This is a genomic window from Psychrobacillus sp. FSL W7-1493, assembly GCF_038004905.1.
Taxonomy (GTDB): Bacteria; Bacillota; Bacilli; order Bacillales_A; family Planococcaceae; genus Psychrobacillus.
The window spans coordinates 346,029-429,685 of sequence record NZ_JBBOSB010000002.1 but is presented as its reverse complement, the minus strand read 5'-3'; the positions used below and the strand labels follow the sequence as shown (position 1 = coordinate 429,685).

The following is an 83,657-nucleotide window of genomic DNA, read 5'->3' as shown; positions in this document are numbered from 1 at the left end:
GCCTACAACGAAATTGTACAAAGCATTGGCGCAGTAATTCCTTCATTTGTGGCTGAATACGAAAACGGTTAATGGTACGGTAACTAGGTTCATATCCTTGAGCTAGCCACATCATGCGGACACTGTCTTTTGTTAAATCTTCGATTCTTCGACCTGAAAAGACTGATTGAGTATAACCACACAAAATAATTTTCAACATCATCCGTGGGTGATAGGCTGGACAACCTGTTTCTTTTTGAAAAGGAGCGAAAGCTTCTGCAGGAATACTTTCGACTAGATAATGGATATGGAAGGCAATATCATTTTCTTGTAATTTCATTTCTAAATCTAGAGGTAATATTAATTGATTCATGTTATAATTTTTAAACATAAAGGACACTTCTTTCGTTTGAAATTTAGTAGTAGGATACTTAAATTTTAACAGAAGTTGTCCTTTTTTCATGCAAAAAAATAGCTGCTGATATTTTACTTTCGTAAAATGCCAGCAGCTATCCTATTTTTGAGGTTAGTTTTGTCCCAGCCTCTTTTTGGCGTTCCAATATTGTATTAACATTACAAAAACTACATAAATCACGGGAACTATAGCTGTAATTGTAACAAGTCCACTCCATCCAAGTCGCTCCCATAGCGGTCCTAATAAGGTACTTCCCACCCCTACCCCTATATAGTAGGAAACGAGGTATAGACTGGAGGCACTCCCTTTATGATGACTCGCCTCTCTACTAACGGAGGACGCTGCCAAGGAATGGGCTGTAAAAAATCCTAAGCACACTACACATAAGCCAACTACAATCATCCAAACTGAACTACTGTTTGTAAGTAAAATACCCATACTCAGCATAAAAACTCCAGATATGAGTACCTTTCTTTGTCCTATTTTTCCTGCCATCCAGCTAGCTAACGGGGAGCCAATTACCCCAAGCCCATATGCGAAAAATATATTTGAAACAGCATCAATTGAAAGTGAAAAAGGTGAATTAGTCAGATGGAATGGTATATATGTCCAAATCCCAGTAAAAGAAAGCTGAAGCACAATTCCTAATCCGAACATTAACAGCAGGGAAGGATTTTTAAAATGATAAGCAAAGCCATCTAAATCATCTCTAAAGCTCGCTTCCTGAGGCTGGAAATTTCTAGATTTAGGTAAAGTAACCAGCACTAATATAAAAACAAATATGCCACTAACCGCTAAAATATAAAAAGCTATTTCCCAAGAGAAATGCTCTGTTGCATAACCTGTCACGACGCGCCCTATCATTCCTCCTAAAGCATTACAGGATATATATAGGGCGGTTGCTACACTCAAAAATCTCTTATCTATTTCCTCACTTATATAGGCTAATACGGCAGCTGGCACTCCAGCAAGTAGGAAGCCCTGGATAAATCGTAAAATAATAATCCACACAAAATTATCCGAAAGAGTCATAAGAAAAAAAGGAAGCACCGAGCCAATTATAGAAAATCTAACGAAATTAGTTCTGCCAATCCGATCAGAGAAAAAACCTAAAACGATTAAACCAATTATAAGACCAACTGTTGTTAAGGACATCATCATACTAGAGTAAGAAACCTTAACGTCAAACTCCTTCGTAAACATCGGAAGTATGGGTTGAACTGAATACATAGAACCGAATATAAACATGGACGCTAAGCCCAGGCTCCCTACTATTCTCCAAAATTGAAAATCTCTAATAGAATATCCTTTAAAATTATTTGAATCACTCAATATTATCCCATTCTTTCAGGAAGCCACAAAGATAGCTGAAGCTATAAGAGCCACAACTCTTCTTAATCAATACCCCTCACTACAATTCCCTCAAGTGAGTAGTCAATCCTAGCTCCATATTAATTGTCATAATTATAACAAAATTCATTAGGTTAATGTTAAAGAATATCAACAACGCCAATTAATCTTTCTTCAAACTGAAAATAGCCAGACTTATAGCTGAAAATTTAAGCTACGTTAGTCCTTTGTATTTTGCTCCAATTTAATGCACAATAAATATATGAATCTTGAAGAGGTGAAATTGTGAAACCAGTCATACTCGCTGAGAAGCCAAGTCAAGCGAAGGCATATGCAGACGCTTTTTCAGTAAAACGCCATGAAGGCTATATAGAAATTCTCCCCTCACCTATCTTTCCCGAAGGAGCTTTTATTACTTGGGGAATTGGACATCTAGTAGAATTGAAGGAACCTAAAGCATACGATCCTAAGTGGAATAGATGGTCACTCGCTAGCCTTCCGATATTACCTGACCGCTATGAATTTCAAGTAGCTAAAGGTAAAGCAAAGCAATTTACGATAGTGAAAAAACTCATCAAATCTACCGACACAGTCATTAATGCATGCGATGTTGACCGCGAAGGCTCTAACATCTTTTATAGTATTTATAACCAAACAGGTGCCAAAGGAAAAACGATTAAACGTTTATGGATTAACTCACTAGAAGTAGATGAAGTTCGTAAAGGCTTTACTAACCTGCAGAACAATCAAAAGGACTTACTCATGTATGAAGAGGCAAAAGCTAGACAAATCAGTGATTGGCTTGTTGGTATGAATGCTTCTCGCCTATACTCCCTTTTATTAAAAGAACAAGGCATACAAGACGTATTTCCCATAGGACGCGTCCAATCCCCGACGCTATATTTGATTTATCAGCGTCATATGGAGATCGAGAACTTTGTTTCAGAGCCCTTTTATGAAATAGAAGCTTTATTTACTGCAGAGCATGGAAGCTATAAGGGAAAAGCAAAAGCAAAAGAGCCTAAAAGGGAAATTATTCGAGCGCTTTTAGCTAAGCATGATATTCAGCCTAATTCGCCAGGTGTGATTACCTCTGTAGTAAAACAGGACAAGAGAATTCCACCGCCACAGCTACATTCATTATCGACATTACAGGCTACAGCTAATAGATTGTGGAAAATCAGTCCAGCAGATGTGTTAAAAACGATGCAGGGACTATATGAAAAAAAGTTAGTCACTTATCCTAGAACTGATTCTCGTCACATTACTCCAAATGAGTTTGCTTATATCGTCGGACAAGTGGAGGAGTACCAAAAACTAATCAATAAACCGTTCCCAATAGCCTCTCGCTCTCCGAAAAAACGTTATGTGGATAGCTCAAAGGTACAGGAGCATTATGCTATTATCCCAACTAAAAAGATTCCATCTCAATCTGTACTTGCCAGACTGTCACCGATAGAGAGAAATCTTTACGAGGAAATTATTCGTACGACGCTCGGGATGTTTCATACGGACTATCTTTATACAGAAACAAAGGTTACCACTGAGGTAAACGGATTGCTATTCTTTACAACCGGCAAAACTGAGGTCGACAAAGGCTGGAAAGCTCTTTTTATTCAATCATCTAATGAAAAGGAAAAAGAAGAACTAACGCTTCCTCCTTTAACGGAGCAGGAATCAGTAGCAAGTAAGATTGAAATTAAAGAAGGCAAGACAACTCCTCCAAAACCATATACAGAGGGTCAATTAATCGCAATGATGAAAACCTGCGGTAAGCTAATAGAAGATAAAGATGAAACGGAGATTTTAAAGGAAGTAGAAGGTTTAGGAACCGAAGCTACTCGAAGTGGGATTATTGAAACCTTAAAAAGACATAACTATATAAAGGTAACGAAAAATATAGTTTCTATTACTGATAAAGGGCGTGTTCTTTGTCAGGCTATTGAAGGAAACCTTCTCTCCAGCCCTTCTATGACTGCTAAATGGGAAAACTATCTACGGAAAATAGGAAATGGGGAAGGCTCTCAAGATCGTTTTCTTGGTAGCATAGCCAAGTTTATCTATAGCCTGATTAATGAAACACCTACCCAACTTAAAACCAAAAACATTACGATCAAGCTTCCTCCTAGAGAACCAAGTTCGAAATATGCAAAGTTTAAGCAGGAACCGATTGCTCCATGCCCTAAATGTGGACAAGGATCCATTGTAGCACGTAAAAATTTTTACGGCTGTACAAATTATAAAAATGGGTGCACTCAAACATTTAATGGATTTTTCTTAAAGAAAAAAATTACGCCTAGTCAAATCAAGCTGCTTTGTACAAAAGGAATAACAAACACTATCAAGGGGTTTGAAGCTGAAAATGGTCAAAAGTTTGATGCAAAGCTTGCTCTAGAAGAAGGCAAAGTAAAACTAGAGTTTAAATAACCCAGACTGTTTACATGTTAAAGAGCAAAAGGAACCGAGCCATTTACCTCGATTCCTTTTGCTTTTTCTTTTATTCAAAGGGATAGGCGTACACTGTCTCACCAAGACGTCCTGTTGTAGTAACAGCTTGAGATAAGGAGTTTACAATCGCCTCCTCAGTCACTTCTGCTGCAGCTTGGAACAGATCATTCATGACAGCATGATCATCCCTTAGGACACTCCTTGGCTCCACGCTGTTCTCAGAGACATGTGGAATTTTATGAGCAGTTGAAAATGCAATAACAATATCGCCACTTCCATTGCTAAAGTGACTCCCTGTCCTTCCTAAGCCAATACCACAACGCTTGGCAACTCGCTTGAGCTGACTATTTCCAAGAGGTACATCCGTTGCTAAAACTATTATTATGGAGCCATCTGCAGGTGTAGGATACGACGGTACGGAACTATCATCCTTTGCTTTATACCGTTCTGCCTGGAATTCTTCTTTCTTTCCAAAGTTACTTAGCACCATGCACCCAATGGTATAGGCGATATCGCTGGAGGTATCATACACTATTCTGGAGGATGATCCTATCCCACCTTTGTGACCGAAACAAATCATTCCTTTGCCAGCTCCAACTGCTCCTTCTATAGAAGCCTCTGAAGTAGCATTTTGGATTGCGTCTATTGCATGCTTAGGTTCCACGGGAAGTTCACGTATAGAATTTAGCCTACCATCGTTACACTCTCCGACCACAATATTAATTGTCCCAGTAGACACTCCGATATCAGGATTTTCTTTTAGCATATACGCCAAAGTACCTTGAGTGACCGCTGGGACGCCAAATGTATTGGTTAGCATAATAGGAGCCTCAATTACCCCTAACTCATCCACCTGCACTAGACCAGTTGTTTTGCCAAAGCCATTTAATATATAGCTAGCTCCGACAACTTTTTGATGAAATAGGTTATCTCCATGTGGAAGTATCGCAGTGACTCCTGTACAAGCATGCTCACCTTCTTGAAGTTGGTAATCTAGCGTTACATGGCCCACTTGGACACCCTCTACATCTGTAATACAATTTTTTGGGCCCACTGGTAGCTTTCCGATTGTCACACCACGTTGTCGTATTTTCATTTGCTTCATATTTTATCCCCTTATTTTAGCTACTTCCATCCACCTATTTTGATAAGCAGATTTTATGAACTCAGGTTTTTCTCCATATATTTGTATGATATCCTTAATCTCTTCTGCCCAATAGGTTTCGTTTCGATTAATGGCCAGACTAGGATAACCTGATCCCCTTTGCAAATAGTCGGAGCTTGCAACTAAATACCATTTTTCATCTTCAATTGGAATCTCATTTAAATAGATAGTTTTAATATGCTTGCCATCGTGCTCAATTTTTAGTCCAGACACGTGTAATCTGCCCACAAATCTCCCCCTAAAACCTGGACCTCGACCTTCGGCCAAGCAAACCTGGGCATCTAAGGATGATTGCAGTGCTTCCTGAATATGCTTTCCTTGAATCTCAAAAAGCGTAGGATTCAAGGGAGAAGGACAAATTTCTATTAGTTTTTTTCTAGACATCTCATGGAAGATACCTGCATTACAAATACCACTGTTAATAAGTCCAATGTCTGCCTTTAGCATATCCTTCAATCCATCAGCAATCAGATTACTAATAGGATTCTCCTCCACTACATCGTGCCAAAGAGGATTCCCTAAGGTATATAGCGGTTGACTTAATACGTTAACCGCCTTTTTTTTATTTACTTTTAAAACTGAAATAACCTGAGGATCCTCTTGTATTTCTTTAGTTGATATAGTCTGGGAGTGGATTAGGTTAACCTTTCCGCTTGTCACTTCTATTTCAACTATTCCTAGGTACTCCCCATAGTTCCCAGCACTATTCATAATCGTATTATTAATTAACTTCGCTTCTGTGAATAGTTTATGGTCATGAGCTGATATAATAATATCAATTTCCTTTATTTCATTGGCTAACGGTTCATCTGCAAATGTGCCCACGTGGCTTAGCAGAATACACACGTCATATTTCCCTTTGTTTCTTTGAATCTCTTCCCGGATAGCATTCGTATAATCGTGCATATGAATGCCAAGACCATCATTAAAAACACTCATGTCTGGTGAAGAACCAGTAATAAGAAGACGAAGACCATTCTTTTCTAAAATAATGCTTTTATGTACTCCGTTAATAGTTGTGCCATCTTTTTTCACTAGATTGTTACTTATAAAAGGCACTGAGCTATTGCTTGCCATATGCTCTAGTGTATCGACTCCGTTAAACATTTCATTGTTACCGATTGTAATTGCATCATAACCACCAGCCTCTAGCAGCTCAAGGGCCGCTATCCCCCTAGTCCCCTGTAGCTCGATGCTTTTAAAATCAGCAAAATCTCCTCCATCTAATACAATTGTATTTTCATCTCGATGCTCTCGAATTAAAGAAACTATCTTTTTATAGTTATCAAATTGACTATGTATATCATTCGTATGTAAGATTTTTAATCTTGTCATGAGCTATGTCTCCCCCTAATTATTCTCCTATCATATCATATTCTAATAATTCCATTAACTCTAATATTTTCAAAATGTAAGCGTATTCCAATGTAATTAGGGAATAATTTTTACATAAGACTATTTAGGAGGTAATCAAATGGAAGTATTAAAAGTAAATGGTGAGTTAGATAAGAAAAAATTAGCTATTAGCATTCTAGTACCTGTTATAGGAGGTTCTATTACGGGCTGGTTAGCCAATCGTAATGCACAAAAAAAATACAAAAAGCTTAAGCAGCCTTCCTTCGCTCCCCCCGCTCCTGTCTTCCCTATTGTTTGGACATCCCTTTATGCAATGATGGGACTAGCCAAATATCGTGCTGATCAAAAAGTTCAACAAGGGGATAAGGAATCACCTGCAATTCCTCTCTATGACTTACAGTTAGGTTTAAATTTCTTATGGTCTTTCTTGTTTTTCCGTTGGGGTCTTAGAGGAACAGCGCTTATTGAAATGACCATTTTGTTAGGTGCCATAGCCATGACAGCATATGAATTTCAAAAGAAAGATACTACTGCCGGCGCATTAATGGTACCGTACATCGGCTGGGTAACCTTTGCCTTAGGATTAAACTTTGCAGTATGGAAGTTAAATAAATAACTAATAAACCCCAAATTGTATAAATCAATCTGGGGTTTGTTTGTTCATTTGTTTTGATATACTTAATGGAATAGATAAACACATTAGGGAGTGACAATATGAAAAATATAAAACTATCAATGATGGAAGCAGTTTTACTAGAATCTTTACGAAGTAATGGCGTGTCCAATCAGGAGTTACTTAGCAGTTTGGATGGTCGTTCCTGGGAGGAGACTTTTTCTACCGAATATGAAGCATTACTTAATATTTACAGCCAAGATAAACAACAATTTATTGAGCTCTTGGAAAATGGCTACTCCGTTAAATTTATCACTTTTAATGGATTAAAGAACTTACTTAAAATGAAATTCAACAAACTAGAGGAACAGGATTATAAAATTGTCGATAATACGTTTGAATTATTAGAGCTTAACCCACAACAATTAAGTACTTTAAGACAGCTTCTTTCTATCAACTGGGTAGTAGATGAGCACGAACGAGAAGGTTTAGACACTGACTTGATTCTAGTTAAATTAAAGCCTGTTGTGGTGTCTGAATAATTAGAAATAAGTGACTCCAAGTAAGGAACTGTAATTTTCAGTTCTTTTTTTAGCTATGGTGGATGAGTGAAATAAATATAAATTCATAAATTAAAAAGTAGATTTGATTTCCGCGCCAGCCGGACGCTTTCATTCGTCGATAAAGCTCTATTTATATAAAAAAAATCACATAAACAAAGTCGGAAAAAGGACTTCAACCAAATTACTTAATCTATTTATGTTTTTAATAGTCGTTTTTTACTTACTATAGTTGGTTGCTTGATGTAGTTTCAACTCCAAATCAGCCCACATATACTCTTTTGTTTTTTCATCCCAATTGAATATTAAAGCCATATATTCAATAATCTCTAGCTTCCATTTTTGTACAGAAGAAATGTTAAATAAGATGCTTCCTGTCCTTCTTAATAAATAATCTACTGGAGTCATAGCCATCTCATGCTCAATAGCATATTGAAGAGTTAGTTTAATAACCAATGGTAAATTTGTTTCTTTCAAAACCTTGTCTGCTAGTCGTAAAATTTCATCCGTGTTAGTACCATACATTGCAGCCAGCTTAGTTGCCTCTTTATTGGTTAAGCCAAGATCTACTAAGTCTTTTGCTTTCTTTGCTGTATAACTAGCATAGTCCGTTAGATTATCAAATTCTCCGCCAGATAGTTTTAAATTTTTGGTTATAGAATGGCCAACAATAATACCTTCATTCTTTAAATCCTTACATAATATATCAGTAATAGTCTCGGCCATTTTTCGGTATCCAGTCAACTTTCCACCTGCAATCGTTATAAGACCAGTTTCGGATGTCCAAATTTCATCCTTCCTTGAAATTTCAGAAGGTCCCTTTCCTTCCTCTCGAATCAACGGTCTAACTCCTGCCCAGCTAGACTCAATGTCATCTATCGTTACTTTTATATCAGGGAACATAAAATGAATACTTTGAATTAAATAATCTTGATCACTATTTTCTATGCGAGGATTAACTAGATCTCCTTCAAATATAGTGTCTGTTGTCCCTACATACGTTTTACCATCTCTAGGAATAGCGAATACCATTCTTCCATCTGGAGTATCGAAGTAAACAGCCTGTCTCAATGGAAATCTTTGCTGATCTATTACAATATGAATTCCCTTTGTATGCAACAAACTTTTACCTGCTATTTTTTTATCTAAACTAATTACTTTTTCAACCCAAGGTCCTGATGCATTAACTATTTTTCTCCCGAAAATATTTATTTTAGTTTCTGAAAATTGATCTATCACAGTTATTCCACGAATCTTTCCATCATCCGTATAAATCAGCTTCTCTGCTTTTACATAATTAAGTAGATCTGCTCCTTTTTCAAATGCCTTTTTTGCAACTTCTATCGTAAGCCTCGCATCATCAGTTCTATATTCGACATAATACCCTCCACCTAATAAACTTTCTTGCTTAAGTAAGGGTTCTTTTTGAATAGTCTCATTCCTAGTTAACATTTTTCTTCTTTCATGTCTTTTAACTCCTGCTAAAAAGTCATATACTAATAATCCGACAGAAGTCGAATACTTTCCAAATGTCCCTTTTTTATAGATAGGTAATAGCATCCACTCTGGATGAGTAACATGAGGGGCATTTAAATAAACAATTTCTCTTTCCTTACCAACATCAGCAACCATTTTTACTTCTAATTGTTTTAGGTATCGAAGACCGCCATGGACTAACTTGGTTGACCTACTGGAAGTTCCTGCAGCAAAATCCTGCATCTCTACTACTAATACCTTTAAACCCCTCGTAACACAATCTAAAGCTACTCCAGTTCCTGTAATGCCCCCGCCAATAACTAGGACATCATATGTAGTTCCCTCAAGGGTTGATAATAGTACGTTTCTTTCTTCATATGAAAATTTTTTCATTTTTATCTCCTTCACGTTAAAAAGACCATTACAATAAACTTGCCCTAGGCAAGTATTGTAATGGTCTTCTCTGAATTCTCTGACCAAATTTATATTATTTAGAAAAATTTAAATATGATATAATCAAAATAACCAAAAGATGAAAAGGTGAGCATTTATGAGTTTAGTAGACATGGTAGAGTCCCAAATAATCGCTGCTGTTACTAATGAGCAGGATTTAAAGCAAGCAATTACCAGTAAGGCGAATATTATCTTTCTTCTTACTGGAAATCTGATGACAACAGGCGAACACATAAGTAAAATTAAACAGGCAAACAAATACGTTTTCATCCACTTAGATTTCATAGACGGCATTTCTAGTTCAAAAACAGCCTTAACCTTCGTAGCAGATCAATGGAAACCGACTGGCATTATTACTACAAAGAGTCATGTAGTAAAGTTAGCTAAAGAAGTAGGACTAATGACAATCCAACGTATATTTTTGCTTGATCGTAATGCTGTTACTAAAGGGATTGAAATGGTTAATTCCTGTCGTCCAGATGCTGTGGAAGTAATGCCTGGAATTATGCCAAAGGTAATTGACCAGCTTTCATCAAGTCTTACTTTCCCTATAATAGCTGGTGGCCTTATAGACAACATTTCAGAGGTACATCAAGCCTTAGAAAATGGAGCTTTAGCAATTTCTGCCGGAGTACCGGAGATGTGGAATTTTAATTTATAAAGAGAGTATATCTCTTACACTCTCTAGAATATATTTAGGTTTATGGACAGGATTTTCTAACATGGTTGGTGTTGTAATTCCTGTCATAACTAAAACAGATTTCATCTCGGCATCATTACCCATTTTTATATCAGTTTCTAATCGATCACCAATCATAAAACAATTGCAAGCTTCCATCTGCAAAACGTTATTTAGTACATAATCTGCCATAAGAGCAGACGGTTTTCCTGTGACGATTTTGACCGGCTCTCCTGTTGCTCCTTCTAGAGCGCCGATCATTGCCCCGCAGTCTGGTATTTCCCCTCCCATAACAGGACAAGTTCGATCAGGATTCGTAGCTATAATTTCTGCTCCATTTCTCCACGCTTGATATGCCTGGTTTAACTTGTCATAATTAAACTCCCGATCCCATCCTAACACGACATGGGAAGCTTTAGCGGAGAAATCCGCTAACTTGATGTTCCCTTCCCTAAGTTCTTCAAATAGAGGTGCTTCTCCTATTACATATACCGAGTCTTCTGGTTTCATAACCTTTTTTAAATACAGAGCAGTAATATAATTCGAGTTAATAACTTCCTCTAATCTCACTTCAATATCTAAAGCTTTTAACTTTACTACATAATCTTTTCTACTTGCGATAGATTTGTTTGTAAGAAATACTACTTTGTCCCCTCTTGCCTTCAAGCTTTTAATAGCTTCCGGAACTCCAGGGATTATCTCATTATCAATGTAGATAGTTCCGTCTAAATCAAAAATATATCCATTCACATTTTTCACTCCAATAAACTATAACTGTTGTTTTCTTGATAAGAAATTAGCTACTCCTTGTAATAGAAGTACAAGTACAATAAGAACAATCGACATCGCAGCAGCTGAGTAATATTCAGCACGGAGAATATTTTGGAATATAGCTAAGCTCATTGGTGCCCATTCAGGAGGGGCCAGTAGTATAGATACGCTCGCCTCTTTAATTACGGTTATAAATACTAAAACGGATCCAGCTGCTATTCCAGGGAGCATAAGCGGTCCGACTATAGTTATTGCAGCAGTTAAAGGAGTTGCTCCAAGATTGATAGCTGCCTCCTCAATGTCCTGCTTGATTGCTCTCATCGCTCCCATAGTAGACCTAACCATATACGGCAGTCTTCGGATTGTATACGCAATAATTAGTAGCACAGCAGTACCAGTTAACTGTAATGGAGCGGTGTTAAATGTTTGAATCAAAGCTATACCAAATGCAATTCCAGGGACCACTAGAGGTATCGAAGCCATGAAATCTAACTTAGATGAATTTTGTCTTACTACAAAATAAGAAACAAAAGTTGCTATGATTACACTTAACACTAGCGCTCCGGTCGCTAGCATTATACTGTTTTGTATATTCCCCATAGAGGTTGAAAAAATAGTTTTATAGTGATTAAGGGTATAACCGTTAGGAAGTAAATCTTTCCCCCACGTAGTAGCAACAGATTGTAAGGCTACTGATAGCATAGCTAAAAGAGGGATTAAAACTACTAAAAAAGAGTATCCTGATAATATTCTTGTTAATAATTTGTTTTCTATTAATTTTTGTTTTTTTGGCTTACCAGAAACAGAACCATAATTTCTACTTTTCGTAAATAAGTGTTGAAGCCAGAAAAAGAATGCTGCAACAATGACCATGACTACTGTTAAAATGGCCGCACCACCCCAGTTAAAGAAGCCGGCTATTTCACGATAAGCCTCCACTACCAACAGGTTTAATTCTTTCGGAGCTAGTACAATCGGGGTTCCAAAATCCGAAAAACTCACCGTAAAAATTAATAATGCACTCGATATAATACCTGGAAGCGCTAATGGGAAAGTGACAAAGACAAATGTGAACCAATTCTTCGCCCCTAAGTTTTGCGAGGCCTCTTCTAAACTAATGTCGCTTATTTTAAATGCAGCCACTAATGGCCATAATGCGTAAGGGAAAAAGAAAAACACTTGTACCATGACTACGCCTGTCATGGAATAGGGATCAATTAGCATCCCTTCCCCACCTAATAGGTTATATATTTCAGTTATCCAGCCTGCTCGGCCAAACATTATAATAAAAGCATAAGCAGAGATAAAAGTAGGTACTATAAGCGGTATTGTACATAATGCCGAAATTGTCTTTTTAAAGGGCATTTTAGTTCGTGCGATCCCATAAGCCATAGGAATGCAAAGTGTAATGACAATAACAGTTACTAAAAAACCTAAATATAAACTATTTTTCAAGGCATCTAAATACCCAGAGTTTGTAAAAATCTTTTTATAGTTCTCTAACGAAGATCCTTTTAACTTTTCGATAGTTGAACTAAAAATTGTAGGATCTGTTATAGAACCCAAAATATTAATTGGCTGTCCAGTGAAGCTTACAAGAAACACTGAAAATAACGGTAGTAGCATGAAAAGGCCAAAAAATACGTATATAAATATTTTTACTACTGACAAGCCACTGAAGTTTTTTAATGATTTCTTCATATCAATAGCACCCTTTCAAACTCTACTGTTAGCTTCACTTCTCTTCCTTCTTCGAATATATTAGCTCCTGTAGAGTAAGTTGTATCCACGATTAATTGATATTCTCCAACCTTAACATCATAGCGAACTATCGATCCTAAATAAGTTGACATAAGCACCTTTCCAACTACAACATTCGTTGTTGAAGAATCTACCACACTATCAACAGGCTCTACCATTACGTGTTCCGGACGTATAATAATATCTACTTCATCCTTAGTAGACTTATTAGAGGATTTCAATTGAAAACCATCTCCACTAACAATAAGCAAGCCATTTTCTTCTCCTATAACTTTCCCCTTTAATATATTGGAAGTACCAACAAAGTCAGCTATAAAAGGTGTAGACGGATTACTATATAAATCTGTTGGTGTTCCAATTTGCACGATTTCCCCTTTGTCCATCACTGCAATTCGATCGGCCATACTCATCGCCTCTTCTTGGTCGTGTGTAACAAAAATAGTTGTGATTCCTAAATCCTGTTGAATGGATCTAATCGTATTCCTCATCGAGTGGCGTAGCTTTTGATCAAGATTTGAAAGTGGCTCATCCATCAACAACACGGCTGGCTCCATCACCAACGCCCTAGCCAGGGCAACCCTTTGCTGTTGCCCTCCGGAAAGCTCGCTAGTTAGACGATTCGCATATTTATCTAATTCAACGTATTGTAGAATTTTCATCACTTTCTCATGTATTGCTTTTGGTGTCTTTCCTAATCTTTTATTCAATAACCGTGCGTAAATCCCGAACTGTTTAACAGGATTACTAGAGTTTAGCTCTTTAATATTTAAACTGTAGGCAACATTGTCAAATACATTCATATGAGGAAATAATGCATAGCTTTGAAAAACCATGCCACAATTACGCTTATTTGCAGGAATGTTCTCTACTTCATTGTCCCCTATGTAAATTTTTCCTGAAGTAGGGCTTTCAAAACCGGCAATACATCTCATAGTGGTCGTTTTACCACATCCCGAAGGACCAAGAAGAGCGAAAAACTCGCCCTCCTTGATTTCAAGGTTAATATCATGAAGTGCAGTAACGTCCCCAAATTTTTTCGTGATGTTACTAATTTTTACTGATCCCATTTATATTCACCCTTATTTATTGAAATTTATCTTTCCATTCGTTTCTCACTCTGTCGTAGTTTTCGTTAACCCAATCTATATCTAAATCTACCGCTACCTCTTTAACTTTTTCTAAGTTCAATGGTGTTTTAGATTCTACGTTTGGATTAATTGGTATATGATACCAGTCTGCCATAATTTGCTGAGCATCCTCTGATAATAAGAAGTCAATAAATTTCTTACCACCTTCAGCATTTGGACCTCCTTCTATTAAGGAAGCTGGGTTTACAAGAACTGGTGTCTGATCAGGAACAATGAAGTCTACACTTTCTCCCTTACTTTTTTGTTCATATGCCATAAAGTCAAAGCCAATACCAATATGAGCTTCTCCCATCGCTACTCCCTTAGTTGGAGCGGAACCAGAGTCTGGCATGGAGTTAGATTGCTTAACTAATTGCTCAAAGTACTTCCACGCCTCATCCTCACCCTTTCTCATCATTTGATCCATAACCATTAATGTTGCAGTCCCAGAAGCTGCTGGATTAGGAAATTGAATTTTTCCTTCCCACTTAGGATCTAACAGATCTTCCCACGTTTTTGGCGCTTCTTCCTCAGTTACTAACTCCGTATTATATGAAAATCCTAGAACGAAAATTTCGATTCCAACATACTTTCCATCTTCATGCTTCATCTTAATACCATCTTCAACTATGTCCCAATCTGCTGCAAAATCTGGAATATACTCTGCCAAAATACCACGCTCTACAGCTGCTTCAAAAGGTAGTATTCCTCCTCCGCCATACCATACATCAGCTTTTGGATTATCTTTTTCTGCTAGCATTTGATTCACAAGAACGTTTGTGCCAGCGTATTGAACATCAACTTTATCACCGTGCACTTCTTCATATTTAGCTGCTAATTCTTTAGTAAAATCAGGTGTTTCAGGAGAATAAAGAGTTATTCGTCCCCCTCCACTTCCTCCTTCACTTGATTCGTCCCCTGCACAACCGGTTAAAATACTCCCTGCAAGCAACATACTTGCAACTAGCCCTGTCATTTTCTTCACCTTGAATCCCCCTTTATTTGTGTTAATGGCAAAAAATAAAGATGAACGCCAAATGTAAGCCTTTTCAAAAAGGCTTACATTTAGGCTTTCATCTCATCGTCTCTGCCTAGTTATTTAACTAATTTAAATTATACAATAAATTCTGACGATTACAACTATTAAAATTCAATATAGATTAATATAGTACAATACTATTTATTTATTCCATGTGAGTTCTATAGATTCTTTATTACCACTTAATAATAATTCTTTTCTCCCTCTTGTTTTTCCTCACTCACTACTTCTATCCTGTTTTTAATAAAAAAACAAAAAATTTATAGAAATTAAATTATTTTGCAATAATCCTCTGCTATACTCCTTTTGAACTTAAAATATTTCCTAGGAGTGAATGTATGATTAAAAGAGTTAGCGATAAAAGTGCAGTTAGCAAGATATTCCTTTCGCTACTGTTAATTGTTTCCATGGTTATTCCTTTTCTCTCTGTATCCAAATTCGAAGCAGCTGAACCTATTTCAGTGGCAGACGCAATTAGCAACAATACCGGAACAGCAACCGTACAAGGATATATAGTAGGTACCGCATCGTCTGGCACATCTTACGACCAAGAAGCACCTTTTACTGTAGCAACCAATGTCGGCTTAGCCGATTCTCCAGATGAGACTAATCCAGCTAATATTCTCCCAGTACAGCTTCCGACCGGTACTGTACGTTCTGGACTAAATTTAGTAGACAATCCAAACTTGTTCCAAAGTGAAGTTACGGTAACAGGAACTTTGGCTGCCTATTTCTCAGTTCCTGGCATGAGAAGCGCAAGTGCCTATACTATAATCTCTGAGGGAGAGACACCACCGACTGACGTTGAAATAGTAGACAATATTGCAAAAGCGCGAGCTATTACAGACCAAAACAAAGTCATACGTGTGACTGGAACCGTGACAACTGGTCTTGGCTATTGGGGAGGTAAAGCTTTCTATATTCAAGATGAAACAGGTGGTCTCTATGCATATACTAGCTCTGCTGATGTAGATCCAGGGGATATCGTTGAATTAGAAGGAAAGGTTAGCCCCTATAGTGGAGAGCTGCAAATTCAGCCTACTACTATAAAAAAGCTCTCTTCTGGTAACCCTTTACCGTCTGTTCAAGAAATAACACCTGCTGGAGTCAATGAACAGACACAAGGTGAAAGAGTACTACTAAACAATGTAACTATTTCTAATCTAACAGCGGTTAATGATTTTGGAACTTTTGAATTTACTGCCACACACGAAAACGGTGAATCCATCATTATTCGAAATGATAATCGCAACGGTCTTGATTATGAAACCTTTACTAAGCAATATAAAAACGGTGATTTAATTCATGTATCTGGTATTGGATCCATTTTTAACACTACTTTCCAAGTTAAAACACTTGGTTTAGAAAGCTTTGAGCAAGTAAACAAGCCTGCCGTGTATCCAAATATCTACCCTGGAACCGTCTCAGAAGGAACAGAAGTTACTTTAACGACTCCTTGGGAGACAGCCAGCATTTATTACACACTAGATGGCTCTGCTCCAACCATTTCAAGTACCAAATATACTAAACCTATTACTTTAACAAAAGATACAACCATTAAGGCAATTGCAATTGGTGACGATACCTCAGAAATATTCACGTTTACGTATACTGTTTTAAAAACAGATAATCTCTCTATCCGTGATATCCAAGGACAAGGTCACTTTTCTGATTATGAAGGTGCAACTGTACAAAATATTACTGGTGTAGTAACACACTTGTATAATTCAGCTAATTTTGTTATTCAGGATATCAACCCAGATGATAACCACCATACATCTGAAGCAATTATTGTTAATAAAAGCTCTAATGGTTTAAAGGTTGGCGACTTAGTAACAGTTGCCGGGACAGTAGAGGAATGGTATTACGATGGCTATTCTGACATGAAAGCAAACGACCTACCAATCACTAGAATCAGAGCTACTGAAACACTTAAAACAGGAACTGCAGAGCTACCAGAACCATTAGTAATCGGAGAGGATATTCATCCTCCGACAGAGCTTATTGATAACGATGGTCTGACTTCCTTCGATCCTCTTGAGGACGGAATAGATTTTTGGGAATCAGTGGAGTTAATGCGCCTAGCTGTACCAAATGCAAAAGTCGTTGGTCCTCAAGACTATGGTGAAATTGTGGTCGTAGCTGGCAACTCGGTTAATACTACATTTAATGCTCTAGGTGGTATTAATATTTCTGCTGATGACTATAACCCTGAAAGAATTACAGTATTAATCGATAATGAGAACTATGATGCAAAATCTGGTGATTATTTTACAGAGGAGATTGTCGGAGTCATGGGCTTTGGTTTTGGAAACTTTAAGCTATGGACTGATGAGGAATCACTCCCTTCTATCAATCGTGTTGAAAAGCCTATTACGATAACGGAGATCGTTCCAAGCGAAGAGAAGCTGACGGTCGCTGCTTATAATATAGAGAATTTCTCCGCTAACATCGAAAGCACACCAAACGAGAAGGTTGTAAAAATTGCACGATCATTTGTTGAAAATATGAAATCTCCAGATATTATTACATTAGTAGAAGTTCAAGATAACGACGGTCCTACTGAATCTGGGAATTCCGATGCTTCTGCAAGCTATGAGCGGTTAATTGCTACCATTGTGGAGGAAGGCGGACCTGCATACGAATGGACGGATATTGCACCTGAATATAATCGTGATGGTGGACAACCTGGAGGAAATATTCGAGTTGGCTATCTATACAACCCGGAAAGGGTAACACTTTCTGAGGGTACAAAAGGAAGTTCAACTGATTCCGTTGCTTGGGATGAGGGAGGAAATCTCACTTTAAATCCTGGACGTATTTTAGACTTACCTTTGGAAAATACCCGTAAGCCACTTGCTGCACAATTTGAATTCCAAGGTGAAAAAGTAGTTGTAATTGGTGCTCACTTAAATTCTAAGGGTGGAGATCAACCTTTATTCGGGAAAAACCAGCCACCTTTGTTAGGATCAGAGGCTGAGCGAATCGAGATTGCAACTATGATTAATAATTTCGTAAAAGCAGGACAAGCAAAAGACCCTAACTTGAAGGTTATAGTGGCCGGAGATATGAACGACTTTGAGTTCACTCCTGCATTAGCAGCTTTAAAGGGCGGAATATTAACTAATATGGTAGAAAAAGTTCCTGCAGGTGAACGATTCTCGTATTACTATCAAGGGAACAACCAAGTCTTAGACCATATTTTGATAACAAATAATTTAGCAGAGAAAACTGCAGTGGATATGATTCATATCAACGCTAACTATATGGATATTCATGGACGTGCCTCTGACCACGACCCAATTATTATTCAAGTTGACTTGAAGGAACAAGAGTCACCATCTCTGCCTAATATCCTTAACCTAAAAGTGGATAAAAAGCATGTTAAAATAGATGTTAATAAATCATCAACATTTAAGCTTACTGCTATGATAAATAATAAAGGAAAGAAAAATTCTACTATTGATGTAACTGCAGATGCAGAATATAGTGGCTATGATACAAATATCATTTCTGTAAATGAGGGAGTAATTACGGCTAAATCTGCTGGAAGCACTACCATTAAAGCTACTTATAGTAACAAATCCGTAACTATTAAAGTAACTGTACAAACAGAAAAAATGGGAAGAAAATAGTTACAGCAAAAAGTATAAATGATATCCATTCACAAAAGAATCCTATCCCTGTAAAAGGTGATAGGATTCTTTTATGTTTATTCATTGTCTACAAATTTCCCATGGCTTGGTTTGGCAATTCGTTTAAATTCACTAACTAATAAATGCAGATTGCTTTTAAGTATTTCTCCATGCATTGGAAGTCCGTGACCAGTTACTGCTATATCAGGCTTCAAGGAATCTAGAAGTTTTACGGAGTATTCTGCATCCTCCCAATTTGTTGTCAGGTAACGAGGTGGTCCACTTATTTCTTGTTCTTGTGTAAAGACCTTGTATAAATACTCTTGTTTGACCGTAACAAATGCATCACCGGCAATCAATATTCCGTCTTCTTTTCTAAACAGCGAAATATGCCCTGGGGAATGGCCTGGAGTATGAAACCACTTAAAACCTGGCATAAAAGGAACAGAGCCATCCTCTGGCAAGATGTGTACATGATCTCCCAGGTCTATTGCTTTAACAGGAAACATTCCAGACATTTTGGAAACCATTCCTCCTTCTACGGAAGTATCCGGATCTGGATAATCCTGCGCTCCCGTTAAAAAAGGAAGTTCCAGTGGATGAGCATACACAGGGACATTCCACTTTTCAACTAGCTCTTTAATGGCTCCTACATGATCAAAATGTCCATGTGTTAAGATGATCGCCCTTGGTTTTTTATTCTCACCAAAACGTTCTTCAACTATCTCTATAATCTTATCAGCAGATTGAGGCATTCCAGCGTCTACTAAAACGAAATCATCTGTACCTGGCTTCCCTACTAAACAAATGTTTACAATTTGAATGGTGTAACAAAAGACATCTGGTAGAATCTCTAAACCTATACCACTACCAACAGATGTCGTTGGAATATACTTATAATCGTCTCCGTAAGATATCGAATTGTCCATAATATTTAATCCCCTTCCATATTATCTTAGTTTCTCTTCCCTCCTCAAATTTATACTTTATTATCGTTTACACTTTTACCGATCATTTTAAACCTTCTATCTCTTGATTTTGTATAAATAACATAAAGTCCCTGCAATAGTTTCGATATATATAGCTTCTCTTCTTACATTAATATTTTCCTATGGGGAAACAATAATCCAACCTCTCTCCAAATGATTAAAGAATAATTAGTGTATGTATAAAAAAACAAAGGATGGCTTTTATAATCATCCTTTGTTTTCATCATAATATTTAATGTTTAACTAACCTTAAAAAATCCTGTTCTCCAACTATTTCTAAAGGAATCCCCTTTTGGATTAAGTCCTCGGCTTTTTGCATTTTGGAGCTTTTTACACCCTCTACATATTTCATGAGCGCTTGATCTCCAACTACTAAAAAATTTGTATCTATGTCTACAGTCCCTTTACAGGTAGCTCCACGGTCAGCAGCATATTTAGCTGCATTCGATCTTGTCATAGAATCCATTTTTCCTGTAAAGACAATATTTGCACCATAAAATGGATGACGAGTATTTTTCTCTATATTGTCTGGAACTATAAAAGGAAGGGCCATGTCTTCCTTGCTCTTTTTTACTCTTGAAGGAGCTTTCTTAGTATCAAGGGAACTATTAACTTTGATCTTGTGTAACAGAGACATTTCTTTTAATGAGCTGGTTCTTGTTTTTTTCATTGCCTCGATTGTTATTAATGCTGCAGCTCTTGCATCCTCCAATGCATCATGATGTTTGAATTGGATACTTAAATAGTTGGCTACTGTGGATAGTTTATGGTTGTACAAATCCGGCCATATTTTTTTAGCAATTCTATAAGAACAAGCATATTGGAATCGAGGTTGTTCTTCGTAGCATCTATTAACCGATTCTTTTAGTACACCAATATCGAAACTTGCATTATGGGCTATAATCGTTTGTTGATCTATATAAGGTTTTAGCTGTGGCCAAAATTCTTGAAATGTTGGTGCATCCTGAACCATGTAATCTGTAATTCCATGAATTTTTGTATTGTAATAATTAAACTCACTAAGTGGATTAATAAGTGTTTGAACTTCTTCTATTATTTCACCATTTCTTACTACTACAATTCCAACTGAACAAGCACTAGTTCGTAAACTATTGGCAGTTTCAAAATCTATTGCAACAAAATCCATGTTTACCACCTCTAATTTTTCGTATGCTACCATTATCTCATACTAGTAACTTTAGACATAGAAAAACCCTCTAAATAGAGGGGGTTTCTATGTCTAATATAATCTATTGACTGGTGAATGCTCGTCTAGCTTTTTTTGACGTTCTAGTTTTTCTTCCTGTTGCTGTTGATTAACTCTTCGTTCTTCCTCGTCCAATTCCGTCTGATCGTCTCCAAAAGCTGCTGGACCTAAATTTGGATCTGAACCTGGAGACTGTGACCCATAAGATTTTTCTTCTACAGTTATACTCTCCTCAATGGTAGGGCGCTTGTTCTGTACTAACTTGTCCTCTTGCATGGTATGTCCTACATGATCCTCATCTCTTACAAGCAAAGGGTCTGTAGCAAAGGTTTCACCTCTAACGAATTTATCCTGTGGCTCATCTAGTCGACCATCTGTTTCGTTCACCATATTATTTGTAGAAGGAGTAAAGCCATTGTCCTTAGCATAATCCGAGATTGGCTCTTCTCCTTCAGTAAAACGACTTTGCACTACATCCGTTCCGACTGTATCTGTATAGCCTGTGGTTGCAGCAGCTTCAGCATTCGCGCTAGCTCCTAGGGAATCCCCTTCAGGCACAGTGTCTGTATATAATACAATACTTCCTGAAGCTACTTCCTTTGCATATTGTTCTGCTTCTTCTTCAGTTAAGTCTAGCTTTTTTAGTCCCTCTACAATTGCAGATTCTCCAGTAAACCACGATTTAAATTTGTCTATGAATGTACCAGCTTCGTGAGTGGTTACATCCGAATAGCGATTTAACGCATTCAAGTGAGTACTTTCTGATGAAATTACATGAATATCACTCTCTTCATATCCTTGTTTTTGCAGATGTTCTAATTTTTCATACATATCTTCCTCAGTCCGAGCAATTTCAATTTTTCTGTTTGAATTTAAGTTCATGGGTATTCCTCCTATTTTTTTAGTTTTTATTTAATGTGTTATTGATTGAATACCCACGTTACAAACTTTCTAACCTTCCCCTCTATTTTTTAACATTAATTTAATATTTTACATATTATATTAATCACGTTATTTCTAATTCTCTACACACGTTCAATCAAGAAAGAACAAGATAATATTGATTTCCGCTTTTACAGATACCTTCTGAAGATTAGCCTCATTCCACTGGTAAAATTAATTCATTGTTTTAAAATAAAAAAGCTTTGTTAAAGTTATTGGTTGATTTTGACTAACAATTCTTTTTTATAGTGACTATAAACATAAACAAAGGAACGTTCAAAATGGCTATTAAGAACATAAATAGATTGTGAAATTGGGGTTGGTGACAGTTTTTAGCTTTGTTTATGCGAGTAAATTTTTTTAATGCTTTATAGATGCTAAAGCTGTTCCATTTATTGATTGGAGCGGCCAGACGGCGACTCCTACGGGATGAGTGAGACAGATAAGACATCACAACCACGCACGTTAGCGATGGGTGATGGCTTATCGCTCACCCCGAGGAAAGCGTCCGGTTGGGGCGAAAAATCAATTCTACTCTCTGTTCTAAGATTTCTTTGCATTATAATCAACCCTACCTTTAACATAGCCAATAAAAAAGGTATCGGAGTTAATCTCCCGATACCTTTTCTCACATTCATAAATAAAATTTATTTATTATCTTTGTACTCAATTTCTTGACCATCCTCGTAAAGAATCTCAAGGTCAAATTCAGTATAGTCACTTATCCCAAATGCTGTATTAACTTTTTCTATTACTTCTTCCTTAGTCATATCGTTTGTTAAAGCTAAATCAGTAAAGATTGGCTTTAAGAATTCGTAAGCTTCATCTCCGTGAAGTTTTTGAGAATCTAAGGAATTTACATACTCTGCTTCCACTCCGTTTGTTTCCACTTCAAAGGAAGCTTCTACTGCATCTCGCTGTTCAGCAGTATCAATATCTAAATCAAAAGAAGTAAAACCAAATTCGCTTTCTACTGCTTCAGTGGTAGGCGGATCGCTAACCTCCTCCTTGTCTCCACATGCCCCTAAAAGAAGAGCCGCTGATAAAAAAGTGCTGCTTAATACTTTACCTTTACTACTAATCATAATAAGTCCCTCCTTACTAATTTATCGCTATTACTATTAATAGCATTGTCTAGAAAATGATTTCTTAAACATTAGTAAGAATTATCCTGGATATCGTTTATCTGTTGCGGAAGTATTTTTAGTCTTGCTATGGTTACTTTCATCTTTTACTTTTTGATTTAATTCCTCCATAGGAATGGGATCTACATTTTTCATCGCTTCATCTCTATCAAAGATACTTTCCTTTTCAGTGTCTAGAAGATCAGGATTGTCTAATATACGTCCAGGAATATCTTGTTTTTCTGAATCCTTATCGTTTACGTTATGGTCATTTACATTCTTTTTGTCCATTATTTATCCACTCCTTCTTCGTTTATTTATGTATATCCTTTTAGACAATCACTAAACATTTTCGACAAGTTTCACAAGTACAACCGAACCAAAAGACCTAATCATATATATTTAGCACTATTTTTACAAAATAGGGGGTTTTTTTATTTTTTTCAACAATACGTGAAATAAACTCTTAAGAATCCTACTTCTTTAGACTTATCACGATTCTTTTTACAAAAACAATTATAAATACCTAAACCTTTATAAACCAAATCCAAGACTATGAAATTACTAAAAAAACAAATTAGTGCGACATATTGATTATTTTCCTTCCATACACTCAATTTACTCGTCTTGTCTATACTCTCTCACTCTATTTTAAATGTTCTGAATATATGGTAAGTTCTAGTAGATATATTAAACATATTCAGAGGAGGAAAAGGGATTGGGAATTAAGAAAAAAACTACTATTCTAGCAGTGGTAACATCGCTAATGTTTAGCTCTGCATCATTAGGATTAGCAAGTCCTGTAGCTGCAAAACAGATAGAAAAATCTATCACCAATACTCAAGCGCAGAAAACACCAAGAGTACCAGAAAGGCTACAAGTTCCAGAGAATCCTAGCGAAAAGGTGCGAATCATTGTGGAACTGGAAAAGGCTCCAGCCATTGAGACAGCAACCAAAAAAGGGGTTTTATACAAGAACCTATCGAAATCTGAAAGAAAATCAGTTGAATCTGCTATTGAAACCGATCAACGTAATGTAAAAGACAAAGTTAAAAGAGTTTCAAAAAATATACAATATAAAGAAGAGTTTACTGCAATATTTAATGGATTCTCTGCTGAAGTAGATGCTAGAGACGTTGCAGGGATTGGCCTAATTGATGGCGTCAAAAGAGTCTATGAATCTACAGAATATGACCGTCCAAAAATAACACCTCAAATGGTACATTCTAAGGAACTTGTACAAGCCCAATTGGCTTGGGAGAAATATTCCTTTAAGGGTGAAGGAATGGTTGTTGGTGTCATCGATACAGGAATAGATCCTAACCACCGTGATATGGTCCTATCGGATGAAAATACGGGAGAGATTACTTCTGCAGAAGTAAATGCGTTATTAAATGATGGATCTATTGAACCTGGTTTATTTTTCACTCCAAAGGTTCCATTCGGTTATAACTATATGGATGAAAATACAGAGATTCGAGACATTGGTCCTGATGCTTCCATGCACGGAATGCACGTATCCGGTACAGTAGGTGCTAACGGAGATGAAGAAAATGGTGGTATTAAGGGGGTTGCCCCAGAAGTGCAGCTTCTTGCACTGAAGGTATTTGGTAACGACCCATTATTCCCTTCTACGTATGGAGACGTTTATGTAAAGGCAATGGATGATGCAATTAAACTTGGTGCGGACGCGTTAAACATGTCCCTTGGTTCAACTGCAGGATTTGTAAATAGTGAAAGCCCAGAACAGCAAGCAGTAACTCGCGCGCAAAATAATGGATTACTTGTAGCTATCTCTGCCGGTAATTCTGACATGTTTGGCTCAGGCACTTGGTATCCATATGCTTCTAACCAAGATTATGGTTTAACAGGTTCCCCTTCTGTTTCAGAAGATTCATTTGGAGTAGCTTCCTATGAAAATGATTCAATAACTGCTTCTAGCTTCCAATATGCTTTTGATGGAACTGATGCTGGACGAGCAATGTTCTTACTGGCAAATGATAAGGAGCCTGCTGATTTACCTGGCGATTCCTACGAGGTTGTTGAAGCTGGATTTGGTACACCAGAGGATTTCGCTAGTAAAGATGTAGCGGGTAAATTTGCTTTAGTTTCTCGTGGCAGTATTTCATTTGTCGAAAAGGGCTTAAATGCGCAAGAAGCTGGCGCGATTGGAGTTATTGTATATAACAATGCAGCAGGAACTATTAATATGGCTTCTGACCCTGCGATTCGTATTCCATTTATGTCTGCCTTACAAGCTGACGGACTAGCTATCAAAGCTGGAATTGATGCTGGCCAAAGAGTAACTGTTTCATTTGATGGTAAATATATTGATACACCAAACCCTACTAAAGGTAAGATGAGTTCATTTACTTCTTGGGGTCCAACTCCTAACTTAGATTTTAAACCTGAGATTACTGCTCCTGGTGGAAATATCTTCTCTACGTTGAACGATAATAATTACGGATTAATGAGTGGTACATCCATGGCAGCTCCACACGTAGCTGGTGGTACAGCATTAGTATTAGAGCGTGTAAATGAAGAATTTGGTTTGACTGGCGCAGATCGTGTTCAGTTTGCTAAAAACCTTATGATGAATACTGCAAAGCCAATTGAATTAAAAGCTGGCGAATATGTATCACCTCGTCGCCAAGGAGCAGGGATTATGCAACTTGCTAATGCTTTAGAAACGGATGTCTTAGTTACTAATAGTGCAACAGGTGAAGCTAAAGTAGCATTAAAAGAAATTAGTGGAAATCAATTTAACTTCTCTTTAAAAGCTAAGAACTATAGCAATGAAGCAAAAACTTATAATGTGGATGTACAATTACAAGTAGACCGTCCAGTGAACGCTGGAGCTAACTACGTAACGATTCCAAATAACGAAACTTATGGTTCTTATGTTTTAGAAGAATCAGATGCTGACGTGTCAGCACCAACGACTGTCACAGTTCCTGCAAATGGAGAAACTACTATTCAGGTATCAGTAGACGCTTCTAACTCTGAGTGGTTAAAGCAATACTTCTCTAATGGTTACTTCATCGATGGATTCGTGCGTTTAGTCGATCCTTCTGAAGAAACTTCTGGAAATGTGCCATTAACTGTTCCATTCTTTGGTTTTAATGGATCTTGGGATGATGCTTCTATTTTTGATGAATTCCTATGGGAAGATTTAACGTACTGGGGATTCCAAGGGTTAGCTGACGATAAAGGGAACTTTATCAATGGGTCCACTTTAAATGAAGAATTTGATCCTACTAAATTTGCTTTCTCCCCTAACGGAGATGGAACTTTAGACAAAGTCATTCCTGTATATTCACTAATGCGTAACGTCAAGGATCTTCAAATTAATGTGTTAGATGCAAATGGGAAAAAATTACGTACCATTCGCACGGAAAAGTATTTAAGAAAACACTATATTTCTACTAACGCATATACATTCTCAAATGCTAATGCTTGGGACGGTATGATTAACGGTAAACCTGCTGCAGATGGACAATATAAGATTCAGCTACGAGGAGTTATCGATTATGCAGGTGCTGAGTGGCAAACTATTGAGTATCCTATTATCTTAGATACAAAAGCTCCTACAGCTGAAATTGCATTTGACTTAGAAACAAAAACACTTACTGTAGCTAATGCAAGCGATCAAGGTGTTGGAATTGATCGTATTGAAGTGTACTTGAATGATGAAGAAATTACAGAAGCAGCAACACTTGAAAGCTATGTAATAGAACAGGCTAAAGCTGGAGATAAGGTAACCGTTAAAGTATGGGATATCGCTGGTAACTCAACAGTAGAAGAAATTACTGTAGAGGAAGCACCTGAAACGGAACCGGCTCCAGAAAAAGAAACAAAAGAACCTGTAATCTACATCCAATCACCTGAGTTTTTCGGTTACTATCAAACAGGTGAAGTGTTAGTTCAAGGTACAGTGGAAGACGATTCTAAGATTAAATCATTAAAGATCAATGGAGTACCAGCTAGTTCATTTGACGGTAAAGCATTCTCTCATACATTATCCTTTAAAGACGGGGTACAAAGTGTGAACGTAGAAGCTATAGACGAATTTGATAATAAAATGGCTATTACTCGCAAAATTATTGTAGATAGTAAAAAACCGACTGTAGAAGCAGTTAAAAAATCTCTTCCAAAAGGTAAATTAGATGCGGATGCAGAAAATCCTGTCATCCAAGTTAAGGTTGGAGATAACTTTGATGAAGTTCGCCTATATCTAAATGATAGCGAAGTCTTCTATCGACCAGTTTCGTCACCATATGCAATGAATGGCTATAGCGAAACGATTGACGTAGAACTACCTTTAGAGCCAGGTAATAATGAATTTGTTTTAAAAGTAGTAGATTTAGTAGGCCATGAAACTACGCAAACTATTACAGTAGAAAAGAAAGAGAATGGTAAGGGTAATGACAAAGACAAAGGTAAAGATAAAGATAAAGGAAAAGGTAATGGGAAGAATTAGTTCTACCTAATCCTCAAGGGTTTCATGAACTCTTCCCACATAAAAGTAAGCTCCGGAAATTTACGAACTGTAAATTTTCGGAGCTTTATTTTTTTCACCTTAAATAGACATCCATACAGGTGATGCTGATTTTCGCTACCTTAAATCATAAGAAGCTAGCCAGTTGAAAATTGAAAAATCAAAAAAGGGTTGGAAATCGAAATGGTTTCCAACCCTTTTGCTTACAGTCTGAGGCTATGTAGATTCTAGATAGCCTTTACCTATTTATATTTATACTACTTTTTCTTCGTAATACGCTAATAACTCATTATAGTATTTGTTTAAAGAAGATGTTGAAACTTCAAATGTCTCGGCAATTTCTTTAACCGTTAAGTCTAATGGCTCAAAGAAACCTTTATCTTGTCCAAATCTAATAGCCCCTGCAGCAATTGCCACTTCTTTTCTAGCATTGGGTTGCTGCTCAAACAAATAATCTTCTACCACTTCGATCAATTTTGTATAGTCACGCTTATTTTTTTCTAAAAAATCCATTGCCTGTTGAAGTACTCCAGCTTCGAAGAAGGTATACTCTCCTCCCTGGTAGCCGTTTTTACCAAGAGCAATCCAGAGCTTCAAGCCATTTTCCTTAAGAAACTCTTTGGCTATCGTATCATTGAGGGATTTAAATTCTTTCGTAAAATCCTCAAATACTAGCTTATGATCGGTAGGGAAGAACACAAGACTTGAAACAGCTAAGTAATGGTTGTTTTCTTGGCCATCGGGCAGGATGAAACAATATATATGCATTCCAGTCGGAACTGGCTTGTCGTTTTCTCTTCTAAGCAAAATTATTTCGTCCGTCAATATATGTTTGACTGTTAAATACTCTGCCTCAACAGCAGTTACCTCTCCAACAAAAGCACGTGGCTCACTCCAGCTATCCAACACATTTAACGTGGACGGTCTTGCTATTTTCTTTCGTTGCTTTTCTACATAACCGGTCCAAATATCTAAACGTTGGTGAAAGAAGAATTCATCCATTGCTATTGCTTCTATCATTTCCTGCTCCATAAAACTCTTTAAGGGTTTAATCCAATCAGCAGCAAACTCTCCAAATGCAGCATAATCCTTTCTTTCTGGATACTCGTCATAGAAGGTCTGAAGGACACGCTCCAATTCTTCCGTTTTAACTTCCTCTATAGAAATAGTCTGTTTAGACTCACAGCATTTTTTATATTTTTTCCCACTACCACATGGACAAGGATCATTTCGTCCTATCATTTAAAACACTTCCTTCTTATATGCTAAGTGCTTATTTTAACACGAATTTCATCTTAAATTAAGTTCTCCCCACGATAAGCAATGAAATAGTTAAATGGAACGTCTAAATCCGGTTTAATAAGCTATTTGTTTAGGTAACAAAATAACAAATAAGGTCCCCTCGTTTATATTGCTTGTCACTTCTATTTTGCCTTTATGCAATTCAACAATTTCTTTTACAATTGCAAGACCTAGACCTGAGCCTTCCTTTGTTCTAGATGAATCTATACGGTAGAATCTCTCAAAGATTTGATCTATTTCTTCTTCCTTCATACCAATTCCGCTGTCTTGGAAGGAAATCCTTACATAGTCACTACCGTCTATCACTTTAATGGAAATTTCACCTTCTGCTACATTATATTTAATAGCATTCGTTAGCACGTTATCCCATACGTTTTCCAATAAATCTATATCTCCATAATACATAACGGGTTCCATCTCATAAGAAAGATCCATATTCTGCTCTTCTATTCGCCATCTATACTTGTAAATGACCTTTTTAAGCTGTTCATCTAATCTAAAATCAGATTTCCTTACTGGTCTTGCAGATTGGTCAAGAGAAGTTAACAACAAAAGTTGCTTGGTGAGATTGGACAATCTTTTTGCCTCCTGATCAATCACCTGAATATAATCTTCTCTTTCTTCCTTACTAAGGTCGGTTGATTTTAAAAGGTCGGCGTACCCTTGTATATTCAAAAGAGGCGATTGGAAGTCATGGGACACATTACTTATAAATGCCTTTCTTGCCTCATCGTTAAGCTCAAGCTGTTTAACCATGTTAGAGAAATTTCTAGCTAGCTGTCCAAGCTCGTCGTTACGGGTAATATCTAATTCCACTCGATAATTCTCCACCATTACATGTTTGGTTGCATCATTCAATTGTTTAATTGGTTTAACAAGTTGCTTAGCCAGTAATAGCATAGAAGTAAGAATTATTACTGCAAGTGCGAGTAGGAAGCCTAACAGCAATAGATGCATATCAGAGAACAGTAGCTGGTTATTTGGACGAATAAATAAACCGTAAACTATACCTTCATGCTCGAAGGGAATACCAACAGTATTTCTAACACTATTTGCATAATGATTAAAGATAAAAAACTTACCTTGATAATCACGCATCCCATGATAAATATTTCCATTTAATACTTCCAAACGAATTTCTTCTGGTAGCTCAGTATCTTGAAATGGTTCACCATAAGAATATTCTTCTTCATTTTCATTAATGACATATGCCTGATAACCCAACTTAGTTATGGATTCTAGGTAGTTATTGAAGCCCCCTCCATGCATTTTTTCTAAGACGGAAGTAATTTCTATAGCCACTCCAACGTTTTTCTCATCATTCTTTTCTTTAATTTGTATATTATAAACGATACTTACAATTAGAAAACCAGCTAGAATACTAATACCAATAATAAACAAAGTGGCTAAAGTATATTGTCTATACAAGGATCTCATGGTTCTATCACATCCAGCTTATAACCAAGACCGCGTACTGTCTGAATCTCTATCCGAGCCTTCGCTTTCTCTAATCGTTGTCTTAAACGCTTAATATGTGTATTTAATGTTTGGTCGTCTCCTTCATAATCGTAGCCCCACACTTTTTCCATTAAACTAGTTCTTGTGAAAACTTGTTCTGGCTTAGAGGATAATACACTTAAAAGCTCGAACTCCTTTAAAGGCAGTAAGAGGGTCTGTTTACCTACGGTGACCTCATGGGTAGAGCGATTAATAGTTACGTTACCAATTACCATAATTGGCTTAAAGGTCTTGTCCAGTCTACGTAATATCACTGCAATTCTATAAAGTAATTCCTTTGGCTCAAAAGGCTTTACTAAATAGTCATCTGAGCCTGCTAAAAAGCCTTGTTCCTTATCTTCTAATGCTCCTTTAGCAGTCAATAAAATTACCGGGATATCATATTCTTCACTTAAAATTCTCGTCAAAGCAAAGCCATCCATCCCCGGCATCATTACATCTACTACAGCTAAATCTGCCCAATCATCCTTTAATAAAGAGAGGGCCTCTTCCCCATTTTTAGCTGTCATTACTTCATAACCTGCCCTCTTTAAATGAATCATAACTAATGTCTGTATATTTACATCATCATCTACTACAAGGATATTCATGGATCTATGCCACCTTCTTTAATGCCTGTTTTAAAAGAGGGTGTTTTGTAAGTTACCTTACGAAACACCCTCTAATTGTTTTAAGTTATTATAACAGCTTACAGCTTGCCTGTCGGGGCAGGGATAGGCGCCTACGCTTTTCTCGTCTACTTCTTATCTTTTTCGAATAGGAGTATTAGAGCTGGTAGAAGCATTCCGCGAACTAGGAATGTGTCTATAATAATCCCTATTGATACGATGAAGCCAAAGACGAATAAATCTGCTATTGGCATAGTTGTTAGTGCCGCAAATGTTGCCGCAAGGATGATACCAGCGGAAGAAATTACTCCACCTGTATTACGTATCGCAATTTCCAAAGCGTCTTTCACCTTGTAAGTTTTACGTTCTTCTATGAACCTGGAGACTAAAATTATATTGTAGTCGATCCCAAGTGCAACTAAGAAGATGAAGGCATAAACTGGAACTCGTGTGCTTACTGCCTCATAACCAAATAACACATCTACAAGGAAAATCCCTAATCCTAATGCTGACAGATAGGAAAGAAGAATAGTTGCCATCATGTATAGAGGCATTTTCCATGATCGAGTCATTACGAATAATAGGATTACTATTAATAATGTTTCCAATAATACTATCTTATAGATATCACTGGTGTTAGTTTCCCGCTCGTCTACAAGCTTAGCAGTAGTACCAGCAAAATGAATATCTCCATCAATTTGTGCAGCCTTGAGTATATCCTCACCACTAGTACGCATATCACCCAATTGATCCATTGCTTCAGTAGAATAAGGGTTAATATCAAAGGCTAGACTATATTTTACTAAGGATTGTTCTTCATTAGCATTAGTTAACCGCACAGAAGCTACATGCTCTTGCTCCTCAAGTAAGACTCTTAAGTCTTCTACTTGATCATCTGAAAGGTTTGAATTACTTTCTACTAAAATAGACGTGGGAGCTAGCTCACCTTTGTCAAAGTTAGATTCAACTATTTCATAACCCTCACGAGAAGGTAGGTCTTCTGGGAATGACTTAACAGTATCAAATTCAAATTTTAGATTAAACATATTTAAAGCCGTGACAACCATCAAGACAAAGACAAGACCACCTGTTAAAAATGGTTTGTTAACAACAAATTTAGCAACTGGCCCCCATATGCCATGCTTTACTTCTTTTTGGGCTCCATACTTTGGTACTTTTGGCCAAAATGCTTTGCGACCAAACAAAGTAAATAAGGCAGGCACTAATGTAATGGAAGCAATCATAATAATAAATACAGCTGTCCCAAAAATTGGTGCAAAGTTTTGATAATCACGGAAATCAGCAAAGAATAGAACAAGCATAGCAGCTAGGACTGTTCCTCCAGCAAAGAATACTGGTTCACCAGTAGCACGCATTGCATATTTCATTGCTTCATATTTACTTTCATAATGATTCAATTCTTCGCGATAACGTGAGAATACGAATAACGAATAATCAATTACAGCTGCAAACAATAAAATACTCATAATCGAAGTAGTAGAGTTATTAATTTCTAACCCACCTGCTCCCAAAAGGGCAATCGTTTGGTTTGCTACCTGATAAACGATAACAGTTGCTAACAATGGGATAAATGCCAGCAATGGTGATCTATAAATAACTATTAATAATATTAAAATTATAACTATAGTAGCAAGTAACAATTGGATATCTGCCTGTTCAAATAGCTTTACAGTATCTCCTGCAATACCTGCAGGTCCCGTAATATAAAACTGTGTATCCCCTGTACTTTCAGCTATATCGTTCCCTATCTTGGAAGCTTCATCATTAATCTCGGCATATTGATCATTTCCTAAGCCAGCCTCAAGATTCATAGGTACAATCATAGTTGAACCGTTCTCAGAGATAAAAGATGCTAGTGCTTGTTCTGGTAATGAAGCAATATCAACGATGGTGTCAATCCCATCAATATTTGCTTGTTGAATACCTTCAAGAATACTTTTTACACTTTCAACATTTACTTCTCCATCCTCGTTATGAAAAACTAGGATTCCAGGGGTCCCTTGATCATTAGGGAAGTATTCATCTAACTTTTCACTGGCAATTATAGAAGCTGCATCGTCAGGTAGAGATTGAAAATTAGTTACCTTATACTCTCCAAGTTGTGGCCCAGCACTTAATCCAATCATGAGGACTAACCAAGCAATAATGGTAATCCACATGCCTCGTTTAGTTGAGACCCAGTCAGTAATTGGGTGTAATAGTTTTTTCATATGAGCGCTTTTCCTCCTTCAAAATTTCTATCAAATAGTTAGTTTACAGAAGGTATATGAACTCTCTATGAACTTTCCTTTTACTTTTATATTCTTTCTAATCAAATTTGAAATATTCAAGTCAAAGTAAATTTACCACTTGTGGAAAAGATATTTAATCATTAAACTGAGGCTTTGAGAGGAGAGATAATAATGGAAAAAACTTGGAGTATAAGATTAATTCGTTTTGCAGCATTATTTGGACTGATTGGAACTTATATTGGTTCGCATATGGCAGGTCAGATGGACTACTCACTAAGACCAATACACGCTCACGTACTTTTAGTAGGATGGCTATCTGTCTTTGCATGGGGAATTTTCTATCAAGTATTTACAGTCAAACATAAGTGGATGGTAACTGTACAAAGTATTAGTGCCATGATAGGTGCATTAGGATTAACAGTTGGCATGTGGATGTATAATCTAAATCCCTTTGACCTAAATGAAACACTGGTTATGGTCTTCTTTATCGTAGGGGGAACTGTTTTACTTTTTGCATTCTTTATGTTCTTAGTTATTACCTTCTTCGTTGAAAAATCAAGTAAAGCATAAACAATTTAGGTTATTATATAGAAAAAGGCCCCTAAAATTAAGGGCCTTTTATTATTGGGCTGTATAGCCACCATCTAAAACAATTGCCTGGCCTGTCATCCCTTTGGCAGATTCACTTGCCACATACAAAGCTAAGTCAGTAATTTCTTGAACGTCTAATAATCTTCTTTGGGGAACTAGGGGATACAATACTTCTTCCAGTACCTGCTCCACATTAATATTTCTCGTTCTAGCTAAATCTTCAAATTGGTTGCGTACAAGCAATGTATCCACATAGCCTGGGCATATTGCATTAACTGTAATTCCATCAGCTGCAGCCTCTAATGCCGCTACCTTAGTTAAACCGATCACTCCATGCTTAGCTGAATTATAGGCGGCCTTTCCTGCAAATCCTATCAAGCCGTTTATAGAAGCCATATTAATAATCCGGCCAAATCGCTGCTTTTTCATGTGTGGTAATGCATATTTCATAGCTATAAAAGGAGCTGTTAGCATTATTTTTATTAATAGCTCGAACTTTTCTGTCGGGAATTCTTCTATTAATGAAACATGCTGCATACCTGCATTATTTATCAATATATCTATTCTTCCAAAGGAATCTACTGTAGATTCAATGGCGTTCTTAATGTCCTCTTCTTTCGTTACATCACAGACAAGACCCTTTACTTGCCCATTTAGAGTGGAGACAGCCTCGTCTAATGCTACTTTATTCAAATCTGAAATAACTACGCTTGCTCCTGCCTCTAAAAATGCCTTAGCGACATCATAGCCAATACCTCTGGCAGCCCCAGTTATAAATACTACTTTACCCTTCAATTGAATTCCTCCAATCTTAAATTGCAGTCCATCCACCATCAACCTTTAAAGTTTCTCCTGTCACGAAATTCGCCAAATCAGAGGCTAAATACAGCACTGCTCCAGAAATATCCTTTGGCTGCGAAAGTCCCTTTAAGAGAATTCTATTTTCGACATCCCTTTTAAAATCTTCATCTTCAAACATTTTAGCAGTTAACTCTGTTTCTATAAAGGTAGGTGCCACAGCGTTAACGTTAATACCAAGCTTAGCCCATTCAACTGCCAACGCCTTTGTTAGTTGAACTAGACCTCCTTTACTAGAACAATATGCTGCTCTATTGTAATAGCCTACAAAGGCCATTTGAGAGGCTATATTTATAATTTTACCATTTCTTTGTTTACTCATAAATTTAGCCGCTGCCTGACTTGTAAAGAACGCAGACTTTAAATTTAAGTCTAAGACAGTATCCCAGTCATTCTCCGTTACTTCTAATGCAGGCTTTGCAATATTAACTCCTGCATTATTGATAAGTACATCAATTGTTCCAAACTCTTTTACTGTCGTCTCTATTAAATTATTTATGTTCTCCATTTTACTTAAATCACCTTGAACAGAGATGCAACGATCGTTATAGCCTTGTAGGTCCTTCAGCGTTTCCTCTAATGCCATACCTTCTCGTCCGGAGATCACCACATTAGCTTTTAGCTTAGCAAATGTAAGGGCTATATCTTTCCCTATTCCTTTGCTACCCCCTGTTACAATTACAGTTTTATGCTCTAATTCAGAAAAGAAGTTATTCATCGCTACCTCCTAAATTCATGTCTCCCTTAAGAAAATGAATTAACATCTGTTCACGTTCTACATTTTTAAGCTGTGAAAATTGCTCGTCCCATGTATAGAAGCCTTCTCCACTTTTGTCTCCAAGCTTATTCTCTTCCACTAACTGTGTAAGCACTCTACCGGATTTTTGATCGGTGCTCAAGTCCTCAAAAAGATAATTTGAGATAGCAGAAAAAACATCAAGACCTCCCATATCCGCAGTCATTAAAGGGCCTGTTACCGGAAGACGACGCCCAATACTATATGTTACCGCTGCATCGATGTCCTCTTTAGTTGCTACCCCTGCATCAAGTAGGGATTGTGCTTCCCGAAATAACGCGTACTGTAAGCGATTCCCTATAAATCCTGGAATCTCTCTGTTTAATAAAACCGGTTTCTTCTTCATATGCTGAAGTACTTGCATAGCTCGCTGAACCGTACCGTTATCTGTCTTTTCACCCTTTACTACTTCAACCAAAGGAATTAGATGACCGGGATTCCAAAAGTGTGTAACAACAAAACGATTAGGATGATCCATTCCCTCTGCCAATAAACTTGGCATAAAGCCAGATGTATTGCTTGCTATAATAACATCCTTACCCACTAGGGCCTCTAATTTTTTATACATATTTTTTTTAAGATCTAGTACTTCAGGTATTACTTCAATAATAAAGGTTGTCTCTTTTACAACCTCTTTTAGAGATAGAGATAACTTAATGAGGTCCATAATGCGTGCTGCTTCCTTTTCATCAAACAAACCATTATCCTTCATTACTTTTATTTTATTTTGAAGGCCTTTTTTAGCAATCTCCAGATCTTGCTCATTAACTCCATATACTTTTACATGCAACCCTGCCCATGCTGCGGATAAAGCAATGGAGTGTCCCATTGTTCCACACCCTAGAATTGATACATTTTCCATTTTTTCACGCCCCTAATATGTATTTAAAACCAATACCCAACAAGCAAATGCAACACTGCTAGTTGGGTATTGTAATTATATCCCTATGCCAAAAGAGAAAAGAATGACAGCTAATATTACACCTAGAATCGGCACAACAACTGTTAAAGCTCCAAAGGCCGGATAAGCATCCTTATGTGTTTCCCCACAGATTGAACGAATAGTCGTAACTACATAGCCCCCTTGAGGTAAAGAGTCTAGAGAGCCAGAAGAAATCGCAACCGTTCTGTGAAGTGCTTCTGCATTTACACCTAAATCTAAATAATGTGGTGCTAATAGTGGCAAGGCGATAGCCTGTCCACCTGAAGACGAACCCGTTAAACCAGCTATAACAGCCACGGCTAATGCTCCACCAATTAGTGGACTACCTGGTATACCAGTCATTACATCAACTGCTGATTCGAACGCGGGAGTAACCTTTACTACACCACCAAAGCCTACAACTGCGGCAGTATTAGCAATGGCAATAACAGCACCCATTGCTCCTTCAGCAACTGCACCACCGAAATTTTGAAAATACTTTCTGTTAATCAGATAGGTTGCTAGAATCCCCCCCGTCAATGCAAGGATTAATGCCGAGGTTTCCAATTCCTTATGTAAGAAAAATGAAATAATTAATACTACACCTAACGGAATCATGCTTAGTAATGGATTGGGCAATTCTTTACGAGCAACCGTGGTTACATCAGTTTCCCTGCTTACAAACGTTTCGCCATTATCCATTGCTTTCTTAATCATTTTCTTCAGCCACCAATAACCAAAAGCCATCATGAAGACTGCTACTATAAAGCTGACTTCCCATCCTGCATAAGGGGAAGTCTTTAAATATTGGACAGGAATCCAGTTTTGAATTTCTGGTGATCCTGCCGATGTCATCGTGAAGGTTGTAGAACCAAAGCCAAGAGCAGCCGGTATAAAGCGTCTTGGTAAATCTGCTTGCTTAAATAAACTCAAAGCCATTGGATATACCGAGAAGGCTACTACAAATAAACTTACTCCCCCATAAGTTAGAACAGCACATGCGATTACTACAGCAAGCGCTGCACGCTTGATACCAATTTTACTAACAATCCATTGGGAAACGCTATCTGCTGCACCACTATCCTCCATGACTTTACCAAAAATGGCACCTGCTAAGAACATTAACCACCAGGAAGCTATGAAGCTAGTAAAGCCTCCCATATAATTAGTTAAGAAATTGTCAGCACCTTTCTCTACAAGCTGTGGAAACAATGGAAGTCCATTCAATACCCCAACTAACAGAGCAGTGAGTGGTGCCGCAATTAGAAGGTTCATCCCCTTCATAGTTAAATAAATCAATAACGCTAGACCACCAAATAATCCTATGAAACCTAACATCCTTTTTCCCCCTTCACCCCTACGAACTATTTATTTCCGTAACGTCTTACTCTTAATAGCGCCTGCTCGGCGTGGCCAGCAAAGTTCTCTAACTGACATAAACGTGCAGCATATTCCCCAATATAAGCACTTGCCTCAGGTGTTACCTTTTGATAAGTTACTGTTTTAATAAATTTACCTACCCATAAGCCGCCCGTATACCTTGCAGCACCCTTTGTTGGCAACGTATGATTCGTGCCAATTACTTTATCCCCGTAGGCTACATTTGTTTCTGGTCCTAAGAAAAGACAGCCATAGTTCGTCATATTTTCTAAAAAATAATCTGGGTCTTCTGTTAAAATTTCGACATGCTCGAACGCTAAACGATCAGCTTCTATTCTAGCTTCTTCAATAGAATCTACTAATAGAATTTGTCCATAATCTTCCCAAGAGACTCTAGCCACATCGGCTGTAGGTAAAATTTTTAGCTGACGCTCAATCTCAACTAACGTTTCTTCAGCCAATTTCTCTGAAGTAGTTATTAAAGCACCTGGAGAAGTTGGTCCATGTTCACCTTGTCCAAGAATATCTGTAGCAACCATTTCAGCATCTGCTGTATGGTCCGCTACAACTAAGGTTTCAGTCGGACCAGCAAATAAGTCAATTCCAACTCGACCATAAAGCTGACGTTTTGCTTCAGCTACAAATGCATTACCAGGTCCAACTATCATATCTACCGGTTGAATAGTCTCAGTCCCAATTGCCATTGCACCCATTGCCTGAATACCTCCTAGCAAATAGATCTCATCTGCCCCTGCCAACGACATAGCAGCGATAGTAGCATAAGGAATTTCTCCATTAATAGGAGGAGTACATGCAATTACTCTTTTCACCCCAGCAACTTTTGCAGTTAATACGCTCATATGAGCTGAGGCAACCATTGGATACCGCCCACCAGGTATATAACAGCCTACGCTATTTACTGGGATATTTTTATGTCCTAAAATTACTCCTGGAATATTTTCTACTTCTACATCCTGAAGAGATGCGAGCTGTGCTTCTGCAAATTCCCGAATATTTTTTTGAGCAAATTTTATATCCTCAATTACCTCTGACGGTACTTGAGCTACCATTTCTTCAATTTGCTTGCTTGATAAACGGAATGATTCAGGTGACCACTTATCAAACTTTTCCGATAACTCACGAACAGCTTGATCACCCCTAGCTTCTACGTCATGCAAGGCCTCTGAAACTATTTGAGATACTTTTAAATCATTAGCGCTCACTTCTTCTTGTGACTTTCCAGACTTAATTACTTTCACCATTTGTAATTCCTCCCCTTTGTTTGAAAACGCATTCATAAAAACGCAATTCACTTTGCATACGTATGCAAAAATATATACAAGTAAGATTATTCTAAAAACATAAATTAGTCAACTATTTATATGTTGAATTACGAACAATTAATCTTCCATCAATCTCTATATTTTGGGTCTGACCAGAGTATTCGCTGATTTCGGCGGTTAAATAGTCAACTGTTACGTTTACCATTTCATTTATCGGCTGCTCCCAAGTAGTTAAACTATAAGAAGGCCAAGCGGACATCTCAATATTGTCGAACCCCACAACCTTCACGTCATCTGGAACTGATATATGATGTTTTTTTAAAGAATCCATCACTCCTAGAGCCATAATATCATTCGCCACGAATATCGCTTCGGGTACTTTTCCCTGAGAAACTACTTTCTCGATTGTTTTATACCCACCCTCATAAGTAAAATCAGAAATATATTTTTTATACTCCACTTTATTTTCTTTTAATACCGTTACAAAGCCTTTTTCTCTCTCTATACTAGTCGATGTGTTTTCATTGCCAGAAATATAAATCATATTAGAGCAACCTGCCTCCAATAAGTAATGTGCAATTTGTTTACTCGCTTCTAAATTGTTACAGCATACAGAATAAAACTTATTACCATCAATCTTTCTATTAAACAAAGCCAAAGGAATTCTGTTATTAAATAGATCCTCGTTTGCTTGCAAAGACAACGTGGCATCCGTAATAATGACACCTGCAACATTATAGTTAAGTAATATATCAATATCCTCCTGTTGAATCTCATCGTTATTTGTATACACAAATAAAATGCTGTAGCCCAACTTTTTAAATGCAGTTGTAAATTGCTTTAATACCTGTGGATAAAAAGGATTCTGGACCCCCTTCATAACTAAGCCAATTATTTTCGTTCTATTTGTAATTAGACTACGGGCAAATTCATTCGGTCTATAACCTAATTCCTTAGCAGCAGCCATTACCTTCTCACGAGTTTTTTGAGACACAGTCGCCCCTTTAAAATAAACACGCGAGACAGAAGATTGAGAAACGCCGGCAAGCTTCGCAACATCCTTTGCAGTAACTCCCTGATTCATCTTACTCACTACTTTCATAAAAGTTTAATTATTTCAAACTATACAATAATATTGTTTTTTTGGAAATAATAAACACTAACCTCTACTAAAGATTAGTGTTTACCAACAGCTTTAATCTTCACCTTTCTTCCCCTTAAACAACAACGATCCTCCCACTAGAAAAACACCACTAAAAAGAAACACGCCTGCCATTCCAACAGAGCCTCCAATTACACCAAAAAAAGCTGGAGCAATTAGCTGAAATAAGCGATTTATAGTTATTCGTAGTCCTAAAACTTCCCCTGTCCTTTCTGGTGGAGATGCATTATAAGTCGTTGTCATGGAGATTGGCTGTCCGCACCCTAAGCCTAACCCCATCATAATAGCAAGAAAAGCAATTACAAGAACGGAGCTTGTCAAAGGTAACAATAAAAAGGCAATCCCTGCGACAAATATGGATACGAATAAGATAAATTCCCTCTTATATATTTCTAAAAGCTTTGGTAAAACAAAACGTACAAACATGGTTGCTAATCCCTGGAGCGCTATGATCCAACCTATTGTAGACGTAGACAAGTTCATTTGCTTTCCTAATAACGGAAAGTAGGCAACAAAGATGTCTTTTGAATAAAGAACTAAGGCACTGGAGAACAATGCCCTTCTTATTAACGGGCTTTCTAATAGCTTTATAGAGTCAATCATTTTAGTTGGTTTCCTATGTATTTGTTGCTCTGCCTTAGGGATTTTTAAAGAAAAGATAATACCAGCTAATCCTATCCCCACGCATACTATATAAACAATTTGAAAGGATATATGTTCAGATAAGTATCCACCCATGAGAGGACCTACTACAGCTCCAAAAGCAACACACAAACTGAACATACTGAAATAATAATCTCTGTTTTTCTTAGTCGTTTGGTGACCTAACTGATTTTGTAAGGCAATAGGTATACTTATATTCCCTATCCCTAACAGTAACTGACTTGCAAACAAAGACCATATAGTAGAAAAAGCAGCAGGAACAATCATACCGGCTATAAGGCTAACAAACCCGATAATAATAGGGAGCCTATCTCCTATTTTATCTATTATTTTGCCGGCATGAATTGAAAATATTAATGGTAAAAAGGCAAATGTAGAGGTTAGAATACCAATGATCCAAATAGATGCCCCATACTCGTCGGCTGAGAGTGTAATGACTGGCCTAGTTGCGTTTACTACAGTATGAAATAAGAATATTAATAGCAAAACTCCTTTTAGATTCATATATCTCCCCTCAATCGCATTATGTATAGTTCAATATTATATCAATATATAAGCCGCTATGTTTAAAAGATTATAGACCATTTGTTTATCAGCTTGGCTATAATAATGGTAGACATACAATACATTTAAACCATTTTATGGTTACAAAAGGGGCAGAAGAATATGAAGGAATTAACAGAAGAAATTTTGGAGTTTAACCAAAAAAGAGGTTGGGTTCGCAATACTGATGCTCGTAGTCTCGCGATCTCTATATCTTTAGAAGCTAGTGAACTATTAGAGCACTTTCAATGGCGTACCCCAGAAGAAGCTATAGCAAACGACAAACAAGGCATTGAAGAAGAAGCGGCAGATGTTCTAATCTACCTCCTACAACTCGCAAACCTATTAGACATAGATTTAAAGGAAGCAGCTAAAAAGAAAATACAAAAGAATGCTATAAAATATCCTTTACCTAACTAGAGACAATGAGGCTGAGACAACCAGATAGAAGAAATAAAGCTCCTTTCCTTTTACTTTAAAAAATGGAAGGAGCTATTGTTTTTCGTTACGCAGCACGCTTTAGGGTGAGATACGAGCTAGCTATCTCCATGTAATCTTTTATATTATGACGTCTTTTCTAGTGCCAAAATCCCAGCATGTTATGAACTCACTTATTAAACGTCCGGATTACATCTTGAACTAACGACCAAATCTCATAGTTGTAATCTGGATCGACTATATACCAGTACTGTATGTCCCTAATAAAAGCCTGCTTTTCTTCCAAAGTTGCCTCTTGAAGAAATTGATGCATTCTTAATAACTCTTTTGAATCACTTATTCTACTCTCCAAAAATTCATATCTTTTCCCACCAGTTTCACCTACAACTCCTAAACCATCAAAGGTTTCGATAACTATTTTTTCCATCCTTTTTTCTTTTGCTGCGGAAATAGTAGCTATAATATCTACCTTTTTTCCTTCTGGATAGATGCCTTTTAATGCTGAGAAGACTTTTTCTTGTTTTATTTTCCATGAACTTGGTAGTTCGGCCATATATTCTTCTAATATAGCCTTTTCTTGTTCTTTATTTGAAATAGTAGCTAATTGCTCAAGCAACTCCACATGGGGTACGGAACATACTAGACTTATAAACTCGTAGAAGTTATTCGCCAAGTAACGAACTGGTGGGTCGTTAGTAGGTGATATGCATACAATAGCAGCTTCCATTACATCTCCAACTTTATGAAAGTCAGTCAAAAAACCAAAGTGAATGCCATCCCCTCCAGTTTCTGCAAAGGGTATTAAATCAGGCGGTGTAATTGAGTAAGGCGACAGCTCGGTGGCTGGTATGCATCCGATCATACTTAACGATAAATCTTCCTTGTTAAGGTTCTCCTCTAGCTGAATGAGCTGTAAGATTTCTTTCGGGATTAAGTAATTTCCATAAGCTTCTTTTAAGTCAGCAGACATAATCTTTGCTCCCTCTACATAATATTTATTAGTCTCCTATTCTATAATCTCAACAAAATACCCTTTCAACTATTTATATTTATAGCTCTAACAAACTCAAATTGGAGGAATTAGGATGAAAACTAAAACTACAAAGTTTTTAATTGCATTTACGGCCCTGAGTCTATTAAATACTTCCTTTGTAAATGCTACAGAGGCACAAACCAAAAACCCAACTGTTCAGTCAGCTACACAAAATAACCATTACCTAACTGACAAAGTAGCAATTGACTTAGCGGCTAAATATCATGAAGCATATCTATTTATAAGTAGTGGAGGGGGGTATCAGAATCGGGAATATAATACATTCCTTTTTAATGACTTAGCTTACCGTTACTTATCCAGTAAGATTGATACTAAAGGTGAACTTATGGCCTATCTAACTCAAACAATGACTTCTCAAATAGCTGAACAGCTAATAGAAGATTTAGAAATCATAGAATATAAAGGGAAGCTTGCACAACAAGAAACTGACATTGGCTCCCTCGAGGACTGGGGAAAAGCGAATGCAGAAATTGTTAAAAAAGAAAAAAACAAAGTTAAATATCGGATAACGGTTCCTCTAGGAGAATCTATCGATAAGATCATGTACATTGTAGAATACCAATTCGTTGAAAACATAGGTTGGAGAGTGAATAAAAAACCAGTGGTTGACCTTAATATCCCAGATAAAATCAACCCAATTCACACTCTATTTGCCAATCTAACGACAAATTCTTCAATTGCTCAAAATCAGTTGCTGCCAACATCCTATTTTGATGTTAGCAAATTTAAGAAGGGTATTAAAAAAATGGAGTTATCTAAACTAAAAGAGGTAGACAGGGGCTCATACCACGTAGAGTTTGTCGCAACGGTTTTTGTTGAGCTTGAAAAGGACTACAAAGGACCTCTAGTTTCTGGGGAAAATAGAATGTATTTTATCGTGCAGCCTAATGGATATATGGATTTTAAAATTCATCAGGTAGGTCAAATAGAAATGTATTGATATAAAATCAAAACTATATTAAAACTAAGGTCATTTATATTTCCTACTTTTAAAAAGACAGCAAATCAAAGTTGATTTACTGTCTTTTTACTTTACTCTTGTTTAGCTTTTATCAACCCCTGAGACCCGCTATCAGTCATTGGCAACTTACACTTTCCTTATTTATCTTGCAAATCTATTTCAACCTTTACGTTTTCATCCTCAATCCAAGAAGGATAAAAATCTAAGTCCAATCTAACCTGTTTGCTATTTGGTGGAATTTGAAATTCAAATTTTATTTTCCCATCTGGGAGATCTGTAAAAGAGCTAGTCACATATTGAGAGCTTGGATAATAGGGACTGTCGTCATACTTAAATGTATACTCCTCTCCCCTTTCATTTGTTATTTTTGGAAAATAGACGAACTCTTTGTTTCTATCTGCATCGATAACAAAGCTAACTTGATTTTTTTCAATTTTTAAATCTGAGAAGATAGAATCCTTTGGCTGCTTTATAAACTTAGATAAATTTGTATCAATGAGTAAATAAGCCTCGTCTTTATCGATTGCAGCCACTTTCCCAAAATTTATCGTAAGTTTTTTAGGACTATAAAAATAAAAGCTATCAGGCACGGAAACCGTAAATTTGTTTTGCTCCCAATAATAGCTATCAGCGTGCGTGGACCATTCTCTGCCTTCTTCATCTACTAATCGGATATTATTGAATGCACCATATAAAAGCTTTTTTGTATTACTTGGTTTTGTCTCTAAAAATACTTTCATTCCAGTCGGATCTACTACGATAAATTTCAGTTCTACTATTTGCCCTTCTATCTCTACTTCCTTATTAACGGTAAAAGTTTTGCTCTCAAAATTATTTATTTTCTCGTAGGAAAAGGGTAATTTAAAGTTTTCAATTTTATCACCATTGATAATTCCTAGTTCTAATCTATGGCCTTCAGGAGGCAGACTTGACTTATACCTAGATTCTATACGATGACTAGAGCTGAAACCCTTCAATCCCTTTTCTGTAGCTAAAGGATAAAAGCTATTACCGATTTCCATACTATATTCATATGGTGATCTTTTATTTGACTTCACTCGCCAATATTTATATCCTAATTCACTCAAATCCTTTTCCTTCGATTCCACGGTATAAAAAATAACCATACCATTTTCATCAACAATCACTCCATCCAACGTAACCGTAATTCCATCTTGAGTTTGAGAAGCATTAATCGGTTGATAAAAGTCATGTTCTACCGCTGCTACAAGACCTCTGTCATTTTGGATAAGGGCTACTACTCTATCCATTCCTGGAATCGCTGACACTTTGTTGGCAAAGGCTGGAGAAACGTTTACCGAGGTTACAAATGCTATGAATAAAATGGCTACCATAGCAATGGACAATATACTGCGCTTCACAATCATTCTCTTTCTTTTTTTCTCTTGTTTTGCTTTTTCAAAACCCTTCCTAACGGACATGTGTACCCTATCCACTGGAACATCTACCTGGTTGATTACATATTTTCTTTTCTCCAATTTTTGTTTTTCCTCTTCAAACACGTTTCATCTCCCCTTTCCCTTCAAATTGGTGTCGTAATGAGCGAAGTGCCTTATGTAGTCTAGTTTTAATCGTCCCTTCTGGTGTCTTCCACATGATTGCAATATCTTTAATTTTGATGTCTTCAAAGTATTTGAGATGGAGTAGCTCTCTTTCGTAGTCAGTCAGATGTGTAAGTGCCTCTTCTATTTCTAGAAAGGTAAAATTCTCCTCTACTCCAATTAGGTGTAGTAAGTCATCCTCAACTAACTCACGCTTACTTTTTCGAATTTCATCCTGGCAATAGTTCATCATAATCCGTATGATCCATGTTTTGAAATACGCTGGCTCTTTCAGTTTTCTTATATGTTTAAAGGCTCTATAGGTAACTTCTTGCACAGCCTCCAATGCATCCTCTTCATTTTTTAAAAAGGATATAGCAGTCCTATATAATGCTTCCTGATGCACATGCATCAAGTCCAAAAAAGCTTCCTCATTCCCCTTTATCGCTCTTTTTACTAATAACAGTTGTTCGCTCAAACCATCACCCCATTTCTACGTCCCTATTAATTAGACAGACTAATTGAAAAAAAGTTTTACATTTTTATTGTAAACGTACTTTAATATGTTTTCGTGTAAAATTCATTTCATTTAATTTGTTCTACTATAAAAATTTTTACAATATAGGAATTAAGTGTTTCTGCTCAAAATATACTTAGTAGGAAGGCTATTTTTATATTTTTTTTGGTTTTTTTTACGAAAAATCAGTAAATTATTAATTTTATTATGCTTAACTTAAGATATTAATGAGAAAATGGGGTATACTTAATAGTAATGAGTTTGTGGATTTGTAAAGGAGGCACTACTTTATGTCAGTCGCTAGTGAAGCATCACAAGTAAATCTCGATTTTTTAATCAACGAGTTAGGTCTACAACAAGTTTCTAATACTTCCGTGTTTCGTAAAGGAAATATATTCGTCATTTCACCATCAGTTCAAAATAAATCAAATACGTTTGAACTAGGTGAATCACTTATGAAAAAGTTTAACCCTGAAACAGACGAAGGATATTTACTCATACGTCTAAAAGAAAAATTCCTTATGTGTAAATTACATCCCTTCCAACGTAAAATGATGACTTCGGATACCGAAAAAAGTACGAAAAGTAAGCCATCTTTTTGGAAGTTCCATGTAATAGAATCCATCATCCCACGTATCGAAAATAGCGGTGATAGAGAGCTAACGTTTAAAATCCAAGCTCCTACCAATAAGCAGCTAATTTCTTTTTTTAATAAAGAAAGTCTATAGTAAAAACCAGATCTAGCTTATAGATCTGGTTTTTATTTACTTTCATTTTATTAAATTTTCCAAATAATTAAATAAAAACTTGAATACCCTTCGATTTAAAGATAATATAAATTTATAATCTTAAGGTGAGATGAGGTATTAAATTGGAGCTTATTACCGTTAATTTTCTATTCAATTTATCCTTAATTATCATCTTATTTTTCCTTTGTTTCACTAACTTAAGAAAACCTGGGAGCCTGCTTAAAAGAAAAAAAACCTCTTTAATATTTTTTGTTATTACATTACTTCTGTGCTATTTGTTTTCCTATCATTTAACGGATGAACTAATGTTAGATTTACGAATAGTCCCTTTACTTATAGGAAGCCTCTATTTTAGGTTGAGTCCAATTTTGGGCGCAATCGTCATTTTACTAAGAGGTCTACATGGAATAGATTTAGGTTTCTATATGACCCTTACGATCAATGGCACACTAAGTATTGCTTTATGGATATTATCTCCTTATTTTATGCGATTAAAATCTAAATATCGTATAATTTGTTCCTCCTTTTTAGCTCTTATTATGAGCCTTTTTATATTATTTATTGTACTAAACACTAGTGGGAGCGCACATACTTTAGATTTATATATAGCATATATAGTTATTCCACCACTTGGCATTGCCATCATTACATATATTATTGAAGCCTTTGAAAAAATTAATACCCAAAGGAAGCTTTTAATAAAAGTAGAAAAAAAAGAAGCGGTAGAACAAATGGGTGCGGCTATATCACATGAAATTAGAAATCCTTTAACTTCTGCAATTGGATTTGTCGAATTATTAACTAGAGAACCCCTAGATTCTGAAAAAAGCAAGCAATACCTTGCTATTTTAAAAGACGAACTTGATTTGGCTGAGAAAATTATTCAAGATTATTTAACCTATTCTAAGCCTATAACGGAACATACGAAAGAAATAAATATCCAAGAGGAACTCCCTATTGTTCTAAAGCTTTTACAACCATTAGCCAACTATTATTCAGTTAAGATAGTCTCTGATTTATCGTCTACTAGTTTAATAGACGGAGACCGTGCAAAGTTCCAGCACACCTTCATAAATATCATTAAAAATAATATAGTTTCCTTAACAGATGGAGGCGTTATATCTATCACAACTAAGGAGACTAAAACCAATATTCTTATTACAATAACTAGCCCTACCACAGAAAATCAAATGGAATCTAAAGTACTAGACACATCCATTGATTTCGGAATTATAAGAAACATAAAAGGAACTGTTCGAACAAAGAGAACCGAACAGGAAACTACTTATTACTTTACCTTCCGCAAACAAAAAGCTTCATATATATTCTGGTAAAGTTTTAATCTATTCACATCAATTTTTCTGAGAAGAGGTAATACTATGGAGCTGACGCTACATTTTTTTTTCAACCTATCTCTTTTAATAGTATTACTTTTTTTCAGCTTGATTTGGCTTGAAAATACGAAAAAAGTACAATTCATTGCTACGCTCTATTGCTTCACCAGCCTCATCATTTGCTATGGATTTAGCTACTCCTTAACTGATAGCATCTTATTAGATCTTAGGAATATTCCTTTTGTAATTGGCGCACTCTATATTGGTCTTGGCCCTTATTTTGGTCTAACAGCAATTATTATCCGTTCTTTTTTTGGAATAGATTTAGGATTTTGGGTAACAGTATCATATTATGCTATTTTCTCTCTAATCTTATGGAAAATACACCCTTGGTTTTTAGGAAAAAATAGGGAACAGCGAGTTATGATAGCTATAGGATTTATTTTTATCATTGGAATCTACCAAACTACCCCTTTGCTTTTTATGTTAGATGGGTATGCCTTACTTGATGTAAGTTTTGCATTTTTATTTTTACAACCTTTAGGGGTAGGGATGATCACCTACTTTTTAGAGGAGGTTGATAAATTTACAATCTACAGACAGCAACTTGTAACTTTAGAAAGGCAAGGAGTTGTAAAAAAGATGGGCGCAGCTATCTCTCATGAAATACGCAACCCATTGACTGCTGCTATAGGTTTTGTTCAACTATTGCATAACGATTCAATTCCAGCAGACACAAAAAGGGAGTATTTAACTATCGTTAAAAGTGAGCTTCAGTCAGCTGAAAGAGTTATTCAAGATTATCTTACAATTTCTAAAGTTGATCCAGAAACTGAAAACACTATTCTTGTTAATAAGGCGTTAAATCAAGTCATACAAATGCTAATACCACTGGCACAAAATAGATCCGTTGAAATAATTACAGATTTCACAGAGGAATCGATAGTTATGGGTGATAGCCAAAAATTTCATCAAAGCTTAGTTAATATTATGAAGAACGGAATAGAGTCTATGTCTTCAGGAGGGACTTTAACCGTGGGGACAGAAGCTACACCTTCCAACGTTGTTATTACTATTAAGGATACCGGTTCGGGAATGACAGATGAGCAACTCAACCGTTTAGGAGAGCCGTATTACTCTACAAAAGGGAACCAAGGAACTGGTCTAGGTATATTGGTTGTTTTTAGTGTTATTCGTGCAATGAATGGAAATATTCATGTAGAGTCCGAGGTAGGTGTCGGAACTACCTTTGAATTAAATTTTAGATCGTCATTAGCTTACATTCCACCTGTAATGGAACAAGAGAAAGGAAAAATGATTACTAAATAATTTTTATTCCCAGGAGTAAAATTACCTTTTCTTCTCATCTTAATAAAGAGAAAAATTTTAGAAAGGGAGTATCACATCATGGGTAGAGACGACAAAAAGGGAAGTAGTAATAACACTGGTTCCTTACCTCAGACACCAAAGAATATGAAGATTAAACCTAAGGATGTCCGAGAAGAATTTGCTCGAGAATTTGCAGAGCTGAGACATTCATCTAGAAAAAATAAATAGTATTTAATCAGGAGGACTTGATATTCATGTCCTCCTAATTATTTTCTAGTGAAGTACACCTGTACTTAAAATAGACATATCGACCTCAATATCCCATTTCATTTTATGAATGGTTTTACGTGTAAGCTCTACATCCCACTTGCCCCGATAATGTCTACGAACATTTTCCGTCAACCCAATCGGATCTACCTCCAATTCTTGCATTTCCAATAAGAAATCATTTATTTTCTTCTCTAGAACCTTTTCTGCTTCTTTTTCTAATCTTTCCATGCTATCTGGGTCTTGAAAAGTCGTTCTTTTCCCCTTATACTCAGACATCGTCCCCTCTATTTTAAGTTTAATTTTTAATTTTGGAGAATTTAAGCTTTTATTACTTGTAATTTTTACACTGTTATCAATGAAATCAAGCAATAGCGTATCTCTTTCAAATACCTTTAAAGTAAATGGAGATAGTTTTTTCTTTCCTTGTATTGCTTGAATATATAGAGCATCCTCTGGTTTCAGTATTTTGTCCATACGTTTATCTTTAAACAACGCGACACCGGTTAACTCTAACTTCTCTCCTTTTTGTTCGATTACAGGTATAATTGGATCAAAATTAGGATTAGTTTGTGTATACATAAAATCGTGAATATTTGTATTTGGGTTAAAGGCTAAGTTCACACTTGGCTGGAGTAGGTCACTAACATAATTTATGACGCTTGCTTTATCAGAATAATTACCTCTCATTAACTCCTCTGCACTACCTTTTACGATGCCTAGTAAAACCTCGTTTCCTACTTGTGTATTCCGATACAAATGCTTCACAACTTCCACAACCATACCGCTACTAGCAAACTCCTCACTAATCAAAATAACACGCAATTGATTTAAAACTACTTTTTTTTCTGTTTTTTTCTCAATATCAACCATTCCACTTGTGACTAGATCTGTTGTAGTTGTATATATTTGTGTTCTTTCATTAGCATATTTTGATTTTTGAGGAATGGCTGCAGTAAGCTTATAGTTACCATCATCTTCGTAGTCAAATGCCATTACCCCTACCATATCAATCCCTTCAATTGGCACCTTTTTTTCATTCAAATTACAGCCCGCCAACAGAGTCATTCCTATTAAGAATATTAAAAGGTTTTTTATACTCATGATCCCACCTGCTTTTTCTTAAATGAATGAATCAAAATTAAAATAATCGGCCAAAACAATAAACCATAACCAATTCTATAACTTACAATAAAAGCCCTTTCTAAATTGTCATGGGATAGCGGTAGCGTGAGGATTACGAAAATGGTGGTAGCTATTATATAAACGTGGGAACTTTTTCTTTTGGATATAATAGAATTTACACCTTTCATGGAAGCCCAGATATATCCTGACACAGATGAAAGCACTAAAAATACCCACAAGGTAATACCAAAAATATCTATTCTCTCCACAAAAGAAAATCCCCCTGCTTTAAATAGATGTAAAACAGAGTACTGAACATTACTTAGCTGCCATTCAGAAAAATACATAACACTTACCAGCGTGGTCAAAAAGAACAAAGATACACTAATCCAAATACCTATTAATGCATGCTTAAAAGCTTTTTGTTTATTAATAATATAAGGAAAGAATATTAATATTACCTCATATCCGAGTACAGTATTAAAGCCTTGGTCAAATGCCACAAAAAAATCATTCCAACTATGATTGAACACAGGAAAAACATGGCTTATGTCGCCTTTATTTATAGACCATTTCAGAAAATACACCATTGGTATTGTTATAAAAAATGCCATTATACAAAATCTAGCAACATTTTTTATACCACCATTCACGATATATAATACCAATAGCAAAACTAAAATAAGAGGTATGCTTGTAGTTTGCTCTTGGAGAGCTGTACTTTGAATCAGTTGTACGTAATTACTGACCTTCGCAGTTGCTAACAAGATTAGCTGAATGACTATAAAGGCATTAATACATTTCCCCAAATGTTTACCTAATATTTCTTCATTGATTTCGAATAAGTTCTTTGAGTGATATTTTGAACATATCCAGATCATTGGCCATATAGAAATACTCGCGATTATTCCAAAGAGGATTGGCATCAAAGCCTGGCTGTATCCAAGACTACTCAATCTTTCAGGTAGTGATAGAACTCCTGTACCAAACATAATACTCTGTACCAAAAAAATGACATGATAGCCTTTTAAACTCTCTTTGTTAGCACTCAGGTATGTTCACCTACCTATATACTTCTTTTTTTGGAACGAGAAATTCCGCTTTTCCTCTTTAAGAAAGCTATTGGAAAACGTACAACACTATCCATCAAGTCAGACATCCTTCTCGGTATGACGGTTGACATAAAAGGTGTACCGAGGGATTTTACTCTTAATAAGTGGGCAATTAGCCAAGCAAATGCGAGCATTTGACCAAACAAACCAAAAATACCAGCTGAAAGTATAAAGACATAACGAATAGTCCTGCTCGTATTACTCATATGGAAGACTGGTGGAAGGAAGGACAACAGGGCAGAAGTAGCCACAATAACGATTAAAATATTACTTACAAGGCCAGCTTCAACCGCTGCAGTACCAATAACAATACCTCCAACAATCCCTATCGTTTGCCCAATTTTTGCCGGCATCCTTGCTCCTGCTTCTTTTAATACCTCTACAATTAGTTCAATAAATAACACCTCAAACAGAGGAGAAAAAGACACTTTCATTCTAGATTCTTGAAGATTTAATAGGAGCTCATAAGGAAGAACCTCCTGGTGAAAGGTTAATGCGGATATATAAGTTGGAGTAAGCATAATGGTTAAGAAAAAACCAAAAAATCGAAGAGATCTAACTAAGCTAGCAGATGGCCAGCGGTTATAATAATCCTCAGCACTAATGAACATTTCTAAAAAGGAGGTTGGGCATACAAGAGCTGCTTGACTGTTATTCATTAAGATAACTATTCTGCCGTCTGCAAGATAATGTGACGTGGTATCCGGTTTTACAGTCATATAATATTGAGGAAATAGTGAATACGGATTATCTTCTATTAATTGCATAAGAATAGAAATATCAAAGAACTTAGGATAATCAAGACTGGCTAAGCGACTCCTTAATTGCTGGAGAGCAGTTTTATCTACTAAATCCTCTATATATAGAATAGTGATTTTCGTATTTGTAACGCTTCCTATTATTAGGTCTTCATCTTTAAGCATTGGATTAACTATTCGTCTTTTAACAAGCGAAAGGTTTGTCTGTATCGATTCAGTAAATACATCTTGAGGGCCAATGAATGTACTCTCCATCTCTGAAGTAGTTACTTCCCTCTCCTTTACACTATACGTATGAATACTTAACAGTTGGTTTGTTTCATGGAAGTATAATAACGTTTCACCTGTCGCAAGTTTTTGTGTAATCTCATCAATATCAAAGGGATTCATATTTTCTGCCACTTGGTGTATTTGATGAATATAATTTGCTAAAGGAATTAAAACCATTATTTCTAAAGTTTTGCTATCTGTTAAGGATTGAGAATAGATAATCGTAACAATCCCTTCACTAGATGGGATACTTTTATATAAAACGTCATTATTATATTTTGTAATCTGTTTAAAATACTTAATCCTTTTTTCAACTAAAGCTTTAGTCGATGTGGTACCATCCATAAAATATGCAAGCATCGGCTTTTTTACTAATTTCATCTTTGTTATAAGAATCACTTGCCCTTCCTATAGATTTGATTAGTTTGTCCATTTATATTTTATGTATGCAAGTGAATCTATCGGATTCTTTACTAGCATATAAAAACACTCAAAACTTTGTCGTTTTGAGTGTTTTAGAGTTCAAAATTCAACTATTTCTGGATTTTCTCCCTTTGTGTTCATTACTCTTACTTGTGTTGGAGTAATCTTCAGAATGATTAAGTCTGGATCATCCGGACCTTTAAACCATCCTTTTAAAGCATCATTCCAAACCTTTTCTTTCATTGATTCGTCATCCGATTCCTCGACCTTCCCTTCAATTTCCAGGAAGGAATCACCTAATCCTTTTCCATCGTATCCTAGGAGGATGTGTGTGTATGGGTTATGTTCAATTTCTTCTACTTTATGCGTTTTCTTACTTGTTGCGGTATAGAGGATAAAATCATCATTAAAAAAGGTCATATATCGGGAATGCGGCTTATTTTGCTGCACTGTCGCCATAGTACCAATCATATTACTATTTAATATTTTTAGTGCTTGTTCTTTTGCATTAGTCATATCAATCTCCCCTTCCCTTTATGTCTTTACTATTCCTTTTTTAGAAATAAACTAAACATTCTTAAATGCTATTACCAGGTTTTCAAAAATCGAGTAGTTGACTCTCTTCCCTTTTGCAATAAATCCAATTTAGAATCATAGTCTAATTCAAATTGGGTCGCGCTATATTCATCTGCAGGTATAAAAATAATATTTCTTTCAATCTTTCGCGATATATATCTTGTGTCATGGGCATCTTTCATTGTTGTAAATAGGCCTTCAAATAAATCGAGTCCATTTTTTATTTTTTTTGGTTGCGGCTCTTCGATATTTGCACTAAGTCGAATACCTAAGACTGGTCTCTCCTTTATACCGTTTTCAAATATCCACATTGGAAAATTGCTGAGCACACCGCCATCTACCACCACTACGTCCCCAATATTCGATTTTAATTTGATTGGTTCAAAGAAAAAGGGAATGCCACAGCTCATGCGCAAGGCTCTACTTACTAAAAAGGTATCTGGCTCTATGTCATAATTTTTTAAGTCATCCGGTAAGACAATCATCTTTCCATTTGTTAGATCGGAGGCAACTAGCTTTAACGAGCCAGGAGTTAGATCTCCAAAAGTATAAATACCTTTAGCAGCCAATTTCTCTAAAAACCAATCCTCCAATGCTTTTCCTTGATACAAGCCTAAACCCCAATATAAATTTAACCATTTTGTAAACGGAAGTGGAATTACTGTCTTCCGCGGGTCCAATAGCTTTTGGAAGTTTTGACTCATCATTAGCTCTTCCATTTCTCTGCCGTTGTAGCCTGCAGCTATAAAACAGGCAAGTATTGCTCCTGCACTAGTTCCCGCCACACGCTTTAGACGATATCCTTTCTCTTCCAAAACTTGATATGCCCCAACTAGGCCGATCCCCTTCATCCCGCCACCTGAAAATATCCCATCTATATACATCCCGCACCCTTCTCTCTAAAAAAGTTGTTATATCACTCTAAGAGAGAAGCTATCGAATTAGAACATATATCGACAAATAAGATGAACTAAAATGTTGATATGCATATATATGGAATAGAGGTGGTTGCCATAAAGTGGTTAATTATTTGTTTGAATTATTTTTTGTTTCCTTTTGTTGGCTGTTGTTGTGTTTTTTTGCTTCTGTATTCTGCCCTATTACACCCATATCATTTGGACTGATGTCATATCCATAACCATACTCTTCACGATCTAACTTATTTTTATGATTTTTCTTTTTATCATTCATGAGATTTCACCTCCATGAGAATAAGTTGTACTATTAAGTAGTTATTATGCTTAAGATGAGAGGAAAAAAGAAGGAACGTTGTGACATACACACAACGCTCCTTCTTTTTTTATTATTTTTTTACCTTATATATAATATTAACTACTTATTATTTTTATTTTCTTCTTTCTCACCTGGTTTAGTTATATCTTTCTTATCCGCATTGTTCTTATCTGTCTCTTTAAAATCGTCAGGATTCAAATTAGAATTGTATTCAATATCATTATCCTTCTTATCTTTACCCACTAATTTCACCTCTTATTTTTAATAGGTATGCTATTTGTTAGTTTTTCTTTCAATTGCTGCTTCTACAAATTTTCTAAACAACTTTTGTGAAGGTTCATCACCATTTAGCGCAAATTCTTCAGGATGCCACTGAAAACCATAAATAAACGTATGGTTTTCACTTTCTACTGCCTCCACTATGCCGTCCGGTGCAGTAGCAACTACTTTCAACCCATCTCCAAGCTTATTTACGCCTTGATGATGAAATGAATTTACCTTAAATTCCTCTTCTTGTAACATTTGATATACCTTACTTTTACTATCTAGCTTAACCGGATGTGATCTGTGCGTTCTTATTGAATTTTGTCTATGCTGTAAAGTATATTCTTCTCTTTGCTCATGAATAGACTGGTGTAAAGATCCACCCATCACTATATTAAGCATATGCAAGCCTCTACAAGTCCCAATATATGGCTTGTCTAACTCTAGAATTTTTTGTACAAGTGCAAATTCCATCTTATCAAGACGTGGAGTTATTCGTTGAAGGTGAAGATGTGGCAACTCACCATAATAAGAAGGATCTATATCTTCTCCTCCCGTTATAATCAACCCGTCTATCTGCTGACATAACTGGTCTATATCTTTATCAGGAATGAGTGGTATGAGTAAAGGAATACCTCCTGCTTGTAGAACTGTGTCTGAATATACTGAAGACAAGTAATAACTTTTATCATCTTTAACTTCAGCAGTAATACCTATTATTGGTTTCATATTAGATTCCCCATTTTTTTAAATTTCATGCTCTATATTAATACCCTTGTTTGAACTTGCTAAACTTGTGTCAGTACTTTTAATCTAACGTTTGTTTTTATTTCATCTGGGAATACATTAATTAGACATCACTAAAGGAGGACTCGGCATGAGTAATGACAAATTCGAAAAAATGGAAGAAAATATTAAAGGACAAACACAGAATCGTCAACCAGGTTTTGAATATGAAATGAGTCCAAAACCTATTTATGATGATGAAAATTATAAAGGTTCTGAAAAGCTAAAAGGAAAAGTCGCTTTAATCACAGGTGGAGATAGCGGTATTGGTAAAGCAGTAGCAATTGCTTATGCAAAAGAAGGTGCAAACGTCGCTATTGCGTATTTAGATGAACATGAGGATGCAAAAGAAACAGTAAAACTAGTTGAAAACTACGGAGTTAAAGCAAAAAGCTTTGCTATAGATATTAGCGATGACGAAAACTGCGAAAAGTTAATAGAGCAGGTTATCGAGGAATTTGGCCAGTTAAATGTTTTAGTAAATAACGCAGGAAAACAATTCCCAACGATGAATTTTTTAGAGATTACTCCAGATCAATTACAGGAAACTTTCTCTACTAACATATACTCTATGTTCTATCTAACACAGGCAGCTCTTCCGCATATGTCTAAGGGAGATACAATTGTAAATACTTCCTCGGTTACTGCTTATCGCGGTGCTGCTGAGCTAATCGATTACTCGGCAACAAAAGGAGCAATCACTTCCTTCACACGCTCCTTAGCATTAAATCTAGTTGAAAAAGGAATTCGTGTAAATGCAGTTGCACCTGGACCAATATGGACCCCACTTATCCCAGCAACTTTTGATGCCGAGAAGGTAGAAAACCATGCTGAAAGCAATCCAACTGGCAGAAGAGGTCAGCCATCAGAAAATGCACCTGCCTATGTCTTCTTAGCATCTAATGACTCCACGTATATTACAGGACAAACTATTCACGTTGATGGTGGAGACTTCGTCGGTTCATAAAATCATATATAAAATTTAAAGAGGATGATCGTGAATATTCACGATCATCCTCTTTTTCATATTAAAGTATTTACATAAGGCTCTTTGAAACTTTTTTTCCATCATAAGTATAGAGCACTGGTTTTTTCTCCACAAAGGTTTCCATATGAATAGAACGCCCCCACAGCTGGTATATATATGGAAGCACATGCTCCAAATAATGCGCATCTAATTCCACGCCTTCATAATTGTGCTTTAGATGCAACTCCCCGTTTCTAGAGAAATCACCATTTTCTACTACAATGTAGGGGTAGCCACCATTTTCACGGCTCGCTATTATTTCATCTCTGACATTCTCATAATCCTTATCAGTTATTTCATAGTTCCCATTTTTCTTTTCAAATAAGTAAAGGTCCTCTTGTTTAACTAACTCTTTTGTCAAATAGTTTCTGATAAAGGAAATATCAGACTCTATTTCCCGTACTTCAAATAACTTTTCTCTCCCTAGCCCTGGTTCGATTCCAATTCTTCTCATTTCAGCTGTAGGGGAGTCATACCTTTTCTCTATATCCTCAAAAATTTTGAGTCCTAAATAATATGGATTTATGGACGTCTTGGAAGGTTGCACAACATTTGCATTTAATTTGGCAAATTCAATGGTTTCATCTGAAGTCAAATCCATTTCTCGGAGAATTCGCTGATGCCAAAAAGTTGCCCATCCCTCATTCATAATTTTTGTTTCGAGCTGCGGCCAAAAATAAAGCATCTCTTCCCGCATCATAGTTAAAATATCTCGTTGCCAATCTTCAAGCTCCCGACTATACTCCTCTATAAATAACAGCAAATCTTTTTCTGGTCTGGGCGGGAATTTTTTTCGATAAGGCTGAACCAACTTATTTTTTTTCTTTTCGTCTAAATCCCATAAATCATCATACTCACTTTTTCTTTTTTCCTCTATTTCTTCTTCCTCTAAGTCATAACTAGGAAGCTTAGGACGGACAATCGAAGAATCAATATGTTCTTGAATAGCTAATACTGCGTCTAAAAATTGTTCTACCTCTTCTTTTCCATGAACCATTTCATAGTGTGCAATTCTCTCGGCAGTGGCAGTCATGCTTTCTACCATATCTCTCCGTGTGTTAGAGAAGCGAACATTATTCTTGAAAAAATCACAATGCGCAAGTACATGAGCAATAATTAGCTTGTTCTGAATAAGGCTATTCGTATCTAATAGAAATGCATAACAAGGGTTGGAATTGATCACTAACTCATAGATTTGGCTAAGCCCAAAATCGTATTGCATCTTCATTTTATGAAATTGCTTCCCAAAGCTCCAGTGTGCGAAACGAGTTGGCATCCCATATGCGCCGAATGTATAAATAATGTCTGCAGGACATATTTCGTATCTCATAGGGAATGTATCCAATCCAAAACCAGATGCAATCTCAGTTATTTCGGCAATTGCATATTGTAGTTTTGTGTTCATCACTTTACTCCCTTTTTAAAAATACTTTTTAATGCAGCATATACATCTTTATTATTTCTAATTACGTGGTGTCTAAATTTAGGGTTTTCTATTGTCTTATACGTGTTCATCAAAGTGGAATAACGATTGTGCTCATTAACTTCCCCATACCCAAATATTTGAGAAACCTTCATTAATTCATTAACTAGTTTCACACATTTTTCATTATCACTCGTCATATTTTCTCCATCTGAAAAATGAACTGGATAAATATTAAACCGAGAAGGTGGATACTTTTCCTGTATTAACTCTAATGCCTTCTGATAAGCAGAGGAACATATGGTACCTCCACTCTCCCCCTTTGTAAAGAACGCTTCCTCAGTAACTACCTTTGCTTCTGTATGATGAGCAATAAATTCAATATCTAATGCCTCGTATTCCATTCGTAAAAATCTAACCATCCAAAAAAAGAAGCTACGTGCACAATACTTTTCAAAAACTCCCATTGAACCACTAGTATCCATCATAGCGAGAACAACTGCTTTTGATTCGCGCTTAACAACTTCATCCCAAGTTTTAAAGCGCAAATCATCCTGATGAATAGGTGCAATTGCCGCTTCTCCCTTAAGAGCATTTCTCTTAATAGCTGTAATTAATGTCCTTTTCTTATCAATATTACCCATAAGACCTTTTTTCCGAATATCATTAAACTCAATATGCTCGGTTACTATTTCGGATTTTTCTTTATCCTCTAGACTAGGTAGCTCCATGTCACTAAAAAGAGCATTTTCAATCTCTTCCATGGAAACCTCTGCCTCATAGTAATCTTGCCCTGCCTTGTCTCCAGCTTGCTTACCAGTTCCTGTGGCCTTTCCTTCCCCAGGCCCCTTAGCAACAACATCACCAATCTGACTGTCTCCTTTACCTTGGCCAACATGCTTAGAAGAGTCGTAGTTATATCTTATTTTATATTCATCCAGGGATCTAATAGGGATTTTTATAACGTCTCGTCCATTTGACATGATAATACTTTCATCACTTATTAAGTCTGGTAAGTTGTTTCTTATTGCTTCCTTGACCTTTTCCGTGTGGCGTTGCTGATCTTGATGTCCTTTGCGATGGAGTGACCAATTCTCTTGTGAAATAACGAAGGGATTTTTCTCTTTTTCATTCAACCTCAACACCTACCTATTTTTTATCATATGCCGGTGCAACAAAGTTATTGCCAAAGTTTCAAGAAAAGCGCAGGCGCCTATCTCTGCCCCGACAGGCAAATGGAGAAAAGCGAGGAGGCAGCTCCTCAGCCACCGCAAACGCTTTTGTTTGCGACGAGCTTGCGCAGGAGCAGCTTTTATCCATTTAACCCCGAGGGGCAAGGCGCCGGAGCTAGACAATCAGAAAAGCGCAGGCGCCTATCTCTGCCCCGATAGGCAAATGGGGAAAAGCGAGGAGGCAGCTCCTCAGCCCCGGAGCTTTTATCCATTTGACCCCGAGGATAGTTACAATCCAAATTAGTATAAAAAAAACAAGACCAATGAAACATATTAGTCTTGTTTTTTCATGGCTTTATCGATTAAGAAGACTTCCTACATAACGTAATAATTCATTGGCTGAAGTAGAATTATATCCGTGTTCATCAATCAATCTAGCAACTACTTCGTTTATCTTTTTCAAATGAGCTTCATCTGGCGTTTTCGTAGATGTAGTAATTTTCACTACATCTTTTAAATCAGCAAATAGTTTCTTTTGAATTGCTTCTCTTAGGCGTTCATGGGAATTATATTCGAAACGCTTCCCTTTTCTTGCATAGGCTGAAAGGCGAATTAATATCTCTTCTCGGAATCCTTTTTTTGCATTTTCAGATATGCCTATTTGTTCTTCTATGGAGCGCATTAGTTTTTCATCTGGGTTCATCTCTTCGCCAGTTAATGGATCTCTCATTTTGTTCTTGTTACAAAATGCTTCAACATTGTCCAAATAATTATTCATTAGCGTTATTGCCGACTCCTCATATGAGTAAACAAAAGCCTTTTGAACTTCTTTTTTAGCAATTTCATCGTATTCTTTTCGTGCAATGGCAATATAGTTTAAATACTTTTCTCGATCCTCTTCTGAAATAGAAGCATGCTGATCAAGACCCTCTTTTAAAGCACGTAAAACGTCTAATGCATTTATAGAAGGGATTTCTTTTCTTATAATGGCGGAGGAAATGCGGTTGATCACATACCGCGGATCAATTCCATGCATACCCTCTGTTGCAAACTCTTTCTTTAACTCTTCTACATCAATTTCATTAAAGCCTTCGATATTTTCCCCATCATATAACTTCATTTTCTTTACTATATCTATTCCTTGTTTCTTTGGATCCTCTAACCTTGTGAGTATTGAGAATATAGCTGCAGCCCTTAAGGCATGGGGAGCAATATGGACATGGTTCATATCACTTTCTTTAATCATCTTTTCATAAATTCGTTCTTCTTGGCTAACCTTCAAGTTATAAGGAATTGGCATTACAATAATACGTGAATGTAGCGCCTCATTCTTTTTATTAGAGATGAACGAACGATATTCCGTTTCATTGGTATGGGCTACAATCAATTCATCTGCACTAATTAAGGCGAAACGACCAGCTTTGAAGTTACCCTCCTGTGTCAGAGAAAGTAGATGCCACAGGAATTTTTCATCTAGCTTAAGCATCTCCTGAAATTCCATCATTCCTCTATTAGCCTTATTGAGCTCCCCATCAAATCTATATGCTCTTGGATCAGATTCAGATCCAAACTCAGCAATTGTTGAAAAGTCAATACTTCCAGTTAAATCAGCGATATCTTGAGATTTTGGATCAGATGGAGTAAAAGTACCTATCCCAACCCTTTTGTCTTCTGAAAAGAAAATTCTCTCCACTAAGACATCTTCTACTTTTCCACCATACTCTTGCTCCAGCCTCATCGAGTTCAGAGGTGATAGACTTCCTTCTATTCGAATTCCGTATTCCTCAAAAAAGTCTTCTCGAAGATGAGTTGGGATTAAATGAAGCGGATCCTCATGCATCGGGCATCCTTTAATAGCATAAACAGCACCCTTGTCAGTTCTGGAATATTCCTCAAAACCTCTCTTCAACAAAGTAACAATAGTAGATTTACCACCACTCACGGGACCCATCAACAATAAAATTCTTTTCCGAACATCTAAACGCTTTGCTGCCGGATGGAAATACTCTTCTACCAGACGCTCTAACGCTTCATCTAGACCAAACATTTCCTGTTCAAAAAACTTATAGCTTTTCTTTCCATTTTCATCCGAATGCCCCGCACTTTTAATCATGCTATATACACGTGCATGTGCAGTTTGAGCAACTTCTGGTCTGCCTTTTAATATTTCCAAGTATTCCCTGAACGTACCTTCCCATTTCAACTCGTTTTCCGCTTCTCGATAACCTTTAACCTTACTTAAGATATCCATGTTTCCCTCCATTCAGGGGCATCTTTTATACATAATATGACGAGAAGGAATTAATGATACATATAACTTTGTAGTTGTCTCTCAATTGTTTATATCTATCGCTATTTCATCTCCTTAAAATTTTTACTATTGAATGAAGGCATTATTTATCTTTCCGTCTTTTTCTTATAAACCAAATACTCAAAAAGGAAACAATACCCATTACTAATAGAACTGGTAAATTGCCCAATAGAAACACTATAATTCCAGATCCTATCACTAATAACGCATTCACACTTTGAACAAATTGCTTCTTTGTCTTCTCCCATGTGTTTAAGTCCTTATTTTCAATGCTTGGTACAATTACTCGATCCTCATAAAAGTTCATCTCAATTGTGGAAAAGGAAGTTTGATTGTCCAAATATTTAATCTTTCCAACTATTACTTCTATTTCTTCTTGTACCTTTGACAAGTCAGCTGAAATCTTTAAAAGATCCTCTGTTTTTTCAGCGCTTTCCATAAATACTAGCAATCGAGCTTCTACTGCTCTTTTCGATTTTAATCGGGATTCTAAGTCTACATACTGCTCTGTTACATCTTCACCTGTTATATTCCTCTCTAATACCTTAGTTACCTGTCCTTCAGCTTCCGATAAAAAAGTCTCAAAATGCTCCTCAGGTACTCTGACAACCATACGTCCGTAACTACGAGAATCACTTTCTTGATAAATATTAGATTCTACAATATAACCGTTATATTTACTTACCTTTTCTGTCATCTTTTCTTGAGCAACCGTTAGTTCTTTGACGTTTGCACTAATATTAGCCTTGTGAATAATTTTTCTTTGGGATATAGATGGATTGGAAGTACTTTCCTCTGTCTCAGAAATACTCTCTTCCTTTGAGTCATTTCCTCCCTGACCAACATCATTTGAATACTCCGCGTCATTCATAGACTCTGTTACTGCTGCCTTTTCCTCGTTTTGAGCACTGCATCCAGCTAAAAAAATGAGAGATAAATATAAGAAAACGATAGTAAACCTAGTCATTACCAAAAACCCCCTTTACTTTAAATAAATAGACGTTTGTGAAGAAACTTCGTTACAATCCTCTCGTTTAGCACACTATCAAGACACTCTACTAGCATATGAGAAATTTTTACTTTTCTTCTAAAAAAGCTTAATAAAATGGAATATTCCGATAGAATATAAGAAAAGCGCAGGCGCCTATCTCTGACCCGACAGGCAAATGGTGAAAAGCGAGGAGGCAGTTCCTCAGCCACCGGAGCTTTTATCCATTTGACCCCGAGGGGCAAGGCGCCGGAGCTAGACACCAAGAAAAGTGCAGGCGCCTATCTCTGTCCCGACAGGCAAATGGGGAAAAGCGAGGAGGCAGTTCCTCAGCCACCGGAGCTTTTATCCATTTGACCCCGAGGGGCAAGGCGCCGGAGCTAGACACCAAGAAAAGTGCAGGCGCCTATGTCTGTCCCGACAGGCAAATGGGGAAATGCGAGGAGGCGATTCCTCATCCACCGGAGCTTTTATCCATTTGACCCAGAGGGGCAGGGTGCTGAAGTTAGACAATAAGAAAAGCGTAAGCACCTATGTCTGCACCGACAGGCAAATGGGAACATACATCAAAATAATTGATTTGAAAGCTATAAAAAAGTGGGAGTGGAAAATATGATTCACTTAAAAGGGTATGGCCTTACATTGGAACAAATGAGAGCCATTCTGTATAAAAACGAGAACATAACATTAGATAAAGAGGCTATACAAGCTGTTCAGAAAAGTAGAAGAGCAGTAGAGAAAATTGTTAGTAGCGGAGAAATCGTGTATGGAATTAATACGGGCTTTGGAAAATTTAGCGATGTCAGTATAAACGAGAAGGACGTTCATGCACTTCAATTACATTTGATACGATCTCATGCTTGTGGGGTTGGAACTCCTTTTGAAGAGTTAGTTTCAAGAGCTATGGTTATTCTACGTTTAAATGCTCTGATGAAAGGTTTTTCAGGCATACGACTCGAGGTATTAGAAAGACTGGCCTATATGATAAACCATCATATCCATCCCGTAATACCCTCCCAAGGCTCTCTAGGTGCATCTGGAGATTTAGCACCTCTATCACATTTAGCCCTTGTATTAATCGGCGAAGGATTTGTTTGGGAAGGTAACAAGCATGTTCCTTCTACAAATGTATGGAGTGAACATGGACTACAGCCAATTGTACTTGAAGCTAAGGAAGGGTTAGCCTTAATAAATGGAACTCAAGCAATGACTGCTCAAGGAGTGATCAACTGGCTCGAAGCTGAGACTCTTGCGTATCAAAGCGAGTGGATTGCTGCAATGACTATGGAAGCCCTCCATGGAATTACAGACGCCTTTCACCCTTCTATCCATGAAGCACGAGGTTACCAGGAGCAAATAGACGTCGCTAAACGAATGCTGTACTGGTTGGAAGGAAGTCAACTAGTCACTAAACAAGGCGAACAGCGAGTACAGGATGCCTATTCTATAAGATGCATACCTCAAATACACGGAGCCACATGGCAAGTGCTTTCCTATGTAAAAGAAAAACTTGAGATAGAAATAAATGCCGCCACAGATAATCCATTAATCGTAGAAGACGGAAATATAGTTGTTTCTGGTGGGAACTTTCACGGTCAACCAATAGCCTTTGCGATGGATTTCTTAAAGGTGGGAATGGCCGAGCTGGCTAACGTTTCTGAACGACGGGTAGAAAGACTCGTGAATCCACAATTAAATGTTGGTCTCCCGCCATTTTTAAGCCCAGAGCCTGGTCTACAATCAGGAGCAATGATTTTACAATACACTGCTGCTAGTCTTGTTTCTGAAAATAAAACATTGGCTCACCCAGCATCTGTCGACTCTATCCCATCCTCTGGAAACCAAGAGGACCATGTAAGCATGGGAACCATTGGGGCTAGACATGCCTATCAAATCATTCAAAATGCCCGTGGAGTAATCGCTATCGAGGCTATTTGTGCAGTTCAAGGAGTCGAGTATCGTAATGAGTTGCTGATGGCACCAAAACTCCTTAAAAAGTGGAAGGAAATCCGTGCATTTATTCCATCCCTAACTGAAGATCGGGTTTTTAGTAAGGATATTGAGCTAATGCAAAATTATTTGAGGAACTTCAATATCTCTTAAGTGCCCTCTTCCTTTGTTTTAACAGTTTGCTTCTACTTGGAGAAAGTGTATAGGCAACACCAAGGGAGCCCCTGCTTCCTCTATACACTTTTTAATAAAGTATATAACCATTCGTTTTTAGTTATCTATCTTACGAATCAACTCATATAATAGGAAATAATATATCGGGAGTTGATTTTTTGACACTTTGGATTGATGTGTCAGTCACAAAACGTCAGTTGAAGCTTTATGACGGAAGCAAACTATTAAAAACATACCCTATTGCAGTAGGAAAAGTCTTAACCCCTACCCCGACAGGTAATTATATGATTATTAATAAGGAGGTAGATCCAGGAGGTCCATATGGGGTATTGTGGATGGGATTATCTAAGCCTCATTATGGCATACACGGGACAAACGATCCAAGCTCAATAGGAAAAGAGGTATCACTTGGTTGTATAAGAATGTACAACAATGACGTTATAGAATTATCCTCCCAGGTATCTTTGCAGACAAACGTTTACATCCACAAATAATGGTTCTATAGCTCTCGCTAATAAGTCTAAATTAGAATATATTTAATATTCCCCACTCCAAGTATCCCATTTCAACTGCCCTATATCATTCTCCAAACTCGTGATCAACTCCATACAACCGCTCTTTCTACTTTCTAACCCTATAGTCAATATCACTCTTCTCATAATTATTTCTCTCTTATATACTATGTTGCCTATTCCTATAAATATTTTAATAATAAGGCGATGCTTACTCATCCTACTTAATACAATAGCTTTCAACTTAACTTTTGATGTTTATTTCCTTCTTCCAGAGGTATGTATTATTTAAGATAAATTCTTTAATGAAAAACTATAAGGCACGGAGGTAACAAATATGTTTACTGAAAAAAATAAAGCAAAAATCGGAGCAGCTACATTCATCTCTTTAGGTCTGCTTGGAGACACCAATTATGCTGTAGACCACGATGACAATCAATTTGACGACAAGGAAGAACAAGAAAAAGAAGAATATTAATTAAATTTTAAAAAAATTAATTATTTTATGTTTAAGCACATATTTTAACGGGTATTGATAAAAGGAAATATTTTGTTTTTCCATGTAATTAAGTAAAAAGAAAACTAAAAATTTATTAGATAGTAGGAAAAAAAATTATCATATAACATATGTGTTAAAGCAGCAGTTTAGATGTTAATAATGATTTTTATTCCAAAAAGGTTTCGACAAAATTCGCCTTTTTCATTCTTTGTGGATAAGTTTACACACAGAATTCACACTAGATAAATATGATTTTGGCAAACATGTAAACAACTTATTAACATCTTATACCCACATACTGTGGATAAAAAGAACGATTGTTCTTAATAGTACTTTTTGGTAAAGTAATGTTAATAACAATTATCTAATCTTAATGCCCTTTCACATATAAGAACATTTAACTATTAGGAGGAAATAAAATGAGTAAAATGTCGGATGATCTATTATTAGAATCATATTTTACTGCTAAGGAACTTAACCTTTGCCCTGACTTTTTAGCTTTATTGAAAAGTGAGATTCAACGTCGCTCTCTTCAAGTTGAACTATAATCTTTTATATAAATGAAACTTTCTTTCCATTCTTTCGTAAATAGTATAAGGTAATACTGTAAGTCTAATCTAATAACTATTTTACGGAGGGTTTTAAATTTTGAAGAAAATTCTAGTCGCACTACTTACGATCACGCTTGTTTTTTCTTCAGTGGGCAATTTTATCTTTCAAGATGATATAACTGCTGAAGCTAAGAAATACAAGTCAGGAAAAAAAGGTTTTAATTCTAATAATAATAATAATTCAAATGACAATACGAATAATTCCAATACGAATTCTAATATTCAAAAAGATAAAGATAATTCTACAACAGCTACAAATAAATCATCTAACACAAACTCCAAAGGTGGATTTACAGCTGGTGGATTAATGAAAGGTCTTTTCATAGGTGGTCTCGCTGGATTACTCTTTGGTAGTCTTTTCGCAAATATGGGTATACTTGGTTCTATATTAGGTTTCTTAATTAATGCTGCCGCTATCGCAGTAATTGTTATTCTTATCCTTAAGATTATCAACATCTTTAAAGACAAGAAAAAGAAAGAGGAAACACATACATGGAAAAACTAGTAGTACCGGAACAAAATATTATTAATGCTATTTGCGTTCACTTTGGTCGTAAAGTAAATGCTAACCCGGAAAAAGTTGAAGTGGAGTTAATGTATGATGACGAAACTGGCTTTTCCGCTGAGGCATATGTAAATAATCAACAATTTAATTTAAGTACTCTAGACATTATTGAATCTTTACGCCAAACTATGAGAGAATTTTTAAATCTAGACCCTATCTCTACTGGTATAGAGCTTGTATTAGATGAAGAAGAAGGAATAATTGCAGTTGTTAGTTAAAAAAAGGTAACGAAGAATTTTCTTCGTTACCTTTTTTATTATTTTTTTAGGAGAAAGTATTCGGCATTACAAAACATGATTCAAAAACAAAAAAACCGATGGCACTAAGCCATCGGTCTCATTTAATTATTTTTGATAACCGCTCATTTGTCCTTGAGCTTGAGCTACTAAACGCTTAGTAATTTCTCCGCCAACGGATCCGTTAGCACGCGCTGTAGATTCTCCTCCAAGTTGTACTCCAAATTCTTGAGCGATTTCATATTTCATTTGGTCAAGAGCTTGTTTAACACCTGGTACAAGTAGTTTGTTGTTGTTGTTTGACATTTCTCTCACCTCCTTGTGAGATTATATTGTGCCAAATCTTTTGATATATACAAGAAATAAAATTTTAGACTAAAAACTTTTTCAATACATTTAACTGCATTGTTCTAATGATTATGGTTACCCTTTATAGCAATACAAAAATTTGAAATGCAATATTTTAGGATTCTTAAACTTTAGCTCGTTAATATTCACCTATTTCCTACTCCTTACATAATCTGAAGGGAAAGCTTAAAGGAGTGAATATTTATTGATTAAAGCACACCCAGTTGACATCGATGGAAACACATTTATAGCTGTTTCAGTTGAGCTTCCAAAAACGACTTTGCTAACCGTATCCAATGACAAAGGTTACATTATGTGTGGAGCATTAGATGTTGGCTTGCTCAATGAAAAGTTAAAAGATAGGAACATAATTGCAGGCCGAGCTGTAGGAGTAAAAACAATTGAACAGCTTATAAATGCTCCACTTGAATCCGTTACTTTAGAGGCAGAGAAATTAGGAATTGAGACTGGAATGACTGGAAGAGAAGCATTACTAAAAATGCTTTAAAGCTGCCTTCAAGCAAGAGTAAAACCCATATCTAAAACTTCCACTTAATTTCAGCACTCTTTAGGCTAATACAAGAACTTGTAAGAGGATGACCGTATTTTTATGATCATCCTCCTTTTAGTTTAGTATGTAGTTAAATTATATAAGTATTTATTTTTTTCCAAGTATTTGATAAAAGGATAAACATCGATAAAAAATAATCATAATTACACAAGCGCTATTATTCGTTCCAAGTTTCTACATGCTCAATAGGAACCTCGGCTGCCTTTACCCTCCACCTGATACTTGATGCTGCATCTAATACATGAGTGTTCTCTTTTATCGTAAGCATTTTTCCATTATTGAAGTAAAAGTTGTAATAGGGAAGTTCCTCGGAACTTTCTTCTACCATATAGTAGGACACCTTATTTAACTCTTCCCACTGATAAATTTCTTTTTCTGTTGAAAACATTTTTCTAAAAGAAATTTGGTCCTCATTAAGTGAAATATATGACAAAGAAGCATAATAAAATGTCACCATGCTTAAAGCAAAAGCTATTAATGCAGTTGGAATAGAGATCTTCCAGCTTTTCAATAATCCTAGAAGAACAAAGCACAAAGCAAACGTAAATATGCTTATACCCAATACCCAATAATTTATAGATGGTACATAGGTAAGCCACGAATTTCTATCATAATAGATAGTATCTGCTACAATATTTGGCATTAATAAAATATAAATTGGTGAAAATAAAACCACGCATGCAGCAATTACTAAAAAAATATGTTTTATATTATATTCTCTTCTCATACCTAACCCCTTTTTTTACATAATTTGCTTTTATTTAATATTATCATATTTTACCAAATGTTATGAATATTTTTTTAAAAGGCTATGTTAAAGGGTAGGGTTGATTTATAATCCAAAGAAATCATAAATCAGAGAGTAGAATTGATTTCCGCCCCAGCCGGACGCTTTCCTCGGGGTGAGCGATAAGCCATCACCCATCGCTTACGCGCGTGGTTGTGATGGCTTATCTGTCTCACTCATCCCGTAGGAGTCGCCGTCTGGCGCTCCAATCAATAAATGGGAACAGCTTTAGCATCAATAAAGAACTAGAAAATTATTTATGTTCTTAATAGCCATTTGAAAGTTCAAATGTTTATGTTTACAGTCACTATAAAAAAGAATTGTTAGTCAAAATCAACCAATAACTTTAACAAAGCTTTTTAAAAAACAAAAAAGTCAGTGAGGTTATCTCACTGACTTTTTGTGTTAAATATTTCTTAGTTCTCTTCTGTTTCTTTAACAGGCTCTTCTAATTCAGCTGGTTTTTCAACTGCTGGTTGTGAAGAGGTTGGAGCATCAACATTAATAAACAATTTACCTGCTGCTTTTTGACGCGTTTCATTTCCAAAGCCATCAATTGCTATTACTTCGATTACTGCTCCATTTGCTACTGTATCTGCTGGCACTGTCCAATAACCAACATAATGACCATTACCAGTTTCCATCATCGGTAATTCTGTAGCATTTTGTACATCTCCAACATTTGTAAGTGGCATATGAATAACAAATGTAGGTTTTAAACCAGACTCACTGTCAAATTCAATTTTAACACTTCGACCAGTTTTAAGATTTAAATCTGTTGCCGGTTTTAGGTTAGAAATTTCTGGAGCAATAGAATCAGCAGTAACCTTAATTGTCTTAGTTACGACGTTTCCTGCTCTGTCCTTCGCCTCTACCGTAATTTCATTTAAACCTTCTTCTAAAAGAATACGTTTAGAGAATTTACCGTTAGTTACTGCTGCAGGTTGTCCATTTACATGAACATATTCAAGATTAGCATCTGCTATAGTACCTTCAACAGTTACGCTTTCACGATTTGTTTTCTCTCCATCGACTGGCTTAGTAATAACCAGTTCAGGATTTTCGGTATCTAGGATCACTGTTACAGGAGCAGATTCCCCAGTTTCACGTCCGTCCAAGACAGAAACAACTGTAAATTCATTTTCACCTTCTGTTAATACTGCATCAAGTGAGAATTTACCATCATTACCAACCTCAGTTGATCCTACTACTTCACCATTTTGCTTCAACTCGATAGTTGTAGTTGGTGATGCTGATCCTTCTATTGTAATATCTTCTTCATTAGTAACTAAACCTTCAGCTGGAGAAGTGATAACTGGACCTACAACCTCGTAGCTTACACGAGCTCGGATCATGTAGTTACCCTCTGCAGCAGGTGCAGGTGTCCATGCACCAGAAACTCCTTGATAGCTTCTGCCAGCATTTGTTCCATTTTCATCTGTAGCTAAACCTGGAGTGTTAGGGTTTGCAAATGTTTGGCGATATACCATATGGAAATCTCCATTTACAACGATGTTGTGTTCCGTTAAGTCTACAACTGTCCACTCTCCATTACGTAATGCAGTTGCATTAACAGGACCAGCGATCATTTTACCTGGCGCTCCATCAACACCACTTGCATCCCAGACTTCTACAGCAAATGCTGTTCCACCTGGTACAGGCCATTCAGTTGTCCAGAATCTGAATACTCCATCTGTTACAATTCCACTTTCTTTACCTTCAGGAAGTGACATTTTTACAGACCAAGCATTTCCAGCTGCGTTAAATGCTCTTGCATTTTCTGCAGTTCCGTCATCATAACCAATTTCCCCACCTGGGTAAGTGTAGAATGGCTCTAAAGCGATGTCTTTTGTAATTGGCTCGCCGTCAATAGAAACCGGAATTTCTTGTCCATGGTATCCACGAGCGATAACTTTTAACGTGTACTCTCCAACATATGCAGTAATCTCATAGTTACCATTTTCATCAGTAACTACTGGCGTGATATTAGCATCCTCTACTAGAAGAATAGTTGCACCAGCAATTCCTTCTCCCGTAGAAGCGTCTGTAATTGTACCGCTAATAGTGCTTTGCTCAATTTCGTCTAAAGTAAAGTTTGCAGTTGCTGTTTCGTCTGCCTCAATCACTACTGATTTTTGTTCAGATTCGAAACCATAAGCTTCTGCTTTCACTGTAAATGTACCTGCTGCATGGGTCATGGAATATGAACCATCGGCCGGGTTTGTATATACAGAGCGATTTGTTTCAAGTACGCTCACTTGAGCACCAAGTGGTAGCAATGTAGGAGCATTTGTATCTTCCACTACTGGAGGTGCCGCTTTTAGTTCAGGTAAAACAGGCTTAATTTTATTTGGATCTACCGGTGCTTTTTTCACATCGATATCTTTTTGGTTATCATTTCCTTTACCACCTGTGATAGCTGTGTTGCCTTTGTTATTGCCTTTTCCTTTTGAAACAGTACCAGTTTGAGAAACATCCGTTAAAGCTACGTCATCAATATACCAACCGTCTCTTTGTACACTTCCATCAGAAAATGCATTAAATCCAAGATAGATACGTTGACCCGCATATTCAGAAAGGTCTACCTCTACATCTCCCCATGCTGTAGATATTCCTGTAACCCTTAGTAACTGTGTCCAGTTTACTTGGTCAGTAGAAACAACGATATGTCCATAATCCCAAGCTGTACCAGATGATGCTTGTTCAAAATTATGCCACTGCTTGAACTGAAGATATGAATTTCCTTCTGGCAAATCAATTGGAGGTGCCACAAGTGTTGCATTCATATTATTTGCATACTGACCTTTTAGATTAGTAGCATATACTTTTTCTCCAGAGGCAGCATTTCCAGGACCAGATGTTGGTACACCCCACTCCCAGCTGTTTTGGTTTCCAAAAGAATACCATCCAGTTGGTTGTGCTTCAAAATCCTCTGTGTACCCTACTGTAATACCTGGTTTTACTTGTACTGTATATTCTTCACTTGTTACTTCATTGTTACCAAAGTCAGTTGCTGTCCAAGTGTATTTAAAGGAAGTACCTGTGATTAGATCTCCAGGGACTACTACTGTATATACTCCGGACTTATAGTCACCAGATGAACGCCCAGCTTCGATTTGTTGCCAAGCTCCGTTTTCATCTTGATATTTTAATACTACAGAGGAAACACTAATATCATCTGTAACATTTGCAGTTAAAGTTAAAGCCATACCTTCATATGTTTCAGAAGGAGCAGAGTGTTCAAGAACTGGCGCTTCATTATCCTCGCCCTCTTTAGTTACTTGTCCTTTTAAAGTACCAAGTCCAGTAAGAATAGAAGACACTGCAGCTTCAGCATCTACTAAACCATATCCATAGCCATGGTTTGGCACTGTTGTATATTGGGTATCTGTTAAAGGAATAGCAGTATTTAATAAAATCTCTTCCATTTGATCTACAGTAAGATTTGCATTTACCTGTCTAAGTAATGCAGCAACACCAGATACAGCTGGTCCTGCCATAGAAGTTCCATTCCAACCACCTTCATATCCGCCACCAGGGATAGAAGATCGAATGTTGACTCCAGGAGCTGAAATGTCAGGTTTAATCTCAGCATATGGAGATGGACCACGAAGAGAGAAACTTCCAACTATATTATTAATATCCGTTGCGCCAGTTGCGAAAGACTCAGGATAGTTTGATGGTGCCGCTACTGAACCTGGCCCACCTGGGTTAGAAAAAGTAGTATTTCCTGCAGAGAATTCTGGGAATATTTCAGCAGCACGCCAGTTGATTACAACATCGCGGTACCACTCATCTAGTCCTGCTCCGCCACCCCATGAGTTGTTGACAACATCTGGAGCTAAATCTACTCGTGTATTTCCACTTGCATCAGTAGGAGCTAATATCCACTGTGCAGCTTCTAATAAATCAACGTCAGAACCACCGGAAGCTGTAAATGCTTTAACAGCAATAAATTTAGCACCTGGAGCTACACCAATTTGATTAGAACCGTTTGGCTCACTACCTACCATCGTTCCAGTTACGTGCGTTCCATGATCTTGATCATCGAAAGGTGTTGGACTTGCTGAAGAGGTTGCATCAAACCAGTTAAAGTCATGTGATACTTGACCTGTTGCTTTGTTGTACCCACGGTATTTTTCTTTAAGGGCTGGATGATCCCATTGAACACCCGTATCAATACTTGCGACTACAGTACCAGATCCATCAATGCCCATTTCCCAGACTTGTGGTGCCTTAACTCGGTCGATATTCCATTCCACATTTGCAACCTCAGCTTTAGGTGCTACTGCGTCTTTAGTTTTAGTAACAAACAGCTGACGTGTCTCATTTGGAAGGATTTTTTCTACCTCAGGAAACGTAGCAATTTTTTCAGCAATTTCTTTTGTCGTTGTTACCGACATTCCATTTACGATATAATAAGATTCTAGGTCGCTAGCATTTCCTTTGGAAACTTCTTTTTCAAGAAACTCCATCACGGTTTCTTGTGATTCCATGGAAGTGGCTTTTAGTTCTGACACAACAGCTGACCTCTGAATCAGCTTCGTGTTATGAGCTGAAAGATTTTTCGACTCGGCATTTTTTCTAGCCTCTGAAGCTACTTTTGCCGAGTCAGCCTTTTCTTTAAACTTTATCAAGAAAGTAACCTTTTCACCTTCTTTAAAGTCTTCTAGTAATCTACTGCTCATTTTATCCTTGACAGAAATACTGTTCGGACTTGAATCTCGCAATGACTGGTGCAATTTGCTGTTCGCTTCTGCACTAACTACATTGGGAGCGATCAGTGAAAATGTCATAAGTAAAGTTGCTGCGATACTGACGGCCTTGTTTCGTTTAGTTCGTCTACTGCTCCTACTCAACTTTCATTCCTCCTCTGATTTTAGCTGGATCTTTTACTCCTACTAATCTAGGTTCTTTACCATATAGGAAACACAAAAACACCCTTTCCCCCTTTCCTAATTGTAAGTTTAGGTAAACAGATTCCATGGTGTCTGAACAAAAGCTCTTGATGTATTTACAACTATATACTATAAATCAAAGGATTTTTGTCGAAATTTGACACTAACTAGTTCAAATATTCCGATTTGATTGTATACGACTACTTTATGTATATAATTTATAGGTATTTATAACTTTTTTAATTTCCCGAATAGGATGACCCTCATTATTAAACTCTTTATTCTCTAAGAGATGAGCTATTTTTTTACCTCAATAAAAAAAAGTTTATTCTGAAAAATGAATAAATTAACCTAATATTCTTAAATGCAATTTTAACTTCATGGGACTTTAACACACTTATAGGTATAAATACTTCTTAACTTTTACCAGGAAACCAAGTATACGAAGGGATTCTTTAACATTTTTGAAATTCACAACGTTTAATTAGCACCATTTAAAATTCAATACGAAATACCCAAAAAGAATGATTACATATTTATTTTTCTAAACCTACTCATTTAAGCTAATAGTCCCTTTCAAAGTTTTCCTTCGTTTTACAGACAATCCGACATACGAAATAGACCACAAAAAATAGAAGCAGATGAATCATCTGCTTCTAAAGAACATTATTTATCATTGAGGATTTTCAACAATTATTGCCTGTCTTCAAATAACATCGTAATCATATCAAAATCAGCTTCTATTTTCTGTAATTCCCGTGGCTGATGCAAAATATCTCTTGGTATGACTTCTTTACTTCCATTTACGGGTATAGATTTGAGCGTTTGCGCTATCCATTTTGTCGATAATAAGGATTGGAAAAATTGTCTACATAGACACAATCCGTTATCCCTTCATATTTGCTCATTATTCACGTTCTATACTTATCTTTTTAATTTTTAATATAAAAAAAGCCCCACTTCTTCAACAGTGGGGCCCGATTTTTTATATAAAATCGGATGAGAAAGACGAAGGGAGATCTTCTTCAGCTATCAACTGTTTCTCATACCAATATTATACCCATTATGAGCATTTTTATTTACTAGTAATTATTTACATTTAGTTATTAATATGGAATAAAAGGGTTTGAAATTACTTTATGTGTAATTATTATCCTTCGAATAACAAATACCTACCTATAATATTCCTCTTTTAACCAATAAAATAATATTTTTGTTCATCTTTAAAACTTTAGTCAAGTATTTTAACTGTCACTGATTGACGACCCCAGTTAATCGCATCATCATAAGAAGGCATGTAAACATCTATCTTATTTCCTTTTATTGCGCCTCCGATATCTCCAGCAATGGCTTCTCCATAACCTTCAACCCAAACTTTGGAACCAAGAGGTATGACAGTAGGATCTACTGCAACCACTTTTTGGTTGGGGTTCGCATTTAAGTCAATTCCCGTAGAAGTTATTCCTGAACACCCTTCACAGGAAGCTGTGTATGCAGTAGCGGTTACGGTTAATTCTTTTACATCCGTTGACGCTGCTGTTTCACTAGGGGTTGGAATACTTGAGCTATTAGCTGAACTCTGAGATGCACTCACTTTTGGCTGCACCTTATCTCCACTAACGACTAGCTTATCACCGGGGTGTATTAAGTCATCTATAAGTTGGTTACTTGTCATTAGTTCGGTAACGCTCATCCCATGCATAAGCGCAACACCATAGATAGTGTCTCCCGAAACAACTGTATAAGTTCCTGTAGATTCCTCCACCTGTAATTGTTGTGATGGGTATATAATTGTTGAATCCAAATCGTTCCATACTTGTATATTTTCTATACTGACGTTATTCTCTTGTGAAATTGACCAAAGAGTGTCACCTTTTTCTACCGTGTGAACACTTGATGCAGAAGCTTGTCCTGCTGTTCCTACTGATAGTGCCGCAATAGCAGTTAGTGCTACAATGTGTTTTTTCATAAAATGAATTTCCTCCTTTTCACTAACGACCCCTAGCTTAACATGTTAAGATGACAAAGGTATTTCAGGATAGTGTTAGGGAGATAATAAATTTATGACAGAAAAAAACAGCATGTTACAAATGGCTACTCGCTGAAATCTTTCTAAAAATTTTAATTGTTCCCTCATATTCGTTTGCTATCGACTACATATTTCCCCTCTATTGTTTTTCTTTATTTAACACAAAAAAACACCCTCACCATTTCTGGTGAGGGTGTCTATATATCTTGCTATAAAATTCTTATTAGGAAGCCGCCTTTGCCGTATCTTATATGAAAGTTTTAAACCACCACTCCTCAAAGTGGGTGTTCGCAGATACCTTCTTTGCATGTCTTCATTGTCTAAAAGAGAATGAAGCTTGTCATTCCGGCTCTATATAAAACTCCCTGTTACAGCATAAAGGTTAAAACTTAATATTCATACGCACAATGCAGCTTGTATTCATATATTAAACCTTTTGTACTCATATTTCAAGTGAAATTAATTCTTATCTTACCAATTAATAGACAACATTTATGTATAATAGATGTACAAGTTGCAATCAGTAAGGATGTGAGTAAGATGCCTGATGATCGAAAAAAGGAAAAGTGGGAAGAGGATATTGATGATGAAGAGTTGCAACAATTAGTTTTGGAAGCACAAGCTGAGGCACTGCTCAAAGCTAAAGAGGAAAAAAACCTTCCTACACGAAAGCGCCCATTTCCAAAGTGGATCTTTTACTTGATGGCATTGGTCTTATTTGTTAATACTTTTGGTATCATCTTGCAGGTTTACTCCATTCCAGCTATTGAATTCGTCAAAACGTCAGCTCGCCTATCAGCTCAAGAGAATATAGCAGAGTATAAGAAATCGGTTGTAGTTGTGCTCACAGACGATAGTAAAGGCACTGGATTTTCCATTACAGAAAACGGCACCATTCTAACCAATTATCATGTAATCGAAGACAAAAATAATATAACTGTCGGCTTCCCTGATGATGGGCGATTTCGAGCTGATGTGATAGAAGCCTATCCTGAAATTGACTTAGCCGTTTTGCAAGTCTCCAGCAATGAAGACTTCCCGTATTTAACCTTAGCTGAGCAAATGGAAGCTAAGCAAGGTGATCCCATCATCTTTATCGGCAATCCATTGCGCTTTACAGGGATAGCCAATGAGGGAACATTAATAGAACCTTATCAATTAAGTGACTGGGATGTACCTATCATGATGATGGAGGCCCCTGTTTACAGAGGCAATAGTGGAAGTCCGGTGTTTAATCAAGAAGGACTTGTAATCGGTATTGTTTTTGCTACCCTGGAGCATGAAAGCCATGGTAAGGTTGGTCTGTTTGTACCTATAGAGGAATATTACAAGGCCACTACTAAATAGGTTAAGTTAGATAAGCTGATTATCATCCGATCCACGACATAATGCAATGACTAGTGACAATTAAGTCAGTTGCAAAGAGCTCTACAGACAATAACAATGCCCCCAGAATTTTACGGTTTGTAAAACTCTGGGGGCATCTTCAGTTTTTTTAATGATTATAAAAACTTCTCTCTCCAACTCAATCGTTCGTTTTCATTTAACTGCGTTTCTAGCGCTTCATCCCATTGATCGGTCAGAGTATTCCATACTCTTGCGAAAAAAAGGTCCTCCTGCTCGTTATAGATAATGTATTCTAAGCATGGGATATCATCAATGTACATTTCAGTAGATGAGATAATTTCGGAGATGATTATTAATTCCTCTCCTTCATGTTCTTCAATGTTAGATTGATGTAAAGCGTCTAACAGAATTGCTTGTTCTATAGCCAGTTTTTTTTCATCTTTAGCGTATCTATACACCTGGAGCAGCTCCTCACCTTCTGAGGCAGGCTTTATATCTCCGCTGAGAAAATTCTTATGGGTAGGACTAAATAGTATATTATGGGTCCCAGGTTCCTGCTCCTCTTCAAAGATTCCCTGTTCCAGTTGTTGTTTACCTTTTGCCGTTAGTACAATATTAGCTTCTCTTTTTTCTATTAACCCTGATTTTCTCATGACCTCTATTAAATCATCGATGAATAACTGCTCCACCATCAACAATTCACTAAGTTGGGCAGAGGTGTTAATATTCGCTTTTTGAAAGGAGATTAACATCATTTTCATCAGTACGTCCATTTTTGTACGCTTCACTCGTTTATATTCAACTTCAATTGTATGGACTGGAACACACCAATTTAGTGATTCCATTATTTTCACCTTAGAATTTTGGTAAATTTCTTTTTCTAAGCGTTTTTGTAATGATTGCATATTTAAACTCCTATGCGACTCCCTTGTCCAATCACTTCTGGATCACGAAAGCCTTCCTTCTGTTTTACTATTGTTTTTAAACGACCATACATTTCTCTGGAGCTTTTTTGCTTAGCTCGTTTCGTAAACATTTCCACACTACCTACTATGACTAGCAGCTCTCTAGCACGAGATAATGCCACATTCAGTCGACGATAATCATTAGCAAATCCAATGTCTCCACTCTTGTCCTGGTTGTTACGTACCATGCTCAAAAGGATGACGTCCATTTCCATCCCTTGAAATTTGTCTACCGTTCCAGTTCTAAAATGCAAATGCTTTAAGTTCATTTCCTGTTGAATGAGTCGATCAATTCTTTTTACTTGTTCACCATAGAAGCTAATAACTCCAATGCTTTTCTTTTCATGTTGCTCCATTCTTCCCTCTTGCTTAGCTTTCTCTGTAGCTTTGTCCAAGTCAATGAGAATCTTTCTAATTGAATCGAGCTCAGCTTGATTGAATCTACTCTTACCGTCCTTCATACGTTCTTCAAAGTATCGTTTTTCATTAGGCATATCAACCCATAGAAGATGGTCGGTTCTTTTGACAATCTCAGAATCTAATAAATGGTCCCTCATCGCATCAGAATCGGTTAGGCCACATTGTAACCTGTAGTTCTCTTCCTCATAAAACGGCGTAATAGTTTCCATAATACTCTCATGCATACGATATTGAATCGCTAGCATTGTCTTATTGCTCTTAGGTAAATTTTTGAAGAGACGTTCGAAAAGAGACTCTTTGAGCAACTTTTTCAACTCTTCTTTTTCTTCGAAGCTATCGCTTTCTTCAAGAATAGCCTGAAGAGTTTCATCTAACGTATCCTCTCCAACTAGTGGAGGAAGCTGATGATGATCACCTACTAGAATAATCTTCTTTCCTTTTAACATCGGCAACAAGAGTTCTGGTGGTGTAGCTTTAGATACCTCGTCAATGATGACAACATCGAAGGTTGGATAATTCTCCATAAATTCTTTTCTAGCAGATGCAACACAAGTAGTCCCTATGACATTCGCATGACGCACATATAGCTTTCTTATCTCATCTAAGTCATGATCGTTAGCTTCCTGTAAAAGAGAAAACCATTCAGTTTGAAGAGTTTGAGTTATAGGTAGGCGCTCTAATTCAATGTGTATCTGCGCACTTTCTTGTTCTAAGGCCGTGCAGCTCTCTTCCAATTTCTTTAGTGCATTTTCTGGATTTTGGAGTATGATTTCATCTAAAATCTTTAAGCGCTTTTCCTGGTCTAGACCTTCTGCATTTACCATCTTAGCTTCTTGTTCACTTTTTTGTAGAATACCTTCTTGCTCCTGAAGTTGAGTTTTAAGCTTCTCCAATTCAGCCTTTTTGTGACCTAACTTCGCACTGTAAACAGATACTTTCTCCAATGTTTCATCCAGAACTGCTCTCTTTTTTTGTTTATCTAATAAGCTGGTTTCAAGAGCCTCTTGTGTTGGAAGACTTTCAAAGTCTCCAGATTCAGTGGAAATGCCCTTAATTTGTTTCTCTAAATTGGTAAGTTGGTTTTTTTGATTTGTCCCAACAATTAATAACTCTCTTGTTTGGTTATTAATAGCTTTGAACTCGTTTTCCAATTCAGTGGCAACTTGGGCCTTGATAGCCTGATACTTGGTAATGGAGTTGCTTTTAAACAGTTGAATGCTTGCTTGTTGCTTTAAAACAAATTTCTCTCTTACATAAAGTCCTTCTAGCAGAATAGCTAATTTCTCAGTAGTCAGCTCTTCTTCATCTGAAGTCATAATATGCTTTAATCTGTTCATAAATTGGTGGATTTCTTTAACCGTGTAGTTAGAATCAAAAACGACACCACTTCTGCCCATATTGCTTTTGACTGACTCTACAGGATACTTATGTTTTTTTAGCAGTTTTTCTATAAATGCTATGGCTGAGTTCAATCGAGCATTTAACTCCTGCCAATCACTTGAATACTTTATGCTTTCAATTAACAAATCCAACTCTTCCATCTGACGGTTAACAAGAAATGATGGAACAATCCCACATAGCTTTAGACGTCCCTTCAGTTCCTCCACCTTACGGATTGTTTGGATTTCTTTTTTTAGAGCTTCTAGTGCCCCTAATTTTTTTTGAAATTTTTGATGCTGTTCTCTCGTATGTTGTATTTCTTGTTGAGCTCTTTGTAAAGAACGTACTGATTTTTGATACAAAATCTGATCTTGGATACTTTCTAATTCCTTCGTTAGCTGCTCCGTTTGTTCTGTTACTTGTTCTATTGAAGGATTAGCTTCCAGGAACTGCTCCATAGCCGTTAATTCCTGAGCTAGTTGTTGAACTCCAGGACCAATACCTTGTATGGTGAGTTCAATTTCCTCACGTTCCTTTTTTAATGAAACTAAGGCTTTTTTCAATGCTCTTATTTGTTGACTACGTTCATCATGCTCGGTCTGTGCAATGACTTTCTTTTCAATAGCTTCTATTAAGCGTTGCTTTTCCTCTTCAAGACTTTTTGTCTCTATGGAAATGTTATTTAGTCTGTTTTTCAGTAGATTTTCTTGAGAAGCATGTTGCTCTATTACATTGGAAAGTGTAGCAAGCGTTTGTTCCTTCCAATACTGCCCCACATTTTCTTCTATAAATCTTTTCCCTTCTTCCTCTATGCTCTCCGTTCTACCAAACCGTAAAATACGAATTTCTTTGTTAGATAGTAATCTACTAAGGGCATTATCTACCGCTAAGTTTGACTGAGAGGCTACAAGGGTGCGAAGTCCAGCTTTAGCATTCTGCTGACATATTTCGGAAATAACAGTTGTTTTACCAGTGCCTGGGGGACCCTGAATAACATATAAATCTTCTGCAGACATGGCACCAACAACTGCCTCCTGTTGAAACTCATTAAGCCTATTATGGAATTCCAGTTCCTTTTGTTTATTAGTAATTCTAATGGTAGGACGATCTTCAAATAGAATTTTTTCAAGGTTGGCATTTGCTGCTAAGCCATTCTGAAGATCCTCAAAACCTTTTCGTAGTCGACGTATTTGACTAAGGGTTGCAAAATTACTAAAAACCACTTCCTTAGCTTTAGGGTTCAAACTATTTTTCCTTGCCATTTCCCTAATCCTTGGTCTTAGCTCTATTTCAATAGTGTTTTTATTTCTATTTGCTTTTAATACATCACCAATGTCATTTTGGTAACCCTTGAAGCTAATGCTAAGCCCTCTTAATTTATTCCATTCGTTACCGTTAACTTCACAGCCTACTAATGACATCCTACTAAAATCTTCGTTAAATATAATTTTAGAGAAGCTTGCAGTTATATCTGCAATATCCGCATTTCTTTCCTGTATTCTTAAATAACCTTCCCAGCTTGATATCCGTTTCTTCACATATTCAGAGCGTTCCTCTGCTACAGGTAACTCTCTTATCTTTGTATGTAACTGTATCGGTAACCCAGCACCGTTATTTTTTGACGTAACAAATGACAGGTTAACTGGTAGCCTTCTATTTGTCTGTACCGGCACTCGAGATCCGCGTACATGAAATCCAGTTGCAAGAAACCCATTGTTTTGTAGTACACAGTCCATTATTGCTACCTTGCCATCCAGCTTTTCAGTAAGCTGCAAGTTCTCTATGTTGTCAAAGTATAAGGAAAGCGAGATATTTCCTTGCGCATTAACCGGACGTTTCTCAATATAAACTTGAAACGATTTTTGTATATTAAAAAAGTCGTGTTCATCAGCTGACCACTCCTGTATTCCTTTGCGAGCATTATTAGTCATCATTAAATTGCAGCGCATTGTTTTTTCTAGAGTTGAAACATTACTCATGAACAGACCTCCTTTTAGATTTTTTAGTCCAACTTATATATGTTAGCATTTTTTAAGGAATTCTTAAATTGTCAATTACTATTTTGATTTGGTTAAATTTAGAAGTCGTAATTTTTTTAGGCTATGTTAAAGGGTAGGATTGATTTATGATGCAAAGAAATCTTAGATTCAGAGAGTAGAATTGATTTTTCGCCCCAGCCGGACGCTTTCCTCGGGGTGAGCGATAAGCCATCACCCATCGCTTACGCGCGTGGTTGTGATGTCTTATCTGTCTCCCTTATCCCGTAGGAGTCGCCGTCTGGCGCTCCAATCAATAAATGGGAACGGCTTTCATGCATCGATAGGTACTTATAAATTTAATCGCATAAACAAAGCCGAAAAACTGTACCCAATCCCAATTTCATAATCTATTTATAATCTTAATAGTCATTTGAATGTCCCTTTTATAATGTTTATAGTCAATATAAAAAAGAATTGTTAGTCAAAATCAACCAATAACTTTAACAAAGTTTTTTTAAAATACACTTTACTTACTTTATCCGTCCTATTCATCCCCACACCCTACAACAATATTCCATAAATTAAAGACCCTGGCGCGCATTATAGTGCATCGTTCATCTCGCTACACACGTCGACAAGCAAAATATTTTGAAAAGGTATAGTTGTATTATATTAATATAATTTTCTAAATAATTACAATATTATAATTTTTTGTTTGTAATTTTTATTATTTTTCCCTATTATTAAAATACAGTTTTCTAACTTAATATTCAGAAAGCTAGTAAAGTTGAAGGAGGAAGGAAAATGCCAAAGAAAGCTGGAAGTGTATTAAACCCTGCTAGTCCTCAAAAAACCTCTAAAAAAGTGAAAAAAAGCGGAAAGGAACCACCACTTTACAACTATGAGGCTATTGCACACAGCCCTGAATTTGTTGCCTTAAAAAAGAAGAAAAGAAATTTCATCGTTCCAATAACGATTTTCTTTCTGCTATTTTATATTTCTTTACCGATTTTAACGTCTTATACAACTATATTAAACAAGCCAGCAATTGGAGATATAACTTGGGTTTGGGTTTTTGCTCTTGCTCAATTCATCATGACCTGGACCTTATGTATGATTTATGTTCGTAAAGCAGAGGGGTTTGATAAGGATGCAGAAGAAATAATCGAAAAGGAAAAGGCAGGTGATTATGTATGAATGGCATGAGTACAGTTGGTCTAATATTTTTTGTAGGAATCGTAG

General features: G+C 36.6%; 70 protein-coding genes and 1 other RNA gene (1 of these 71 only partly in view). 24 read left to right on the top strand and 47 right to left on the bottom strand.

Going from position 1 to position 83,657, the window contains the following annotated elements; genetic code table 11:
* Together MKX96_RS19555 and MKX96_RS19550 are read right to left on the bottom strand one after the other, a co-directional pair.
* Nucleotides 1-370 (bottom strand): transposase (locus MKX96_RS19555; protein WP_340886995.1); only part of this gene is annotated, 370 nt, incomplete at its 3' end.
* 135 nt (nt 371-505) lie between these two features.
* The gene (locus MKX96_RS19550) at nt 506-1,726 is read right to left on the bottom strand and encodes an MFS transporter (protein WP_340886940.1); all 1,221 of its coding nucleotides are present in this window, start codon (nt 1,724-1,726) and stop codon (nt 506-508) included.
* Between the two features lie 303 nt (nt 1,727-2,029).
* Here MKX96_RS19550 and MKX96_RS19545 point away from each other — a divergent pair, with 303 nt between their 5' ends.
* Nucleotides 2,030-4,171 (top strand): type IA DNA topoisomerase, encoded by a 2,142-nt coding sequence (locus MKX96_RS19545; protein ID WP_340886936.1) that lies wholly within the window; start codon nt 2,030-2,032, stop codon nt 4,169-4,171.
* Nucleotides 4,172-4,241: 70 nt separating this feature from the next.
* On the opposite strand, the gene MKX96_RS19540 is transcribed toward MKX96_RS19545, so the two are convergent.
* Together MKX96_RS19540 and MKX96_RS19535 are read right to left on the bottom strand one after the other, a co-directional pair.
* Entirely contained in the window at nt 4,242-5,288 is a 1,047-nt protein-coding gene (locus MKX96_RS19540) for a DmpA family aminopeptidase (protein ID WP_340886993.1), read from the bottom strand.
* A gap of 12 nt (nt 5,289-5,300) precedes the next feature.
* Entirely contained in the window at nt 5,301-6,692 is a 1,392-nt protein-coding gene (locus tag MKX96_RS19535; RefSeq protein ID WP_340886934.1) for a bifunctional metallophosphatase/5'-nucleotidase, read from the bottom strand.
* Nucleotides 6,693-6,831: 139 nt separating this feature from the next.
* Here MKX96_RS19535 and MKX96_RS19530 point away from each other — a divergent pair, with 139 nt between their 5' ends.
* The gene (locus tag MKX96_RS19530; RefSeq protein ID WP_251553554.1) at nt 6,832-7,329 is read left to right on the top strand and encodes a TspO/MBR family protein; all 498 of its coding nucleotides are present in this window, start codon (nt 6,832-6,834) and stop codon (nt 7,327-7,329) included.
* A 98-nt stretch (nt 7,330-7,427) separates the two neighbouring features.
* Complete coding sequence (locus MKX96_RS19525) at nt 7,428-7,868, top strand: hypothetical protein (protein ID WP_340886930.1); 441 nt, start codon at nt 7,428-7,430, stop codon at nt 7,866-7,868.
* Between the two features lie 237 nt (nt 7,869-8,105).
* Here MKX96_RS19525 and MKX96_RS19520 read toward each other — a convergent pair whose 3' ends face one another.
* Entirely contained in the window at nt 8,106-9,755 is a 1,650-nt protein-coding gene (locus tag MKX96_RS19520) for a glycerol-3-phosphate dehydrogenase/oxidase (protein WP_340886926.1), read from the bottom strand.
* 157 nt (nt 9,756-9,912) lie between these two features.
* Between MKX96_RS19520 and MKX96_RS19515 the strand changes: the two genes are divergently transcribed.
* Complete coding sequence (locus MKX96_RS19515) at nt 9,913-10,476, top strand: glycerol-3-phosphate responsive antiterminator (protein WP_340886925.1); 564 nt, start codon at nt 9,913-9,915, stop codon at nt 10,474-10,476.
* Here the strand turns inward: MKX96_RS19515 and MKX96_RS19510 are convergent.
* From MKX96_RS19510 to MKX96_RS19495, 4 genes are read right to left on the bottom strand one after another with little or no spacing between them, the layout of a single operon-like run.
* A complete protein-coding gene (locus MKX96_RS19510) occupies nt 10,471-11,244 on the bottom strand; it encodes an HAD-IIA family hydrolase (protein ID WP_340886922.1) in 774 nt (257 codons plus the stop codon). The two genes, MKX96_RS19515 and MKX96_RS19510, sit on opposite strands and share 6 nt — an antisense overlap.
* Before the next feature lie 18 nt (nt 11,245-11,262).
* On the bottom strand, nt 11,263-12,966 hold the full coding sequence (locus MKX96_RS19505; RefSeq protein ID WP_340886919.1) for an ABC transporter permease: 1,704 nt from the start codon (nt 12,964-12,966) through the stop codon (nt 11,263-11,265).
* The gene (locus MKX96_RS19500; protein WP_340886917.1) at nt 12,963-14,093 is read right to left on the bottom strand and encodes an ABC transporter ATP-binding protein; all 1,131 of its coding nucleotides are present in this window, start codon (nt 14,091-14,093) and stop codon (nt 12,963-12,965) included. Before MKX96_RS19500 ends, MKX96_RS19505 begins: the two co-directional genes overlap by 4 nt.
* Before the next feature lie 16 nt (nt 14,094-14,109).
* Entirely contained in the window at nt 14,110-15,129 is a 1,020-nt protein-coding gene (locus MKX96_RS19495; RefSeq protein ID WP_340886990.1) for an ABC transporter substrate-binding protein, read from the bottom strand.
* A gap of 401 nt (nt 15,130-15,530) precedes the next feature.
* On the opposite strand from MKX96_RS19495, the gene MKX96_RS19490 reads away from it, so the two are divergent.
* Complete coding sequence (locus tag MKX96_RS19490; RefSeq protein WP_340886915.1) at nt 15,531-18,827, top strand: DUF6359 domain-containing protein; 3,297 nt, start codon at nt 15,531-15,533, stop codon at nt 18,825-18,827.
* A gap of 77 nt (nt 18,828-18,904) precedes the next feature.
* Here the strand turns inward: MKX96_RS19490 and MKX96_RS19485 are convergent, their stop codons facing one another.
* The 5 genes from MKX96_RS19485 to MKX96_RS19465 form a co-directional block, all read right to left on the bottom strand.
* The gene (locus MKX96_RS19485) at nt 18,905-19,756 is read right to left on the bottom strand and encodes an MBL fold metallo-hydrolase (RefSeq protein WP_340886913.1); all 852 of its coding nucleotides are present in this window, start codon (nt 19,754-19,756) and stop codon (nt 18,905-18,907) included.
* A gap of 292 nt (nt 19,757-20,048) precedes the next feature.
* On the bottom strand, nt 20,049-20,963 hold the full coding sequence (locus MKX96_RS19480) for an exonuclease domain-containing protein (RefSeq protein WP_340886910.1): 915 nt from the start codon (nt 20,961-20,963) through the stop codon (nt 20,049-20,051).
* A 93-nt stretch (nt 20,964-21,056) separates the two neighbouring features.
* Nucleotides 21,057-21,905 (bottom strand): general stress protein, encoded by an 849-nt coding sequence (locus tag MKX96_RS19475; protein WP_340886909.1) that lies wholly within the window; start codon nt 21,903-21,905, stop codon nt 21,057-21,059.
* A gap of 707 nt (nt 21,906-22,612) precedes the next feature.
* On the bottom strand, nt 22,613-23,050 hold the full coding sequence (locus MKX96_RS19470; protein WP_340886905.1) for a YusW family protein: 438 nt from the start codon (nt 23,048-23,050) through the stop codon (nt 22,613-22,615).
* An 81-nt stretch (nt 23,051-23,131) separates the two neighbouring features.
* Complete coding sequence (locus MKX96_RS19465) at nt 23,132-23,380, bottom strand: hypothetical protein (protein WP_340886902.1); 249 nt, start codon at nt 23,378-23,380, stop codon at nt 23,132-23,134.
* Nucleotides 23,381-23,807: 427 nt separating this feature from the next.
* Between MKX96_RS19465 and MKX96_RS19460 the strand changes: the two genes are divergently transcribed.
* On the top strand, nt 23,808-27,569 hold the full coding sequence (locus MKX96_RS19460; RefSeq protein WP_340886900.1) for a S8 family serine peptidase: 3,762 nt from the start codon (nt 23,808-23,810) through the stop codon (nt 27,567-27,569).
* Nucleotides 27,570-27,839: 270 nt separating this feature from the next.
* Here the strand turns inward: MKX96_RS19460 and MKX96_RS19455 are convergent, their stop codons facing one another.
* The 4 genes from MKX96_RS19455 to MKX96_RS19440 form a co-directional block, all read right to left on the bottom strand.
* A complete protein-coding gene (locus MKX96_RS19455) occupies nt 27,840-28,829 on the bottom strand; it encodes a YecA family protein (RefSeq protein ID WP_340886898.1) in 990 nt (329 codons plus the stop codon).
* A 114-nt stretch (nt 28,830-28,943) separates the two neighbouring features.
* Complete coding sequence (locus tag MKX96_RS19450; protein ID WP_340886895.1) at nt 28,944-30,326, bottom strand: sensor histidine kinase; 1,383 nt, start codon at nt 30,324-30,326, stop codon at nt 28,944-28,946.
* Entirely contained in the window at nt 30,323-30,997 is a 675-nt protein-coding gene (locus MKX96_RS19445; RefSeq protein ID WP_340886892.1) for a response regulator transcription factor, read from the bottom strand. Before MKX96_RS19445 ends, MKX96_RS19450 begins: the two co-directional genes overlap by 4 nt.
* 146 nt (nt 30,998-31,143) lie before the next feature.
* Nucleotides 31,144-33,246: an MMPL family transporter gene (locus MKX96_RS19440; RefSeq protein WP_340886889.1), complete on the bottom strand. Its 2,103-nt coding sequence runs from the start codon at nt 33,244-33,246 to the stop codon at nt 31,144-31,146.
* 192 nt (nt 33,247-33,438) lie between these two features.
* On the opposite strand from MKX96_RS19440, the gene MKX96_RS19435 reads away from it, so the two are divergent.
* The gene (locus MKX96_RS19435) at nt 33,439-33,837 is read left to right on the top strand and encodes a hypothetical protein (RefSeq protein ID WP_340886887.1); all 399 of its coding nucleotides are present in this window, start codon (nt 33,439-33,441) and stop codon (nt 33,835-33,837) included.
* Nucleotides 33,838-33,888: 51 nt separating this feature from the next.
* On the opposite strand, the gene MKX96_RS19430 is transcribed toward MKX96_RS19435, so the two are convergent.
* The 7 genes from MKX96_RS19430 to MKX96_RS19400 all read right to left on the bottom strand — a co-directional run bounded on the left by MKX96_RS19430 (nt 33,889) and on the right by MKX96_RS19400 (nt 41,426).
* Nucleotides 33,889-34,692, bottom strand: coding sequence for a 3-hydroxybutyrate dehydrogenase (locus tag MKX96_RS19430; RefSeq protein ID WP_340886988.1), 804 nt, complete (start codon nt 34,690-34,692; stop codon nt 33,889-33,891).
* A complete protein-coding gene (locus tag MKX96_RS19425) occupies nt 34,670-35,434 on the bottom strand; it encodes an SDR family NAD(P)-dependent oxidoreductase (RefSeq protein ID WP_340886885.1) in 765 nt (254 codons plus the stop codon). The genes MKX96_RS19430 and MKX96_RS19425 overlap by 23 nt, the downstream gene beginning before the upstream one ends.
* Complete coding sequence (locus MKX96_RS19420; protein ID WP_340886882.1) at nt 35,427-36,374, bottom strand: 3-hydroxyacyl-CoA dehydrogenase family protein; 948 nt, start codon at nt 36,372-36,374, stop codon at nt 35,427-35,429. The genes MKX96_RS19425 and MKX96_RS19420 overlap by 8 nt, the downstream gene beginning before the upstream one ends.
* A gap of 75 nt (nt 36,375-36,449) precedes the next feature.
* Entirely contained in the window at nt 36,450-37,772 is a 1,323-nt protein-coding gene (locus MKX96_RS19415; RefSeq protein ID WP_340886880.1) for a GntP family permease, read from the bottom strand.
* Between the two features lie 26 nt (nt 37,773-37,798).
* On the bottom strand, nt 37,799-39,076 hold the full coding sequence (hisD, locus tag MKX96_RS19410; RefSeq protein WP_340886878.1) for a histidinol dehydrogenase: 1,278 nt from the start codon (nt 39,074-39,076) through the stop codon (nt 37,799-37,801).
* A 112-nt stretch (nt 39,077-39,188) separates the two neighbouring features.
* Complete coding sequence (locus tag MKX96_RS19405; RefSeq protein WP_340886877.1) at nt 39,189-40,181, bottom strand: LacI family DNA-binding transcriptional regulator; 993 nt, start codon at nt 40,179-40,181, stop codon at nt 39,189-39,191.
* Between the two features lie 111 nt (nt 40,182-40,292).
* Nucleotides 40,293-41,426 (bottom strand): MFS transporter, encoded by a 1,134-nt coding sequence (locus tag MKX96_RS19400; protein ID WP_340886875.1) that lies wholly within the window; start codon nt 41,424-41,426, stop codon nt 40,293-40,295.
* 132 nt (nt 41,427-41,558) lie between these two features.
* Between MKX96_RS19400 and MKX96_RS19395 the strand changes: the two genes are divergently transcribed.
* A complete protein-coding gene (locus MKX96_RS19395) occupies nt 41,559-41,885 on the top strand; it encodes a nucleotide pyrophosphohydrolase (protein ID WP_340886985.1) in 327 nt (108 codons plus the stop codon).
* A 187-nt stretch (nt 41,886-42,072) separates the two neighbouring features.
* On the opposite strand, the gene MKX96_RS19390 is transcribed toward MKX96_RS19395, so the two are convergent.
* Nucleotides 42,073-42,873, bottom strand: coding sequence for a hypothetical protein (locus MKX96_RS19390; protein ID WP_340886873.1), 801 nt, complete (start codon nt 42,871-42,873; stop codon nt 42,073-42,075).
* 115 nt (nt 42,874-42,988) lie between these two features.
* On the opposite strand from MKX96_RS19390, the gene MKX96_RS19385 reads away from it, so the two are divergent.
* Entirely contained in the window at nt 42,989-43,897 is a 909-nt protein-coding gene (locus tag MKX96_RS19385) for a DL-endopeptidase inhibitor IseA family protein (RefSeq protein WP_340886870.1), read from the top strand.
* Nucleotides 43,898-44,055: 158 nt separating this feature from the next.
* Here MKX96_RS19385 and MKX96_RS19380 read toward each other — a convergent pair whose 3' ends face one another.
* Together MKX96_RS19380 and MKX96_RS19375 are read right to left on the bottom strand one after the other, a co-directional pair.
* On the bottom strand, nt 44,056-45,441 hold the full coding sequence (locus MKX96_RS19380) for a DUF4179 domain-containing protein (RefSeq protein ID WP_340886867.1): 1,386 nt from the start codon (nt 45,439-45,441) through the stop codon (nt 44,056-44,058).
* A complete protein-coding gene (locus tag MKX96_RS19375) occupies nt 45,434-45,958 on the bottom strand; it encodes a sigma-70 family RNA polymerase sigma factor (RefSeq protein WP_340886865.1) in 525 nt (174 codons plus the stop codon). Before MKX96_RS19375 ends, MKX96_RS19380 begins: the two co-directional genes overlap by 8 nt.
* A 329-nt stretch (nt 45,959-46,287) precedes the next feature.
* Here MKX96_RS19375 and MKX96_RS19370 point away from each other — a divergent pair, with 329 nt between their 5' ends.
* From MKX96_RS19370 to MKX96_RS19355, 4 genes are all read left to right on the top strand, one after another.
* On the top strand, nt 46,288-46,725 hold the full coding sequence (locus MKX96_RS19370; RefSeq protein WP_340886863.1) for a hypothetical protein: 438 nt from the start codon (nt 46,288-46,290) through the stop codon (nt 46,723-46,725).
* A gap of 377 nt (nt 46,726-47,102) precedes the next feature.
* Complete coding sequence (locus MKX96_RS19365) at nt 47,103-48,080, top strand: HAMP domain-containing sensor histidine kinase (protein ID WP_340886860.1); 978 nt, start codon at nt 47,103-47,105, stop codon at nt 48,078-48,080.
* Between the two features lie 45 nt (nt 48,081-48,125).
* A complete protein-coding gene (locus tag MKX96_RS19360; protein WP_340886858.1) occupies nt 48,126-49,409 on the top strand; it encodes a HAMP domain-containing sensor histidine kinase in 1,284 nt (427 codons plus the stop codon).
* Between the two features lie 78 nt (nt 49,410-49,487).
* Nucleotides 49,488-49,637: a YfhD family protein gene (locus MKX96_RS19355; RefSeq protein ID WP_169359095.1), complete on the top strand. Its 150-nt coding sequence runs from the start codon at nt 49,488-49,490 to the stop codon at nt 49,635-49,637.
* 45 nt (nt 49,638-49,682) lie between these two features.
* Here the strand turns inward: MKX96_RS19355 and MKX96_RS19350 are convergent, their stop codons facing one another.
* From MKX96_RS19350 to MKX96_RS19315, 8 genes are all read right to left on the bottom strand, one after another.
* Nucleotides 49,683-50,780 (bottom strand): Ger(x)C family spore germination protein, encoded by a 1,098-nt coding sequence (locus MKX96_RS19350; protein ID WP_340886855.1) that lies wholly within the window; start codon nt 50,778-50,780, stop codon nt 49,683-49,685.
* Complete coding sequence (locus MKX96_RS19345; protein ID WP_340886982.1) at nt 50,777-51,814, bottom strand: GerAB/ArcD/ProY family transporter; 1,038 nt, start codon at nt 51,812-51,814, stop codon at nt 50,777-50,779. The genes MKX96_RS19350 and MKX96_RS19345 overlap by 4 nt, the downstream gene beginning before the upstream one ends.
* Before the next feature lie 53 nt (nt 51,815-51,867).
* The gene (locus tag MKX96_RS19340) at nt 51,868-53,340 is read right to left on the bottom strand and encodes a spore germination protein (RefSeq protein WP_340886853.1); all 1,473 of its coding nucleotides are present in this window, start codon (nt 53,338-53,340) and stop codon (nt 51,868-51,870) included.
* Between the two features lie 123 nt (nt 53,341-53,463).
* Nucleotides 53,464-53,880, bottom strand: a complete 417-nt coding sequence (locus MKX96_RS19335; protein ID WP_340886850.1) for a pyridoxamine 5'-phosphate oxidase family protein — start codon at nt 53,878-53,880, stop codon at nt 53,464-53,466.
* Between the two features lie 71 nt (nt 53,881-53,951).
* A complete protein-coding gene (locus MKX96_RS19330; RefSeq protein ID WP_340886849.1) occupies nt 53,952-54,824 on the bottom strand; it encodes a patatin-like phospholipase family protein in 873 nt (290 codons plus the stop codon).
* A 142-nt stretch (nt 54,825-54,966) separates the two neighbouring features.
* Nucleotides 54,967-55,131, bottom strand: a complete 165-nt coding sequence (locus MKX96_RS19325; protein ID WP_169359100.1) for a hypothetical protein — start codon at nt 55,129-55,131, stop codon at nt 54,967-54,969.
* A gap of 141 nt (nt 55,132-55,272) precedes the next feature.
* Nucleotides 55,273-55,416 (bottom strand): hypothetical protein, encoded by a 144-nt coding sequence (locus MKX96_RS19320; RefSeq protein ID WP_340886846.1) that lies wholly within the window; start codon nt 55,414-55,416, stop codon nt 55,273-55,275.
* Between the two features lie 30 nt (nt 55,417-55,446).
* A complete protein-coding gene (locus MKX96_RS19315) occupies nt 55,447-56,166 on the bottom strand; it encodes a gamma-glutamyl-gamma-aminobutyrate hydrolase family protein (RefSeq protein ID WP_340886844.1) in 720 nt (239 codons plus the stop codon).
* A gap of 148 nt (nt 56,167-56,314) precedes the next feature.
* Here MKX96_RS19315 and MKX96_RS19310 point away from each other — a divergent pair, with 148 nt between their 5' ends.
* Nucleotides 56,315-57,190 (top strand): SDR family oxidoreductase, encoded by an 876-nt coding sequence (locus tag MKX96_RS19310; RefSeq protein ID WP_340886843.1) that lies wholly within the window; start codon nt 56,315-56,317, stop codon nt 57,188-57,190.
* A gap of 70 nt (nt 57,191-57,260) precedes the next feature.
* Here the strand turns inward: MKX96_RS19310 and MKX96_RS19305 are convergent, their stop codons facing one another.
* From MKX96_RS19305 to MKX96_RS19290, 4 genes are all read right to left on the bottom strand, one after another.
* The gene (locus MKX96_RS19305; RefSeq protein ID WP_340886841.1) at nt 57,261-58,655 is read right to left on the bottom strand and encodes a SpoVR family protein; all 1,395 of its coding nucleotides are present in this window, start codon (nt 58,653-58,655) and stop codon (nt 57,261-57,263) included.
* On the bottom strand, nt 58,655-59,809 hold the full coding sequence (gene yhbH, locus MKX96_RS19300; RefSeq protein ID WP_340886839.1) for a sporulation protein YhbH: 1,155 nt from the start codon (nt 59,807-59,809) through the stop codon (nt 58,655-58,657). The genes MKX96_RS19305 and yhbH overlap by 1 nt, the downstream gene beginning before the upstream one ends.
* 391 nt (nt 59,810-60,200) lie before the next feature.
* A complete protein-coding gene (locus tag MKX96_RS19295) occupies nt 60,201-62,096 on the bottom strand; it encodes a PrkA family serine protein kinase (protein ID WP_340886836.1) in 1,896 nt (631 codons plus the stop codon).
* 142 nt (nt 62,097-62,238) lie between these two features.
* Complete coding sequence (locus MKX96_RS19290; RefSeq protein WP_340886834.1) at nt 62,239-63,123, bottom strand: DUF4349 domain-containing protein; 885 nt, start codon at nt 63,121-63,123, stop codon at nt 62,239-62,241.
* A gap of 633 nt (nt 63,124-63,756) precedes the next feature.
* On the opposite strand from MKX96_RS19290, the gene hutH reads away from it, so the two are divergent.
* The 6 genes from hutH to MKX96_RS19260 all read left to right on the top strand — a co-directional run bounded on the left by hutH (nt 63,757) and on the right by MKX96_RS19260 (nt 67,673).
* Nucleotides 63,757-65,247: a histidine ammonia-lyase gene (gene hutH / locus MKX96_RS19285; protein ID WP_340886831.1), complete on the top strand. Its 1,491-nt coding sequence runs from the start codon at nt 63,757-63,759 to the stop codon at nt 65,245-65,247.
* A gap of 179 nt (nt 65,248-65,426) precedes the next feature.
* Nucleotides 65,427-65,762: a L,D-transpeptidase gene (locus tag MKX96_RS19280; protein ID WP_340886828.1), complete on the top strand. Its 336-nt coding sequence runs from the start codon at nt 65,427-65,429 to the stop codon at nt 65,760-65,762.
* 355 nt (nt 65,763-66,117) lie between these two features.
* Nucleotides 66,118-66,258: a hypothetical protein gene (locus MKX96_RS19275; RefSeq protein WP_340886826.1), complete on the top strand. Its 141-nt coding sequence runs from the start codon at nt 66,118-66,120 to the stop codon at nt 66,256-66,258.
* Between the two features lie 440 nt (nt 66,259-66,698).
* On the top strand, nt 66,699-66,827 hold the full coding sequence (locus tag MKX96_RS19270) for a sporulation histidine kinase inhibitor Sda (protein ID WP_169360171.1): 129 nt from the start codon (nt 66,699-66,701) through the stop codon (nt 66,825-66,827).
* 100 nt (nt 66,828-66,927) lie between these two features.
* Nucleotides 66,928-67,395, top strand: a complete 468-nt coding sequence (locus tag MKX96_RS19265) for a hypothetical protein (RefSeq protein WP_340886824.1) — start codon at nt 66,928-66,930, stop codon at nt 67,393-67,395.
* Complete coding sequence (locus MKX96_RS19260) at nt 67,383-67,673, top strand: DUF2653 family protein (protein WP_340886821.1); 291 nt, start codon at nt 67,383-67,385, stop codon at nt 67,671-67,673. Before MKX96_RS19265 ends, MKX96_RS19260 begins: the two co-directional genes overlap by 13 nt.
* Before the next feature lie 126 nt (nt 67,674-67,799).
* Here MKX96_RS19260 and MKX96_RS19255 read toward each other — a convergent pair whose 3' ends face one another.
* Nucleotides 67,800-67,997, bottom strand: coding sequence for an alpha/beta-type small acid-soluble spore protein (locus MKX96_RS19255; RefSeq protein ID WP_340886819.1), 198 nt, complete (start codon nt 67,995-67,997; stop codon nt 67,800-67,802).
* Between the two features lie 247 nt (nt 67,998-68,244).
* On the opposite strand from MKX96_RS19255, the gene MKX96_RS19250 reads away from it, so the two are divergent.
* Complete coding sequence (locus tag MKX96_RS19250) at nt 68,245-68,547, top strand: YunC family protein (protein ID WP_340886816.1); 303 nt, start codon at nt 68,245-68,247, stop codon at nt 68,545-68,547.
* A 220-nt stretch (nt 68,548-68,767) separates the two neighbouring features.
* Here MKX96_RS19250 and MKX96_RS19245 read toward each other — a convergent pair whose 3' ends face one another.
* From MKX96_RS19245 to ssrS, 4 genes are all read right to left on the bottom strand, one after another.
* Nucleotides 68,768-69,337, bottom strand: coding sequence for a hypothetical protein (locus MKX96_RS19245; RefSeq protein WP_340886815.1), 570 nt, complete (start codon nt 69,335-69,337; stop codon nt 68,768-68,770).
* A gap of 476 nt (nt 69,338-69,813) precedes the next feature.
* Nucleotides 69,814-74,193 carry a S8 family serine peptidase gene (locus MKX96_RS19240; protein ID WP_340886980.1) on the bottom strand — a complete coding sequence of 1,460 codons (4,380 nt, stop codon included), beginning with the start codon at nt 74,191-74,193 and terminating at the stop codon, nt 69,814-69,816.
* A 1,333-nt stretch (nt 74,194-75,526) separates the two neighbouring features.
* On the bottom strand, nt 75,527-76,264 hold the full coding sequence (locus tag MKX96_RS19235; RefSeq protein WP_340886812.1) for a LysM peptidoglycan-binding and 3D domain-containing protein: 738 nt from the start codon (nt 76,262-76,264) through the stop codon (nt 75,527-75,529).
* 284 nt (nt 76,265-76,548) lie between these two features.
* A non-coding RNA gene (gene ssrS / locus MKX96_RS19230) (6S RNA) lies at nt 76,549-76,743 on the bottom strand.
* Nucleotides 76,744-76,864: 121 nt separating this feature from the next.
* On the opposite strand from ssrS, the gene MKX96_RS19225 reads away from it, so the two are divergent.
* Complete coding sequence (locus MKX96_RS19225; RefSeq protein WP_340886809.1) at nt 76,865-77,671, top strand: S1C family serine protease; 807 nt, start codon at nt 76,865-76,867, stop codon at nt 77,669-77,671.
* A 155-nt stretch (nt 77,672-77,826) separates the two neighbouring features.
* Here MKX96_RS19225 and MKX96_RS19220 read toward each other — a convergent pair whose 3' ends face one another.
* Complete coding sequence (locus tag MKX96_RS19220; protein ID WP_340886807.1) at nt 77,827-78,576, bottom strand: hypothetical protein; 750 nt, start codon at nt 78,574-78,576, stop codon at nt 77,827-77,829.
* A 2-nt stretch (nt 78,577-78,578) separates the two neighbouring features.
* A complete protein-coding gene (locus tag MKX96_RS19215) occupies nt 78,579-82,415 on the bottom strand; it encodes an AAA domain-containing protein (protein ID WP_340886805.1) in 3,837 nt (1,278 codons plus the stop codon).
* Nucleotides 82,416-83,219: 804 nt separating this feature from the next.
* Between MKX96_RS19215 and MKX96_RS19210 the strand changes: the two genes are divergently transcribed.
* A complete protein-coding gene (locus MKX96_RS19210; protein ID WP_169360182.1) occupies nt 83,220-83,612 on the top strand; it encodes a DUF485 domain-containing protein in 393 nt (130 codons plus the stop codon).
* Between the two features lie 5 nt (nt 83,613-83,617).
* Nucleotides 83,618-83,657, top strand: partial view of a solute symporter family protein gene (locus MKX96_RS19205; protein WP_340886978.1) — the start only. It continues 1,484 nt past the right edge of the window; only the first 40 of its 1,524 coding nucleotides appear in the window; it begins with the start codon at nt 83,618-83,620; its stop codon lies beyond the right edge, outside the window.

What these genes read in the sequence shown, in the direction of transcription:
- MKX96_RS19540 (WP_340886993.1), bottom strand. Translation starts at nt 5,288, where the DNA reads ATGAAAATACGACAACGTGGTGTGACAATCGGAAAGCTACCAGTGGGC.
- MKX96_RS19535 (WP_340886934.1), bottom strand. Translation starts at nt 6,692, where the DNA reads ATGACAAGATTAAAAATCTTACATACGAATGATATACATAGTCAATTT.
- MKX96_RS19530 (WP_251553554.1), top strand. Translation starts at nt 6,832, where the DNA reads ATGGAAGTATTAAAAGTAAATGGTGAGTTAGATAAGAAAAAATTAGCT.
- MKX96_RS19525 (WP_340886930.1), top strand. Translation starts at nt 7,428, where the DNA reads ATGAAAAATATAAAACTATCAATGATGGAAGCAGTTTTACTAGAATCT.
- MKX96_RS19520 (WP_340886926.1), bottom strand. Translation starts at nt 9,755, where the DNA reads ATGAAAAAATTTTCATATGAAGAAAGAAACGTACTATTATCAACCCTT.
- MKX96_RS19515 (WP_340886925.1), top strand. Translation starts at nt 9,913, where the DNA reads ATGAGTTTAGTAGACATGGTAGAGTCCCAAATAATCGCTGCTGTTACT.
- MKX96_RS19505 (WP_340886919.1), bottom strand. Translation starts at nt 12,966, where the DNA reads ATGAAGAAATCATTAAAAAACTTCAGTGGCTTGTCAGTAGTAAAAATA.
- MKX96_RS19500 (WP_340886917.1), bottom strand. Translation starts at nt 14,093, where the DNA reads ATGGGATCAGTAAAAATTAGTAACATCACGAAAAAATTTGGGGACGTT.
- MKX96_RS19495 (WP_340886990.1), bottom strand. Translation starts at nt 15,129, where the DNA reads ATGACAGGGCTAGTTGCAAGTATGTTGCTTGCAGGGAGTATTTTAACC.
- MKX96_RS19490 (WP_340886915.1), top strand. Translation starts at nt 15,531, where the DNA reads ATGATTAAAAGAGTTAGCGATAAAAGTGCAGTTAGCAAGATATTCCTT.
- MKX96_RS19485 (WP_340886913.1), bottom strand. Translation starts at nt 19,756, where the DNA reads ATGGACAATTCGATATCTTACGGAGACGATTATAAGTATATTCCAACG.
- MKX96_RS19480 (WP_340886910.1), bottom strand. Translation starts at nt 20,963, where the DNA reads ATGGATTTTGTTGCAATAGATTTTGAAACTGCCAATAGTTTACGAACT.
- MKX96_RS19475 (WP_340886909.1), bottom strand. Translation starts at nt 21,905, where the DNA reads ATGAACTTAAATTCAAACAGAAAAATTGAAATTGCTCGGACTGAGGAA.
- MKX96_RS19470 (WP_340886905.1), bottom strand. Translation starts at nt 23,050, where the DNA reads ATGATTAGTAGTAAAGGTAAAGTATTAAGCAGCACTTTTTTATCAGCG.
- MKX96_RS19465 (WP_340886902.1), bottom strand. Translation starts at nt 23,380, where the DNA reads ATGGACAAAAAGAATGTAAATGACCATAACGTAAACGATAAGGATTCA.
- MKX96_RS19455 (WP_340886898.1), bottom strand. Translation starts at nt 28,829, where the DNA reads ATGATAGGACGAAATGATCCTTGTCCATGTGGTAGTGGGAAAAAATAT.
- MKX96_RS19450 (WP_340886895.1), bottom strand. Translation starts at nt 30,326, where the DNA reads ATGAGATCCTTGTATAGACAATATACTTTAGCCACTTTGTTTATTATT.
- MKX96_RS19445 (WP_340886892.1), bottom strand. Translation starts at nt 30,997, where the DNA reads ATGAATATCCTTGTAGTAGATGATGATGTAAATATACAGACATTAGTT.
- MKX96_RS19440 (WP_340886889.1), bottom strand. Translation starts at nt 33,246, where the DNA reads ATGAAAAAACTATTACACCCAATTACTGACTGGGTCTCAACTAAACGA.
- MKX96_RS19435 (WP_340886887.1), top strand. Translation starts at nt 33,439, where the DNA reads ATGGAAAAAACTTGGAGTATAAGATTAATTCGTTTTGCAGCATTATTT.
- MKX96_RS19430 (WP_340886988.1), bottom strand. Translation starts at nt 34,692, where the DNA reads ATGGTGGATGGACTGCAATTTAAGATTGGAGGAATTCAATTGAAGGGT.
- MKX96_RS19425 (WP_340886885.1), bottom strand. Translation starts at nt 35,434, where the DNA reads ATGAATAACTTCTTTTCTGAATTAGAGCATAAAACTGTAATTGTAACA.
- MKX96_RS19420 (WP_340886882.1), bottom strand. Translation starts at nt 36,374, where the DNA reads ATGGAAAATGTATCAATTCTAGGGTGTGGAACAATGGGACACTCCATT.
- MKX96_RS19415 (WP_340886880.1), bottom strand. Translation starts at nt 37,772, where the DNA reads ATGTTAGGTTTCATAGGATTATTTGGTGGTCTAGCGTTATTGATTTAT.
- hisD (WP_340886878.1), bottom strand. Translation starts at nt 39,076, where the DNA reads ATGGTGAAAGTAATTAAGTCTGGAAAGTCACAAGAAGAAGTGAGCGCT.
- MKX96_RS19405 (WP_340886877.1), bottom strand. Translation starts at nt 40,181, where the DNA reads ATGAATCAGGGAGTTACTGCAAAGGATGTTGCGAAGCTTGCCGGCGTT.
- MKX96_RS19400 (WP_340886875.1), bottom strand. Translation starts at nt 41,426, where the DNA reads ATGAATCTAAAAGGAGTTTTGCTATTAATATTCTTATTTCATACTGTA.
- MKX96_RS19390 (WP_340886873.1), bottom strand. Translation starts at nt 42,873, where the DNA reads ATGTCTGCTGACTTAAAAGAAGCTTATGGAAATTACTTAATCCCGAAA.
- MKX96_RS19385 (WP_340886870.1), top strand. Translation starts at nt 42,989, where the DNA reads ATGAAAACTAAAACTACAAAGTTTTTAATTGCATTTACGGCCCTGAGT.
- MKX96_RS19370 (WP_340886863.1), top strand. Translation starts at nt 46,288, where the DNA reads ATGTCAGTCGCTAGTGAAGCATCACAAGTAAATCTCGATTTTTTAATC.
- MKX96_RS19360 (WP_340886858.1), top strand. Translation starts at nt 48,126, where the DNA reads ATGGAGCTGACGCTACATTTTTTTTTCAACCTATCTCTTTTAATAGTA.
- MKX96_RS19355 (WP_169359095.1), top strand. Translation starts at nt 49,488, where the DNA reads ATGGGTAGAGACGACAAAAAGGGAAGTAGTAATAACACTGGTTCCTTA.
- MKX96_RS19350 (WP_340886855.1), bottom strand. Translation starts at nt 50,780, where the DNA reads ATGAGTATAAAAAACCTTTTAATATTCTTAATAGGAATGACTCTGTTG.
- MKX96_RS19335 (WP_340886850.1), bottom strand. Translation starts at nt 53,880, where the DNA reads ATGACTAATGCAAAAGAACAAGCACTAAAAATATTAAATAGTAATATG.
- MKX96_RS19330 (WP_340886849.1), bottom strand. Translation starts at nt 54,824, where the DNA reads ATGTATATAGATGGGATATTTTCAGGTGGCGGGATGAAGGGGATCGGC.
- MKX96_RS19325 (WP_169359100.1), bottom strand. Translation starts at nt 55,131, where the DNA reads ATGAATGATAAAAAGAAAAATCATAAAAATAAGTTAGATCGTGAAGAG.
- MKX96_RS19315 (WP_340886844.1), bottom strand. Translation starts at nt 56,166, where the DNA reads ATGAAACCAATAATAGGTATTACTGCTGAAGTTAAAGATGATAAAAGT.
- MKX96_RS19310 (WP_340886843.1), top strand. Translation starts at nt 56,315, where the DNA reads ATGAGTAATGACAAATTCGAAAAAATGGAAGAAAATATTAAAGGACAA.
- MKX96_RS19305 (WP_340886841.1), bottom strand. Translation starts at nt 58,655, where the DNA reads ATGAACACAAAACTACAATATGCAATTGCCGAAATAACTGAGATTGCA.
- MKX96_RS19295 (WP_340886836.1), bottom strand. Translation starts at nt 62,096, where the DNA reads ATGGATATCTTAAGTAAGGTTAAAGGTTATCGAGAAGCGGAAAACGAG.
- MKX96_RS19290 (WP_340886834.1), bottom strand. Translation starts at nt 63,123, where the DNA reads ATGACTAGGTTTACTATCGTTTTCTTATATTTATCTCTCATTTTTTTA.
- hutH (WP_340886831.1), top strand. Translation starts at nt 63,757, where the DNA reads ATGATTCACTTAAAAGGGTATGGCCTTACATTGGAACAAATGAGAGCC.
- MKX96_RS19275 (WP_340886826.1), top strand. Translation starts at nt 66,118, where the DNA reads ATGTTTACTGAAAAAAATAAAGCAAAAATCGGAGCAGCTACATTCATC.
- MKX96_RS19270 (WP_169360171.1), top strand. Translation starts at nt 66,699, where the DNA reads ATGAGTAAAATGTCGGATGATCTATTATTAGAATCATATTTTACTGCT.
- MKX96_RS19260 (WP_340886821.1), top strand. Translation starts at nt 67,383, where the DNA reads ATGGAAAAACTAGTAGTACCGGAACAAAATATTATTAATGCTATTTGC.
- MKX96_RS19255 (WP_340886819.1), bottom strand. Translation starts at nt 67,997, where the DNA reads ATGTCAAACAACAACAACAAACTACTTGTACCAGGTGTTAAACAAGCT.
- MKX96_RS19245 (WP_340886815.1), bottom strand. Translation starts at nt 69,337, where the DNA reads ATGAGAAGAGAATATAATATAAAACATATTTTTTTAGTAATTGCTGCA.
- MKX96_RS19240 (WP_340886980.1), bottom strand. Translation starts at nt 74,193, where the DNA reads ATGACATTTTCACTGATCGCTCCCAATGTAGTTAGTGCAGAAGCGAAC.
- MKX96_RS19235 (WP_340886812.1), bottom strand. Translation starts at nt 76,264, where the DNA reads ATGAAAAAACACATTGTAGCACTAACTGCTATTGCGGCACTATCAGTA.
- MKX96_RS19225 (WP_340886809.1), top strand. Translation starts at nt 76,865, where the DNA reads ATGCCTGATGATCGAAAAAAGGAAAAGTGGGAAGAGGATATTGATGAT.
- MKX96_RS19220 (WP_340886807.1), bottom strand. Translation starts at nt 78,576, where the DNA reads ATGCAATCATTACAAAAACGCTTAGAAAAAGAAATTTACCAAAATTCT.
- MKX96_RS19215 (WP_340886805.1), bottom strand. Translation starts at nt 82,415, where the DNA reads ATGAGTAATGTTTCAACTCTAGAAAAAACAATGCGCTGCAATTTAATG.
- MKX96_RS19210 (WP_169360182.1), top strand. Translation starts at nt 83,220, where the DNA reads ATGCCAAAGAAAGCTGGAAGTGTATTAAACCCTGCTAGTCCTCAAAAA.